Annotated in this window: 103 protein-coding genes, 1 tRNA gene and 1 other RNA gene (1 of these 105 only partly in view); 47 read left to right on the top strand and 58 right to left on the bottom strand. The window is 67.9% G+C overall.

From position 1 onward, the window contains the following. Positions 1-509 precede the first annotated feature (509 nt). From rpsT to mutM, 3 genes are all read right to left on the bottom strand, one after another. Positions 510-779: a 30S ribosomal protein S20 gene (gene rpsT, locus LOS78_RS07020; protein ID WP_028712879.1), complete on the bottom strand. Its 270-nt coding sequence runs from the start codon at positions 777-779 to the stop codon at positions 510-512. A gap of 147 nt (positions 780-926) precedes the next feature. Next, complete coding sequence (locus tag LOS78_RS07015) at positions 927-1,703, bottom strand: enoyl-CoA hydratase (RefSeq protein WP_230376359.1); 777 nt, start codon at positions 1,701-1,703, stop codon at positions 927-929. A 119-nt stretch (positions 1,704-1,822) separates the two neighbouring features. Further along, entirely contained in the window at positions 1,823-2,668 is an 846-nt protein-coding gene (mutM, locus tag LOS78_RS07010) for a bifunctional DNA-formamidopyrimidine glycosylase/DNA-(apurinic or apyrimidinic site) lyase (protein WP_230376358.1), read from the bottom strand. Between the two features lie 99 nt (positions 2,669-2,767). Between mutM and ubiE the strand changes: the two genes are divergently transcribed. The 4 genes from ubiE to LOS78_RS06990 all read left to right on the top strand — a co-directional run bounded on the left by ubiE (position 2,768) and on the right by LOS78_RS06990 (position 7,825). Further along, a complete protein-coding gene (gene ubiE / locus LOS78_RS07005) occupies positions 2,768-3,532 on the top strand; it encodes a bifunctional demethylmenaquinone methyltransferase/2-methoxy-6-polyprenyl-1,4-benzoquinol methylase UbiE (protein WP_230376357.1) in 765 nt (254 codons plus the stop codon). A 1-nt stretch (position 3,533) separates the two neighbouring features. Then, positions 3,534-5,069, top strand: coding sequence for a 2-polyprenylphenol 6-hydroxylase (gene ubiB / locus LOS78_RS07000; protein ID WP_028712875.1), 1,536 nt, complete (start codon positions 3,534-3,536; stop codon positions 5,067-5,069). A gap of 60 nt (positions 5,070-5,129) precedes the next feature. After that, entirely contained in the window at positions 5,130-5,948 is an 819-nt protein-coding gene (locus tag LOS78_RS06995) for a TIGR00282 family metallophosphoesterase (RefSeq protein ID WP_028712874.1), read from the top strand. Between the two features lie 98 nt (positions 5,949-6,046). Then, the gene (locus tag LOS78_RS06990; protein WP_028716525.1) at positions 6,047-7,825 is read left to right on the top strand and encodes an SLC13 family permease; all 1,779 of its coding nucleotides are present in this window, start codon (positions 6,047-6,049) and stop codon (positions 7,823-7,825) included. A gap of 177 nt (positions 7,826-8,002) precedes the next feature. Here LOS78_RS06990 and LOS78_RS06985 read toward each other — a convergent pair whose 3' ends face one another. The 3 genes from LOS78_RS06985 to LOS78_RS06975 form a co-directional block, all read right to left on the bottom strand. Further along, on the bottom strand, positions 8,003-8,836 hold the full coding sequence (locus tag LOS78_RS06985) for a 1-acyl-sn-glycerol-3-phosphate acyltransferase (protein WP_230376356.1): 834 nt from the start codon (positions 8,834-8,836) through the stop codon (positions 8,003-8,005). Continuing rightward, on the bottom strand, positions 8,833-9,612 hold the full coding sequence (locus LOS78_RS06980) for a GNAT family N-acetyltransferase (RefSeq protein ID WP_028712871.1): 780 nt from the start codon (positions 9,610-9,612) through the stop codon (positions 8,833-8,835). The genes LOS78_RS06985 and LOS78_RS06980 overlap by 4 nt, the downstream gene beginning before the upstream one ends. Positions 9,613-9,751: 139 nt before the next feature. Next, entirely contained in the window at positions 9,752-9,931 is a 180-nt protein-coding gene (locus LOS78_RS06975; protein WP_028712870.1) for a DUF3553 domain-containing protein, read from the bottom strand. Between the two features lie 40 nt (positions 9,932-9,971). Here LOS78_RS06975 and LOS78_RS06970 point away from each other — a divergent pair, with 40 nt between their 5' ends. Then, on the top strand, positions 9,972-10,628 hold the full coding sequence (locus tag LOS78_RS06970; RefSeq protein WP_230376355.1) for a histidine phosphotransferase family protein: 657 nt from the start codon (positions 9,972-9,974) through the stop codon (positions 10,626-10,628). A 3-nt stretch (positions 10,629-10,631) separates the two neighbouring features. Here LOS78_RS06970 and LOS78_RS06965 read toward each other — a convergent pair whose 3' ends face one another. From LOS78_RS06965 to LOS78_RS06930, 8 genes are all read right to left on the bottom strand, one after another. After that, positions 10,632-11,573 (bottom strand): hypothetical protein, encoded by a 942-nt coding sequence (locus tag LOS78_RS06965; RefSeq protein WP_230376354.1) that lies wholly within the window; start codon positions 11,571-11,573, stop codon positions 10,632-10,634. Beyond that, positions 11,573-12,844 (bottom strand): glutamate-5-semialdehyde dehydrogenase, encoded by a 1,272-nt coding sequence (locus tag LOS78_RS06960; protein WP_230376353.1) that lies wholly within the window; start codon positions 12,842-12,844, stop codon positions 11,573-11,575. The genes LOS78_RS06965 and LOS78_RS06960 overlap by 1 nt, the downstream gene beginning before the upstream one ends. Positions 12,845-12,914: 70 nt before the next feature. Beyond that, positions 12,915-13,268, bottom strand: a transfer-messenger RNA (tmRNA) gene (ssrA, locus tag LOS78_RS06955). Between the two features lie 181 nt (positions 13,269-13,449). Beyond that, entirely contained in the window at positions 13,450-14,502 is a 1,053-nt protein-coding gene (locus tag LOS78_RS06950; protein ID WP_230376352.1) for a PotD/PotF family extracellular solute-binding protein, read from the bottom strand. A 72-nt stretch (positions 14,503-14,574) separates the two neighbouring features. Then, positions 14,575-15,525 (bottom strand): YgcG family protein, encoded by a 951-nt coding sequence (locus LOS78_RS06945; RefSeq protein WP_230376351.1) that lies wholly within the window; start codon positions 15,523-15,525, stop codon positions 14,575-14,577. A gap of 21 nt (positions 15,526-15,546) precedes the next feature. Next, complete coding sequence (gene ppk2 / locus LOS78_RS06940; protein ID WP_230376350.1) at positions 15,547-16,479, bottom strand: polyphosphate kinase 2; 933 nt, start codon at positions 16,477-16,479, stop codon at positions 15,547-15,549. Positions 16,480-16,481: 2 nt separating this feature from the next. Continuing rightward, positions 16,482-17,408 carry a homoserine O-succinyltransferase gene (gene metA / locus LOS78_RS06935; protein WP_230376977.1) on the bottom strand — a complete coding sequence of 309 codons (927 nt, stop codon included), beginning with the start codon at positions 17,406-17,408 and terminating at the stop codon, positions 16,482-16,484. Continuing rightward, entirely contained in the window at positions 17,408-18,298 is an 891-nt protein-coding gene (locus LOS78_RS06930) for an ATPase (protein ID WP_230376349.1), read from the bottom strand. The genes metA and LOS78_RS06930 overlap by 1 nt, the downstream gene beginning before the upstream one ends. Positions 18,299-18,570: 272 nt before the next feature. Between LOS78_RS06930 and LOS78_RS06925 the strand changes: the two genes are divergently transcribed. The 15 genes from LOS78_RS06925 to recN all read left to right on the top strand — a co-directional run bounded on the left by LOS78_RS06925 (position 18,571) and on the right by recN (position 35,051). After that, positions 18,571-19,551, top strand: a complete 981-nt coding sequence (locus LOS78_RS06925) for a TerC family protein (RefSeq protein ID WP_230376348.1) — start codon at positions 18,571-18,573, stop codon at positions 19,549-19,551. A gap of 225 nt (positions 19,552-19,776) precedes the next feature. Continuing rightward, complete coding sequence (locus tag LOS78_RS06920; protein WP_028712862.1) at positions 19,777-20,946, top strand: putative peptidoglycan glycosyltransferase FtsW; 1,170 nt, start codon at positions 19,777-19,779, stop codon at positions 20,944-20,946. After that, positions 20,943-22,046, top strand: a complete 1,104-nt coding sequence (gene murG / locus LOS78_RS06915; protein WP_230376347.1) for an undecaprenyldiphospho-muramoylpentapeptide beta-N-acetylglucosaminyltransferase — start codon at positions 20,943-20,945, stop codon at positions 22,044-22,046. The genes LOS78_RS06920 and murG overlap by 4 nt, the downstream gene beginning before the upstream one ends. Continuing rightward, positions 22,043-23,470 carry a UDP-N-acetylmuramate--L-alanine ligase gene (murC, locus tag LOS78_RS06910; RefSeq protein ID WP_230376346.1) on the top strand — a complete coding sequence of 476 codons (1,428 nt, stop codon included), beginning with the start codon at positions 22,043-22,045 and terminating at the stop codon, positions 23,468-23,470. The genes murG and murC overlap by 4 nt, the downstream gene beginning before the upstream one ends. Further along, positions 23,467-23,733 (top strand): DUF2484 family protein, encoded by a 267-nt coding sequence (locus LOS78_RS06905; RefSeq protein WP_028712859.1) that lies wholly within the window; start codon positions 23,467-23,469, stop codon positions 23,731-23,733. The genes murC and LOS78_RS06905 overlap by 4 nt, the downstream gene beginning before the upstream one ends. Positions 23,734-23,737: 4 nt before the next feature. Continuing rightward, positions 23,738-24,106 (top strand): hypothetical protein, encoded by a 369-nt coding sequence (locus LOS78_RS06900; RefSeq protein WP_230376345.1) that lies wholly within the window; start codon positions 23,738-23,740, stop codon positions 24,104-24,106. Positions 24,107-24,227: 121 nt separating this feature from the next. After that, positions 24,228-24,911, top strand: a complete 684-nt coding sequence (locus tag LOS78_RS06895) for a metal-binding protein ZinT (RefSeq protein ID WP_230376344.1) — start codon at positions 24,228-24,230, stop codon at positions 24,909-24,911. A gap of 116 nt (positions 24,912-25,027) precedes the next feature. Beyond that, positions 25,028-25,948: a UDP-N-acetylmuramate dehydrogenase gene (gene murB, locus LOS78_RS06890; protein WP_230376343.1), complete on the top strand. Its 921-nt coding sequence runs from the start codon at positions 25,028-25,030 to the stop codon at positions 25,946-25,948. Between the two features lie 175 nt (positions 25,949-26,123). Continuing rightward, positions 26,124-27,002, top strand: coding sequence for a D-alanine--D-alanine ligase (locus LOS78_RS06885; protein ID WP_230376342.1), 879 nt, complete (start codon positions 26,124-26,126; stop codon positions 27,000-27,002). Then, on the top strand, positions 26,990-28,012 hold the full coding sequence (locus LOS78_RS06880; protein ID WP_230376341.1) for a cell division protein FtsQ/DivIB: 1,023 nt from the start codon (positions 26,990-26,992) through the stop codon (positions 28,010-28,012). The genes LOS78_RS06885 and LOS78_RS06880 overlap by 13 nt, the downstream gene beginning before the upstream one ends. A 21-nt stretch (positions 28,013-28,033) precedes the next feature. Then, complete coding sequence (gene ftsA, locus LOS78_RS06875; RefSeq protein ID WP_028712853.1) at positions 28,034-29,368, top strand: cell division protein FtsA; 1,335 nt, start codon at positions 28,034-28,036, stop codon at positions 29,366-29,368. Between the two features lie 216 nt (positions 29,369-29,584). After that, a complete protein-coding gene (ftsZ, locus tag LOS78_RS06870; RefSeq protein ID WP_230376340.1) occupies positions 29,585-31,225 on the top strand; it encodes a cell division protein FtsZ in 1,641 nt (546 codons plus the stop codon). Positions 31,226-31,459: 234 nt separating this feature from the next. Beyond that, positions 31,460-32,401, top strand: a complete 942-nt coding sequence (gene lpxC / locus LOS78_RS06865; RefSeq protein ID WP_230376339.1) for a UDP-3-O-acyl-N-acetylglucosamine deacetylase — start codon at positions 31,460-31,462, stop codon at positions 32,399-32,401. Positions 32,402-32,531: 130 nt separating this feature from the next. After that, on the top strand, positions 32,532-33,374 hold the full coding sequence (locus tag LOS78_RS06860; protein WP_028712850.1) for an outer membrane protein assembly factor BamD: 843 nt from the start codon (positions 32,532-32,534) through the stop codon (positions 33,372-33,374). 33 nt (positions 33,375-33,407) lie between these two features. Beyond that, entirely contained in the window at positions 33,408-35,051 is a 1,644-nt protein-coding gene (recN, locus tag LOS78_RS06855; RefSeq protein WP_230376338.1) for a DNA repair protein RecN, read from the top strand. Here recN and LOS78_RS06850 read toward each other — a convergent pair. The 5 genes from LOS78_RS06850 to LOS78_RS06830 all read right to left on the bottom strand — a co-directional run bounded on the left by LOS78_RS06850 (position 35,048) and on the right by LOS78_RS06830 (position 40,171). Beyond that, positions 35,048-35,362 carry a hypothetical protein gene (locus LOS78_RS06850; protein ID WP_028712848.1) on the bottom strand — a complete coding sequence of 105 codons (315 nt, stop codon included), beginning with the start codon at positions 35,360-35,362 and terminating at the stop codon, positions 35,048-35,050. The two genes, recN and LOS78_RS06850, sit on opposite strands and share 4 nt — an antisense overlap. Before the next feature lie 80 nt (positions 35,363-35,442). Further along, a complete protein-coding gene (gene mmsB / locus LOS78_RS06845; RefSeq protein WP_230376337.1) occupies positions 35,443-36,318 on the bottom strand; it encodes a 3-hydroxyisobutyrate dehydrogenase in 876 nt (291 codons plus the stop codon). Continuing rightward, positions 36,315-37,322, bottom strand: a complete 1,008-nt coding sequence (locus tag LOS78_RS06840; RefSeq protein ID WP_230376336.1) for an enoyl-CoA hydratase/isomerase family protein — start codon at positions 37,320-37,322, stop codon at positions 36,315-36,317. The genes mmsB and LOS78_RS06840 overlap by 4 nt, the downstream gene beginning before the upstream one ends. Further along, positions 37,323-38,468, bottom strand: coding sequence for an acyl-CoA dehydrogenase family protein (locus tag LOS78_RS06835; RefSeq protein WP_230376335.1), 1,146 nt, complete (start codon positions 38,466-38,468; stop codon positions 37,323-37,325). A gap of 203 nt (positions 38,469-38,671) precedes the next feature. Next, positions 38,672-40,171, bottom strand: coding sequence for a CoA-acylating methylmalonate-semialdehyde dehydrogenase (locus LOS78_RS06830; RefSeq protein WP_230376334.1), 1,500 nt, complete (start codon positions 40,169-40,171; stop codon positions 38,672-38,674). Between the two features lie 110 nt (positions 40,172-40,281). Here LOS78_RS06830 and LOS78_RS06825 point away from each other — a divergent pair, with 110 nt between their 5' ends. The 4 genes from LOS78_RS06825 to LOS78_RS06810 all read left to right on the top strand — a co-directional run bounded on the left by LOS78_RS06825 (position 40,282) and on the right by LOS78_RS06810 (position 43,235). Then, the gene (locus tag LOS78_RS06825; RefSeq protein WP_230376333.1) at positions 40,282-41,175 is read left to right on the top strand and encodes a LysR family transcriptional regulator; all 894 of its coding nucleotides are present in this window, start codon (positions 40,282-40,284) and stop codon (positions 41,173-41,175) included. A 99-nt stretch (positions 41,176-41,274) separates the two neighbouring features. Next, complete coding sequence (locus LOS78_RS06820) at positions 41,275-41,712, top strand: CBS domain-containing protein (protein ID WP_028712842.1); 438 nt, start codon at positions 41,275-41,277, stop codon at positions 41,710-41,712. 108 nt (positions 41,713-41,820) lie between these two features. Beyond that, positions 41,821-42,318, top strand: coding sequence for a pantetheine-phosphate adenylyltransferase (gene coaD / locus LOS78_RS06815; RefSeq protein WP_028716530.1), 498 nt, complete (start codon positions 41,821-41,823; stop codon positions 42,316-42,318). A 53-nt stretch (positions 42,319-42,371) separates the two neighbouring features. Next, entirely contained in the window at positions 42,372-43,235 is an 864-nt protein-coding gene (locus LOS78_RS06810; protein ID WP_084637817.1) for a DUF2189 domain-containing protein, read from the top strand. Between the two features lie 46 nt (positions 43,236-43,281). On the opposite strand, the gene LOS78_RS06805 is transcribed toward LOS78_RS06810, so the two are convergent. The 8 genes from LOS78_RS06805 to pyrC form a co-directional block, all read right to left on the bottom strand. Further along, positions 43,282-43,782 carry a polymer-forming cytoskeletal protein gene (locus LOS78_RS06805; RefSeq protein WP_028712839.1) on the bottom strand — a complete coding sequence of 167 codons (501 nt, stop codon included), beginning with the start codon at positions 43,780-43,782 and terminating at the stop codon, positions 43,282-43,284. Next, positions 43,772-45,058, bottom strand: a complete 1,287-nt coding sequence (locus LOS78_RS06800) for a M23 family metallopeptidase (RefSeq protein ID WP_230376332.1) — start codon at positions 45,056-45,058, stop codon at positions 43,772-43,774. Before LOS78_RS06800 ends, LOS78_RS06805 begins: the two co-directional genes overlap by 11 nt. Before the next feature lie 441 nt (positions 45,059-45,499). After that, positions 45,500-46,894 (bottom strand): short-chain fatty acyl-CoA regulator family protein, encoded by a 1,395-nt coding sequence (locus LOS78_RS06795; RefSeq protein WP_028716532.1) that lies wholly within the window; start codon positions 46,892-46,894, stop codon positions 45,500-45,502. Positions 46,895-46,953: 59 nt separating this feature from the next. Next, on the bottom strand, positions 46,954-48,159 hold the full coding sequence (locus LOS78_RS06790) for a multidrug effflux MFS transporter (RefSeq protein ID WP_230376331.1): 1,206 nt from the start codon (positions 48,157-48,159) through the stop codon (positions 46,954-46,956). A gap of 63 nt (positions 48,160-48,222) precedes the next feature. Further along, positions 48,223-48,585, bottom strand: coding sequence for a DMT family protein (locus LOS78_RS06785; RefSeq protein ID WP_230376330.1), 363 nt, complete (start codon positions 48,583-48,585; stop codon positions 48,223-48,225). Beyond that, positions 48,582-50,081 (bottom strand): replicative DNA helicase, encoded by a 1,500-nt coding sequence (locus LOS78_RS06780; protein ID WP_230376329.1) that lies wholly within the window; start codon positions 50,079-50,081, stop codon positions 48,582-48,584. Before LOS78_RS06780 ends, LOS78_RS06785 begins: the two co-directional genes overlap by 4 nt. A gap of 240 nt (positions 50,082-50,321) precedes the next feature. Next, positions 50,322-50,993, bottom strand: a complete 672-nt coding sequence (locus LOS78_RS06775; protein ID WP_028712833.1) for an orotate phosphoribosyltransferase — start codon at positions 50,991-50,993, stop codon at positions 50,322-50,324. Then, positions 50,990-52,033: a dihydroorotase gene (gene pyrC / locus LOS78_RS06770; RefSeq protein WP_230376328.1), complete on the bottom strand. Its 1,044-nt coding sequence runs from the start codon at positions 52,031-52,033 to the stop codon at positions 50,990-50,992. Before pyrC ends, LOS78_RS06775 begins: the two co-directional genes overlap by 4 nt. Before the next feature lie 140 nt (positions 52,034-52,173). On the opposite strand from pyrC, the gene LOS78_RS06765 reads away from it, so the two are divergent. Continuing rightward, the gene (locus LOS78_RS06765; protein ID WP_230376327.1) at positions 52,174-52,476 is read left to right on the top strand and encodes an antibiotic ABC transporter; all 303 of its coding nucleotides are present in this window, start codon (positions 52,174-52,176) and stop codon (positions 52,474-52,476) included. Between the two features lie 99 nt (positions 52,477-52,575). Here the strand turns inward: LOS78_RS06765 and gap are convergent, their stop codons facing one another. The 13 genes from gap to LOS78_RS06700 form a co-directional block, all read right to left on the bottom strand. Beyond that, the gene (gap, locus tag LOS78_RS06760; RefSeq protein ID WP_028716534.1) at positions 52,576-53,577 is read right to left on the bottom strand and encodes a type I glyceraldehyde-3-phosphate dehydrogenase; all 1,002 of its coding nucleotides are present in this window, start codon (positions 53,575-53,577) and stop codon (positions 52,576-52,578) included. A 252-nt stretch (positions 53,578-53,829) separates the two neighbouring features. After that, positions 53,830-53,973, bottom strand: a complete 144-nt coding sequence (locus LOS78_RS06755) for a hypothetical protein (RefSeq protein ID WP_028712829.1) — start codon at positions 53,971-53,973, stop codon at positions 53,830-53,832. Between the two features lie 288 nt (positions 53,974-54,261). Further along, the gene (locus LOS78_RS06750; RefSeq protein WP_230376326.1) at positions 54,262-55,311 is read right to left on the bottom strand and encodes a flagellar motor switch protein FliG; all 1,050 of its coding nucleotides are present in this window, start codon (positions 55,309-55,311) and stop codon (positions 54,262-54,264) included. A 59-nt stretch (positions 55,312-55,370) separates the two neighbouring features. Then, the gene (gene purB / locus LOS78_RS06745; RefSeq protein ID WP_028712827.1) at positions 55,371-56,687 is read right to left on the bottom strand and encodes an adenylosuccinate lyase; all 1,317 of its coding nucleotides are present in this window, start codon (positions 56,685-56,687) and stop codon (positions 55,371-55,373) included. A gap of 291 nt (positions 56,688-56,978) precedes the next feature. After that, positions 56,979-57,710, bottom strand: coding sequence for a fumarylacetoacetate hydrolase family protein (locus tag LOS78_RS06740; RefSeq protein ID WP_230376325.1), 732 nt, complete (start codon positions 57,708-57,710; stop codon positions 56,979-56,981). Then, positions 57,707-58,654: a sugar kinase gene (locus LOS78_RS06735; RefSeq protein WP_230376324.1), complete on the bottom strand. Its 948-nt coding sequence runs from the start codon at positions 58,652-58,654 to the stop codon at positions 57,707-57,709. The genes LOS78_RS06740 and LOS78_RS06735 overlap by 4 nt, the downstream gene beginning before the upstream one ends. A 2-nt stretch (positions 58,655-58,656) precedes the next feature. Next, entirely contained in the window at positions 58,657-59,577 is a 921-nt protein-coding gene (locus tag LOS78_RS06730) for an NAD(P)-dependent oxidoreductase (protein ID WP_230376323.1), read from the bottom strand. After that, positions 59,574-60,308, bottom strand: a complete 735-nt coding sequence (locus tag LOS78_RS06725) for an amino acid ABC transporter ATP-binding protein (protein ID WP_230376322.1) — start codon at positions 60,306-60,308, stop codon at positions 59,574-59,576. The genes LOS78_RS06730 and LOS78_RS06725 overlap by 4 nt, the downstream gene beginning before the upstream one ends. A gap of 53 nt (positions 60,309-60,361) precedes the next feature. Continuing rightward, positions 60,362-61,159: a transporter substrate-binding domain-containing protein gene (locus tag LOS78_RS06720; RefSeq protein WP_230376321.1), complete on the bottom strand. Its 798-nt coding sequence runs from the start codon at positions 61,157-61,159 to the stop codon at positions 60,362-60,364. A gap of 29 nt (positions 61,160-61,188) precedes the next feature. Further along, complete coding sequence (locus LOS78_RS06715) at positions 61,189-61,842, bottom strand: amino acid ABC transporter permease (protein WP_371824709.1); 654 nt, start codon at positions 61,840-61,842, stop codon at positions 61,189-61,191. A gap of 4 nt (positions 61,843-61,846) precedes the next feature. Further along, entirely contained in the window at positions 61,847-62,515 is a 669-nt protein-coding gene (locus LOS78_RS06710; protein ID WP_028712820.1) for an amino acid ABC transporter permease, read from the bottom strand. 75 nt (positions 62,516-62,590) lie between these two features. After that, positions 62,591-63,604 (bottom strand): LacI family DNA-binding transcriptional regulator, encoded by a 1,014-nt coding sequence (locus tag LOS78_RS06705; protein ID WP_230376319.1) that lies wholly within the window; start codon positions 63,602-63,604, stop codon positions 62,591-62,593. Between the two features lie 242 nt (positions 63,605-63,846). Then, the gene (locus LOS78_RS06700; RefSeq protein WP_230376975.1) at positions 63,847-64,317 is read right to left on the bottom strand and encodes a MarR family winged helix-turn-helix transcriptional regulator; all 471 of its coding nucleotides are present in this window, start codon (positions 64,315-64,317) and stop codon (positions 63,847-63,849) included. Between the two features lie 103 nt (positions 64,318-64,420). Here LOS78_RS06700 and LOS78_RS06695 point away from each other — a divergent pair, with 103 nt between their 5' ends. Then, complete coding sequence (locus LOS78_RS06695; protein WP_028712817.1) at positions 64,421-64,816, top strand: VOC family protein; 396 nt, start codon at positions 64,421-64,423, stop codon at positions 64,814-64,816. A 34-nt stretch (positions 64,817-64,850) separates the two neighbouring features. Beyond that, the gene (locus LOS78_RS06690; protein WP_230376318.1) at positions 64,851-65,297 is read left to right on the top strand and encodes a VOC family protein; all 447 of its coding nucleotides are present in this window, start codon (positions 64,851-64,853) and stop codon (positions 65,295-65,297) included. Between the two features lie 587 nt (positions 65,298-65,884). Here LOS78_RS06690 and LOS78_RS06685 read toward each other — a convergent pair. Next, positions 65,885-66,331, bottom strand: a complete 447-nt coding sequence (locus LOS78_RS06685) for an SRPBCC family protein (protein WP_230376317.1) — start codon at positions 66,329-66,331, stop codon at positions 65,885-65,887. A 48-nt stretch (positions 66,332-66,379) separates the two neighbouring features. Here LOS78_RS06685 and LOS78_RS06680 point away from each other — a divergent pair, with 48 nt between their 5' ends. Beyond that, positions 66,380-66,766, top strand: coding sequence for a helix-turn-helix transcriptional regulator (locus LOS78_RS06680; protein WP_230376316.1), 387 nt, complete (start codon positions 66,380-66,382; stop codon positions 66,764-66,766). Positions 66,767-66,843: 77 nt separating this feature from the next. Here LOS78_RS06680 and LOS78_RS06675 read toward each other — a convergent pair whose 3' ends face one another. From LOS78_RS06675 to LOS78_RS06620, 12 genes are all read right to left on the bottom strand, one after another. After that, a complete protein-coding gene (locus tag LOS78_RS06675) occupies positions 66,844-68,133 on the bottom strand; it encodes a TRAP transporter large permease (RefSeq protein WP_028712813.1) in 1,290 nt (429 codons plus the stop codon). Beyond that, the gene (locus tag LOS78_RS06670; protein WP_028712812.1) at positions 68,126-68,620 is read right to left on the bottom strand and encodes a TRAP transporter small permease; all 495 of its coding nucleotides are present in this window, start codon (positions 68,618-68,620) and stop codon (positions 68,126-68,128) included. Before LOS78_RS06670 ends, LOS78_RS06675 begins: the two co-directional genes overlap by 8 nt. A 4-nt stretch (positions 68,621-68,624) precedes the next feature. Then, positions 68,625-69,593 carry a TRAP transporter substrate-binding protein gene (locus LOS78_RS06665; protein ID WP_028716537.1) on the bottom strand — a complete coding sequence of 323 codons (969 nt, stop codon included), beginning with the start codon at positions 69,591-69,593 and terminating at the stop codon, positions 68,625-68,627. 129 nt (positions 69,594-69,722) lie between these two features. Continuing rightward, the gene (locus tag LOS78_RS06660; RefSeq protein WP_230376315.1) at positions 69,723-70,562 is read right to left on the bottom strand and encodes an NADPH-dependent oxidoreductase; all 840 of its coding nucleotides are present in this window, start codon (positions 70,560-70,562) and stop codon (positions 69,723-69,725) included. Positions 70,563-70,574: 12 nt separating this feature from the next. Continuing rightward, the gene (locus tag LOS78_RS06655) at positions 70,575-71,630 is read right to left on the bottom strand and encodes an aldo/keto reductase (RefSeq protein WP_230376314.1); all 1,056 of its coding nucleotides are present in this window, start codon (positions 71,628-71,630) and stop codon (positions 70,575-70,577) included. Positions 71,631-71,652: 22 nt separating this feature from the next. Beyond that, positions 71,653-73,071, bottom strand: a complete 1,419-nt coding sequence (locus LOS78_RS06650) for an MFS transporter (RefSeq protein ID WP_230376313.1) — start codon at positions 73,069-73,071, stop codon at positions 71,653-71,655. Next, positions 73,068-74,414, bottom strand: a complete 1,347-nt coding sequence (locus LOS78_RS06645) for an LLM class flavin-dependent oxidoreductase (RefSeq protein ID WP_230376312.1) — start codon at positions 74,412-74,414, stop codon at positions 73,068-73,070. The genes LOS78_RS06650 and LOS78_RS06645 overlap by 4 nt, the downstream gene beginning before the upstream one ends. Before the next feature lie 17 nt (positions 74,415-74,431). Continuing rightward, the gene (locus LOS78_RS06640; RefSeq protein WP_230376311.1) at positions 74,432-75,154 is read right to left on the bottom strand and encodes an ABC transporter ATP-binding protein; all 723 of its coding nucleotides are present in this window, start codon (positions 75,152-75,154) and stop codon (positions 74,432-74,434) included. Beyond that, positions 75,130-75,984, bottom strand: a complete 855-nt coding sequence (locus LOS78_RS06635; RefSeq protein WP_230376310.1) for an ABC transporter permease — start codon at positions 75,982-75,984, stop codon at positions 75,130-75,132. Before LOS78_RS06635 ends, LOS78_RS06640 begins: the two co-directional genes overlap by 25 nt. Next, on the bottom strand, positions 75,981-77,033 hold the full coding sequence (locus LOS78_RS06630) for an ABC transporter substrate-binding protein (protein WP_230376309.1): 1,053 nt from the start codon (positions 77,031-77,033) through the stop codon (positions 75,981-75,983). The genes LOS78_RS06635 and LOS78_RS06630 overlap by 4 nt, the downstream gene beginning before the upstream one ends. 707 nt (positions 77,034-77,740) lie before the next feature. Beyond that, positions 77,741-79,147, bottom strand: coding sequence for a type I glutamate--ammonia ligase (glnA, locus tag LOS78_RS06625; RefSeq protein WP_028712804.1), 1,407 nt, complete (start codon positions 79,145-79,147; stop codon positions 77,741-77,743). 80 nt (positions 79,148-79,227) lie between these two features. Then, positions 79,228-79,566 (bottom strand): P-II family nitrogen regulator, encoded by a 339-nt coding sequence (locus LOS78_RS06620; RefSeq protein WP_010398051.1) that lies wholly within the window; start codon positions 79,564-79,566, stop codon positions 79,228-79,230. Positions 79,567-79,707: 141 nt separating this feature from the next. Here LOS78_RS06620 and LOS78_RS06615 point away from each other — a divergent pair, with 141 nt between their 5' ends. The 7 genes from LOS78_RS06615 to LOS78_RS06590 all read left to right on the top strand — a co-directional run bounded on the left by LOS78_RS06615 (position 79,708) and on the right by LOS78_RS06590 (position 86,367). After that, positions 79,708-81,237: an NAD(P)H-hydrate dehydratase gene (locus LOS78_RS06615; protein ID WP_230376308.1), complete on the top strand. Its 1,530-nt coding sequence runs from the start codon at positions 79,708-79,710 to the stop codon at positions 81,235-81,237. Positions 81,238-81,318: 81 nt separating this feature from the next. Next, a tRNA-Leu gene (locus LOS78_RS06610) sits at positions 81,319-81,403 on the top strand. Positions 81,404-81,493: 90 nt separating this feature from the next. Next, positions 81,494-83,068 carry a tyrosine-type recombinase/integrase gene (locus tag LOS78_RS06605; protein ID WP_230376307.1) on the top strand — a complete coding sequence of 525 codons (1,575 nt, stop codon included), beginning with the start codon at positions 81,494-81,496 and terminating at the stop codon, positions 83,066-83,068. Between the two features lie 69 nt (positions 83,069-83,137). Next, positions 83,138-84,370 carry a phage portal protein gene (locus LOS78_RS06600; RefSeq protein WP_230376306.1) on the top strand — a complete coding sequence of 411 codons (1,233 nt, stop codon included), beginning with the start codon at positions 83,138-83,140 and terminating at the stop codon, positions 84,368-84,370. Further along, positions 84,367-84,501, top strand: a complete 135-nt coding sequence (locus LOS78_RS22005; protein WP_010398060.1) for a hypothetical protein — start codon at positions 84,367-84,369, stop codon at positions 84,499-84,501. Before LOS78_RS06600 ends, LOS78_RS22005 begins: the two co-directional genes overlap by 4 nt. Then, positions 84,498-84,818 (top strand): gene transfer agent family protein, encoded by a 321-nt coding sequence (locus tag LOS78_RS06595; protein ID WP_230376305.1) that lies wholly within the window; start codon positions 84,498-84,500, stop codon positions 84,816-84,818. The genes LOS78_RS22005 and LOS78_RS06595 overlap by 4 nt, the downstream gene beginning before the upstream one ends. After that, complete coding sequence (locus LOS78_RS06590; RefSeq protein ID WP_230376304.1) at positions 84,811-86,367, top strand: phage major capsid protein; 1,557 nt, start codon at positions 84,811-84,813, stop codon at positions 86,365-86,367. The genes LOS78_RS06595 and LOS78_RS06590 overlap by 8 nt, the downstream gene beginning before the upstream one ends. A 196-nt stretch (positions 86,368-86,563) precedes the next feature. Here LOS78_RS06590 and LOS78_RS06585 read toward each other — a convergent pair. Further along, positions 86,564-87,345 (bottom strand): IS5 family transposase gene (locus tag LOS78_RS06585; RefSeq protein ID WP_085999836.1). Its coding sequence is split into 2 segments (ribosomal slippage): positions 86,564-87,003 and positions 87,003-87,345, totalling 783 coding nucleotides; the frame shifts between segments, so codons are not numbered across the junction. 214 nt (positions 87,346-87,559) lie between these two features. Next, on the bottom strand, positions 87,560-87,982 hold the full coding sequence (locus LOS78_RS06580) for a hypothetical protein (RefSeq protein ID WP_230376303.1): 423 nt from the start codon (positions 87,980-87,982) through the stop codon (positions 87,560-87,562). A 217-nt stretch (positions 87,983-88,199) separates the two neighbouring features. On the opposite strand from LOS78_RS06580, the gene LOS78_RS06575 reads away from it, so the two are divergent. Further along, positions 88,200-88,517: a head-tail connector protein gene (locus LOS78_RS06575; RefSeq protein ID WP_019351453.1), complete on the top strand. Its 318-nt coding sequence runs from the start codon at positions 88,200-88,202 to the stop codon at positions 88,515-88,517. A 13-nt stretch (positions 88,518-88,530) separates the two neighbouring features. Here the strand turns inward: LOS78_RS06575 and LOS78_RS06570 are convergent. Continuing rightward, a protein-coding gene (locus tag LOS78_RS06570) for an IS5 family transposase (RefSeq protein WP_085999836.1) occupies positions 88,531-89,312 on the bottom strand; the annotation gives its coding sequence in 2 pieces (ribosomal slippage) (positions 88,531-88,970 and positions 88,970-89,312; 783 coding nt in all). Positions 89,313-89,407: 95 nt separating this feature from the next. Between LOS78_RS06570 and LOS78_RS06565 the strand changes: the two genes are divergently transcribed. The 4 genes from LOS78_RS06565 (at position 89,408) to LOS78_RS06550 (ending at position 93,845) form a co-directional block, all read left to right on the top strand. Beyond that, positions 89,408-89,605, top strand: coding sequence for a hypothetical protein (locus LOS78_RS06565; protein ID WP_230376302.1), 198 nt, complete (start codon positions 89,408-89,410; stop codon positions 89,603-89,605). A gap of 648 nt (positions 89,606-90,253) precedes the next feature. Further along, a complete protein-coding gene (locus tag LOS78_RS06560; RefSeq protein WP_028713874.1) occupies positions 90,254-90,646 on the top strand; it encodes a hypothetical protein in 393 nt (130 codons plus the stop codon). A 367-nt stretch (positions 90,647-91,013) separates the two neighbouring features. Then, complete coding sequence (locus LOS78_RS06555) at positions 91,014-91,457, top strand: hypothetical protein (RefSeq protein ID WP_230376301.1); 444 nt, start codon at positions 91,014-91,016, stop codon at positions 91,455-91,457. A 75-nt stretch (positions 91,458-91,532) separates the two neighbouring features. After that, complete coding sequence (locus tag LOS78_RS06550) at positions 91,533-93,845, top strand: Tex family protein (protein ID WP_230376300.1); 2,313 nt, start codon at positions 91,533-91,535, stop codon at positions 93,843-93,845. 66 nt (positions 93,846-93,911) lie between these two features. On the opposite strand, the gene pdxY is transcribed toward LOS78_RS06550, so the two are convergent. Further along, positions 93,912-94,748: a pyridoxal kinase gene (pdxY, locus tag LOS78_RS06545; RefSeq protein WP_230376299.1), complete on the bottom strand. Its 837-nt coding sequence runs from the start codon at positions 94,746-94,748 to the stop codon at positions 93,912-93,914. Continuing rightward, positions 94,745-95,497, bottom strand: a complete 753-nt coding sequence (locus LOS78_RS06540) for an MOSC domain-containing protein (RefSeq protein ID WP_230376298.1) — start codon at positions 95,495-95,497, stop codon at positions 94,745-94,747. Before LOS78_RS06540 ends, pdxY begins: the two co-directional genes overlap by 4 nt. Positions 95,498-95,736: 239 nt before the next feature. On the opposite strand from LOS78_RS06540, the gene LOS78_RS06535 reads away from it, so the two are divergent. From LOS78_RS06535 to LOS78_RS06505, 7 genes are all read left to right on the top strand, one after another. Continuing rightward, the gene (locus LOS78_RS06535; protein ID WP_028713869.1) at positions 95,737-96,327 is read left to right on the top strand and encodes an ANTAR domain-containing response regulator; all 591 of its coding nucleotides are present in this window, start codon (positions 95,737-95,739) and stop codon (positions 96,325-96,327) included. Then, positions 96,318-97,490 (top strand): CmpA/NrtA family ABC transporter substrate-binding protein, encoded by a 1,173-nt coding sequence (locus LOS78_RS06530; protein WP_230376297.1) that lies wholly within the window; start codon positions 96,318-96,320, stop codon positions 97,488-97,490. Before LOS78_RS06535 ends, LOS78_RS06530 begins: the two co-directional genes overlap by 10 nt. A gap of 284 nt (positions 97,491-97,774) precedes the next feature. Then, positions 97,775-98,983 (top strand): nitrate/nitrite transporter, encoded by a 1,209-nt coding sequence (locus tag LOS78_RS06525; RefSeq protein WP_230376296.1) that lies wholly within the window; start codon positions 97,775-97,777, stop codon positions 98,981-98,983. A gap of 15 nt (positions 98,984-98,998) precedes the next feature. Continuing rightward, on the top strand, positions 98,999-101,431 hold the full coding sequence (gene nirB / locus LOS78_RS06520) for a nitrite reductase large subunit NirB (protein ID WP_230376295.1): 2,433 nt from the start codon (positions 98,999-99,001) through the stop codon (positions 101,429-101,431). Then, positions 101,428-101,763: a nitrite reductase small subunit NirD gene (gene nirD, locus LOS78_RS06515; RefSeq protein ID WP_230376294.1), complete on the top strand. Its 336-nt coding sequence runs from the start codon at positions 101,428-101,430 to the stop codon at positions 101,761-101,763. Before nirB ends, nirD begins: the two co-directional genes overlap by 4 nt. A 12-nt stretch (positions 101,764-101,775) precedes the next feature. Then, the gene (locus LOS78_RS06510; RefSeq protein ID WP_230376293.1) at positions 101,776-102,624 is read left to right on the top strand and encodes a formate/nitrite transporter family protein; all 849 of its coding nucleotides are present in this window, start codon (positions 101,776-101,778) and stop codon (positions 102,622-102,624) included. A 7-nt stretch (positions 102,625-102,631) separates the two neighbouring features. After that, positions 102,632-103,762, top strand: partial view of a nitrate reductase gene (locus LOS78_RS06505; protein WP_230376292.1) — the 5' end (the start) only. It continues 1,473 nt past the right edge of the window; the window shows 1,131 of its 2,604 coding nt (coding positions 1-1,131); the start codon lies at positions 102,632-102,634; the stop codon falls past the right edge of the window.

The raw sequence follows: 103,762 nt of genomic DNA, 5'->3' as shown, positions 1-103,762 counted from the left end.
CTCGCCCAGTTCCGTCTCTTGTCCCCACATGCCGCCGGGATTTTCCGGCGTGAGGCGATTCGGTGCCGCGGCCTGAACGCATGAAGTTTCGGCAACAGAAAGCCCGCGCCGCCAAGGCGGTGTGCGGGCCGTCCTGCGGCCGAAACTTTCAGACACGCAGCGCAGGCCGGTGGCAGCCGGCTTTGCGCATTATCGGTAGCGGATCTGTCTGATCCTGCTGCCACCCTGCCTGTCGGCGGCAGAGCCGACGGTTCAGAGCATGTCCCCCAGGCGCGACGGTGAATCGCAGAAAACAAGCTAGCAAGAACCGCAGCCGGCCAGCAACCGATCTTCGCGCTTGACAGTCACTTTGCCGGATCGAATCTCGCCGCTTCGCGGGCATGGCGGGGTGGTCGCCAACAGGCTGGAAAATGTGGGAAAACCCGGGGCTTCCTCATGCGAAAGGGCGCGTTCCGATGGATCGCGCCCCTAGGCAATTCCACTGATAGTTGCACAAATGCCGCAGCCGATCAGGCGGTGGCCAGCGCCTTCACCCGGGCCGAGAGGCGCGAGATCTTGCGCGCGGCGGTGTTCTTGTGGACGACGCCCTTGGTCACGCCGCGCATCAGTTCGGGCTGGGCGCTCTGCAGGGCTTCGCGGGCGGCTTCGGCATTGCCGCTGGCGATGGCTTCCTCGACCTTGCGCAGGAAGGTGCGGATGCGCGAGCGGCGGGCCTTGTTGACGGCGGTGCGGCGCTCGATCTGGCGGGCGCGCTTCTTCGACTGGGGCGTGTTGGCCATGGGTCCTATTCTCTTTCTCGTATTTCGATTACGCAAAAGCCCCACGGCCCCGTCCGTTGCCGGACGGTCATGATTCTTGCCTTAAGCGGGCCCACGCGCATGTAAGCCCGGGCCTATACAGCGCCCCGGGCCGAATGCCAAGCGAAATCAGCGGTCGCGGAACTGTGGCTCGCGCTTCTCCAGGAAGGCGGCCATGCCCTCCTTCTGGTCCTCGGTGGCGAACAGAGCCTGGAAGCTGCGGCGCTCGAACAGGATGCCTTCGCGCAGCGTGGTCTCATAGGCGCGGTTGACCGCCTCCTTGGCGGCCAGCACGGCGATCTGGCTCTTTTCGGCGATCTTCTTCGCCGCCGCCAGCGCCTCGGGGATCAGCCTGGCCGCCGGCACCACGCGGCTGACCAGGCCCGAGCGTTCGGCCTCGGCCGCATCCATGAAGCGCCCGGTCAGATGCATCTCCATCGATTTCGATTTGCCGACGAAGCGGGTCAGGCGCTGGGTGCCGCCGATGCCGGCCATCACCCCGAGGTTGATCTCGGGCTGGCCGAACTTGGCGTTGTCGGCGCAGAGAATGAAGTCGCAGGCCATGGCCAGCTCGCAGCCGCCCCCCAGCGCATAGCCCGAGACGGCGGCGATGATCGGCTTGCGGGTGGCGGTGATGCGGTCGATCTCGGCGCCGAACAGGTCCTCGGTATAGACATCGACGAAACTCTTGGCCGACATCTCCTTGATGTCGGCGCCGGCGGCGAAGGCCTTTTCGCTGCCGGTCAGCACGATGCAGCGCACCTTCTCGTTCCGGTCGGCCTCGGCCAGCGCATCGCCCAGCTCTCCCAGGAGCTGCGAGTTGAGGGCGTTCAGCGCCTCGGGCCGGTTCAGCCGGATCAGCGCCACATAATCGTCGATCTCGACGGTGAGGGTCTGGTAAGCCATCGACTCCTAGCCTTTCGCAAACAAGCTGACCGCGACTCGTAACAAAAGCGCGACCGCAAGGCCAGCGCGCTTCTCTGTTGTCCAAATACCCCCGCCGGAGGCAGCGGCCAGGGGCCGCTTCACTGCTGGCAGAGCGGGCAGAAATAGCTCGACCGGCCCGATTGCACGATGCGCCGGACCGTGCCCGCGCAGCCCGGCCTGGGGCAGGGCGCCCCCTCGCGGCCATAGACGCGGAAGGCATGCTGGAAATAACCCAGCTCGCCCGTCGCCTGCCGGTGGTCGCGCAGGGAGGAGCCGCCGGCCGCGATCGCCTCCTCCAGCACGGCGCGGACATGGCCGACCAGCGCCGCCAGTTCGGGCGCCGCGACCGCCCCGGCCAGCCGGCGGGGGTCGATGCCGGCGCGGTAGAGCGCTTCGGAGACGTAGATATTGCCCAGCCCGGCCACGATTCGCTGGTCGAGCAGCGCCGCCTTGACCGGCATGCGCCGCCCGGCGAAGGCCCGCCCCAGCGCCTCGGCGGTGAAGGCCTCGGACAGCGGCTCTGGCCCCAGATGCGCCAGCAGCGGATGCGTCGCCCCCGGCGCCACCAGATCGACCATGCCGAATCGCCGCGCGTCGTTGAAGGTGATGCGCGTGCCCTGGTCGGTCCAGAACACGACATGGTCATGGCGCGGCAGGATCGCCGGGTCGCGGTGAAACTCGCCCTGGCTTTCCCCCTCGATCAGCATCCGCCCCGACATGCCCAGATGCAGAAGCAGGCTGCCGCGATCCTCCAGCTCGGCCAGGATGTATTTCGAGCGCCGCAGCAGGCGCGTCACCCGCGCCCCGGTCAGAACCTGCACCAGATCGGGCGGCAAGGGCCAGCGCAGGTCGGGGCGGCGGGCTTCGGCGCGGGCGATCACCCGCCCCTCAAGATGCGGCTGAAGGCCGCGTCGGACGGTTTCGACCTCTGGCAGTTCTGGCATTTTCTTCCCGTTCGTCGCATGGTGCGGCCCGCGTCCCAGCTATGGCGCGCGGCGCGCTTTCGGACTATCTGGGCGCGAAACGACGGATGGACAAGCGATATGACCCCTGACGAGCGCGGCAACAGCAACGGGGAAACCCATTTCGGCTTTCGCACCGTGGCCGAGGCGGACAAGGCCGGGCTGGTCCATGGCGTCTTCTCCCGCGTCGCCTCGCGCTATGACGTGATGAACGACCTGATGAGCGCCGGCATTCACCGCATCTGGAAGACCGCGATGATGGACTGGCTGGCGCCGCGCGACGGCCAGCACCTGCTGGACGTGGCGGGCGGCACCGGCGACATCGCCTTCCGCTTCCTGGACCGCGCGCCGGGCGCCCGCGTCACCGTCTGCGACATGACCGAGTCGATGCTGGTCGAGGGCAGGAAGCGGGCCGAGGCCGGCAAACTCGCCGACCGGCTCGCCTGGGTCACCGGCGACGCCATGCAGCTGCCCTTCGCCGATGACAGCTTCGACCGCTATACGATCAGCTTCGGCATCCGCAACGTCACCCGCATCCCCGATGCCCTGGCCGAGGCGCGGCGCGTCCTGCGCCCCGGCGGCCGGCTGATGGTGCTGGAATTCAGCCAGATGCCGGTGCCGATGTTGCAATGGCTCTACGACCGCTATTCCTTCAACGTGATCCCGGTCATGGGCCAGATCGTCGCGAACGACCGCGACAGCTATCAGTATCTGGTCGAATCGATCCGCAAGTTCCCCGATCAGGAAACCTTCGCCTCCATGATCCGCGAGGCGGGCTTCGGCCGCGTGCAATGGCGCAACCTCTCCATGGGCATCGCCGCGCTGCATTCGGGCTGGAAGCTCTGACATGCGCGGTCCTCACAATATCTGGCGCCTGATCCGCACCGGCGCCACCTTCGAGCGCACCGGCGCGATGAAGGTGGCGCTGGACGCGGCGGACGCGCCGGCCCGCATCCGCATCGCCGCCCGCATCCTGGGCTGGCCCTTCGCCTGGCTGGGCTACAAGGGCGACCCGGCCCTGCCGCCCGTCACCCGCGCCATCACCGCGCTGGGGCCGGCCTATGTGAAATTCGGCCAGATCCTCTCGACCCGGCCGGACGTGGTGGGGGTGGACCTGGCCGACCAGCTCTCGATGCTGCAGGACCGGCTGGCGCCCTTTCCGCAGGACCAGGCGCTGCGCACCGTCGCGGCCGAGCTGGGCCGCCCGGTCGAGACGCTGTTCAGCGAGTTCTCCGAACCGGTGGCCGCCGCCTCCATCGCCCAGGTGCATCGTGCGCGCCGCGCCGACAATGGCCGCGAGGTCGCGGTCAAGGTGCTGCGCCCGGGGATCGAATCCGCCTTCCGCCGCGACATCGACGCCTTCCACTTCGCCGCCGGCATGATCGAGCGGCTGTCGCCGGCCACCCGCCGGCTGCGGCCGCGCGACGTGGTGGCGCATTTCGAATCGGTGGTGACCGGAGAGCTGGACCTGCGGCTCGAAGCCGCCTCGGCCTCGGAATTCGCCGAGAACACCGCGGGCGACGAGGGCATGGCGGTGCCAGCCCCCTATTGGCATCTCAGCGCCCGGCGGGTGCTGACCACCGATTGGGCCGAGGGCGTGCCGATGGGCGATATCGCCGCGCTGCGGGCGGCGGGACACGACCTGCCGACCATCGGCGCGCGGGTGCTGCAGCTGTTCCTGCGCCATGCGCTGCGCGACGGCTATTTCCACGCCGACATGCATCAGGGCAACCTGAAGGTGGCGGCGAACGGCGACATCGTCATCTACGATTTCGGCATCATGGGCGAGATCGACGAATATACCCGCCGCGTCTATGCCGAGATCCTGATGGGCTTCATCCGCCGCGACTACGAGCGCGTGGCGCGGGTGCATTTCGAGGCGGGCTACGTGCCCCGCGACCGCGACATCAAGGAATTCGCCCGCGCGCTGCGTGCCGTGGGCGAGCCGATCTTCGGCGCCGATGCCAGCCGGATCTCGATGGCCAACCTGCTGGCCTATCTGTTCGAGGTCACCGAACGCTTCGGCATGGCGACGCGGACCGAGCTGATCCTGCTGCAGCGCACCATGGTGGTGGTCGAGGGCGTGGCGCGCTCGCTCGACCCGCAGATCAACATGTGGCAGGTCGCCCGGCCGGTGGTGGAAAGCTATATCCGCGACAATCTGGGGCCGCGCGCCGCGGTGCGCGACCTGACCCGGGCCGCGCAGGTGCTGGGGCGCTTCGCGCCGCTCCTGCCGGAATTCCTGGAACGCCGCATGCCCGAACTCCTGCGCGAGCCGCCGCCGCCGGCCCAGACGCGGAGACGCCCGGGATTCGCCGCGGGCATCGCGCTTGGCGCCATGGTCGCGCTGGCGGGCGCGGCGCTTGGCGCATGGCTGGGATAAGGCCGCCCGGGGCCCCCGCCGGGGCTTGAGCGCGCGCCCGCTTTCGCCTAACGCTGCCCCATGCGGATTCTGTATCTTGGCGATGTGATGGGACGCGCGGGCCGGCGCGCGATTGCAGAGGGGCTTGCGCCCCTGAAGCAGCAACTGGGCGTCGATTTCACCATCGTGAACGGCGAGAATGCCAGCGGCGGCATGGGCCTGACCGGAGGGCATGCCAAGCTGATCCTCGATGCCGGCGCCGACTGCATCACGCTGGGCGACCATGCCTTCGACCAGAAGGAGATGCTGTCCTATATCGAGACCGAACCGCGCATCATCCGGCCGCTGAACTATTCCAAGGTCGCGCCCGGCCACGGCGCCCGGGTTTTCGAGGCGACGCGCGGCCGCAAGGTTCTGGTGGCGCAGGTGCTGGGCCAGGTTTTCATGAAACGGCCCTTCGACGACCCGTTCTCGGCCATCGACGCGGTGCTGCGCGCCCATCCGCTGGGCGGGCTGGTGCAGGCCAGCGTGGTGGACATCCATGCCGAGGCGACGAGCGAGAAGATGGCGATGGGCCATTGGTGCGACGGCCGCGCCAGCCTGGTCGTCGGCACCCATACCCATGTGCCCACCGCCGATGCGACGATCCTGAACCGCGGCACCGCCTACCAGACCGATGCCGGCATGTGCGGCGACTACGACAGCGTGATCGGCATGGAGAAGGCCGAGCCGCTGCGCCGCTTCCTGACCGGCATGGCCCAGGAGCGTTTCACCCCCGCCGAGGGCGAGGCCACGCTGTCGGGCGTGCTGGTCACGACCGACGATCGCACCGGCAAGGCGGTGGCGGTCGAGCCGCTGCGCCGGGGCGGCCGGCTGGCCCCGACGCAGCTTCCCGCCTGAACCGGCCATGACCCCCGCTTTTGCTTGCGGCGCGGGGGAAAATAATTCTATGACCCATCGAACAGGCCGTGATTTAGCGGCGCACGGGACGGGATTGCATGCTGGGCTTTGAACTGACCGGAACCAATGCGGCATTCGCGATGCTGATCATCGTGACCATCATGTTCATCGAGTTCATTCGCGAAAAGCACCCGCCCGAAGTCGTGGCCATCGGCACCGCCGCGGTGATGATGCTGCTGGGCCTTCTGCCGATCAAGGACGCGGCCGGGGTGCTGTCGAACTCGGCGCCCTGGACCATCGCCTTCATGTTCCTGATCATGGGCGGACTTCTGCGGACCGGTGCCCTGGAAATCATGTCGCGCCTCGTGACCGCGCGGGCGACCAGCCATCCGCGCTTCACCATCGGCGCGCTGTTCCTGTTCGTGATCCTGGCCTCGGCGATCATGAACAACACGCCGGTGGTGGCGGTCATGATCCCCATCTTCATCCAGCTGGCGCTGCGGCTGGGGTTCTCGCCCTCGAAGCTGCTGATGCCGCTGAGCTATTTCACCATCCTGGGCGGGATGATGACGCTGATCGGCACCTCGACCAACCTGCTGGTCGACGGCGTGGCGCGCGAGCAGGGCATGGTGCCCTTCACCATCTTCGAGATCGCCCCGGTCGGCATCGCCATCACGCTGGCGGGCATCGCCTATTTCGCCACCATCGGCTGGCGGCTTCTGCCCGACCGCACCTCGCTGGCCGGCTTCCTCGGCACCCGGCGCGAGATGAAATACTTCACCGAGGTGGCCATCCCCGAGGAATCCAGCCTGGTCGGCCAGCCGGTGCTGACCGCGCCGATCTTCAAGCGCGATGCGGTGCGGGTGATCGACGTGCTGCGCGGCGATGCCTCGCTGCGCCGCAACCTGGCCGAGGTGGCGCTGGAGCCGGGCGACCGCGTGGTGCTGCGCTCGGAAATGGCCGATCTGCTGGAGATGCAGGCCAACAAGAATTTCCAGATGGTGGACAAGCTCAGCTCGGTCGCCACCGAGACCGTCGAGGTGCTGATCTCGCCCGGCGCGCGGCTGGTCGGGCGCCGGCTGGGCGACATGCGCCTGCGCCGCCGATACGGGGTCTATGTCCTGGCCGCGCATCGCCGCAGCCAGAATATCGGCCGCCAGCTCGACGACCTGGTGGTGCAGGTCGGCGACACGCTGCTTCTGGAAGGCGCGCCCGAGGATATCGCCCGGCTGGCCGCCGACATGGAGTTGGTCGACGTCTCGCGCCCCTCGGCCCGGCCGTTCCGCCGCGAGCGCGCGCCCATCGCCATCCTCTGCCTTCTGTCGGTGGTGTCGCTGGCGGCGCTGGACGTGGCGCCGATCATGGCGCTGGCCTTCATCGCCTCGGCGATCATCCTGATCACCCGCTGCGTCGATGCCGAGGAAGCGTTCTCCTTTGTCGATGCCCGGCTGCTGGCGATGATCTTCGCCATGCTGGCGGTGGGCGAAGCGCTGGAGCACACCGGCACGGTCAATCTGGTGGTGGATGCCGTGGCGCCCCACCTGCGCGGCCTGCCGCCCTTTGCCACCCTGATCGCGGTCTATTTCCTCGGCCTCGTCATGACCGAGGTGCTGTCGAACAACGCCGTCGCGGTGCTCTTGACCCCGGTGGCCATCGCGCTGGCGAAATCGCTGGGCCACGATCCGCGCGCCTATGTGGTGGCGGTGATGTTCTCGGCCACCGTCGCCTTCGCCACCCCCATCGGCTACCAGACGCATCTGATGGTCTACGGCCCCGGCGGCTACCGGTTCAGCGATTTTGTCAAGGTCGGCGTGCCCCTGGACATCATCTGCGGCATCGTCGCCTGCCTGACGATTCCGCTGTTCTGGCCGCTCTGAGCTCGGTGCTCGATTCCCGGCCTTCGCTCGGGCTTCGTTGTTGCATGGGTATTTTCAAAACAGAGAAGACCAGAAACGCCGCCCGCAGCGAGGCTGGCCGGCTCATGACTTCTCTGTTTTGAAAATACCCATGCGGCCGTGCCGCTCGCATGGCGGTCGGCCTTGAAGCGCTGCCGCTCAATCCTGCGAAAAACCTTCGCGAATCTCGGTCTCGGCCCTGATCGCCAGCGTCTTGCGCGTCTCTCCCGCCACCGGGATCGGCGCGTGCAGCCGCACGGTCACCGAGCCCTGCGGATATTGCGCCAGCACCGCCAGCAGATGCGGCCCCAGATCCATGTCACCCCACCAGCCGTAGAATCGCGGGTCGCGGCTTTCCGGCGCATGGTAATGTGCGCTCATCGGCTGGATCGCCAGCCCTTCGGGCAGGGCCGGATCGAGGAAGCCCTGGAACAGCGTCGGCTTGAAGGGCAGCACCCGGCAGCCGTCGCTGCTGGTGCCCTCGGGAAAGAACAGCAGCCGATGGCCGGCGCGGGTGCGCTCGGCGAATTCCTCGGCTTGGGCGCGGGCCAGGCGGGGGTCGCGGGCGACGAAATGCGTGTCGGTCACTCGGGTCAGGATGTTGATGCCCGGCCAGCCCGCCACCTCGGATTTCGAGACGAAGAACACCGGCATCGCCGCATTCAGCACGAAGATGTCGAGCCAGCTGGAATGGTTCGCCACCGCCGCCCCGGGGCCGCGCATCGGCCGGCCGATGCAGCGCCATCGCAGCCCCATGATCCACAGGCAGAGGCGGCAGACGATCTGCACATGCGGTCCGGTGACGGGCCGGCGCGGGCCGGTGAACAGCCGCTCGGCCAGGCGCAGCGGCACGATCAGCAGCACGCCGAGCGCCAGAACCAGCACGATGCCGCCGCCGCGCAGCAGGACCAGCAGCCAGCCCAATGCGCCGGGGCGCGGGATGGCGGGCGGCGGCACTTCGTCCCGCCAGGTGGCGCGGGCGCCCCCGCTCATTGCCCCTGCCGGGTTTCGTAGAACTTGCGGTGCTTTTCCGACATGGCCTTGGTATCGACCAGCAGGAACACGTCGGTGGTGTTGAAGGCGCGGTCCAGCCAGGCGCCTTCGCCGACCATGCCGCCCAGCCGCAGATAGGCCTTGATCAGCGCCGGCATGCCGGTCATGGCGGCGCGGCGGTCCAGCTGCCCGGGCGGGATCAGGTCCATGCGGCGATAGCCGTCGGGACGGGCGCGGGGACGGATCGCCTCGGGCGCCAGGTGATGATGGTGGAGCCAGCTGAGCGGCTGGGCCAGCGCCTGCACGTCGGTGCCGTGGAACGAGGCGACGCCGAACAGGATCTCGATGCCGCGCGCCAGCACGTAATCGGCCAGGGCGTTCCACATCAGGAACATGCCCGAGCCGCCGCGATAGGCCGGATCGACGCAGGACCGGCCCAGCTCCAGCAGCGACCGCCCCGAGGCGCGCAGCGGCGCGAGGTCGTATTCGCTGTCGCAATAGAAGCGGCCGAACGCCTCGGCCCGGTCGCCCGGCAGCAGGCGATAGACGCCGACCACATGGTCCAGCGCCTCGCGCGAGCGGCGATTGTCCACCAGCACCAGATGATCGACGACCGGATCGAACTCGTCGCGCTCGAACCGGGACTGATGATCGACCAGCGGGCCGTCGCCGCCCAGCTCCTCGACGAAGACGCGATAGCGCAGGCGCTGCGCCGCCAGAAGGTCGGTCTCGTCCGTGGCAAGACGGGTCGCGAAATAGGACGTCTCTGGCGTCATCGTTACGGCCTTGGAACCCGGGCTGATGGTCTCTGGCCCCGTGTCTAGGCGGGGGGGCGCGACATTGCAACCGCTGGCGCGTCGCGCGATTCAACGGCGATTGACTAACGCAAAAGTTGAATTACTCTGCACGTATCGCTTAGTGGGGCTCGGTTGTGACCAGTTCAAGCTCGATATGCCTGCCGTTCACCACCTGCTTTCCGGCATTGGTGAAATTGATGGTGATGCGATCCCCGATGCGCGACTGGACCTGTCCGGTGCCCCATTCGGGGGCGCCGGGATGGCGCACGATCATGCCGGGTTCCAGGATTTCATTCATCTTACGCCCTTTTCCGAGGAAACATGCAGGCTAGCCTTTCATGGACGATCTGACAATCCGCCGCCCGCCCGATGCATCCGCGGCGATCCCGCCCGAGCGTCTTGCGGCGCTGGTCGGCTCGCGGCTCTGCCACGACATCGTCTCGCCGCTGGGCGCCATCGGCAACGGGCTGGAACTCTTGCAGCTGTCCGGCGCCTGGCCGGGCATCGGCAACAGCGCCGAGATGCAGCTGATGGCGGAAAGCGTCGAGGCGGCCCGGGCGCGGGTGCGCTGGTTCCGCATGGCCTTCGGCCAAGCCGCGCCCGACCAGCGGCTGAGCCTGGCCGAGCTGGCGGCGCTGCTTGCCGATGTCGAGCGGGGCGGGCGCATCCGCGTCCGGCTGGAGGCCGAGGGCGACCTGCCGCGCGCCGAGGGCCGCATGATCCTGCTGGCGCTGATGTGTTTCGAGACCGCGATGCCCTGGGGCGGCGGCGTGCTGGTCTGCCGCGGCGCCAGCGGCTGGCGGCTGGTGGCCGAATGCAGCCGCACCAAGCCCGATCCGGCGCTGTGGTCCTGGCTCGATGCCGCCCCCGGGCGCGAGCGGCCCGAGCCCGCCGCCTCGGAGGTGCATTTTCCGCTGCTGGCCGGTTTCGCCCGCGCCGCCGGCCGGCCCCTCGCTTGGGAGCTGGACGAGACGGGCGGCGAGATCGCGTTCTGAGCGTCAGATCCCGCCGGACTTCAGCGCCCGGTCCAGCCGTCGCGCCAGCGCCGGCGGGACAGCCTCGACGCTGTCGAGCAGTTCGGACAGCAGTGCGACCGCCAGCTCCTCGCCCCGTTCCAGCAGGATCAGCCCCGCCTCCAGGCGGATGCGCGGGGTGGCACCGGCCGCCAGCGCCCGCAATTCGCGCAGCGCGCGGGCGGGATGTCGGGTCAGGGCGGCAGCCGCCAGGTTCAGCCGGTAGGGCTCGGCCCGGGGCCGTGCGGCACGATGCATCTGCCGGACCAGCGCCGCGTCCAGCCGGTCCTGCACCACCATCTCGGCGATGCGGCCGGTGCCGCCCGTCGCGCCGATCACCCCGGTCGCCGGATGGCCGCCGAACGGCAGGGCGATGGGCGTCAGATGTGGAAACCCGGCCCGGATCAGCGCCGCATGGGCACGGTCGGCCCGGATGGCCGGATCATAGATCAGCGCGCCGCGCGCGTCGCGATTGCCCAGCGTCTCGGGCCGCGGCATGGGCCGGCCGATGCGGGCGAATTTCGCATGGCGGTCGGGATCGAAAGGCGCCACCGCCGGGTCGATGCAATATTGCGGCGAGACCGCCATGATCCGGTCGGCATGGCAGGCGGCGGAATAGAGCAGCGCCGCATAGCCGCCCATCGAGAATCCGGTCGCAATGACCTCGGCATAGTTCCGGGTCGCCTCTCGCAGCGCCCCGGCCAGCGCGGCGTCGCGGTCCGGGACGAACCAGTCGCGCCGCGCCGTCTGCACCACCAGCGCGTCGATCCCCAGCCTTTCGGCGTAGCGCGGCGCGGCGGCGGGCGCGAAGCCCGCCATGCGGTCCCGGCCATGTTCGAAGCCGACCACGGCGCGGCGCCCGTCGCCGGCGCCGCGAAACAGCGTGATGCGGTGGCGGTCGTCCTGGTGCAGCTGTTCGGCCCGCATCAGGGGCGGATGGTGCCGTCGCCGGTGACCAGATACTTGAAGCTGGTCAGCTGCTCGGCGCCGACCGGCCCGCGCGCATGCATCTTGCCGGTGGCGATGCCGATCTCGCCCCCCATGCCGAACTCGCCGCCATCGGCGAATTGCGTCGAGGCGTTGCGCATCAGGATGGCGCTGTCGAGCCCCTTGAAGAAGCGTTCGGCGGTGGCGTCGTTCTCGGTCAGGATCGATTCGGTATGGCCCGAGCCGTAGCGGCGGATATGGGCGATCGCCTCCTCGACGCCGTCGACCAGCTTGACGGCGATGATCTTGTCCAGGAACTCCTGCCCGAAATCCGAAGGCTCGGCCGGGACCGTGCCGGGCACCTTGGCCAATTCGCCCTCGGCCCGCACCTCGACGCCGGCATCCAGCAGGTCCTGCACCAGCACGGGGCCGTGCCTGGTGTAGAACTGCCAGTCGATCAGCAGGCATTCGGCGGCGCCGCAGATGCCGGTGCGCCGGGTCTTGGCGTTCAGCACCACGCGGCGGGCCTTTTCCAGGTCGGCGTCGCGGTCGGCATAGACATGGCAGATGCCCTCCAGATGGGCAAAGACCGGCACGCGGGCCTCTCTCTGCACCAGCCCGACCAGGCCCTTGCCGCCGCGCGGCACGATGACGTCGATGAATTCCTGCGCCCGCAGCATGGCGGCGACGGCCTCGCGGTCGCGGGTCGGGACCATCTGGATCGCCGCCTCGGGCAGCCCGGCCTGCTTCAGGCCCGCGACCAGCGCCTCGTGGATGGCGGTCGAACTTTCCAGGCTTTCCGAGCCGCCGCGCAGGATCACCGCATTGCCGGCCTTCAGCGCCAGCGCCGCGGCATCTGCGGTGACATTGGGCCGGCTTTCGTAGATCACGCCGATCACGCCCAGCGGCGTCGCGACGCGCCGGATGTTGAGCCCGTTCGGCCGGTCCCATTCCGCCAGCACCTTGCCGACCGGATCCTCTTGCGCCGCGACCGAGCGCAGCCCCTCGGCCATGGCGCGGATGCGCGCGGGATCGAGCTTCAGCCGGTCCAGCATGGCGGGGGAAAGGCCCTTTTCCTCGGCATGGTGCATGTCGAGGATATTGGCGTCGAGGATCGCGTCCTCGGCCTTGAGGATCGCCTCGGCCGCGCCGATCAGCGCGGCATGCTTGCGCTCGGGCGAGGCCTCGGCCAGCACGGCGGCGGCGGCGCGGGCCTTTTGCCCCAGATCCGCGATCAGCGCATCGGCCTCGGAAGTGGTCAGGTCTTTCATGGCGGCATTCCCTTGCATGAGGCCTGAGATAGGCCCGGGCGCGCCGAAAAACCAGAGAGGAAAGGGGGAAGGTGCAGGATTCTGTTGCCAGGCTCCTGCGGGCCCCGCCTTACGCTGCTAGGCGGAAGGGCTTAGGTTTCGGTTACCCGAGCTGCTTACGCAGCCAGAGCCACCGGAGCACGGTTGTCGTTGGCAACTGTACATTTTGCACCGATGACGGTGGTAGCTCACCGAGACAAAGCAAACAGCTTTAGACGTTCGTCGATCCTGTTTCGGCCCCATGTGCCCCCAACGAGGGATGATGGTGGAGCCGCCGGGTACCGCCCCCGGGTCCGATCCGCTTATTACCTGCGCGTTTATGTCCATAGTCCGGGCGAACCCGGACCCCACGAATATAGGCGCCGCCATTCCGGCACGCAAGGGAGGGGAACGCCGTTCCCCTCTTGTCCCGCTGCGCGGGCCAATTCACCCCTTGGAGTATTTGGAAAACGGAGAAAGCCGAGCGCGGCGCCCGGCCTTCTTCGTTCCTCGAATACTCATCCGGCCGCTCTGCCGGCGAAACGCCCCGCCGAGGGGCGGGGCGCTGCAAGAGAAGGGGGAAGGGGTCAGAAGCCGGCCTTGATCTTTTCGAATTCCTGCAGCTGGCGCTCGCGTTGCTGCGGGTCGTTCGGGGTCTGGGCCAGGATCGGGGCGTCCACGGGCGACAGCCCTTCCTGCACCGCCGGCTCGTCCTTGATCGTCTCCATGGCGACGGTCGAGGTATGGCCGTAGCCGATCGTGTCGAGGAGGCCCTTGGCCGATTCGGGCGCGAGCCAGGCGTTGATGAAATCGTAGGCCTTGTCCTCGTTGCCCGGGCCGTTCTTGAGGTTGATGAAGCCGCAGAAGAAGGTCGAGCTGCCCTCCTTGGCCGCGCGCTGGAAGCCGACCGGGAAGCCGTCGTTTTCCAGCAGCACCACGCCGTCGTTCCACGACCAGGCCACGTCCACCGCGCCCGAGGCCATCAGCTGCGCCTGCTCGGCCGGGTCGGCCCAATAGGCCGCGACGTTCTGATGCGCCTGGCGCAGCCAGTCGGCGGCGGCGGAGAACTGCTCATCCGTGACCTCGGTCCAGTCGGTGGTGCCGGTGGCCAGATAGGCCAGCGCCCAGACATCGTCGGCCGAATCGGGCAGCGAGGTGCGGCCCTGGTATTTCGGATCGATGAAGATGTTCAGGCTGGCGACATCTTCGGCCGGCACGGTTTCGGTATTGTAGGCGACGGCGGTGGCGCCCCAGTCGGTCGGGATGTACCAGACGCCCTCGTCGTCCTTGAAGATTTCCGAATCGAGGAATTCCGGGTCGAGGGTTTCGAAGGCCGGGATATTCGAGACGTCCCAGGGCTCGATCAGCCCGGCGTCGCGGTATTTCGACACCATCTGCGAGCAGGGATGCGCCACGTCCGCCTTGAAGCCCGAGGCGAGCTTCTGATAGGCCTCGTCGTCATCGCCGTAGAAGGCGAAGGTCGGGCCGGTGCCGTGCTTGTCGATATAGCCCTGGAAGATCACCGGTTCCTCGAACCCGGCCCAGTCGAAGACCGTGAGTTCGGGGTCGGCGGCCCAGGCGGCCGTCAGGCTGGTGCTGGCAAGTGCGAGCGCCAGGGCGGGGAAGCGGAGAGGTTTCATGTCGGAGCTTTCCTTGAGGCAGTCTGGCACGACGCTAGCCGCCCCGCGGCGACCTCGCAAGCGCGCCCGCGCCTACCAGCGCCCCGATGCGCCGCCGCCGCGCGACGAGCCGCCGCCGAAGCCCGAGGCGCCCCGCGAGGCGCGATAGCCGGGCGTCGGCTCGCTGCGCAGCACCATGCCGGTCGGCCCATACCAGACGGTCTGCGGGCGAAGACGTCGCCGGCTGTCGGACCAGCCGCAAGCCGGGCACCGTCGCGTGACATTGTCATGCGAGACCATGTAGCCGCCCTCGGGCAGCGGGGTTTCCAGCGGCGCGACCTGCGTCTCGAGGCCGCGACGGCCGCATTGCGGGCAGCGGTTGCGCCGCCAGGCCTGCCGCGCGATGGCGCCGAGGATCAGCAGCCAGGCGCCGCCGAAGAGGAAGGGGATGATCCTGTCCATCAGCCCGCGTTCCGGCGCCCCGACCGGCTGGCCCGCCGCGACCGGCCGGGCGATCAGCTCGATCACCGCCAGCGTGCCGTCGCGGATGCCCTGCGACATCCGGCCGTCGCGAAAGGCGGGCAGCATGGTGTTGCGCATGATCTCCTGCGCCAGGATGTCGGCGTCGTTCTCGTAGCCGCGGCCGAGTTCGATCCGCGCCTCGCGGTCTCCGGCCAGCACCAGGACCATGAAGCCGTCGCTGCGCGCGGCGTCGCCCACGCCCCAATGATTGAAAAGCCGGGTGGCGAAGGGCTCCAGCCCGTCGGTCCCGCCGTAGCGCGCCCGGTCGGCCAGCGTGACGACCGTGCCCTCGATGCCGGCCTGGTCCCGGAGCGTGCTCAGCGCCGCGTCGACGGTCCGGGCATCCTCGGGCGTGAGCAGCCCGGCGAAATCGTTGATGCGCAGGTGCTGCCAGTCGGGCAGGGTCTGCGCATGGGCCGGGGCCAGCAGCGCCAGCCAGAGGAGCGCGGACAGCCATGCCGCCGCCCGGATGGCGCGCTGCTGGATCTTGGCGGGCGGGGCGGTCCTGAACGGGCTATCCATCGTCGCTTCTCGTCTTGCGCCTTATCCCGGCAGGATCTCGGGGCCGCCGGTGATCTGCGGGTCGGGCTGGCCGATCACCTCGTCGTCGCGGCCGGCGAAATCGACCGCGCGCAGGATGGTCTGGATGGCGGCGATCCGCGCCCGCCTCTTGTCGTCGGCGCGGATCACCGTCCAGGGCGCGATGCCGGAATGGCTGCGCAGCAGCGTGTCCCGGATCGCCGCGCTGTAATCGTCCCATTTCGCCAGCCCGTCCACGTCGATCGCGCTGAGCTTCCATTGCTTCAGCGGATCGCGCTCGCGGTCGAGGAAACGCTGGAGCTGCTCGGGCCGGCCCACCTCCAGCCACAGCTTGACCAGGATCACCCCGTCGTCGGCCAGCATGGTCTCGAAGGGTGGCAATTGCCGGAAGAAGGTCTCGCGCTGCGCGTCGGTGCAGAAGCCGAAGACCTTCTCGACCACGCCGCGATTGTACCAGCTGCGGTCGAAGAGCGCGATCTCGCCGCGCGCGGGCAGCCAGTCGACATAGCGCTGGAAATACCATTCCCCGGCCTCGCGCTCGCTGGGCTTGGGCAGGGCGACGATATAGGCCGAACGCGGGTTGAGGTTCTCGCGCACCCGCTCGATGGTGCCGCCCTTTCCGGCGGCGTCGCGGCCCTCGAACAGCACCACCATGCGCTTGCCGGTATGGATCACGTCGCGCATCAGCCGCACCAGCTGCAACTGCAGCCCGGCCATGCGCTCGTCGTAATCCTTGCCCTTCATCTCCTCGGGATAGGGATAGGAGGGGTCGAGGATGCGGCCCTTTTCCGCCGCCTTCACGGCCTTGCGCAATGCCTCGGGCGCCTGCTTTTCCAGGTAGCGGGTGATGGCGCCCACGAAGGGCAGGTCGGGCAGCGATTTCGGCGCCCCGGCCCCGTCCTTCTCGTCCTTTCCGTCATTGCCGTTCTTGCCCATGCCTATGCCTCGCCGATGCGGTTCAGGTCGAAGGGGGTGGTCTGGTAGATCTCGTTGATCCAGTTGCCATAGAGCAGATGCGCATGGCTGCGCCAGCGGTTCGTCGGCGTCTGGCCGGGATCGTCGTCCGGGTAGTAGTTCACCGGCACGTTGATCGGCTTGCCCGAGATCACGTCGCGGTCGTATTCGTCCTTCAGCGTCGTGCTGTCATATTCGAAATGGTTGAAGACATAGAGCGCGCGGTGGCCGGCATCCTCGATCAGGCAGGGCCCGACCTGGTCCGAGGCGATCAGCGTCCGCAGCGCCGGGATGGCGTCCACCTCGTCCTGGCGCACCTCGGTCCAGCGGCTGACCGGGACCAGCACGTCGTCCGAGAAGCCGCGCAGATAGGGCGAGGCGGGGGCAAGGTTGCGGTGGCGGAAACAGCCGAAGGCCTTGTGGTCCAGCATGTGCTTTTCGAGGCGATGGAAATGCCAGGCCATCGCCATGCCGCCCCAGCAGACGCCGAAGGTGGAATGCACATGGCTTTGCGTCCATTCGAAGACGCGGGTGATCTCGTCCCAATAGGTCACCTGCTCGAAGGGCAGGTGCTCGATGGGCGCGCCGGTGATGATCAGCCCGTCGAACTTCTCGCCCGTCTCCTCGACCTCGCAGAAGCGGCGGTAGAAGCTTTCCATGTGGTCGGCCGCCGTGTTGCGGCTTTCGTGGTCCGACATGCGGATCAGCTGGAAGTCGATCTGCAGGGGCGTGGCGCCGATCAGCCGGGCGAACTGGTTCTCGGTCTGGATCTTCTTGGGCATCAGGTTCAGAAGCCCGATGCGCAGCGGCCGGATGTCCTGCATCGCCGCCCGGCCCGGCGACATGACCATGACGCCTTCGTTCGACAGGATGTCAAAGGCGGGCAGGTCATTGGGCAGGGTGATGGGCATCATGCGTCCTTTCTGTCGGTCTTTTCTTCGGGGGCCCGCCTGTCGATCGCCTGGCCGACCAGGCGGAGCAGGTCGTCGGGGCTTTTCACCTGCGCCACCTCCTCGGCCAGCAGGGTCACGCCGCGCCGGGCCATGGCTTCGTAGCGCGGCTGCCGGTGGGCCAGCGCCCGGGCATAGGTCCAGCGGATGAAGTCGTCGGGATTGACCTGCTCTTCGGTCAGGCCCTTTTCCACGCGATAGTCGGTCCAGGCGCGGTCGAGGAAATCCGGCTGGTAATACATCGGTTTCGGCGCGCGGTCGAAGCGGCGGACCAGCTCCTCGGTATGTTCGGCCGAGCCCTTGATCCAGACCAGCAGCAGGTCGCGTTCCAGCGCGTCCAGCACCGGGTCGCTTTCGGCCCAGGGGTCCACCACCTCGCAGACCGAGCCGCCGGAATCGCAGACGAAATTCCCCAGATTGTAGATCTCTTGCGCGCGGCGGATGAAGTGGCCGGTATCCAGCAGCGCCGCGATCTCGGCCATGCGGTGCTGGTCCTGGCGGCGCATGTATTCGTTGAATTCCAGCCCGCCGCGGGTCACGCTGCCGGGCTTGCCCAGATAGGTGGACAGCGGCGCCAGGTTCTCGAAGGTGATGTTGCTGGCGATATAGACCGAATCCGACAGCAGCAGCTCGCGCAGGAAGGGCACCTTCATCGCTTCGCGCTTGAAGTTGTCGGCGATCAGCTCGCCCATGTAGCGGGTGCCGATGCGGTAATCGACCGAATAGTGGAACCATTCCCCCGAGCCGCGCAGCATCGAGGCGAGGAAGGTCTTGCCCAGCCCCGACATGCCGAAGAACAGCACGCGCTTGCGGGGTGCGGCCAGCCATTCGGCTTGGGTCTTGTAGAGCATGGGCGATCCTTTTGCGGGGCTTGGCGATAGTTAGTCCCGCGCAGGGCCAAGGAAAAGGGGTGGCTGTCTCCGCCCCTCGGCCCGCAGCCCGGAAAAACGGCCGGCCAGCCCTTGCATCCCGACCCCGAGCCCCCTATCTGGGACGGGCGGACCGGGCCCCTCTGACGACGCATGTCGTGATGTCGGACCGCATCGAGCCTTGCTCGGTGCCAGCCCGGAACCCATTCCTCGCCAAGGCTTCGCACCGGCATTCGTCCAATGCGGAGCCTGACATGGAACCTTTCTACCTGACCCTCTTTCTCGGCACGCCGATCTGGCTGTGGCTGGTCTTCCTCGGCCTCGTCGCGGCGCTGCTGGCCTTCGATCTTGGCGTGCTGAATCGCGGCGACAAGGAAATCGGCGTGACTGAAAGCCTCAAGCTTTCGGCCTTCTACATCACTCTGGGCGTGCTGTTCGGCGGTTTCGTCTGGTATCAGCTGGGCAGCAACGCCGCCGCAGAATACATGACCGCCTTCGTGGTCGAAAAGACGCTGGCGATGGACAATGTCTTCGTCATCGCGCTGATCTTCGCCACGCTGTCGATCCCGCGCCGCTACCAGCACCGGGTGCTGTTCTGGGGCATCCTGGGCGTGATCGTGCTGCGCGGCATCATGATCGGCGTCGGCGCGACGCTGGTCGCGCAATATGGCTGGATCCTCTATATCTTCGCCGGCTTCCTGATCCTGACCGGCATCAAGATGCTGTTCATCGGCGACAAGGAGCATGACATGGGATCGAACCCCATCCTGGCCTTCCTGCGCCGCCGGATGCGGCTGACCGACGAACTGCACGGCCATGCCTTCGTCGTGAAGAGGTCCGACCCCGCGACCGGCCGCATCCGCCGTTACGCCACGCCCCTGCTGCTGGCCCTGGTGATGATCGAGATCGCCGACGTGATCTTTGCGGTGGATTCGGTGCCGGCGGTCTTTGCCATCACCACCGACCCCTATATCGTCTACACTTCGAACATCTTCGCCATCCTGGGCCTGCGCGCGCTGTTCTTCGCGCTGGCGGCGATCATCCACCGCTTCGAATATCTCAAGCAGGCGCTGGCGGTGCTGCTGATCTTCATCGGCTCCAAGGTGTTCCTGGCCGATCTGATGGGGCTGGCGAAATTCCCGCCCGCGGTCTCGCTGGGCATCACCTTCGCCATCCTCGGCGCCGGCGTCGGCTGGTCGCTGTGGCGCACCCGCAAGGACGCGGCGCAGGCCTGAGCGCCGAATCCGCGGCGCCGCGCCCGGCCGCGCGGTAGCCGTGGGTATTTGAGAAACAGAGAAAGCGGGGAGGCGGGGTGCGAGACCCGGCCGTCTCCGTGCGATGTGATCCGGGTTGCCGCAGCGTTAACCAATCCGCAGTAGCGCCTCGGGTTCAATCGCGCTATGCTGCCGCTCAGACCCGGAAAACGGGCGATGCAAACGAGGCAGTGACGGCGGTAACCCATGACCGAGATGGTCTTTGGCACCACGCCCGTGCGGGCAGGTGATCCGATTCTTCCACGCTGGTGGCGCACGCTGGACCGATGGTCCCTGGCCTGCGTGCTGGGACTGTTCGCGGTCGGGCTTCTTCTGGGACTGGCGGCCTCGGTGCCGCTGGCCGAAAAGAACGGCCTGCCGCAATTCTACTACGTCAGCCGCCAGGCGGTCTTCGGCGCCATGGCGCTGGGGGTGATGCTGGTGATCTCGACCTTCTCGCCCCGGCAGGTGCGGCGCATCGGGGTGCTGGGCTTTCTGGTGGCGCTGCTGATCCTGGCGATACTGCCTTTCGTCGGCACCGATTTCGGCAAGGGCGCGGTGCGCTGGCTGCGGCTGCCCGGCGGCATGTCGGTCCAGCCCTCGGAGTTCCTCAAGCCCTGTTTCGTCGCCATCTGCGCCTGGTTCATGGCCGCAAGCCAGGAGGTCGGCGGCCCGCCCGGCAAGTCCTTCTCGTTCGGGCTGGCGGTGATCGTGGTGCTGCTTCTGGCGATGCAGCCCGATTTCGGCCAGGCCTCGCTGGTGCTGTTTTCCTGGTGCGTGATGTATTTCATCGCCGGCGCGCCGCTTTACCTTCTGGGGGGGGTGATGGGGCTGGCCTGCGTCGGCGGCATCTTCGCCTATGGCGCCTCGGAACATTTCGCGCGCCGCATCAACGGTTTCCTTGCGGCCGAGGTCGATCCGCGCACCCAGCTCGGCTATGCCACCAACGCCATCCAGGAGGGCGGCTTCTTCGGCGTCGGCGTCGGCGAGGGCTCGGTCAAGTGGTCGCTGCCGGACGCGCATACCGATTTCATCATCGCGGTGGCGGCCGAGGAATACGGGCTGATCCTGGTCCTCATCATCATCGCGCTTTATTCCACCATCGTCATCCGCTCGCTTCTGCGGCTGCAGGACGAACGCGACCCGTTCGTGCGCATCGCCGGCACCGGGCTGGCCTGCGCCTTCGGCGTGCAGGCGCTGATCAACATGGGCGTGGCGGTGCGGCTTCTGCCGGCCAAGGGCATGACGCTGCCCTTCGTCAGCTATGGCGGCTCGTCGGTGATCGCCTCGGGCATTGCCATGGGGATGCTTCTGGCGCTGACCCGCTCGCGCCCGCAGGGCCGCATCGGCGACGTGCTGGGCCGGGGTCGGGGATGAGCGTCCCGCAGGCCCAGCGGCGGCTTTGCCTGATCGCCGCCGGCGGCACTGGCGGGCACATGTTCCCGGCGCAGTCTCTGGCCGAGGTGTTGCTGGCGCAGGGCTGGCGCGTGAAGCTGTCCACCGACGAACGGGGCGCCCGCTATGCCGGCGCCTTCCCGGCCGAGGTCGCGCGCGAGGTGGTCAGCTCCGCCACCACCGCGCGCGGCGGTGCGCTGGCCAGGCTCGCCGTGCCCTTCCGCATCGCTGCGGGCGTGCTTTCGGCCATGCGCCGGATGCGGTCCGACCGTCCGGCCGTGGTGGTGGGCTTCGGCGGCTATCCGACCATTCCCGCCATGTCGGCGGCGCTGGCGCTGAAGATCCCGCGCATGATCCACGAGCAGAACGGCATCATGGGTCGGGTCAATATGGCTTTTGCCCGCCGGGTGGACCGCGTCGCCTGCGGCACATGGCCGACCGCGCTGCCGCCGGGCGTGCAGGGCATCCATACCGGCAACCCGGTGCGGCAGGCAGTGCTGGACCGCGCCGCCGCGCCCTATCTGCCGCCCTCCTCGGACGGGCCGGTGAACCTCTTGGTCATCGGCGGCAGCCAGGGCGCGCGCGTGCTTTCCGATGTGGTGCCCCAGGCGGTCGCCGGCCTGCCGGAGGAGCTGCGCGCCCGCCTGTCGGTCAGCCATCAGGCCCGGGCCGAGGATGCCGAGCGGGTGACCGCCGCCTATGCCGCGGCCGGCATCGACGCCGTGGTGCGGCCCTTCTTCGACGACGTGCCGCAGCGGCTGGCGCAGGCGCAGCTGGTGGTCAGCCGGGCGGGGGCATCGTCCATCGCCGACATCACCGTGATCGGCCGTCCGGCCATCCTGATCCCCTATGCCGCCGCCACCGGCGACCACCAGACCGCCAATGCGCGTGCCCTTGCGGAATCCGGTGCCGGCGTCGTCCTGCCCGAATCCGTGCTTGACGCCGAGAGCCTCAGGCGCGACATGCGGGACATCCTTTCCGACAGCGCCCGCGCCACCGCCATGGCAGCCGCGGCGCTGTCGCTGGGCCGCCCCGATGCGGCGCAGCGCCTTGCAGAACTAGTGACGGAACTGACCCGATGAACGCAGCGACCAAACTCCCGGGCGAACTGGGCCCCATCCATTTCGTCGGCATCGGCGGCATCGGCATGTCCGGCATCGCCGAGGTGCTGATGACGCTGGGCTACCAGGTGCAGGGTTCGGACGCGAAACGCTCCAAGATCACCGACCGGCTGGAAAGCCTGGGCGCCACCGTCTTCGAGGGCCAGCGTGCCGAGAATATCGGCGAGGCGGGGGTGGTGGTGATCTCGACCGCCATCAAGAATGGCAACCCCGAGCTTGAGGAGGCGCGCCGCCGCGGCTTGCCCGTGGTGCGCCGGGCCGAGATGCTGGCCGAGCTGATGCGGCTGAAATCCAACGTCGCCATCGCCGGCACGCATGGCAAGACCACGACCACCACCATGGTCGCGACGCTGCTGGACGCCGGCGGCTTCGATCCGACCGTGATCAACGGCGGCGTGATCCACGCTTACGGCTCGAACGCCCGCGCCGGCGCCGGCGAGTGGATGGTGGTCGAGGCGGACGAGAGCGACGGCAGCTTCAACCGCCTGCCCGCCACCATCGCCATCGTCACCAATATCGACCCCGAGCATATGGAGCACTGGGGCAGCTTCGACGCGCTGCGCAAGGGTTTTCAGGATTTCGTCTCGAACATCCCCTTTTACGGGCTCGCCGTCTGCTGCACCGACCACCCCGAGGTGCAGGCGCTGGTCGGCAAGCTGACCGATCGCCGCGTGGCGACCTTCGGCTTCAACGCCCAGGCCGACGTGCGGGCAGTGAACCTGCGCTATGAGAACGGCGTGGCGCATTTCGACATCGCGCTGCAAGGCGAGGCCGAGCTGAACGACGGCGAGGTGCCGGTGATCGAGGGCTGCAGCCTGCCGATGCCGGGCGACCACAATGTCAGCAATGCGCTGGCGGCCGTGGCCGTCGCCCGTCACCTGGGCATGAAGCGCGCCCAGATCCGCGAGGCGCTGGCGCGCTTCGGCGGGGTCAGCCGCCGCTTCACCCGTGTGGGCGAGGTGAACGGGGTGACCATCATCGACGATTACGGCCATCACCCGGTCGAGATCGCGGCGGTGCTGAAGGCAGCCCGGCAGGCCACCAAGGGCCGGGTGATCGCCGTGCATCAGCCGCATCGCTACAGCCGGCTGTCGAGCCTGTTCGACGATTTCTGCACCTGTTTCAACGAGGCCGATGTCGTCGCCATCGCCGAGGTCTATTCGGCCGGTGAAGAGCCGATCCCCGGCGCCTCGCGCGACGATCTGGTCGCCGGGCTGATCGCCCACGGCCACCGCCACGCCCGCGCGGTGATGGACGAGGGCGACCTGGAACGGCTGGTGCGCGAGCAGGCGCGGCCGGGCGACATGGTGGTCTGTCTGGGTGCCGGCACCATTTCGACCTGGGCCAACAACCTGCCCGAGCGGCTGAGGGAGAAAGCCGCGTGATCGCGCTGGCGAGCCATCCCGCCACGGCGGCGTTCTGCGCGGTGCTCTGGGGCATCGCGGCCTGCCTTCTGCCCTTCGTGCGGCTGCGCTGGCGTCACTCGGCGCTCTGGGCGCTGGTGCTGTGCGGCGTGCCGGTGCTGGGCTGGCTGACCTATCTGTGCGGTCCCGGTTTCGGCGTGCTGTTCCTGTCCCTTGGCCTGTCCCTGCTGGTCTGGCCGCCCTTCGACCCGCGTCGCCGCCGGCGCCGGCACGGCGCGCATTGAGCCCATGGAGATCGTCTGGCTGGTCATCGGCGTCACGCTGGCCGCGACGCTGTGGTTCGGTGCGGCGCGCATGGGTGCGCGCTCCTTCGGGGTGCTGGGGGTGGGGCTGGCGGTGCTGCTGGGTTCGGCCGGCCTGTGCTGGCTGATCGGCGAGGCCAAGACCGGCGGCTATCTGGCCGGCATCGTCGGCATGCTTCTGTGCCTGCTGATGCTGATCGCCGCCGGCGGCGTTCTGGCCGGGACGCTGCTGCGCTGGCTTTACGAACGGCTGAGCCCGCCCGCGCCGCCGCGCGCGGCCCTGCGCCCGGCCTGGGACCTGATGGGCCTTGGCGCCTTCGCCGCTTTGGCGGTGATCCTCAGCGCGGTCGAATGAAGCCGCCCGCCGCGTAAATCCTGCGCCTCCCCTTGTCACGGCGGGGAAAGCCGTCTAGGCAATGAATGTGATGTAATCACATTTCATATATGTCTCCGACAACCGCTAGAGGTCTGACCAGATGCAAAGGGCAATCACCACGCAGATCGGCGCGCTGGCGCTGGGTTCGATGCTGTTTTTCGCGGCCGCGGCCGTCGCGCAGACCAGCGATGCCGGCCATGACCACAGCCACGGCCACGACCATGCGCATGAGCACAAGGATGCCGCCCAGGAGGCGATCCATAACGGTTATTTCGAGGACGATCAGGTCCGGGACCGTCCGCTGTCGGACTGGCAGGGCGACTGGCAATCGGTCTATCCCTATCTGCGCGACGGGACGCTGGACCCGGTCATGGCGCATAAGGCCGAACATGGCGACAAGACGGCCGAGGAATATCGCGCCTATTACGAGGCCGGCTACAAGACCGATGTCGACCGCATCACCATCGAGGGCGACCGCGTCAGCTTCCGCAGCGGCGATGCCGTGGTCTCGGGGCAATATGCCGGCGACGGCCATGAGATCCTGACCTATGCCAAGGGCAATCGCGGCGTGCGCTATGTCTTCAGGAAGACCGCGGGCGACGAGGCGGCTCCGCAATTCATCCAGTTCAGCGACCACCGCATCGCGCCCGAAAAGGCCGACCATTATCACCTCTATTGGGGCGACGACCGTGCGGCGCTGCTGCAGGAGGTGACGAACTGGCCGACCTATTACCCCGCTTCGTTGGATGGCGCGCAGATCCTGGCCGAGATGATGGCGCATTGATCGCCGGCCAGGCCGCCGGCCCGTCGGGGGCCGCCGGCTTGCGGCATGCCGCGCAATGCCGGCGGCGCGGATGCGGGCGCATTGACGGCCCGGCCCGCGCTGATTAGGAGCGCGGCATGACCCAGACGCTTCCCAGCCCGCGCGGCGCCCTGACCCCGAACCGTGTCCTTGCCGATCTGACCTGGCTGCGGGTCGGCGGCCCGGCCGACTGGCTGTTCCAGCCCGCGGACGAGGGGGATCTGTCCGAGTTCCTGCGCAGCCTCGATCCGGCTCTGCCGGTGTTTCCGATGGGCGTCGGTTCGAACCTGATCGTGCGCGATGGCGGCATCCGCGGCGTGGTGATCCGGCTGGGACGCGGCTTCAACGCCATCTCCTGCGAGGGCGGCACCGTTACCGCCGGGGCCGCCGCGCTGGATGCCCATGTCGCGCGCCGCGCCGCCGAGGCGGGGCTGGACCTGACCTTCCTGCGCACCATTCCCGGCAGCATCGGCGGCGCGGTGCGGATGAATGCCGGCTGCTACGGCGCCTATGTCGCCGATCACCTGATCTCGGTCCGTGCCGTGGCCCGCGACGGCAGCCTGCACGAGATCGCGGCCGCCGACCTGCGCCTCGGCTATCGCCATTCCGAGATCCCCGAGGACTGGGTCGTGACCGAGGCCCGTTTCCGCGCCGAGCCGGGCGATCCCGCCGAGCTGGCCGCGCGGATGGAGGAGCAGCTGGCGCGTCGCGACGCCAGCCAGCCGACCCGGGACCGCAGCGCCGGTTCGACCTTCCGCAACCCGGCCGGCTTTTCCTCGACCGGGCGGGCGGATGACAGCCACGAATTGAAGGCCTGGTCGCTGATCGATGCCGCCGGCCTGCGCGGCCACCGCCTGGGCGGGGCGCAGATGTCGGAAAAGCATCCGAATTTCCTGCTCAATGCCGGCGGCGCCACCGCCGCCGAGCTGGAGGCCCTGGGCGAACTGGTGCGGCAGAAGGTGCGCGAGACCAGCGGGCACGAGCTGCAATGGGAAGTCATCCGCGTAGGCCAGCCCTAGGAACCGGCCGTAACCCGCCGGCATTGCCGGAAATATCGCGTGGAACGCGAAAAGGGACTTTTGCGATTCCGCCCGACCCGCTATCCTGACCCGACAAATACCCGGATCAACCGGGGACAAGAGGCAGAAATTGGCGGGCAGGTCGAGCAGGACAGCCCCGAAAGTCGTGGTCCTGATGGGCGGACCCTCGGCCGAGCGCGAGGTGTCGCTTTCGTCGGGGCGTGAATGCGCGATTGCGCTGCGGCAGGCGGGCTATGAAGTCGTCGAATTGGACGCGGGCAGGGATCTGCCCGCGCGTCTGGCCGAGCATGCACCGGATGTGGTCTTCAACGCCCTGCACGGCCGCTGGGGCGAGGACGGCTGCGTGCAGGGCCTGCTGGAATGGCTGGGCTGGCGCTATACCCATTCCGGTGTGCTGGCCTCGGCGCTGGCCATGGACAAGACCCGCGCCAAGCAGGCGCTGCGCGAGGCCGGGCTGCCGGTGGTGGACAGCCTCATCGCCGATGCGGACGAGGTGCGCGCCCGCCATGTCATGGCGCCGCCCTATGTGGTCAAGCCGAATGACGAGGGCTCTTCGGTCGGGGTCTATATCGTGCACGAGGCCGCGAACGGCCCGCCGCAGCTTTCCCCGCAGATGCCGGCCCGGGTCATGGTCGAAACCTATGCGCCGGGCCGCGAGCTGACCGTGGCGGTGCTGGGCGACCGCGCGCTTGGCGTGACCGAGATCGTGACCAAGGGCTGGTATGACTACGACGCCAAATACAAGCCCGGCGGCTCGACCCATGTGATCCCGGCCGCGATCCCCGACGAGATCGCCGCCGCCTGCCGCGAGCAGGCGGTGCGGGCGCATCAGGCGCTGGGATGCCGGGGACTGACCCGAACCGATTTCCGCTGGGATGAAAGCCGCGGGCTGGCCGGGCTGATCATCCTGGAAGTGAACACCCAGCCCGGCATGACCCCCACCTCGCTTGCCCCCGAGCAGGCGGCGCATGCCGGCATGGATTTCCCCGCGCTCTGCCGCTGGATCGTCGAGGAGGCGCTATGCAGGGCCTGAACCCCTTCCACCGCGGACAGGGCGACGGCGGGCGCCCGGCCCCGACGCGCCCCGCGCCCGCGCGCCCGGCGCCGGTGGCGGCGCGCGCGCCGCGCAGGGACCCGGCGCCTTCGCGGCTGGCCTATCGGCTGAACCGGATGATGCTGCGGCCCATCGTGCGCCGGCTGGTGCATGTCGGCCTGCCCGCCTTTCTGGCGGCGCTGGTGGCGGGGATCTGGCTGTCGGACGACACCCGCCGCGCCAATCTGACCGGCGGCATCGACGCCATCGTGGACCGCATCCAGCACCGCGACGAATTCATGGTCAAGATGATGACCATCGAGGGCGCCTCGCCGGCGGTGGACAAGGGGCTGCGCGCCATGCTGCCGGTCGAGTTGCCGGCATCGAGCTTCGACATCGACCTGGAAAAGCTGCGCGAGCGGGTGCTGAAGCTCGATGCGGTCGAGGCGGTGGAGCTGCGCATCAAGCCGGGCGGCGTGCTGTCGGCCGTGGTGACCGAGCGGGTGCCGGTGGTGCTGTGGCGCCATGGACGCGGCATCGAGCTTCTGGACAAGACCGGGCACCGGGTCGCCTCGGTCACCTCGCGCGACGTGCGCACCGACCTGCCGATCATCGCCGGCGAGGGCGCCGACCGCGCCGCACGCGAGGCGCTGGCGCTGATCGATGCCTCCGGGCCCATCCTGCCGCGCCTGCGCGGGCTGGAGCGCATGGGCGAACGGCGCTGGGACGTGGTGCTGGACCGCGGTCAGCGCATCCAGCTGCCCGAGGACAAGGCGCTTCAGGCGCTGGAGCGCGCCATCGCGCTGGACCGCGCCCTGCACATGCTGGACCGCGACATCTCGGTCGTCGACCTGCGGCAGGAGGCGCGTCCGGTGGTCCGGCTGGGGCTGGAGGCGCAGAACGCCATCCGCCGCGCCCGCGGCCAGCCCGAGCTTGGTCCGGACGGATTGCCGGTCAAGCCGGAGGCGACGGCGGGCAAGACCGGCAAAAGCACGAAGAAGAGCGGTTAACAGCTTGGGGAGTCAGCGGATATGAAGGATCTGTATCAGGGCCAGCGGGCGATGCGGAACATGCGCCGCCAGGCCATGCAGCGCGGGGTCATCGCGGTTCTGGACATCGGCACCTCGAAGATCGCCTGCCTGGTCCTGCAATTCGACGGTCCCAGCCAGTTCCGCGAGACGGACGGGGTCGGCCCCATGGCCGGCCAGTCGAATTTCCGCGTCATCGGCACCGCCACCACCCGCTCGCGCGGCATGCGCTACGGCGAGATCGAGACCATGGCCGAGACCGAGCGCGCCATCCGCACCGTGATCCAGTCGGCGCAGAAGGTCGCGGGCGTGCGCGTCGATCATGTCATCGCCTGCATCTCGGGCGCGCGCCCGGCAAGCTACGGCCTGGCGGGAGAGATCGTGCTGCCCGCCGGCAAGGTGGGCGAGGGCGACGTGGCCCGCGTGCTGGCCGCCTGCGACGTGCCCGATTTCGGCCGTGGCCGCGAGGTGCTGCACGCCCAGCCGGTGAACTTCGCCCTGGACGGCCGCTCGGGGCTTTCGGATCCGCGCGACCAGTCGGGCGGCCGGCTGGCCTGCGACATGCATGTGCTGACCATCGACGGCGACGCGGCCGGCAACTTGGTGCATTGCATCCGGCGCTGCGACATGGAGCTGGCGGGGGTGGCCTCGGCCTCCTACGCCTCGGGCCTTGCCGCGCTGGTCGAGGACGAGCAGGAACTGGGCGCCGCCTGCATCGACCTGGGCGGCGGCACGACCGGGGTTTCGGTCTTCATCAAGAAGCACATGATCTTCGCCGATGCTGTCCGTGTCGGGGGCGAGCTGATCACCCAGGACATCGCCAAGGGGTTGCGGGTCAGCCATGCCGTGGCCGAGCGGCTCAAGACCCTGCATGGCGGGCTGGAGGCCACCGGCCGCGACGACCGCGAGATGATCGAGCTGGGCGGCGAAACCGGCGACTGGGAAACGGACCGCCGCAGCGTCAGCCGCGCCGACCTGATCGGCATCATGCGCCCGCGGGTCGAGGAGATCCTGGAAAAGGTGGGCGAGATCCTGGATGCGGCGGGCTTCGACTGCATGCCCTCGCGCCAGATCGTGCTGACCGGCGGCGGCAGCCAGATCCCGGGGCTGGACGTGCTGGCCTCGCGCATGCTGGGGCAAAGCGTGCGCATCGGCCGGCCGCTGCGCATCCAGGGCCTGCCGCATAACGCCACCGCGCCGGGCTTTTCCTCGGCCATCGGGCTGGCCCTGCTGACGGCGCATCCGCAGGACGAATGGTGGGATTTCGACATGCCCGCCGAACATTACCCGGCGCGCAGCCTGCGCCGGGCCTATCGCTGGTTCCGCAACAACTGGTAGGCGAGCGGAACCCGGATGCGGTGGTGTGGACCGGTGTCCACACCACATGGTGGAGAATGGGCAAGATACCGCCGAGAATAGCAGCTCTGACCGCCATATTTGGTGGGTCAACTGTGTTTTTCGGGTGACGCTGGGGGCGAATCTGGCTAGGCTGCCCGCATAGGGGATTCGACCGGACTGCGCACATGTCCGGCGCAAACATAAGGCAGGCGAGACATGGAACGGCAGATCCACCTGATGCTGAATGATGACCAGGAACTGAAGCCGCGCATCACCGTCTTCGGCGTCGGTGGTGCGGGTGGCAATGCGGTCAACAACATGATCGACAAGCAGCTGGAGGGCGTCGAATTCGTCGTGGCGAATACCGATGCCCAGGCGCTGCAGTCCTCGAAGGCCGAAAGCCGCATCCAGATCGGTCCCAAGGTGACCGAGGGGCTGGGCGCCGGCGCCAAGCCCTCGATCGGCGCCAAGGCCGCCGAGGAAACCATCGAGGATATCGTCGATCACCTGATGGGCGCGCATATGTGCTTCATCACCGCCGGCATGGGCGGCGGCACCGGCACCGGCGCCGCGCCGATCATCGCCCAGGCCGCGCGCGAGATGGGCATCCTGACCGTCGGCGTCGTGACCAAGCCCTTCCAGTTCGAGGGCACCAAGCGCATGCGCCAGGCCGAAGAGGGCGTCGAGGCCCTGCAGAAGGTCGTGGACACGCTGATCATCATCCCGAACCAGAACCTGTTCCGGCTGGCCAACGAAAAGACCACCTTCACCGAAGCCTTCGCCATGGCCGACGACGTGCTCTACCAGGGCGTCAAGGGCGTGACCGACCTGATGGTGCGCCCGGGCCTGATCAACCTCGACTTCGCCGACGTGCGCGCGGTGATGGACGAGATGGGCAAGGCGATGATGGGCACCGGCGAGGCCTCGGGCGAGAACCGCGCCGTGCAGGCGGCCGAGAAGGCCATCGCCAACCCGCTGCTGGACGAGATCAGCCTGAACGGCGCCAAGGGCGTGCTGATCAACATCACCGGCGGCTACGACCTGACCCTGTTCGAGATGGACGAGGCAGCCGAGAAAATCCGCGAGAAGGTCGATCCCGACGCCAACATCATCGTCGGCTCGACGCTGGACCCGTCGATGGAAGGCTCGATCCGCGTCTCGGTGGTGGCCACCGGCATCGACGCCTCGGCGGCCGAACTGCCCGTGCCGCGCCGTGGCATGAAAGAGCCGCTGACCCAGCACCCGCCCGTGGCGCAAAAGTCGGTCGAGGACGAGCTGCCGGTGCCGCCGCGCCGCACCGCGCCCCTGGCCGAGGCCGCGCCGCAACCGGCCGCCGCGCCGGTCGCGCGTCCGCAGCCCGCCGCCCCGGCGGCGCGCTACGACGAGGACGACATGCCTCGCCCGGCCTATCAGCCCGACCTGCGCCAGCCGTCCGCACCCGCCGCGCAAGGCGATGCGCTGAACGGCGATGCCGGCGGCTTCGTCGCCCCGACCCGCCGTCCGCAAGCCCCGGCCGGCACGCCTTCGGATGCGGTCATGCAGCGGCTGGCCGCCGCGGTGCAGAAGGCGCCCGAGCGTCAGGCCACCGCCCAGAACCGCGCCGCCCAGCAGCAGCCCGCCGAGCAGGGCCGGGCCCAGGGTCGCATGGGCGGGCTGAGCCGCATGCTGGAGCGCATCTCGGGCCATGGCGAGCAGGCCGAGAAGCCGGCGCCCTCGACCATCGCCGAGCGCGTGAACGAGCGCGTCGCGACCCGCAACCGCAGCGGCTTCGACGCCGGTTTCGACGATCTGGCCAGCCCCGACCGGGCCGGCGACAATGTCGAGATCCCGGCTTTCCTGCGCCGCCAGGCGAACTAAGCCGATCACATTATTTCAGCCCCGGAATTGGAAGGGACCGCCAAGGCGGTCCTTTTCCCTTTTGGGATCAATCTCTTGCAGGCAGTCCTGCGGCTGCCGATGCTGCGCCGCGGCGATTGTTTCACCCCGTTACAAAACGTTAATTGAGCAATCGCTCTGGCATGCCTAACTGAGCTTCACGCCGTGGCCACGCCCGCGGCCAACGAAAGTTCACAGCAAGCGGCAGGCAAGACCATGCAGACCACCATCGCTCAGAAAGCCCAGTTCCGCGGCGTCGGGCTGCATTCGGGTGCGGCCGTGCGCCTGGCGATCCTGCCGGCGCCCGCCGATCACGGCATCGTCTTCGTGCGCACCGATCTGGGCCGCGCGCGTATTCCGGCGCATTGGGATCACGTCACGCCCTCGCAGCTCTGCACGCTGCTGGACAACGGCCGCGGCGCCACCGTCTCGACGGTCGAGCATGTGATGGCCGCGCTGGCCGGCACCGGCATCAACAATGCCGTGGTCGAGGTGAACGGGCCGGAAGTGCCGATCCTCGACGGTTCCTCGGCTCCCTTCGTCCAGGGTATCCTCGAGGCCGGCCTGCGCCAGCAGCCCGGTGCGCCCTTGCGCGCCATCCGCGTGCTGCGCGAGGTCGAGGTACAGCAGGGCGAGGCCTTCGCCCGCCTGTCGCCCGCCGACCACCTGGAGATCCATTTCGACATCGACTTCGCGGATGCGGCGATCGGCCACCAGGAAAAGCGCCTCGACATGGCCAATGGCAGTTTCGTGCACGAGCTGATGGACAGCCGCACCTTCTGCCGCCAGGCCGATGTGGTGCAGATGCAGCGGAACGGCCTGGCGCTTGGCGGCACCTATCTGAACGCCGTGGTTGTCGATGGCGACAAGGTGCTCTCGCCCGGCGGGTTGCGCCACCGCGACGAGGCGGTGCGCCACAAGATGCTGGACGCGGTGGGCGACCTGGCGCTGGCCGGTGCGCCGCTGCTGGCGCGCTATACCGGCCATCGCGCCGGGCATGCCATGACCAACAAGCTGCTGCGCGCGCTTTTCGCCCAGCCCGATGCCTGGGAATGGGTCACGCTGACCCCGGCGATGGAAAGCCGCCTGCCCGGCGCCGGGGTGCTGGCCTCGGCCGCGCGCCTTGCGCCCCGCCCCCGTCAGCTGGCCGTCGCCTGAAGGTGACGGGCATGCCGCCGCTTTTGCGGTTTTGGCATTTTGCGCAGCCCGATTTTCTGTGCTAGGACGACCGGGCCGCGCGGGCCTTTCCGCCCGTGCGGCGGCATGAATTTCTGACGGGCAGGGTGGAATGACAGGCATCAGATCGGGTTCCTTGGTCGCGGCTGTGCTGTCGTTGGGCCTTCTGGCGGGCTGTGGCGGCGGCTCGGGCAATCAGCCCGAATCATTCGAGAATTTCACCGCCGAGGAAATCTACAAGCGCGGCGAATACGAGCTTGAGAACACGCGCAAGCCGAAGGATGCGGTGAAGTATTTCACCGAGGTCGAGCGGCTCTATCCCTATTCCGAATGGGCCAAGCGCGCGCTGATCATGCAGGCCTATTCCCATCACCGCGCCCGCGACTACGAAGAGGCGCGCGGCGCGGCGCAGCGTTTCATCGACACCTATCCGGGCGATGAGGATGCGGCCTATGCGAAATACCTGCTGGCGCTTTCCTACTACGACCAGATCGACGAGATCGGCCGCGACCAGGGCCTGACCTTCCAGGCGCTGCAATCGCTGCGCGAGGTGATCGAGCAATATCCCGATACGGAATACGCCCGTTCGGCCATCCTGAAATTCGATCTGGCCTTCGACCATCTCGCCGCCAAGGAGATGGAGATCGGCCGCTACTATCTGAAGCGCGGCCATTACACCGCGGCGATCAACCGCTTCCGCGTGGTGGTCGAGGAGTTCCAGACCACCACCCACACGCCCGAGGCGCTGATGCGGCTGGTCGAGGCCTATCTGGCGCTTGGCCTGAACGATCAGGCGCAGACGGCGGGGGCGATCCTGGGCCACAATTTCCGCTCCTCGCCCTTCTATCAGGACGCCTATGCGCAGCTGCGCGGCCATGGGTTGCAGCCCGAGGCGCGCGGCGACAGTTGGCTGACCCGCGTCTATCGCCAGGTCATCCAGGGCAAATGGCTGTGAGGGTGCGCTGAAGCGCGCCCTACGGGTGGGGTGATGCTGCTTTCGCTTGAAATCCGAGACATGCTGCTGATCGACCGGCTGGAACTGGCGTTCCGGCCGGGCCTGAACGTGCTGACCGGCGAGACCGGGGCGGGCAAGTCGATTCTGCTCGATTGCCTGGGCTTCGTGCTGGGCTGGCGCGGCCGGGCCGACCTGGTGCGCCAGGGCGCGAGCCAGGGCGAGGTCACGGCAGTCTTCGACCTGCCGCCCGGCCATCCCGCCCGCAGCTTGCTGGACGAGGCGGGTTTTCCGGTCTCGGACGAGCTGATCATCCGCCGCGTGAATGCCGGCGACGGGCGCAAGACCGGCTGGATCAACGACCGGCGCGCCTCGGGCGAGGTGCTGCGGACGCTTTCCGAGCTGCTGGTCGAGCTGCATGGCCAGCACGACGACCGGGGGCTGCTGAATCCGCGCGGCCACCGGCTGCTGCTCGACGCCTTTGCCGGCGCTGACCTTGGCCCGACCCGCGCCGCCTGGGCCGCGCGCCGCGAGGCGCGCGCGGCGCTGGAGCAGGCCGAGGCGGCGCTGGCGGCGGCGAAGGGCGAGGAGGAATTCCTGCGCCATGCCGTGGCCGAGATCGACAAGCTTGCCCCGCAGCCGGGCGAGGAGGCCGAACTGGACACCCGCCGCCGCGCCATGCAGGGCGCCGAGCGCATCCGCGAGGACGTGGCGCGGGCCTTGCAGGCCCTGGGGTCGGAAGGGGCCGAGGGCGCCATGCTCGACGCCGCGCGCTGGCTCGATGGCGCCGCCGAGCGCGCCGAGGGCCGGCTGGAGGCCCCCGCCGCGGCCCTGCAGCGGGCGCTGATCGAGCTGGGCGAGGCGGTCTCGGGCGTCGAGGCGGCGCTGGAGGCGATGGATTTCGACCCGCGCGACCTGGAAGCCACCGAGGAGCGGCTGTTTGCCCTGCGCGCACTGGCGCGCAAGCATGACGTGCTGGCCGATGACCTGGCGGGCCTCGCCGACGCGCTGCGGGCCCGGCTGTCCCGCATCGACGCGGGCGAGGGGGATCTGGCGCGCCTGCGCGAGGCTGTGGCGGCGGCCGACGCCGCCTATGACGCCGCCGCGGCTGCCCTGTCGCAACAGCGCGCCACGGCCGCCGAGCGGCTCGATGCCGCGATGGCGGCCGAGCTCGCGCCGCTGAAGATGGAGCGCGCGGTTTTCGAGACCCGGCTCTCCGGCGCCGAGCCCGGCCCCGAGGGTCGCGATGCCGTGGCCTTCACCGTCGCCACCAATCCGGGCGCGCCGGCCGGACCCCTGGACCGCATCGCCTCGGGCGGCGAGTTGTCGCGCTTCCTGCTGGCGCTCAAGGTCTGCCTGGCGCGCGGCAACGACGCGCTGGTGCTGATCTTCGACGAGATCGACCGCGGCGTCGGCGGCGCCACCGCCGATGCGGTGGGCCGGCGCCTGGCCCGGCTGGCCGAGGGTGCGCAGGTGCTGGTCGTCACGCACAGCCCGCAGGTGGCGGCGCTTGGCGGGCATCATTTCCGGGTGGCGAAATCGGTCGAGGGCGGCATGACCACCTCGAATGTCGCCGCCCTGACCGCCAGCCAGCGCATCGAGGAAATCGCCCGCATGCTCTCGGGGGAAGAGGTCACCCCGGCCGCGAAAGAGGCGGCGCGGGCCTTGCTGCAGGGTTAATCCATGATCCGGTCCACCTGCCGGATGATGGACAGCACTTGGGCGCTTTCCGGATCATAGCGGATCAGCTTGCCGTCGACGATGCCGTAGCGGCTGCCGGAAGGCGCCTCGCTCATGCCGTAAAGCCCGGGGCGCGTCACCTGATGCAGGCGCGCGCTGTCGAGGCGGTCGCCGACGCGCAGCATGCCCGGCGGCTCGGCGGCGACCTGGGCGGCCGGTGCCGCTGCCTGCCCGGCGTTCTGGGCAAGAGTAGCCGGAGCAAGGGCCAAAAGGCCGACGGCGATAAACAGGCTCTGGCGGTTGCGGAACATGGCTCCAGCCTGGCACGATAATCTTGATCAGGGATTAAACGCCGCAAACCCCTGATCGGCTCCCTCACGAATGCGAGAAATCAGTCGTGCCGGTGACGTTTTTCGAATCTCGGCAGCATGGCCGAGAAGTCGCGGCCCTTTCCGTCCTCGTCCTCGACGAAGCGGGCATAGAGGGCGGCGGCCAGCTCGCCCATCGGCGTGTCGGCATCCGCGGCCTCGGCGGCCTGCTGGCTGAGCCGCAGGTCTTTCAGCATCAGCTCGGCGGCGAAGCCCGGCTTGTAGCCGTTGTCGGCGGGCGATTGCGGACCCACGCCCGGCGCCGGGCAATAGGCGTTCATCGTCCAGCTGTAGCCCGAGGAGGTCGAGACCACGTCGAACATCTTCTGCCGGTCCAGCCCCAGCTTGTCGGCCAGCGCAAAGGCCTCGCAGGTGGCGATCATGGTCACGCCCAGGATCATGTTGTTGCAGATCTTGGCGGCCTGGCCGGCGCCCGCCTCGCCGCAATGCACGGCCTTCTGGCCCATGACGTCGAAGAGCGGCTTCACCTTCTCAAAGGCATCGGCCGAGCCGCCGACCATGAAGGTCAGCGTGCCGGCGGTCGCGCCGCCGACCCCGCCCGAAACCGGCGCGTCCAGCGCACCCAGCCCCGCCGCCTGCGCCAGCGCCGCCACCGCGCGGGCGCTTTCCACGTCCACCGTCGAGCAGTCGCAGAACACCGCGCCCGCGGTCATGGCCGGAATCACCTCCTCCGCGACCGCGCGCAGGATGGCGCCGTTCGGCAGCATGGTGATCACCACCTCGGCGCCCTGCGCCGCCTCGGCGGCGCTGGCGGCCTTGACGACGCCCTCGGGCATCGGCGCGGCCAGGTCGAAGCCTGCGACCGCGTGCCCCGCCTTGGCCAGATTGGCCGCCATCGGGCCGCCCATATTGCCCAAGCCGATGAATCCGATCTTCATGTCCGGTCCTCCCATTCGATTTCATCCTCGCCCAGCGGCGCCAGCATCGCCGCGACATGCGCGGGGCTGGCATCGGCCGACCATTGCGGGTTGCGGTCCTTGTCGATGATCTGCGCCCGCACGCCTTCCAGGAAATCGCTTTCGGCCGTGGCGCGGGCGGTGAAGCGCAGCTCGCGCGCCAGGCTGTCGCGCAGGCTGGCATCGCCGCGCGCCGCGCGCACCAGCGCCAGCGTCGCCGCCATCGACAGGGGCGAGTTGCGGCGCAAGGGCTTCAGCGCCGCCTCGTCGCCCGCCGCCTCCAGCGCGGCGACGATCTCGGCCACGCTCGGACCGCCGAAGGCCGAAAGGTCGCGGCCTTCCAGCGGCGCCTCGGGGCGGGGGTGAGGCGCGATCGCGGCCACGTCGCCGGTTTCGGCCAGCCGGTCGATCAGCGCCGGCCATTCCGCCTCTGGGATATAGCTGTCGGCGAAGCCGGTGAAGATCGCGTCGCCGGCGCCGATCCGCGCCCCGGTCAGGCCCAGATATTCGCCGCAGCGGCCCGGCGCATGGCCCAGCAGCCAGCTGCCGCCCACATCCGGGATCAGGCCGATGCCGGTCTCGGGCATGGCGATCTGGGTCGTGTCGCCGACGATGCGGTGGCTGGCATGGCCGCCGACGCCGACGCCGCCGCCCATGACGAAGCCCTGCATGAAGGCGACGATGGGCTTGGGATATTCGGCGATCCGCGCGTTCATGCGGTATTCGTCGCGAAAGAACGCGCGGCCGACCCGGTGGTCGCCTTCCAGCCCGGCGCGATAGACGGCGGCGATGTCGCCGCCCGAACAGAAGGCGCGCTCGCCCGCGGCATCGATGACGACCAGCGCCACCTCGGGATCGTCGCGCCACTCTTGCAGCGCCGCGTCGATGGCCAGCGCCATCTCGTGGCTCAGCGCGTTCAGCGCCTGCGGGCGGTTGAAGGTCAGCCGCCCGGCGCGGCGGTCCTTGCGGATGATCATCTCGGCCATTCAGTCACGCTCCGCCAGCAGGGCGCGGCCGATAATCAGCCGCATGATTTCATTGGTGCCTTCCAGGATCTGGTGCACGCGCAGGTCGCGCACGATCTTTTCGATCCCGTAATCGGCAAGATAGCCGTAGCCGCCATGCAGTTGCAGGCATTGATTGGCGACCTCGAAGGCGCGGTCGGTCACATGCAGCTTGGCCATGGCGCAGAACTTGGTCGCGTCGCGCTCGGCCCGGTCCAGCTTCCAGGCCGCCTGGCGCAGGAAGATGCGCGCGGATTGCAGCGCCGTCTCCATCTCGGCCAGGCGGAATTGCAGCGCCTGGAACTGGTCCAGCGTCTGGCCGAAGGCGCGACGCTCGCCCATGTAGCGCAGGGTCGCGTCCAGCGCCGCCTGCGCGCCGCCAAGCGCGCCGGCCGAGATGTTCAGCCGCCCGCCGTCCAGGCCGGCCATGGCATAGGCAAAGCCGCGGCCTTCCTCGCCGATCAGGTTCTCCTCGGGGATCACGCAATCGTCGAACTGCACTTGCGCGGTCGGCTGCGCCTTCCAGCCCATCTTCTGTTCGAGCGCGCCGAAGCTCAGGCCCGGGGTGCCGGCTTCGACCACCATGGTCGAGATGCCGCGCGGCCCGTCCTGGCCGGTGCGGACCATGACCAGATAGCAATCCGAATAGCTGCCGCCCGAGATGAAGGCCTTGGTGCCGTTCAGCTTCCAGCCGCCCGGCACCCGCTCGGCCCGAGTGCGCAGCGCCGCGGCGTCCGAGCCCGAGCCCGGCTCGGTCAGGCAATAGGAGAACACCTTTTCCATGCTGCACAGGCCGGGCAGCCAGCGCGCCCTGTTCTCGGGCGTGCCGAACTTGTCGATCATGCCGCCGCACATGTTGTGGATCGACAGGAACGATCCGACCGAGGGGCAGGCCATGGCCAGCGCCTCGAAGACCAGCGTGGCGTCCAGCCGCGACAGCCCGGTGCCGCCGTGATCCTCGCCGACATAGACGCCGCCGAAGCCCAGCTCGGCGGCCTTGTGCCACAGCGCGCGCGGGATGGTCCCAGCCTCTTCCCAGGCGCGGGCATGGGGTGCGATCTCCGCCGTCCCGAAATCCCGCGCCAGATCGAATATTGCTTGCTGTTCTTCGCTCAGCGCGAAATCCATGCTCTCCCCCTCATGTCTTTCGTGATGATGTGTCTTGCCGGTGATGGCCGGAAAATGTTGCGCAAGTTTTGCAGGCTTGCGCGAAAGGGCGGGGGTGTCGCCGCCCCGGTTTCTTTCTTGTTCAAATATCCCGGGGGAGCGTTCCCTGCACCCCTTCGAGGGGTGCGGGGAACGCGGGGGCAGAGCCCCGCCCGCCCGAGCCGTCAGTCCATGGCCTTGAAGTTCAGCGCCACGCCGTCCTTGATGCCCGAGAACCAGCGGGCGGTGACGGTCTTGGTCTTGGTGTAGAAGCGGAAGGCGTCCGGGCCATACTGGTTCAGGTCGCCGAAGGCCGACTTCTTCCAGCCGCCGAAGGTGTAATAGCTCAGCGGCACCGGGATCGGGAAGTTGATGCCGACCATGCCCACGTTCACCCGGCTGGCGAAGTCGCGCGCCGTGTCGCCGTCGGCGGTATAGATCGCCGTGCCGTTGCCATAGTCGTTGTCCATGACCAGGTTCAGCGCATCCTCGTAGCTCTGCGCCCGCACGGTCGAGAGCACCGGGCCGAAGATCTCTTCCTTGTAGATCTCCATATCGCGGGTCACGTTGTCGAAAAGCGAGGGCCCGCAGAAGAAGCCGTTCTCATAGCCCTGGATCTTCAGCCCGCGGCCGTCGACCACCAGCTTGGCGCCCTGTTCCACGCCGGAATCGATCAGCCGGTTGATGCGCTCCTGCGCGGCCTTGGTGATGACCGGGCCGAAATCCACGTCCTCGCCGGCGGTATAGGGGCCGACCTTCAGCTTTTCGATCTTGGGGATCAGCCGCTCGATCAGCGCGTCGGCGGTCTTGTCGCCCACCGGCACCGCGACCGAGATCGCCATGCAGCGTTCGCCCGCCGCGCCGAAGCCGGCGCCGACCAGCGCGTCCGCCGCCTTGTCCAGGTCGGCATCGGGCATGATCAGCATGTGGTTCTTGGCGCCGCCGAAGCATTGCGCGCGCTTGCCGTTGGTCGCGGCGCGGCCGTAGATGTATTGCGCGATCGGGGTCGAGCCCACGAAGCCCACCGCCTGGATGGTCGGGTGGTCGAGGATCGCGTCCACGATTTCCTTGTCGCCGTTGACGACCTGCAGCACGCCGTCCGGCAGCCCGGCCTCTTGCGCCAGCTTGGCCAGCATGATCGAGGTCGAGGGCACGCGCTCGGAGGGCTTCAGGATCATGGCGTTGCCCGAAGCCAGCGCCGGGCCCATCTTCCACAGCGGGATCATCGCCGGGAAGTTGAAGGGGGTGATGCCCGCGACCACGCCCAGCGGCTGGCGCATGGAATAAAGGTCGATGCCGGGGCCGCCATTGTCGGTGAACTCGCCCTTGAGCAGCGCCGGCGCGCCCATGCAGACCTCGATCACCTCAAGGCCGCGCTGCACGTCGCCGCGCGCGTCGGGCAGGGTCTTGCCATGCTCGCGCGAGACCAGCTCGGCCAGCTTTTCCATGTTCTCGTTGATGAGCTGGCCGAATTTCATCATCACCCGCGCGCGGCGCTGCGGGTTGGTGGCGGCCCAGGCGACCTGCGCCTTCTCGGCGCTGCGCACGGCGGCGTCCAGCTCGGCCGGGGTGGCCAGTGGCAGGCGGGCGATCACTTCGCCGGTCGCCGGGTTCATCACATCGCTGAAGCGGCCCGAGGTGCCCTTGACCTCTTTGCCGTCGATCCAGTGGCTCAGTTCTTCCATGGGTGCCTCCCGAGGGTTTCGCATCTTCGGGCGGATCATAGACTTGCAGCATTGCCGGAAAAAGAGGAAGTCTGGCAAAAGGGTTTTGCATTTTTGCAAAGGCGACGAGCATGGACTGGGACGACCTGCGCATCTTTCTGGCCGTGGCGCGTGCGGACAGCCTGTCTGGGGCGGGCCGGCGGCTGGGCATCGACGCCTCGACCGTGGGCCGGCGGGTGGCGCGGCTGGAAAGCGCGCTGGGGGCCAAGCTGTTCGTCAAGACCCCGCAGGGCTACGGCCTCGCCCCCGAGGGCGAGCGGCTGCTGCCCCATGCCGAGGCGGTCGAGGCGGCGCTGAGCGGCGCCGAGGAGGCGCTGACCGGGCCGGGCGACCTCACCGGCCAGCTGCGCATCGGCGCGCCGGACGGCTGCGCGAACTACCTGCTGCCGCAGCTCTGTGCGCGGCTCTCCGAGACGCATCCGCGGCTGGAGATCCAGATCGTTGCCCTGCCGCGGGTCTTCAACCTGTCGAAGCGCGAGGCAGACATGGCCATCGCCGTCTCGCAGCCGCAGGCCGGGCGGCTGGTGGTGCAGCGGTTGACCGATTACCACCTGCACCTTGCCGCGCATGAGGATTACCTGCGCACCCATCCCCCGATCCGCTCGCGCGAGGACCTGCGCGGCCATCGCATGATCGGCTATATCGCCGACATGATCTTCGACCGCGAGCTGGACTACCTGACCGAGACCGGGGCGGAATGGGCGGCGCTGACCTCGAACTCGGTCTCGGTGCAGATGCAGGCGATCCGGGTCGGGGCGGGGCTGGGCATCGTGCATGACTTCGCGATTCCCTTCTGTCCCGGCGTGCGGCGGGTTCTGGCCGACCAGATCTCGCTCACGCGCAGCTTCTGGCTGATCCGGCACGCCGACGACCGCCGCTCGCAGCGGATGAACCGGCTGGCGGATGCCCTGGCGCAGGGCATCCGAGCCGAGGTGGCGCGGCTGCAGGCGCTGGTCTTGCCCTGAATCGCTGCGCTGCAACAGCGGGCTTGACGCAAGCGCGGGTTGAGGTGACGCTGGGCGCCAGAGGCAGCCTTCGCCAGCCCGACCCGAGGAGGAACAGCAATGCTCGTGAACCAGATCCTGTCGATGAAAGCCAGCGGCGAGATTTTCACCGTCGCCCCGGATGCCAGCGTGGCCGATGCCGCCAAGCTGCTTTCGGAAAAGCGCATCGGTGCGATCGTGGTCTCCGAGGACGGCAAGATCCCGCTGGGCATCCTGTCCGAGCGCGACATCGTGCGCGAACTGGGCAAGCGCGGCGCCGCGATCCTCGAGTTGCCGATCTCGGAACTGATGACCCGCAAGCTGATGACCTGCGCCACCGGCGAGGACGCGCTGGTGATCCTGGACCGCATGACCCAGGGCCGGTTCCGCCACCTGCCGGTGGTGAACGAGCAGGGCGAGATGGTGGGCCTGGTCTCGATCGGCGATGCGGTCTCGGCCCGGCTCAAGGAGCTCGCCGCCGAGAAAGAGGCGCTGACCGGCATGATCATGGGCAACTGAGGCCCGGCGCCCGCCCGCCGCGCCGAATCGCCGGATCGGCGCATGGCCTTGCATTTCCTTGCCGAACTTTGTTTGACTGCGGATATTCGGCGAGGAGACGCACCCATCATGCGCATCGGGCTTTATCCAGGCACCTTCGATCCCATCACGCTGGGGCATCTCGACATCATCCAGCGGGCGCTGGAGCTGGTGGACCGGCTGGTGATCGGCGTCGCCATAAACCGCGACAAGGGACCGCTTTTCGGGCTCGAGGACCGCGTCGCCATGGTGCGCGAGGAATGCGACCGCATCGTCGCCGCCCGTTCCAGCGGCGAGATCGTCGTCCATCCGTTCGAGAATCTGCTGATCGACTGCGCCCGCGATGTCGGCGCCACGGTGATCGTGCGCGGCCTGCGGGCGGTGGCGGATTTCGAATACGAATTCCAGATGGTCGGCATGAACCGGGCGCTGGACGCCAGCATCGAGACGGTGTTCCTGATGGCCGATGCCCGCCGCCAGGCCATCGCCTCGAAACTGGTCAAGGAGATCGCGCGGCTGGGCGGCGACGTGTCGAAATTCGTCTCTCCCGCGGTCAAGGACGCGCTGGTCGACCGCTTCGCGCGCTGAGGCTTTCGCTTTGCCGCCAGCCTGCTAACCTTCGCCCATTGACGGAGGAACAGATGGCCGTGACCGATACCGACCCCAAGCCGATCCCCACGCCGATCCCCGAGCCCGAACGCCCGCCGCTGCCCGATCCCTCGCCCGATCCCGGCCCGGACGAGATCCCGCTGCCCGAGGTGATCGGCTTCGACGCCATTCCGGCGGTGCTGGCGGCGGGCTGGCGGGATTTCCGCCGCGCCCCGGCCTTCGGCCTGCTCTTTGCCGCCTTCTACGTCATGGGCGGGCTGGTGCTGACGGCGGTGGCCACAGCGGCGGGGCAGGAATGGTGGCTGATGCCCTTCATCGTCGGCTTTCCGCTGATCGCGCCTTTCGCCGCGGTCGGGCTTTACGAGGTCAGCCGCCGCATCGAATCCGACCGGCCGCTGATCTGGCGCGAGGTGCTGGCCGTGGTCGTCGCGCAGAAGGACCGGCAGGTGCCCTCGATGGCCATGGTGATCCTGCTGATGTTCATGTTCTGGGTCTTCGTCGCCCATACCACCTTCGCGCTGTTCATGGGCGTTTCGGCGCTGACCAACATCACCTCCTCGGCCGAGGTGCTGCTGCAGGGCCGGGGGCTGGTCATGCTGCTGACCGGCACGGTGGTCGGGGCGGGTTTCGCGGCGCTCTTGTTCTCGATCACCGTGGTCGGGCTGCCGCTGATCCTGGACCGCGAGGTCGACCTGATCTCGGCCATCATCGCCAGCTTTCAGGCGGTGGGGGCGAATCTGCCGGTGATGCTGGCCTGGGCGCTGGTCATCGCGGCGCTGCTGTTCGCCGGCATCCTGCCGCTGTTCCTGGGGCTGTTCATCGTCCTGCCGGTGCTGGGCCATGCCAGCTGGCACATGTATCGTCGGCTCATGCCGGACCCCGAACCGATGCCATGAAAAAGGGCGGCGCAAGGGCCGCCCGTCTTTCCGGATGATCCCTCGATCACTCGGCCGCGTCGGCCTCGCGCGCGGCGGGGGGCGCCAGCTTCTTGGTGACGCCATTGGCCAGCGGATCTTCCTGGCGCTGCACCGAGCCCTCGAAATGGGCGCCGGATTCGATGGCGATGGTCTTGTGGATGATGTCGCCCTCGACGCGCGCGGTGGCGGTCAGGCGCACCTTGAGGCCACGGACGCGGCCGACGACACGGCCGTTCACCACGACCTCCTCGGCCACGATCTCGCCGCGGATGGTAGCGCTTTCGCCGACCACCAGCTGATGGGCGCGGATGTCGCCCTCGACCGTGCCCTCGACCTGGATGTCGCCCTGGGTCTGGATGTTGCCGGTGACGGTCAGGTCCGAGGACAGCACCGAAGGCGTGGTGCGCGTGCGCGGCGCGGCCGCGGCGGGAATGTCGTAACTCGTGTCCAGGCTGCGCGCGGCTTCGGGCTCGGGGGTCGGCTGGGTGCGGGGGCCGGGTTCGGTCACACGGGTCTTAGAAAACATTCTGGGCTGCCTTGATGAAGCTCATGGGGTTCACGGCTCGGCCGTTCACGCGGACTTCATAGTGAAGATGTGAGCCGGTCGATCTGCCGGTATTGCCCATATCACCGATCTGGCTGCCGCGCGACACCTTTTGGCCCACCTTCACGCGAATCTTGGACAGGTGGCCATAGCGGGTCTCGGTGCCCAGCTCGTGCTGGATCTTGATCAGGTTGCCATAGCCGCGCTGCCAGCCGGCAAAGACCACCGTGCCTTCGCCGGTGGCATAGACCGGCGTGCCGACCGGCGCCGCCATGTCGATGCCCTCGTGCATCCGGCCCCAGCGCCGGCCGAAGGGCGAGGTGTAGCGGAAGGCGGCCTGCACCGGCATGGCCAGCGGCATCTTCTCTACCGCGATGCGATAGCTGTTCATCTGGTCCAGGGTGATCAGGATCTCGTTGGCCTTGGCCTCGCCCTGGGTGATCTCGGCATTGCCGCTCGAGGAATAGCCCACCGGGTTCAGCGGGCCGCCCTGGCCGGAATAGCCGCGGCGCACGGTCTTGAGGATCTCGTCCGGGTTCATGCCGACGCTGCGGAACATGTCGTCCAGCGGCTTGACCGAGACGGAAACGGCATCCTCCAGCTGGGTCAGGATCTCGTCGTTGCGGGCGACGATCTGATCGCGCTCCAGCGTGACGGCCTCGGCCAGGCGGCGGGCGTCCTCGGCCTGCTGCACGGCCTCGCTGCGGGCGCTGGCGGCCTGCTTCAGCTCGCCCGCCAGGATGTCCAGCGCGGCCTGCAGCTCGGCGGTGCGGGCGGGGGCGGCCGCGCCGTCCTCGTCGCTAGCCTCGGCTTGGTGCCGGGCCTTGACCACCTCTTGCAGGCTGGCCTGCACCGCGCCCAGCCCGGTTTCCAGTTCGCGCCGGCGCGCCTCGGATTCCAGCAGCAGCGACTGCATGCGCGATACCTGGTCCAGCGCCACGGCAAAGCGGTTCTGCGCGGCCACCGCCTCGGCGGCGCGGCTGTCGCGTTCGGCCGAAAGATCGGTCAGCCGGGCCTCGAAGGCGCTTTGGGAACGCAGCGCCTCGTCGCGGGACGACCCGGCGCTGATCGCGTCGATGACCAGGATCGAGCTGGCGATGATCGACCAGCCGAAGACCAGCGCCGTGCCGCCAAGTGCGATCAGCTGGGTCATCGGACGCAGCCGCAGGAAGCGGGTGGTCTTGTCCGATTTCAGGAAGAGGCGCTGTTCTGGCAGCCAGCGCTCAAGCACCGAATTCAGGCTATGGGTGATGCGCAATGTCCCGGGTCCATGTTGTTTTCGCCGGACCGGCCAAGCAGGGGCGGTCGTGACGCTGCGCACGGATAAATCCGACCTGTGCCCAAAGCGCAACAGCACTGGGCCGTCTGCACGGATCTTGGGCGGATTGACGCCGATGCCCTGGCGCGCGGCGGGTGGATATTCGCCGGGGGAGAGCGGCGATTACCCCGCAACCTGGAATTGATATTCGAGCTTCGGGGGATAAGCGCCTAAAAGCAGGTCTGATTCATTTCCCTTAGTTGCGCCGGATCTTTGCCGGCCCGCCGTGCTGTGGCTTGCGGGTTCCGCGCGAATCCGCTGCCTGGCAAATGGGCAGAACCGCCGGGATCGGCAAAGGTTCGCCCGGGTCGGGCGTGGGCTGGGCGGCGCCGGGACCGCGGACAGGGGAACCGGATGCGGGCCTGCGCGTTTGCCGCCGCTTCAGGCGATCTCGTAGGGCAGCGGCCCTGGCCGGTCCGGCGGGATGCGGATATGCCGGTCCACCGGCGGCACCGAGCGTTGATGGCAGTTCGGCCGCGGGCAGATCCGGCAGGACACGCCGATCGGCTCGAACAGTTGCGGATTGCCGAGGTCCAGCCCGTCGGCATAGACCATGTCGCGGGCATGGCTGATCTCGCAGCCCAGCCCGATGGCGAAGCGCCGTACCGGCGCGCCGAAGGCGCCCCCGGGCTTCGACACGTCGCGCGCCAGCAGCAGGTATCGCTTGCCGTCCGGGGTCTCGGCCAGCTGGCGCAGGAAGCGGCCCGGCGTCTCGAAGGCCTGATGCACGTTCCACAGCGGGCAGGCACCGCCGAACCGGGCGAATTGCATCCGGGTGGCGGAATGGCGCTTGGTGATGGTGCCGGCCTGGTCGACGCGCACGAAAAAGAACGGCACCCCCCGGTCCCCGCCGCGCTGCATGGTCGAAAGCCGATGCGCCACCTGTTCCAGCGAGGCGCCGAACAGATGCGCCAGCCGCTCCAGGTCGTGCCGCTCGGCCCGCGCGGTTTGCAGGAAGCGGGCATAGGGCATCATCGCGGCGCCGGCGAAATAGTTGGCCAGCCCCAGCCGAGCGATGTCGCGGGCCGAGGCGCTGCGGAACCGGGCCAGTTCCAGCGTCGCCTCCAGCAGGTCGGCCCGGGTCTCAAGCGCGAACAGGTGCAACAGCTGGAAGGCCTGCGTCGCGGGCTCGGCGGCGGCGTTCAGGGTGATGCGCTTGCCCTCGCGCAGATAGACGGCGCCGCTGCCCAGCTCGGCAAGGGTGACCTCGATGCCGCGTTCGGCCAGCGCGGCGATGGCGCGCTCCAGCGGGCGCTGGTCGGGGCGCGAGCGGGCGAAATGCTCGGCGGCGCGGTCCACGGCGTCGATATAGTTGTCGCAGTAATGGAAGAAGTCGCGCACCTCTTCCCAGGGCGAGGGCGTGGCGTTCTGGGCGCCGGCGCCAAGTGCCTCGTCCAGCGCCGCCAGCCGTTCCTGTCCCTGGCGATGGGCCCGATAAAGATCCAGGAAGGCGCGGGCCAGCGCCGGCGCATTGGTCGCCGCCAGCCGCAGATCGGCGCGGGGCGGTGTGGCGTCGAACAGCGGGTCCGCCAGCGCCTCGGCCATGTCCATCACCATGCGTTCGGCATCGCCCACCGCCATGGCGCCCAGATCGACCGAAAACTCCGAGGCGAGCCGCAGCAGCACCCCGGCCGAGACCGGCCGGTGGTTGTTCTCCATCTGCGAGAGATAGGGCAGCGAGACCCCCAGCCGGTCGGCGAAGGCGCGCTGGGTCAGCCCGGCGCGGGCGCGGGTCTCGCGCAGGGCGACCCCGGCATAGATCTTCTGGGTGGCCATCTGACCTCCTGGCTTTGCAAAGACAGGAATACGCTTTGCAAAGGCGCCGCCGCAAGGGGTCAGCCGCGGGCGATGACCTGCCTTTCGCGGATCATCACCCAAAGGATGAACAGGATCGAGGCGATGGCCGAGCCGGTCATGATCACCAGCAGCGGCCCGGCGCCGGAATCGTCATGCAGCAGCGCGCCGGCCAGCGCCGCCAGCCCGGCCCCGCCCGCGACCGCCATGGCTCCGCCCAGGCCGCTGGCGGTGCCGGCCAGTTCGGGCCGCACGCTCATCATGCCGGCATTGGCATTGGGCAGCAGCATGCCGTTCCCCAGCCCCATGAAGCCGACCGCGCCGAAGAACACCAGCGGCGTCAGCCCGCCGGCCAGATCCACCAGCAGCGCCGCCAGAAGGAAACCCGAGCAGATCAGCGCGCCGACGAGGATCATCCGGTTCATGCCGATCCGCGTCGAGAACCGGGCCGAAATGAAGTTCCCCAGCGCATAGCCGATCGAGGGGCCCGCGAACCAGTAGCCGACCTCGGCCGGCGTCAGGTGCAGCACGACCTGCCCCACGAAGGGCGCGCCGCCCAGATAGGCATAGAACGAGCCCGCGCTCAGCGTCGCCGCCAGCGCGTAGCCCCAGAACCGCTGCGAACGGGCCAGCACCGGATAGGTCGCGACCTGCTGGCGCAGCGGCACGCCGCCGCCGCGCGCCGTCTCGGTCAGGTCCCAGGCGCAAAGCGCCATGACGCCAAGCCCGGCGATGCCCATGGCGATGAAGCTGGCCTGCCAGCCCAGCGTCTCGTCCAGCACGCCGCCCAGGGTCGGGGCGATCATCGGCACCAGCGACATGCCCATGGTGACATAGCCGATCATGCTGGCCGCCTGCTCGGCCGGGACGATGTCGCGCACCACGGCGCGGCTGATGACGAAGCCGGTCGTCACCACCGCCTGGACCAGCCGGAACAGCATGAACCAGCCGGCACTGGGCGCCAGCAGCGTGCCCAGCGTTGCCAGCAGGAAGATCGCGAAGGAGCCCAGCACCACCGGCCGGCGCCCGAAACGGTCGCTGATCGGGCCGCAAAGCAGCTGCAGCACCGCGCTGACCGCCAGGAAGGCCGAGACCGACAGCTGCATGAAGCCGTATTCGACGCCGAAATCCCGCGCCATCGCCGGCAGCGAGGGCAGGAAGATGTTCATCGACAGCGCGCCCGTGGCCGAAATCGAGACGAGGGTGATCAGGCTGGGCCGGCGCGGGGCGGGGGGAAGGGCGGTCATGGCGCATAGATTGCCCGAGCGGCGGACAAAGGCAACCGCCTGTTTACGCGGCGCTGTTTCGCCTCAATTCGGGGCTGCGCCGAACCTGTGAAAGATCAGGAAGGCGCCGAAGCAGATGAAGCCGAAGCCCAGGCCGATGTTCCAGGTCAGCCGCTCGCCCAGCCAGAGCCACGAGAACAGCACGAAGATCGACAGGCTGATCACCTCCTGGATGGTCTTGAGCTGCGCGGCGCTGAAATGGCCGTAGCCGCTGCGGTTCGCCGGCACCTGCAGCACATATTCGAAGAAGGCGATGCCCCAGCTGACCAGGATCACCAGCAGCAGCGGCGCGGCCTTGAACTTCAGGTGCCCATACCAGGCGACGGTCATGAACAGGTTCGACAGGATCAGCAGGCCGATGGTGACCGCAGGCACCGGCAGGTTCATTCAGAACGGTCCCAGCTGCGATGCTTCTCCAGGTTGCCGAAGCGGGTGAAGCGGCCCTCGAAGGACAGCTCGACGGTGCCGATGGGGCCGTGGCGCTGCTTGCCGATGATGACCTCGGCCTTGCCGTGGCAGGCCTCCATGACCTGCTGCCAGGCCGCCATCTTGTCCAGGTCGTGGTCGGCGGGCTTTTCGCGCTCGCGGTAATATTCCTCGCGGAAGACGAACATGACGATATCGGCGTCCTGCTCGATCGAGCCGGATTCGCGCAGGTCGGACAGCTGCGGGCGCTTGTCCTCGCGCGCCTCGACCTGGCGCGACAGCTGCGAGAGCGCGATGACGGGGATGTCCAGCTCCTTGGCGACGGCCTTGAGACCCTGGGTGATCTCGCTGACCTCGTTGACGCGGCTGTCCTTGGCCGAGGCGGCGCGCAGCAGCTGCAGATAGTCCACGATCAGCAGGTCCAGCCCCATGGTGCGCTTGAGCTTGCGGGCCCGCGCGGCCAGCTGGTTGATCGGCAGCGCCGGCGTGTCGTCTATGTAAAGCGGGCAGTTCTGCAGGTCGTGCGCGGCCTTCACGAAACGGCGGAACTCGTCCTCGGTCATGTCGCCGCGGCGGATCGCCTCGCTGGGCACCTCGGCCGCCTCGGAGAGGATGCGCGCTGCCAGCTGCTCGGCCGACATCTCCAGGCTGAAGAAGCCGACGACGCCGCCCGCCACCGTGCCATGCGTGCCGTCGGGCAGCTCGCCCAGCTTGTGCTCCCTGGCGACGTTGAAGGCGATGTTCGTCGCCAGCGAGGTCTTGCCCATCGAAGGCCGCCCGGCCAGGATGATCAGGTCCGAGCGGTTCAGCCCGCCCATCTTGCCGTCCAGATCCACCAGCCCGGTCGAGATGCCCGACAGCCCGCCGCCCCGGCTGAAGGCGGCATTGGCGGCATTCAGCGCGCCGGTGACCGCGGCAAGGAAGCTCTGGAAACCCCGCTCGGCCACGCCCTGCTCGCCGAGCTTGTAGAGGACCTGCTCGGCCTCCTTGATCTGCTCCTCGGCGGAATCGCTGACCGAGACGGTCGAGGCGCGGGCGGCGATGTCCTGCCCCAGCCCGATCAGCTCGCGCCGCAGGGCGAATTCTCGGATCATCTGCGCATAGTCGCGCGCGGCATGGGAGGAGATCGCCGCCCCGGCCAGACGCGCCAGATAGGCCGGTCCGCCCAGTTCCTTGAGCCCCGCGTCATGCTCCATGAAGGCCTTGATCGTCACCGGGCTGGCCAGCGCGTTCCGGGCGATGCGCTCGGCGCAGATCTCGTAGATGCGGCGGTGGACCGGGTCGTAGAAATGCCCGGCCTTGATGATGCGCGAGACGTGGTCATAGACCTCGTTATTGGTCAGAAGCGCGCCCAGCAGCTGCTGCTCGGCCTCGATCGAAAAGGGCACCGCCTGTTCGGCGGCGGCCTCGGCGATCTCGCCGGGTTTCCTGACTTCGACGGCGCGCAACTCGCTCATCCCATGGTCTCCGACCTTCGACTCGGCTGGGGGTCGTTATCCACCTTATGCGCTCCGGGGTCCATCGGGATATGCTGTGGATAAGCTGTGGGCAGATTGCCGCCCTTGCGCGGGTGGCGAGGGCGGCATGGGTATTTGAGCAACAGAGAAGACCAGCGCGCGGCGCCCCGGTCTTCTCTGTTGCTCAAATACCCATTGCCACCGTGCTGCCAGGCACCGTGCCCGCAGGCTGGGGCCAAGTCAGGGATGCGCGGCCTGCCAGGCGCGCGGATCGGTCAGGAAGCTCTCGACCTCGGAGAGCGTCGCCTCGTCATAGAAGCCCTGCGCCTTGGCCTCGGCCAGAACGTCCCACCAGGTGCAGAGATAATGCAGCCTGACGCCATGGTCGGCCAGGCGCTGCGTGGTGTCCGGGAAGATGCCGTAATAGAAGATCACCGCCGTATGGCCGCAGGTGGCGCCGGTCTCGCGGATCGCGTCGACGAAGCTCAGCTTCGAGCCGCCGTCGGTGGTCAGGTCCTCGACCAGCAGCACGCGCTGGCCCTCGGTCATGGCGCCCTCGATGCGGGCATTGCGGCCGTAGCCCTTGGGCTTCTTGCGCACATAGGTCATCGGCAGTTCCAGCCGCTCGGCCACCCAGGCGGCAAAGGGGATGCCCGCCGTTTCGCCGCCGGCGACATTGTCGAAGGCGGCGAAGCCCGCCTCGCGCAGGACCGTCGCCGCCAGGAAGTCCATCAGTGTCGAGCGGATGCGCGGGAAGCTGATCAGCTTGCGGCAGTCGATATAGGTCGGTCCCTTCAGCCCCGAGGCATAGGTGAAGGGCTCGGCCGCGTTGAAATGCACCGCCTTGATCTCCAGCAGCATGCGGGCGGTCAGCCGGGCGATTTCCTCATGCGGGGGAAAGGGCAGGGTCATGCGGGATCCTCGAGGTGCCAGTAGAGCGGGAAGCCGGGGTCGAACACGGTGACGGTCTCGTCGCCGGCGGGGATATGAGTCGGATAGGCGGCGGGCGTGTCGCGCCGGACCAGCCGGATGCGGTCCTCGTTGGGTTCCATGCGGTAGAAACCGGCGCCATGCAGCGAGGTGAAGCCTTCCAGCCGGTCGAGCGCATCCTCCTCCTCGAAGACCTGCGCCAGGATCGACATGGTGTTCGGTGCGGTGAAGCAGCCGGCGCAGCCGCAGGCCGATTCCTTGGCGCGGTCCGGGTGCGGCGCCGAGTCGGTGCCGAGGAAGAAGCGCGCATCGCCCGAGGTCGCGGCGCGGCGCAGCGCCAGCCGGTGCGTCTCGCGCTTGGCGACCGGCAGGCAGTAGTAATGCGGGCGGATGCCGCCCGCCAGGATGTGGTTGCGGTTGATGACCAGGTGGTGGGTGGTGATGGTCGCGCCGATATCCTCGTTGGCGGCGACATAATCCACGCCGTCCGAGGTGGTGATATGTTCCATCACCACGCGCAGGCCGGGGGTGGCGCGGCGGATCGGGTCCAGCACCCGGTCGATGAAAACGGCCTCGCGGTCGAAGATGTCCACCGCCGGATCGGTGACCTCGCCATGGAAGCAGAGCGGGATGCCGGCCTGGGCCATGGCCTCCAGCACGCCGCGCACCTTGTCGAAATCGCGCACGCCCGAGGCCGAATTGGTGGTCGCGCCGGCCGGGTAGAGCTTGACCGCCGAGATGATTCCCTCGGCATGGGCGGCCAGAACATCGGCCGGATCGGTGGTTTCGGTGAGGTAGAGCGTCATCAAGGGACGCAACGTCATTTCCGGGCCCAGGGCGGCGCGGATCCGGTCGCGATAGGCCGCGGCCTGCGCGCCGGTCACCACCGGCGGCACCAGGTTCGGCATGATGATCGCCCGGCCGAAATGGCCGGAAAATGAAGCCACTGCCTGCAGCATGGCGCCGTCGCGCAGATGCAGGTGCCAGTCGTCGGGGCGTCGGAGCGTTACGGATCGGATCATGATTTTCCCTCTATACCGGGTGCGGCAACAAGGCCATAGGGCAAAGGGCAATCCCAAAGTGGCTCTTGGCATTTCGCCGCCGGGGGCGCAGCCTGTCCCGCCTAGCGGTCGTGCGAAGGGAATTCGGGATGGGTTTCGGAATGATGAATTATTCGGCCATGCAGGCGCCGCTGCTGCTGTGGCAGCAGATGGCGCGCATGGCCTGGGAATCGCATATGGTCATCGCATGGCGCACCGCGGGTCTGCTGGGCCTGGTGCGCCAGGATGCGGCCGAGCCGCGGCGCATGGTGGTCGAGAAGGCCGATGCCGCCACCGAGGCGCTGCATGCCGCCTTGCGTGCGGCGGGGCGCGGCGAGCGCGCCGACCGGGTCATGGCGGCGGCGCTGCGGCCCTATCGCCGGCGCACCCGCGCCAATGTGCGGCGCCTCTCGGGCAAGGGCTGACGCGCGCGGCCTGCGCCTGGGCGCCGGGATCCGACCGGATATGAAAAACGCGCCCTCGTTTCCGGGGCGCGTTTTCCGTTTCTTCGGCCGGCTCCGGGCTCAGATCAGCTTGCCCATGGCGACCGCGGTGTCCGACATGCGGTTCGAGAAGCCCCATTCGTTGTCATACCAGGTCAGGATGCGGCAAAGCTTGCCCTCCATCACCTTGGTCTGGTCCATGTGGAAGACCGAGCTGTGCGGATCGTGGTTGAAGTCCGAGGAGACCAGCTTTTCGTCGGTATAGCCCAGGATGCCCTTCAGCGGACCGTTGGCGGCGCTGCGGATCGCCTCGTTGATCTCCTCGACCGAGGTGTCGCGGGCGGCCTCGAAGACCAGGTCCACGACCGAGACGTTGGGGGTCGGCACGCGGATCGCCACGCCGTCCAGCTTGCCCTTGAGTTCCGGCAGCACCAGGCCCACGGCCTTGGCCGCCCCGGTCGAGGTCGGGATCATCGACAGCGCGGCGGCGCGGGCGCGATACAGGTCCTTGTGCATGGTGTCCAGCGTCGGCTGGTCGCCGGTATAGCTGTGGATCGTGGTCATGAAGCCGCGGGCGATGCCGATGCTGTCATTGAGCACCTTGGCGACCGGCGACAGGCAGTTGGTGGTGCAGCTGGCGTTCGAGACGACGATGTCGTCCTTGGTCAGCGTGTCGTGGTTCACGCCGAAGACGATGGTCTTGTCGGCATTGTCGCCGGGGGCCGAGATCAGCACGCGCTTGGCGCCGGTCGAAAGATGCGGCTGCACCTTTTCCTTCGAGGCGAAGATGCCGGTGCATTCCATGATGACGTCGATGTCGCCCCAGGGCAGCTCGGCAGGGTTGCGGATCGCGGTGACCTTGATCGGGCCGCGGCCGACGTCGATCGAGTCGTCGGTCACCTTGACCTCGGCGGGAAAGCGGCCGTGGACCGAGTCGTAGCGCAGCAGATGCGCATTGGTTTCGACCGGGCCCAGGTCGTTGATCGCCACGACCTCGATATCATTGCGCCCCGATTCGATGATCGCGCGCAGCACGTTCCGACCGATCCGGCCAAAGCCGTTGATCGCCACCTTGACAGCCATGGGGTTCCTCCGCCGCTGATGATGTTTCGCGGTGCTGATAGCCCGCATTGCCGGGGGAATGCAAATGCCTCAAGGCGGCGGGGGTGGAAACTTGATCGAAAGTTGCCGGATCGCGACGCGGCGGGCGCCGTCGGGCCGCCGGCTGGAAGCGGACGGGAGAGGCGCGCCGTGTCGCCGGGAGGAGATGCGCCCGTCCCGCGCCGCCCGGCAGCGCCGGGCGAATCGCGCGGCGTGCGCTCTGGGAGCTGCCCCCTATCGCCAGAAGCTGAGATATTCGATCAGGCTGGCGAATTGCTTGCCCAGGAACAGCGGCAGGCCCCAATGCAGGATCAGCGCATCCGCCGCGAACAGGCCCAGGATCAACAGGCCCAGCACCAGCGCGATCTGGTTTGTCATGTCTCCGATCCCCACGATTGCCCGGCCCGGCCCCAGTTGCCGTTGCGCCCTCTGCTAGGACAGGGGCCGGGATCTGGCAAGCCCTGCGGCGGCACCCGGCACCAGCAAGGGCCAGGCCCTTGCCCGCTGTGCGGCCCGCCGTGTGCAACGTCGTTGCCCCGCTGGCGGTGCCGCCGGCGGCCGAGCCGCCCGTCGCCGCCGTGCCATTTGCGCCGGGCAGCCGCCGCTCTGCCATCCGCGTCATGCCAGCCGCCGCTCTGCCTCTGCCGCCGCGCCGGTTGCCGGGGATCAGCCGGGCGGGTCCTCGCCCGGTTCCTCTTCCTCGGGCTCCTGCGCGATCAGGAACAGGTCGCCCGCCGCCTCCATGCGGCGGATCGCCGCCACCACCTGATCCATGGCTTCCTCTGCATCGCGGGCCGAGACCTTGCCCAGCCCCTCCATCTCCTCGCGCATCGACTCGGCCAGCCGGCTCGAGATGCCGCCAAGGATGAAATCCACCGTCTCGCGGGCCTCGCCCCTGGCACCAGCCAGCGCCTTGAGCAGAACGGGATTGTCCACCTCGCGCGTGATGCGGGCGATGTCGCGCGGATCGACGCGGCGGGGGATATGCGCCCAGGTGAAGATGGTCTTGCGCACCTCTCCCGCGAAGGCGGCATCGTCGTCGTCCAGGCCCGCCAGCACGCTGTCCCGCATGCTGGAAGGCGAGAAGTTCAGGATCGCCCCGACCTTTTCGCCGGCCTTGCCCTCCAGCGGCGGCTGCGGCACCGCATCCGCGGCCTGGATCAGCGCCTTGCCGATGCGCTGCAACGCATCGGCCCCGATCCCGCCGGTCGGCGACATGGCATAGGCGATCTGCCGGGCCAGATCGGGGTCGAGCAGGCCGAACACCTCGGCCGCGCGCGGCACCGGCAGTTTCGAGAACATCACTGCCGCGATCTCCACCGCCTCGGTCCGGGCCAGTTCGGCCAGCAGGGCGGGCGTCGTCGCCGCGATGCGGTCCCAGGGGTCGCCGGCGCCGTTCAGCGCCGCCATGCGCCGCAGCCGGTCGCTGGTGTCGGGCGAGAGATGGCCGTCGAGCAGGTCCAGCGTGCCGTCGATATCGCCCGGAAAGGACAGGCCGACCGATTCCAGCCGGTCGCAGAACTCCGCCACGATGGCATTGCGGGTGTCGCGGTCGATGACGCCCATCAGCGCCATTTCCTGCGCAAGCCCGGTCTGCAATTCCGCCGGCAGCCGGGCGAGATCGATATCCTCGCCCTCGGCCAGCACCAGCCGCACGATCACCGCCGCCTTCTGCCGGGCGGTCAGCCCCGCCCCCCCGATTGCCGGAACGCCCATGGATTGCCCCCGATTCGTTCGTCCTTGGGGCAATCTGGCAGGAAAAGGCGAATGTCCGGTTAACGCGCCCCGGACTCGCCGAAGACGCGGGCGAAAATCGTGTCGACGTGCTTGGTGTGATAGCCGAGGTCGAACTTCTCCTCGATCTCGGCGGGCGAGAGTGCGGCCGTCACCTCGGCATCGCCCAGCAGCTCGGTCTTGAAATCGGCGCCTTGCTCCCAGACCTTCATGGCGTTGCGCTGCACCAGCCGATAGGCGTCCTCGCGGCTGACGCCGGCCTGGGTCAGCGCCAGAAGCACGCGCTGCGACATGACCAGGCCCTTGAACTTGTTCATGTTCTTCAACATGTTCTCGGGATAGACCACCAGCTTTTCGATCACCCCGGCCAGGCGGTTCAGCGCGAAGTCCAGGGTGATCGTCGCATCGGGGGCGATGCCGCGCTCGACCGAGGAATGGCTGATGTCGCGTTCGTGCCACAGCGCCACGTTCTCCATCGCCGGCACGACCGCCATGCGCACCAGGCGGGCCAGGCCGGTGAGGTTCTCGGTCAGGACCGGGTTCCTTTTATGCGGCATGGCCGAGCTGCCCTTCTGGCCGGGGCTGAAATATTCCTCGGCCTCAAGCACTTCGGTGCGCTGCATGTGGCGGATCTCGATGGCGATGTTCTCGATCGAGCTGGCGATCACGCCCAGCGTGGCGAAGAACATCGCATGGCGGTCGCGCGGGATGACCTGGGTCGAGATCGGCTCGGGGGAGAGGCCCATTTTCGCGCAGACATGTTCCTCGACCGCCGGGTCGATATTGGCGAAGGTGCCGACCGCGCCCGAGATGGCGCCGGTCGCCACTTCCTCGCGCGCGCGCTCCAGCCGCTCGCGGCCGCGGGCCATCTCGGCATAGAAGCGGGCGAAGGTCAGGCCCATGGTGGTCGGCTCGGCATGGATGCCGTGGCTGCGGCCGATGCGGACCGTATCCTTGTGCTCATAGGCGCGTTTCTTCAGTGCGGCGAGCACCTTGTCCATGTCGGCCAGCAGGATGTCGGCGGCGCGCACCAGCTGCACGTTCAGCGTGGTGTCCAGCACGTCCGAGCTGGTCATGCCCTGATGGACGAAGCGGGCCTCCTCGGCGCCGATATGCTCGGCCAGATGGGTCAGGAAGGCGATGACGTCATGCTTGGTCACGGCCTCGATCTCGTCGATGCGGGCGACGTCGAACTCGACGTCCTTGGCCTTCCAGACAGCCTCGGCATTCTCGCGCGGGATCACCCCCAGATCGGCCTGGGCGTCGCAGGCATGCGCCTCGATCTCGTACCAGATGCGGAACTTGGTCTCGGGCGACCAGATGGCGACCATTTCGGGGCGGGCATAGCGCGGGATCATCGGGAGCTCCTGTGTTTGCGGGGGTTCTATTCGGTTGGGGAGGAGGCCGCAACTGCGGGAGAGGCGAAATGGCCGGGCGCCGCAAGCGGGCCGGCGGCGGAAGACGCGCGGCCGGAGGTGAGGGCGCGCATGTCCCGCCAGCGGATGCGGTGGACCGGCTCTCGTGGCGGCACGCTGCCGGCCGGGGGGCAGCCCGTGGCCGCCGGGGTCCGGCGACCGGCTCGCGCAATCGCTGGCGCGGCCCGACAGGGATTCGGTGCGTTGCCGGGCGGGCGACCGGGGCAGGGGGCGTCAGCCGTCCGCCAGCCGCAATTCGACGCAGGCGCCTGCGGCGGTGGCGCGGGCATGGCGGGCGCCGTTCAGGGGCAGGGGGCCGATCCGCGCGCCGGTGATGATCACGTCGCCCGCCTTCAGGTCCCGCCCCTGGCGCCGCGCATGGCCGGAAAGCCAGCGCAGGAAATCCAGCGCATCGGCGAGGGGCGCGGCGGCCTCGGTTGTCGCGACCGGCTTGCCGTCCAGCTCCAGTTCGATCCCCAGCCGGTCCGACGGCGGTTCCGCCAGCCGCGAGCCCAGAACGACGCCGGCCGAGTTGAAGCTGTCGGCCATCCGCGCAAGGGGCGGCAGTTCGGCCTGCGGCGCAAGGCGTGGCGCCACCAGCTCGAAGGCCAGATGCACGGCGGCGATGGCGCGCAGGATGTCGTCCTCGGCCGCGTCGGGGCCGGGATCGGCGGCCAGCAGGATCGCCGTCTCGACCTCGATTCGCGCATCGGCGGGCACGGCCAGCCGCGCGCCGGACTGCACCAGGGTCGCGCCGGGCAGCACCGCGCATTCGCGGTCCGCGCCCCCCAGCAGCGCCATCTTCCACAGCCCGCCGGGATCGCCCAGCCCGGCCAGCACCGCCTCCTGCACCGCATAGGCGGCGGCGGTGTCGCCGGGCGGCGGGGTCAGGCTGTCGGCCGGGCGGGCGGACCTGCGCGCCGCCAGCAGCACCTGCGCGGCGGCCCCGGCGTCGAAGCCGGTCACGATGCCACCCGCAGGCCCGGAAGATCGCCGGGCATGGCGTGGCGCGGAATGATCGCGCCGGGATGCTGCACCACCACCGCCGCCAGCCGCGCGGCGGCAAGGATGGCCGGCTGCGGCGCCAGGCCGGCCAGCCGCGCCGCCAGATAGGCCGCATTGAAGCTGTCGCCCGCCCCGGTCGTGTCGCGCGCCGCGACGGCGGGCGGCAGGGCGTGGGCCTGAACCTCGGTTTCCCCCGCCGCGCGGCGCAGGACCGCCGCGCCGCCGGTGGTCAGGACGATCTCGGCTTCGGTCAGGCGCATCAGCAGGGCCATCGCTTCGGCCGGGGCGGCGGTGCCGAAACAGCCGGCCATGTCGTCCATCGAGGGCAGCACCAGCGTGGCGATCCCCGCCGCCCGGGCGATGACCCGGCCGGCGGTTTTGGCATCGGGCCACAGCGCGGGGCGGTAATTGGTGTCGAAGACGATCCGCGCCCCCGCCTTTCGCCGCCGGGCCAGCGCGCCCATCAGGCGCGCGCGACCGTCCTCATGCAGCACGGCCAGGGTGATCGCCGACAGAAACAGTGTCCCGGCCTGCTCCAGCGCCGCCAGCGGCGCCTGCGCCGCATCGCAGAACAGGCTGCGGAAAGGGGCATGTTCGCGCCAATAGAGGAAACTGCGTTCCCCCGCTGCGTCGGTCGAGATGAAGCTGAGCCCCGGCCGCCCGCCCGGCCGCAGCACCACCGGCGCCATGCCGACCTCCTCGGCCTCGGCCGCGGCGATCAGCCAGCGGCTCATGGCGTCGTCGCCCAGGCCGGTCAGATAGCCGACCGCGCCCGGACCCATCAGCCGGGCCAGATAGATGGCGGTGTTCAGCGTGTCGCCGCCCAGCCGCCGGTCGAAGGTCGAGGGGGCATCGGACCGGGCGGTGAATTCGACCAGCGGCTCTCCGATCGCAAGAACATGCATGATCACATCCCGTAAGGCGTCGGCAAAGGGCGGCCGGCGGTAAAGGCCGCGATGTTGTCCAGGACCAGCTGCGCCATCGCCCGCCGCGCCTGCGCCGTGGCCGAGCCGATATGCGGCGTCAGCACGCAGTTCGGCGCCTGAAGCAATGCCCGCGGCACCTCCGGCTCGCCCTCGACCACGTCCAGCCCGGCCGCGGCGATGCGACCCTGCGCCAGCGCCTCGGCCAGCGCGGCATTGTCCACCAGCGAGCCGCGCGCGACGTTGATCAGGATGCCCGAGGGCCCCAGCGCGGCCAGTTCCGCCGCCCCGACCAGGCCGCGCGTGTCTTCGCCCCCGGCCGCCGTCACGAACAGCAATTCGCAATCGCGGGCCAGCGCCAGCGCGTCGGGGCGGAAGCCGTCTGGGCTGTCGGGCTTTTCGCTGCGGCTGGTATAGAGCACCTGACTGCCCAGGGCGCGCAGCATCCCGGCCAGCCGGCGGCCGATCCGCCCATAGCCCAGGATTCCGGCGCGGCGCCCCAGGACCGGCAGCCCCAGTCCCAGCTTGCCCCCGGCGGCCCAGTCCCCCGCGCGGGTGAAGCGGTCGCCCTCGGTGATGCGGCGACCCGCGGCCAGCGCCAGCGCCAGCGCCATTTCCGCCACCGCATCCGACAGCACGTCCGGCGTGGTCGTCACCTGAATGCCGCGTGCGCGGGCCTGTTCAAGGTCCACGGCATCGACGCCGACGCCATTGACGGCGATCAGCCGCAGGGCGGGCAGGGCGGCCATCTGCGCCGAGGACAGGCCCAGCCCGCCGGTGGTCAGCACGATTTCCACGTCACCCGCATCGGCGATGTCGCGGACGATCCGGTAATCCGCGGCCAACCGGTCGGCCATGTCCTGCGGCTTGGGATCGGCCAGGACCAGGATGCGCGGCCGGCTCATGCGATCTGGCCCAGGAAGTTGCGCAGCCGTTCGTTCCGCGGGTTGCCGAAGAATTCCGCCGGGGCGTTCTCCTCGACGATGCGGCCCTTGTCCATGAAGATCACCCGGTCGGCCACGGCGCGGGCGAAATCCATCTCGTGCGTGACGCAGAGCATGGTCATCCCCTCACGCGCCAGATCGATCATCGTGTCCAGCACCTCCTTGACCATTTCCGGGTCCAGGGCCGAGGTGGGTTCGTCGAACAGCATGATCCGGGGCTTCATGCAGAGCGCGCGGGCGATGGCCACGCGCTGCTGCTGGCCGCCGGACAGCTGCGCGGGATATTTGTCGGCCTGTTCGGGGATCCTGACCCGCTCCAGATAGTGGCGCGCGGTCTTTTCGGCCTCGGGGCGGCTGACCTTGCGGGCCTTCATCGGCGCGAGGATGCAGTTCTCCAGCACCGTCATGTGCGGGAACAGGTTGAAGCTCTGGAAGACCATGCCGACATCCTTGCGGACCTTGGCGACGTTCTCGCCGCCGGCGGTCAGTTCGACCCCGTCCACGATGATGGTGCCGGATTCGATGGCCTCCAGCTGGTTGATGGTGCGGATCAGCGTCGATTTTCCCGATCCCGAAGGACCGCAGATGACGATCCGCTCGCCCGGTTCGACCGTCAGGTCGATATCGGCAAGGGCATGGAAGCCGCCGTAATACTTGTTCACGGCCCGCATGATGATCGCATGTTCCGTCATGGTCGGATTCCCCTGGGAAAGCGCCCGGCCGGCAGCGGCCGGGCAGCCCGCCGTCATTCGGCGTTCTTCACGAAATCGGGCAGCGGCTCGCCCAGCCATTTCTGATGGATCTGGTCCAGCGTGCCGTCGGACTTGGCCCCGGCCACGAAGGCGTTCACCTTGTCCAGCAGCGCATCCGATCCCGGCGCCACGGCGATGCCCTGCACCTGGCTGGACAGGTCGAACTTCTTGTCGAAGCGGTCGCCCACGGCGCCGCCGATCTGCGCCATCACCACGTTCGAGGCGCCGATCAGCCTGACCTGCCCCGACATCAGCGCCTGCACGGCGCTGGCATCGTCGTCGAAGCGGCGGATCTGCGCGTCGGCGGGCGCGACCTCGGTGACGGCGGTGTCCTGGGTCGAGGCCCGCGCGACGGCCACGGTCTGGCCCGACAGGGCCTCGGGCCCGGCGATCTCCAGCCCGGCATCGCCATAGACCGCGATGCTGATCCCGGCATAGGGGTCCGAGAAATCGACCCGCGCCGCGCGTTCCTCGGTGATCCCCAGCGAGGCCACCAGCACGTCGACCTGCCCCGACAGCAGATAGGGGATGCGGTTCGGCCCGGTCACCGGCACGATCTGCGGCTGGACACCCAGATGCTCGGCCAGCGCCTTGGCCACGTCGGCGTCATAGCCGTCGGGCTGGCCGGCGCTGTCCATCACGCCGAAAGGCGGAAAATCGACCAGCATCCCGATCTTGACCGTGCCCGCGCTTTCGATGGCGGCCAGGTCGGCGGCGGTTGCGGGTCCGGCAAGGCTTGCGGCCAGCGCGCCGGCGGCAAGGCTGGCGAAAAGACGGCGGTTCAGTTTCATGGCTCCCCCTCCTCAAGGGTGGTTTGGTGTCAGCGCATCAGCGCGCGACGCATCCGGGCTTCGAGATGCCGGGCCAGCAGCGACAGCGGCCAGCACAGCAGGAAATACAGCGCCGCGACGGTGCCGAAGACCAGGAACGGCTGGAACGTCGCGTTGTTGACGATCTGGCCGGCGCGGGTCAGCTCGGTGAAGCCGATGATCGAGGCAAGCGAGGTGCCCTTGATCAGTTGGACCAGGAAACCCACGGTCGGCGCGGTGGCGATGCGCATCGCCTGCGGCAGGATGACATGCCGCATCCGGTCGCGATAGCCAAGCGCCAGAGCGGTCGCGGCCTCGCTCTGCCCCGAGGGGACGGCCTCGATGGCGCCGCGCCAGATCTCGCCCAGATAGGCGCTGGCATGCAGCGTCAGCGCCACGGCGGCGGCCAGAAGCGGATCGATCGGCAGGCCCACCACTGCCAGCCCGAAATAGACCAGAAACAGCTGCATCAGCAGCGGCGTGCCCTGGAAGACCTGGATGAAGCCGGTGGCGATCCGGCGCAGGACCCGGTTCTGCGAGCTGCGCGACAGGGCGATGGCCAGCCCGCCGAGCGCCCCGCCGACGAAGGCGATGGCCGACAGGATCAGCGTCCAGCGGACGGCGGTGACGATGAACAGGATATCGGCCGAGGAAAATTCGCGGATCATGTCAGCGCCCCGCCGGATAGGTGAAAAACATGCGGCGAATGGCGGCGAACAGCGTCGAGAAGCCAAGCGCCAGCAGGAAATAGAGGACCGTCAGCACCAGGTAGATCTCGAAGCTGGCGAAGGTTCGCGCGTTCAGGTCGGCCCCCGCCGAGGCCAGGTCATTGGCCGAGATGACCGAGACGACGCTGGAGGTCAGCATCAGGTAGATGAACTGGCTGGTCAGCGAGGGATAGATGTTGCGCAGCGCCGGCTTGACCACGACGTAGCGGAAGATCTGCACCGGGTTCAGGCCAAGCGCACGCCCGGCCTCGATCTGGCCGCGCGGGATGGATTCGATCCCGGCGCGGATGATCTCGGTCCCGTAGGCGCCGACATTGACGACCAGCGCCACCAGCGCGGCGGTGTTGGGCGACATGCCCAGCCCCACGGCGGGCAGGCCGAAGAAGATAAAGAAGATCTGCACCAGGAACGGCGTGTTGCGGATCACCTCGACATAAGCGTCGACCAGCCAGCGCAGCGGCCGGATGCCCGAGGTCTTGGCGACCGCGCCCAGGACCGAAACGATCAGGCCGAACAGCATCGCCAGCAGCGACAGGCGCACGGTCAGCCATGCGCCGTAAAGCAGCAGATCCAGATTTTGCAAAACCGGCTGGAAGTTGAACTGATACATCCGGCCCTCCCCTGCCGAAGCGAGATTCACTCGAAACCTCGATTTAGATCGATCTAAAACACAGAAAGGGTAAAGTCAACACCATTCGCCGGCGCTGCTTTCCCGGATGCGCAGCGCGGGCCGGACGATGGCGCGGCTGATCGGCGCGTCGGGATCGGCCAGCCTGCGCGCCAGCAGCCTTGCGGCATTGGCGCCGATAGCCGCGGGCTGCATCGCCACGCTGGTCATCGGCGGATAGGTCAGCTCTGCCAGCGGCAGGTCGTCCAGCCCGACCACGGCGCGATCCCGGCCCGGCTGGCAGCCGGCCTGCCGCAGGCCCGCCATCAGCCCGGCGGCCAGCACGTCGTTGAAGCACAGGATCGCGGTCGGCGCGGTGGGCAGGGCCAGGATCTGCCGGGCCGAGCGCATCGCGCCTTCCCAGCTCAGTTCCGCCTCGACGATCCCGCCATCCTCGGCGCCGGTTTCCGCAAGGGCGCGGGCAAAGCCCTTCAGCCGCTCCTCGCGGGCCGAGGTGCGGGCGCTGACCGACAGGAAGGCGATGCGGCGGTGGCCGCGCTCGACCAGGTGGCGCACCGCCAGCCCGACGCCCGCGACATAATCCGCCCCGGCATAATCGGTGGCGTCCGTTCCGACCTCGCGCAGGGACTGGACCAGGGGCAGCCCCCAGCCGCGGATGCGGCCGGGCAGATCGGCCGCGGTGCCTTGCGCGGGGCACAGGATCACCCCGTCGACCCCGTGGCCGCGGAACCGTTGCAGGATCTGGTCCTGCCGCGCCGTGTCGTCCCGGCTGTTGGCCAGCAACACCACGCGGTCGTCCAGACCCATCACCTCTTCGACGCCGGAGAGGAATTCGGTGAAGAAGGCGTTGACCAGATTGGGCACGATCACCCCGATCGTGCGGCTGCTGTTGTTGCGCAGGCGGGCCGCGCCGATGTCGCGCACATAGTCCAGATCGGCCATGATCTGTTCGACCTTCCGGCGCGTATGCTCGGCCACCAGCGGAGAATTCCGCACCACCAGCGAAACCGTTGCCCGCGAGACCCCGGCAATCTTCGCGATCTCGGCCAGCGTCACCTTCTTATGGGCCATCGGGCTGTCTCCTGTGGCGGCCGCAACGGCCTCTTGCGCGATGATCTTCCAGATCCGGGGCCGCAGGACAACAGCAAGCCGCGATCCCGCGGCCGGGCGGGCCCCGCCATCCGGGGCGAATCGCTGCTGCCTGGGAGGCGTGATGCTTGGCGGGCCTTGTCGCGCCGCCCGCGGCCGGTTCTTCCCGGGGATGCGTCGCCGGGATCGGGATGGCGCGGCAGGCGCCGCCGCGCGCCCGTGAGTTATCCGGTTGGGCTGCCCCGAGGACCGGGTTCCGACAGGCGGGTCAACTCGGCCCGCAGCTGATCCGGGTCGGACAGCGCCGTCTCGATTTCCGCATGGAGATGCCGCCAGATCGGCACCGCTCCGCGCAGGACCGCGCGCCCGGCCGGTGTCAGGCGCAGCCGCCGCGCCCGCCGGTCGGCCGGGTCGGGGGCCGTCTCGACCAGTCCGCGACGTTCCAGCGGCTTGAGATTGGCGGTCAGGGTGGTCCTGTCCATCGCCAGCAGCGCCGCCACGCTGCCCAGGGTCGGCGGCTCCGGCCGGTTGAGCGACATCAGCAGCGAGAACTGCCCGCTTGAAATGCCGGCCGGTTTCAAGGCGATGTCGAAACGGCGCGCAAGCGCGCGCGCCGCCCTTTGCGCATGCAGGCACAGGCAGGTATCGCGCACCGTCAGGGTGGTCTGAAAGCTGGGCTCGTCGGCCGCGTGCATCTGCAAGGTTGACTTTCCCCGATTCATTACGTTGATATCAACATTGCTGCATGCGCGTCAATCGGCGTGCCGCCGGCATCCGGGATCGGAGGAGACAAGCGCCATGACCACGATGCAGCCCTTCCTGATGTTCCAAGGAGGCCGTGCCGAAGAGGCGATGACCTTCTATGTCTCGCTGTTCGACGATGGCGAGGTGCTGGAGATCGCGCGCTGGCAGAAGGGCGATGCGGGGGCAGAGGGCGGCATCAAGCTGGCCCGCTTCCGGGCCGCCGGGCAGAGCGTGTTGGCGAGCGACAGCCCGGTGCAGCACGCCTTCGACTTCACCCCCTCCTGGTCCTTCTTTGTCGAATGCGCGTCGGACGAGGAACAGGAGCGGCTTTTCGCCGCCCTTTCGGAGGGCGGCGCGGTGCTGATGCCGCCGGACGATTACGGCTTCAGCAGGCGCTTCGCCTGGACCGCAGACCGTTTCGGCGTGTCCTGGCAGCTCAATCTCGCATGACGCGCCGAAACCCCGGCCGGACAAGGAGATGACGATGAAGATCGTGACCAGCCTCAGCTTCCAGGGCCAGTGCCGTGAAGCCTTCGAATTCTATGCCGAGGTGCTGGGCGGAAAGATCACCGCCGCCATGCCCTATGGCGACGCGCCGCCCGGCATGCCGATCACCGACGAGAAATACAAGACCTGGCTGATGCATTGCTGGCTTGAAGTCGGCGACCAGGCGCTGATGGGCGCCGATATGGACGTGGCCTGGGCGCCCGGCATCGACAAGCCCAAGAACGGATTCGACGTGACCCTGCACACCGAGGACCGCGAGGAGGGCCGGCGCTGGTTCGACCGCCTGTCCGAGGGCGGCAAGGCGGTGATGCCGTTCGGCGAAACCTTCTGGTCGCCCGGCTTCGGCTCGCTCATCGACCGGTTCGGCGTGCCCTGGATGATCAACACCATCCCTTCGGCCGATTGGCAGCCGGCAGAGGGCTGACCGGCCGGACGGCGGCGCGGCCGAGCGATCGTTCCGTGGATCGGCCGCGGCCGATCATCCGGCTTGCTGCGAGGATGCCAGGTTCAGGCTCTGAGCCCGCGGGCGACGAACGCGCCGGGTTCCCTGCCAGGATGGGGCTGTTCACTTGACGCCAAGGCTGGGATTTCGGGGGTCGCCGCGGCGCATCGGCGCGGGCAAATCGCGATGCTTTCCTCCGCCTGCGCGTGTCGTGGCCATTCCTCGTGCAACAGACATGCCTTGAAGGCATTCCTTGCTCGGGCACGCATTGCCGTCCCGGCAGGAGTCCCTTCCGCGAGCAGGCATTCGGGCCTTTGCGATCCCGGTTCGTGGTTCGGGCATGGCGCAGCGCGGGTTCCGGATCGGCCGGATTCTCGCCTGTGTCCTCCCTTGGGGGCACGCGGGCCTGCGATATCGCCCGCGGCGTCCCGGCATCCCGGCGGAAGACGCCGCCGGCCGCTGCGCCGAAACGGGATGCCGGCGCGCCGGCCCGCCCAGCTTTCGGACAGGATGGGGCGCCATGGCCCGCGTTCCCGTTCCCCCGGCGGCGGGCTCTGCCCGGTGCGGCCCTATTTGTAGAAGCCTTCGCGCAGGTTGATGCCGTGTTCGAGCCAAGCCTTCATGGCGCAAATCATCCCGGTCCAGCCCTCGCAATTGCCCAGGCAGCCCTTCAACCCGGCCTCGCTTTCGGGCCAGCCATATTCGCTGATCCGCACCAGCGTGCGCCCGTCCTCCAGCGCCTGGAAGGTCATGGTCACGGTGGTCCAGAGGCGCGGCTCGCCCTCGGCCTCCCACTGCAGGACGATCCGCTCGTTGGTCACGACCTCCTGCACCAGAACCGGAAATGCGCCGGGGAAATCGTGGAAGTCCCAAGTCACCTCGGCGCCGGTGGCCAGCCGGCCCCTGGCCCCGCCCGTGGTGAAGAATTTCGACAGGCTGTCGGGATTCACGACGGTCTCGAACACCTCCTCGACCGGTTTGGCGATGCGTCCGCCGACGGTGAATTTCAGCTCCATGTTGCGATCCTCCTTGTCCTGCCGGCAATTATGTTATAGATTTATAACATGTCAACCGACGATCAGGACGACGCGCTGTTCAAGGCGCTGGGGCACCGGGCGCGCCGGCAATTGCTGGACCTGCTGAAGGCGGGGCCCAAGACCACCGGCGGGCTGTGCGAGGCGCTGCCGCATCTGGACCGCTGCACGGTGATGCAGCACCTGCGGGTGCTGGAGGCGGCCGGTCTGGTCGTGGTCGAGCGGCGCGGCCGCGAAAGGTGGAACCATCTCGACGCGCTGCCCATCCACGCCTTGCAGCAACGCTGGATCGGCCCCTATGCCGCCCATGCGGTCGATATGCTGGCGGCGCTGAAACAGGCGGCGGAAGGCCCGCAGCCCGGCAGCCGCGGCGAGGAGGCCGCGGGAAATGGCCCGGGGCGAGCGGATGCGCGGTGACCCGAGCCGCGCCGTTCCGTGTTCGCGATGACGGGATCGCCGCAAGGGCGGGCATGATCGATGCGGCGCCGGCCGGCCTAGCGGGAAAAGCCGCTGACCTGCGGCAGCCAGGTCGAAAGCGCCGGCACGAAGGTCAGGATCAGCAACGAGGCCAGCGCCGCGAGGAAGAAGGGCGGCAACTCGCGGATCAGCGCCGAGGGCTTCTGCTTGGTCGCCGAGGCCACGACGAAGATCAGCCCGCCGACCGGCGGCGTCATCAGCCCGAAGGTCAGGTTCACAATCACGATGATGGCGAAATGATCCGCGGCGATGCCCAGGTTGTGGGCGATGGGCGCCAGGATCGGCACCAGGATCATCACCCCCGGCAGCGGGTCCATGAACATGCCGAAACCCAGCAAGAGCAGGTTCACCATCAGCAGGAAGGCGATGGGCGACAGGTCCATGGCGATCACCGCGTCGGCCATGGCCTGCGGCACGCCCTCGATGATCAGCACCCAGGCGAAGGCGCGGGCGGCGGCCAGGATCATCAGCACCGCCACAGACATGATGGCCGAGCGCAGGAACGCCCCCCACAGGTCCGCCAGCGTGAAGCCGCGATAGACGAAGGCGCTGGTCAGGATGGCGTAGAACACCGCCACGACCGAGGCCTCGGTCGGGGTGAACATGCCGCCGCGGATGCCGCCGACGATCAGCACGATCAGCAGCAGGGCGGGCAGGGCGGCGAAGCTGTTGCGGACCATCTGCCCGGCCGGCGGCCGCGGCTCGAGGCTGCGATAGTTGCGCTTGCGGCTGATCCACCAGTTCACCGCCGCCAGCAGCGCCGCGATCAGGATGCCGGGCAGGATGCCGGCCATGAACAGCGAGCCGACCGAGGTGTTGCGGTCCTGCAGCGCATAGATGATCATGGTGATCGAGGGCGGGATGATCGGGTCGATCACCGCCACGGAAATCGTCAGCGCCCCGGCATAGGCCTTGGAATAGCCGCTGCGCTCCATCATCCGCGCCATCATCGCCCCCGGCCCCGCCGCCGAGGCGAGCGCCGAGCCCGAGATGCCGGCGAACAGCGTGCCGGTCAGCACGTTGGCATAGCCCAGGCCGCCGCGCAGATGCCCCACGAATTGCGAGGCAAAGCGCAGGAGCATGCGCGAGATCGCCCCGGTGGACATGATCTCGGCCGCCAGGATGAAGAAGGGCACGGCCAGCAGCGGGAAGCTGTCGAGGCCGGTGAACATCTCCTTCACCACCACGACCAGCGGATAGCGGCCCGACAGGCCCACCGCCGCGAAGGCGGCCATGGCCAGCGCGAAGGCGATGGGCACCCCCATGACCATCAGGATCAGGAAGGCGGCGACCAGGATCTCAACCAAGGGGGGCCTCGTCGGAATGCTGCAGCCCCGCCCGCAGGTATTGCGGCGCGATCAGCGCAAGATGGGCGATCATCAGCGCGAAGCCGGCGGGCATCGCGGCATAGATCCATTTCATCGGCACCCGCAGGGCCGCCGATTTCTGGATCGCCATGCGGTTCATGTAGTCGATGCCGACCCAGACCATGAAGCCGAAAAAGGCGAACAGCACTAGCAGGATCGCCGCGCGCAGGACAAGCTGGCCCCGCGTGGGCAGCGCGTCCTGCGCATTGGTGATGGCGGCATGGGCGCCATGGCGCAGCGCCAGGCCGCTGCCCAGGAAGGTCAGCCAGATCATCGAGTAACGCGCCACCTCGTCGGCCCAGGTCAGCGAATTGCCGGTCAGATACCGGCCCGCGACGTTCCAGCCGACGATCACGGACATCGCCGCCAGCCCCAGAACGAGGATGGCGCCGTTCAGCGTGACGAAGGCGCGTTCGATCCGGCGCATGGGCTTACTCGACCGCCTGGATGCGGTCCATCAGCTCCTTGCCGAACTGGGCCTCATAACGCTGGTAGGGGCCGGCCAGCGCCTCGCGGAAGGCGGCCTTCTGCTCGGGCGAAAGCTCGTTCACCTGCATCCCCGCCTCCTGCATCGCGGCGACGCCCGAGGCGTCGACCTCGTCGACATAGGCGCGCATCGCCGCCACCGCGTCCTTGGCCGCCTTGTCGAAGGCCGCCTTCTGCGCGTCGTCCAGCCCGTTCCACAGCGCGGGCGAGACCAGGATGATGGTCGAGGAATAGACGTGGCCGTCCAGCGTCAGGTATTTCTGCACCTCGTTCAGCTTGGCCGAGACGATCACCGAAAGCGGGTTCTCCTGCCCGTCGATGGCGCCCTGTTCCAGCGCGCCGATCACCTCGGGCCAGGCCATCGGGGTGGGGGCGGCGCCGAGGGCGCGGAACGCCTCGATATGCACCGGGTTCTCCATGGTGCGGATCTTCAGCCCGTTCAGGTCGGCCGGTGCCTCGACCGCGCCGCGATTGCTGGTGATGTGGCGGAAGCCCTGCTCGCCCCAGGCCAGCGCGTGCAGGCCGGCATCGTCGAACCTGGCCAGCATTTCCTGGCCGATCTCGCCGTCCAGCACCTTGCGGGCATGGTCCTTGTCGCGCAGCAGGAAGGGCACGCCCAAGACGCCGACCTCGGGCACGAAATTGGTCAGCGTGCCGTCCGAGGCGATGGTCATCTCGACGGTGCCGAGCTGCAGCCCCTCCAGCACCTCGCGCTCGCCGCCCAGGCCCGAGGAGGGGAAGTGGCGGAAGCTGAACTGGTCGCCCAGGCTTTCCTTCAGCGAGGCCTCGAAAGCTTTGGCGCCGGCGCCGTAATGGCTGTCCTCGGCCAGCGCGTAGCCGATCTTGATTTCCTGCGCCACCGAGGGCGCGGCAAGGGCAGCGCAGAACAGCGCGGCGGCAAAGACATGTTTCATGGTGGAACCCTTCCCCGGTTTTCGACGGCGATTTAGCGCCACATGACGGGAATGTGCAATCCCGCCACCGGATTCGCCGCCGGGGAAAGAGCAAAGGAGCCTGGCCGGCCAGCGGTGCCGCGGGCCCGGCTATCCCAGCGCGACGCCCAGCCGCCCGAAGGCCTCGCGCAGCCGGTGGCGGCCCTTCAGTGCTGCGACATCGCGCAGCCGGCCGATCAGCAGCTCGCTCCAGCTTTGCCGGGGCAGGCCCTGCTCGGCGCGGAAGGCTTCGGTGGCAAGGTCGTGGCGGGCGACGGCCTCGGGCTGCGCCGCCGCCGAATAGGCATCGCGGTGCAGGACCGCCGGTTGCGGCAGGCGCGGCTTGACCGCGGTCGGGACCGCGGGATCGGGGCGGCCGACGACGAGGCCGAACACCGCCACCGCGCGGTGCGGCAGGCCCAGCAGATGCGCCACCGCTTCGGGATCGTTGCGCAGCGCACCGATATAGACCGTGCCCAGCCCCAGCGATTCCGCCGCCACCAGCGCATTCTGCGCCGCCAGCGCCGCGTCGATGGCGGCCAGCAGGAAGGTCTCGGTATAGTCGAGCCCCTGCAGCGTCACGCCTGCCCGGTCCGCGACCGCCTCGGCGCGGGACAGGTCGGCGATCCAGACCAGAATCAGCGGCGCCTGACGGATATGGTCCTGCCCGCCGGCGATCTCGGCCAGCCTGTCGCGCTTGGCGGGATCGGTGACGGCCACCACGCTCCAGGCCTGGATGTTGGACGAGGTCGGCGCCGAGGAGGCCGCCGCGACCAGCGTTTCGAGCGTGCCGGGCGCCAGCGCATCCGGCAGGTAGGACCGGACCGACCGATGCGCCAGAAGCGTGGCGAGAACCGGATTCCAGCCCGCGAGCGCGGCCGGCTCGCGATAGCGTTTCAGCACCGCCTCGGCGGCTTCGGCGGGATGCGGGGCGTTGAGGGAAATATTCATGCGCGTCTCCTGTCAGGGGGCGGGGCTGCCGTGCAGCTGGAAGACCGCGTCGATGCGGGACTCGATTTCCGGGGTGATGACGACCTCGACCGAGCCGAGATCGGCCTCCAGCTGCTCGGCCCTGGTGGCGCCGATGATGTTGGCGGTGACGAAGGGCCGGCTGGTGACATAGGCGATGGCCAGCTGCGCCGGGTCGAGCCCGAAGTCGCGGGCGATCTGCAGATAGGCGTCCACCGCCTCGGCCACGCCGGGCTTGGTGTAGCGGTCGCCGCGGTCGAACAGCGTCAGCCGCGCGCCTTCGGGCCGGGCGCCGTTGCGGTATTTGCCGGTCAGGAAGCCCTGCGCCAGCGGCGAATAGGCCAGCAGCCCCACCTGCTCGCGCTCGTGGAACTCGGCCAGCCCCTGCTCATAGGTGCGGTTGACGAGGTTGTAGGCGTTCTGCACCGAGACGACGCGCGGCAGGTCCCGGGTCTCGGCCAGATGCAGAAAGCGCGACAGGCCCCAGGCGGTCTCGTTGGACAGGCCGATATGGCGGACCTTGCCGGATTTCACCAGCCCGTCCAGCGCCTCCAGCGTTTCCTCGATCGGCACTTCCGAACCGTCATGCCCGCGCGAGGGTGCGTGCCGGCCGCTGCCGAACAGCGGCACCGGGCGGTTCGGCCAGTGGATCTGGTAGAGGTCCAGGTATTCCGTCTGCAACCGGCGCAGCGAACCCTCGACGGCCTCCTCGATGTTCCGGGCGTCCAGCCGCGGCGGCCGGCCGTCGGCGCGCAGATAGGTGCGGTCGCTGGGCCCCGAGACCTTCGAGGCCAGCACGATCCGGTCCCGGCCGCCCCGCGCCTTCAGCCAGGAGCCGATGATCCGCTCGGTCGCGCCCTGGGTTTCGGCCCGCGGCGGGATCGAGTAGTTTTCCGCCGTGTCGATCAGATTGACGCCGAAATCCACGGCGCGGTCGAGCTGGGCGTGGCCTTCGGCCTCGGTGTTCTGCTCGCCCCAGGTCATGGTTCCCAGCGCGACGGCGGAAACCTTGATGCCGCTGCGGCCAAGGGGGCGGTAGTCGAGTGTCATGCAATTTCTCCTGCAATCATGGTCATGGGGCGGCGCGAACGGGGATCGCCTGCCCGGATATTTCATGGCCGGAACTGGCCGCCAGCCGCATCAGCGGCAGGATCGCGCAGGCCGAGACCAGCGCCAGGGCGAAGAACGCCGTGTGAAAGGCGTCGAGCGTCAGCCCATCGGAACGGCCGCCGATTTCCAGCAGCCCCCCGGCCAGCGCCACGCCAAGCGCGGTCGCGATCGGGCGCAGCACCGTGGTCAGGGCCAGCGCGGCGCCGACGGTCTCGGGGGCAAGCTCGGATATCGCCAGCACCTGCTGGCCGGTGAAGAACAGCGAGCGCAGCACGCCGCCGCCGATCAGCAGCGCCGCGATCAGCAGATGCGGGGTCTGCGGCGTCAGCAGGCCCTTGGCGGCAAGGCCCAGGGCCGAAAGCGAGGCGGCGAGGATCAGCGGATTGCGAAAGCCGTGGCTGGCAAAGACCTGGGTCGAGACCAGCTTGGCCGAGATCGCGCCGATGCCGCCGGCGAAGGTGATCAGCCCCGCCTCGAAGGCGGTCAGCCCGAAGCCCAGCTGCAGCATCAGCGGCAGCAGGAAGGGCACCGCCCCCGCGCCGATCAGGAAGACCATGGTGGCGGTGATCGCGCTGCGAAACACCGGGTCGCGGCAGATGCCGGGATCCAGCAGCGGCGCCGGATGGGCGCGGGCGTGGCGCAGATAGGCCCAACCCCCCGCCAGCCCGGCCAGCGTCAGCGCCAGCGAGGCCCAGAGCGGCAGGATCGGCAGGCTGACCAGCGACAGCCCCGCCATCAGCCCCGAGAAGGCGACTGCCAGCAGCAGAAAGCCGCGCAGGTCCAGCCGGTGGGCGGGCGCTCTCGGCACGTCCCGGATCAGGGCGCCGACCGCAAGGATGCCGGCCAGCCCGACGGGCAGGTTCACCAGGAAGATCCAGTGCCAGCCGAGAAAGGTCGTCAGCGCGCCGCCGACCAGCGGTCCCATCAGCGGCGCCACCACCGCCGGGATGGTCATGGTCGCCGTGGCCCGCATCAGCCCGGCGCGGGGCGTGACGCGATACAGCATCAGCCGCGCCAGCGGCGTCATCATCGCCCCGCCCATGCCGCCCAGGAACCGCGCCAGCACGAACCCCTCCAGCGAGGTGGCGAAGGCGCAGCCCAGCGAGCCCAGCATGAAGACCAGGAGCGCCATGCGGAACACGCGGGTCGGGCCCAGCCGGTCGCCCAGCCAGGCGCTGACCGGAATGAAGATCGCCAGCGCCAGGAAATAGGCGGTGAAGGCCAGCTTCAGCGCCACGGGGGTCGTGCCGATATCGGCGGCGATGGCCGGCAGCGAGGTGGCGATGACGGTGGAATCCATGTTCTCCATGAACAGCGCCACCGACAGGACCAGCGGCACCAGCCATGGGGCGCGCGGGGCGCCCTGCCTGTCCTGCCTCATTCCGCCGCCGAGATCCCGCGTTGCACCGCGAAACGGTTTTCCGGCCGGGGCAGGCCGAAATGGTCGCGCAGGGTCCGGCCGGCGTAATCCTGGCGGAACAGGCCGCGCTTGCGCAGGATCGGCAGGACATGCTCGACAAAGCTGTCGAAGCCGCCATGCAGCCAGGGCGGCATCACGTTGAACCCGTCGGCGGCGCCGTTCTCGAACCAGGTCTGGATGTCGTCGGCGATCTTTTCCGGCGTGCCGACCGAGACCCAATGCCCGCGCGCCCCGGCGATGCGGTGCATGAGCTGCCGGATCGTCGGCTTTTCGCGGTCCACGATGTCCAGGACCAGCTTGAAGCGGCTGGCCTCGGCCCGGTCGGGATCGGGTGCGACCAGATGGCGCGGGAAGGGCCCGTCAAGATCGTGGCCCGTCAGGTCCAGCCCGGTCATCCGCTTCAACACGTCCAGCGAATAGGCGGGCTGGGTCAGGGCGTTGAACTCGTCATGCAGGGCCTGCGCCTCGGCCGTGGTCGAGCCGATATAGGGGCTGATGCCCGGCAGCACCTTGATGTGATCGGGATCGCGGCCGACGCCCCGCGCCCGGGCCTTGATGTCGGCATAGAATTCCTGCGCGCTGGCAAGCGTCTGGTGCGCGGTGAAGATCGCCTCGGCATGCAGCGCGGCGAAATGCCGGCCGTCCTCGGACGAGCCCGCCTGCACATAGACCGGCCGGCCCTGCGGGCTGCGCGGGATGTTCAGCGGGCCGCGCACGCGGAAATGCGGGCCGGCATGGTCGATCCGGTGGATGCGGGCGTCATCGGCGAAGACGCCGCTTTCGGGATCGATGACCAGGGCCTCGTCCTCCCAGCTGTCCCAGAGCTTGGTGACCACCTCGAGGAATTCATGCGCGCGGCCGTAGCGGTCGGCATGGACCGGATGCTCGTCCAGCCCGAAGTTCTGCGCCGCCTGCGCCGCGCCGGTGGTGACGATGTTCCAGCCGACCCGCCCCTGCGAGATGTGATCGACCGAGGCGAACAGCCGGGCGAGGTTGTAGGGCTCGGTATAGGTGGTCGAGGCGGTGGCGATCAGCCCGATGCGGCTGGTCGCGGCGGCCAGCGCGGTGATCGTGGTCAGCGGCTCCAGCCGGAAGCGGCTGGCATAGCGGATATTGTCCGCCAGCGCCGGGCCGTCGGCGAAGAACAGCGCGTCGAATTTCGCCGCCTCGGCCTTGCGGGCCAGTTCCTGGTAATAGCCGATATCCAGTGCGCGCTGCGGGTCCGAGCCCCTGTAGCGCCAGCCGGCCTCGTGATGGCCGCCGGGATAGATGAAAAGGTTCAGGTGAAGCTGTCGCTTGGACATGTCGGTTTCCTTTGAAATCAGTGGGCCGAAACGCCCAGCTTGCCAAGCAGGTGGCGGCGAAGCTGGCCGAAGCGGGGATTGTCGGGCGCGCGCGGGGCGGACAGCTCGATCTGCAGGTCCTCGACGAAGGCGCCTTCTTCCAGCACCAGCACGCGGTCGGCCAGGGTGATCGCCTCGTCCACGTCATGCGTGACCAGCAGGACGGCGGGGCGGTGGCGGGCGCATAGCTCCTTCAGCAGGACATGCATGCGGATGCGGGTCAGCGCGTCCAGCGCGCCGAAGGGCTCGTCGGCCAGCAGCAGCTCGGGCTCGCGCACCAGCGAGCGGGCCAGCGCCACGCGCTGCTGTTCGCCGCCCGACAGCTCGACCGGCCAGGAATGCTCGCGCCCGGCCAGCCCGACCTCTTGCAGCATGCGCCGGCCGGCATCCTCGGCGTCGCGCAGGCCCAGCGTCACGTTCTGCAGCACCGTGCGCCAGGGCAGCAGCCGGGCGTCCTGGAACACCACGGCCTTGTTCTCCGGCACGTCCAGCCTGCCCGAGCCGGTGACGTCGTGGTCAAGCTCGGCCAGCGCCTTGAGGAAGGTGCTTTTCCCCGAGCCCGAGCGGCCCAGCAGGGCGACGAACTCGCCGCGCGCGATATGCAGGTTCAGCCCGGCCAGGATGGTGCGGCCGTTGAAGCCGCGATGCAGGTCCTGGGTCTGCACCGTGAAGCGGTTCACTGCGACAGCGTGCGGCGCCATGACAGGGCCCTCCTTTCGGCGAAGCGGACGGCGGCGTCCGAGGCGAGGCCGAGCACGGCATAGACCACGATGCCGGCGATGATGATCTCGGTCTGGCCATAGGTGCGGGCGAGGTTGATCATGTAGCCCAGCCCGCTGGTGGCGTTGACCTGCTCGACCACCACGAGCGAGACCCAGCACAGCGTCACCGCGAAGCGCAGGCCCAGCAGGAAGCCCGGCAGCGCGCCCGGCAGCACCACCTGCCGGATGAAGGTCCAGCGCGACAGGTTCAGCGTCTCGGACAGCTCGACATAACGGTTGTCGATGCTGCGCAGGGCGTTGTGGGTGTGGATGTAGATCGGCACGATCACCGCCAGCACGATGGTGATGATCTTCATCTGCTCGCCGATGCCGAACCACAGCATCAGAAGCGGGATCAGCGCCAGGGTCGGCACCGCGCGCTTGATCTGGATCGGGCCGTCGATCAGCGCCTCGCCCAGCCGCGACAGGCCGGCGATGACGGCCAGCACCGTGCCGATGGCGACCCCGATCACCAGCCCGGTGCCCGCGCGCCAGGCCGAGATGCCGAAATGCTCCTGCAACCGGCCGTCCGCGATCAGTTGCCGGAAGGCGTCCAGCACCGTCCAGGGTGCCGAGAGGATGCGCGGGTCGATCAGCCCCAGCGCCGAGCCCAGCGTCCACAGCGCCACGAGCGCGATGCTGCCCAGCTGCATGCCGAAGGGGATGGCCGGGCCGGGTCCCAACCTGACCCGCGCGCTGCTGCGGCTGCGGGGCTGCAAGGCCGCCGCCGCGGCGGTCGGTTTGAAATCGTCGGTCGCGATCAGGGTCATTGGGTCAGTTCCTCTTTCTTGACCGCGCTCGAGCCCTTGGACAGGGCCTCGGCGGCGATTTTCTCGAAGCGGCGGTCGAAGATCTCCTCGGCGCTGAAGGGCGTATTGCCCGTCGCCTCGGCCAGCAGGGCGATGGTATGGCTGTGGCGCTGGATCACTTCGTCCCAGCTTGCGGGGATGACCTGGCGGCCGGTCTGCTCGATCGCGGCCTTGCCGTCCTCATAGGACAGGTTCTGGTCCTTGACGTAATAGCCCTGGATGAATTCCTCGGGGTGGTCGTTGATCCATTCCGTCGCGCGGGCCCAGAGCCGGACATATTCCGCGGCGGCCGCCGCCTTGGCCGGATCGTCCAGAACCCATTGCGGCGCCCAGAGATGGCTGGGATCGTCGCGCAAGCCGTGATCGACCAGCCGCGCCCCGTCCGGGCCGTATTGCCGGATGTAGCGGGCGATATAGACGCTGCCCAGCGGCGCGACGTCCACCTGACCCGAGCCGAGCGCGACCGGATAGACGTCGCCGGTGCTGGGAATTTCCACCAGCGTCACCTCGTCCCGGCCCAGCCCCGCCGCCTCGAGCGTGCGCAGCACCAGCGCGCCCTGCGCCTGTCCGGGGCTGTAGGCGATGCGCCTGCCCTTGAAGTCCTGGATGCTGCCGATCTGGTCGCCGAGCGCCGGGGTGACGCCGAAGCGATAGATCGGGTGGGCGATGGGGTCCTGCCTTTCGCGATAGGCGATGTTGCGCACCGGCAGGTCGTTCCATGTCGCATGGATCGAGGGGATCTCGGCCACGCTGGCCAGGTCCAGCGCCTTGGCGCGGAAGGCCTCGCTGGTCTGCGGGCCGCCGCTGATATTGGCCCATTCGACCTTGAAGCCGAGCTCGTCGATCAGCCCGGAAATCTCCAGCGCCTTCTGGGTGACGGGGTCGCCGACGCGCAGCACCGTGCCCTCGGGCACCTCGTCGGGGATCGGTTCCTGGGCAAGAACGGGCGGGGTGGCGAGCGCAAGGCCGACAGCCAATGCCAGCAAGGGGCGGTAAGGAATGTTGGTCATGTTCATCCTGTCCAAAGAAGCGTCCTGGACCCCAGAAGCTAACCATAAATTCATTAAAGTCGATAGATATACTGTATTTAAATCGGCAGGTTTCGGGGGAGGATCTTCCGCCCGTTCCGGCCTCGGGAGGATGCCACGGCTGCGGCCGGAAATTCCGACGTCAAAGACAGGACGCGTGCCGGCCGGCCTTCCGGACCCCCGAGGAGTGTCGTGCGGGGTTTGCCGCTTGCCGGCGACATCGCCGCGGCGTCGGTTGCGGAGCTTTTCGGCAGTGAAGCCATCCGGATCGAAGGCGGCCCTGCTTTCAGCCGGGAAAGGCTGCCACCTCGCCTGCGGGCCGCTTCAGGCTGCCGGCATGGCAGCGCGGCGACAGGAACGCAGGGATAACGGCCAGCCGCGCTTTGCTGCCCGGATCGGACCTGGCCGCGTTTGCCGGGACGTCGCGGCGGGGATCGGGCCTGTTCCGGCGCGCGGGCGGGCGACCGCCCCCGCCCCCGCGGGAAACCGATATCGTCCTGCCTTGCAGAACTGGGATGACCGGGCCCCGCCGGACGCGAAACCTGCCGCGCATGACGATCCGGGGGCGCCGAAACAATACCGGGTCTTTGCCGCTTTTGCCCCCGAGCCCGGCACGACCGCCCGGCTGCGGGCGTCGCCAAGAAAAAAGCCGCCCCGAAGGGCGGCCTTTCCATCGCTGTCCCTGCCGTTCAGCAGCTGTAATACATCGCGTATTCGATGGGATGCGGGGTATGCTCGTAGGCATAGACCTCTTCCCATTTCAGCTTGATGTAGCCTTCCAGCTGGTCGCGGGTGAAGACGTCGCCGGCCAGCAGGAAGTCCATGTCCTTCTCCAGCTCCTCCAGCGCCTCGCGCAGCGAGCCGCAGACGGTCGGGATCTCGGCCAGCTCTTCGGGCGGCAGGTCGTAGAGGTCCTTGTCCGAGGCCGGGCCCGGATCGATCTTGTTCTTGATGCCGTCGAGGCCGGCCATCAGCAGCGCCGCGAAGGCCAGGTAGGGGTTCGCGGCCGGATCGGGGAAGCGGGCCTCGACGCGCTTGGCCTTCGGCGATTCGGTCCACGGGATGCGCACGCAGCCCGAGCGGTTGCGGGCCGAATAGGCGCGCAGCACCGGGGCCTCGAAACCGGGGATCAGCCGCTTGTAGCTGTTGGTCGCCGGGTTGGTCAGCGCGTTCAGCGCCTTGGCATGCTTGAGGATGCCGCCGATGAACCACAGCGCCTCCTGCGACAGGTCGGCATATTTGTCGCCGGCGAAGAGCGGCTTGCCGTCCTTCCAGATCGACATGTTCACGTGCATCCCCGAGCCGTTGTCGCCCTTCATCGGCTTCGGCATGAAGGTCGCGGTCTTGCCATAGGCGGCGGCGACGTTGTGGATGACGTATTTGTATTTCTGGATGTTGTCGGCCTGCTCGGTCAGCCCGCCGAAGATCATGCCAAGCTCGTGCTGGGCGGTGGCGACCTCGTGATGGTGCTTGTCGACCTTGATGCCCATGCGCTTCATGGTGGACAGCATCTCGCCGCGGATGTCCTGGGCCGCATCGACCGGGTTCACCGGGAAATAGCCGCCCTTGTGGGCCGCGCGATGCGCGAGGTTGCCGTCCTCGTAGACGGTGTCGGTGTTCCAGGCGGCATCGACCGAGTCGATCTCGAAGGCGACCTTCTGGGGCGTCACCGAATAGCGCACGTCGTCGAACAGGAAGAACTCGGCCTCGGGGCCGAAATAGGCCGCATCGCCGATGCCCGAGGATTTCAGATAGGCTTCGGCCTTCACCGCGGTGCCGCGCGGGTCGCGGGCATAGGGCTCGCCCGTGTCGGGCTCGACGACGTTGCAATGCACGCAGAGGGTCTTTTCGGCATAGAACGGGTCGATATAGGCCGAGGACGCGTCCGGCATCAGCTTCATGTCGGACTGGTCGATGGATTTCCAGCCGGCGATCGAGGAGCCGTCGAACATGAAGCCTTCCTCGAAGAAGTCCTCGTCCACCAGATCGGCGACCAGCGTCACGTGCTGCAGCTTGCCCTTGGGATCGGTGAAGCGGACGTCGACATATTCGACCTCCTCCGTCTTCATCAGATCCAGAACGTCCTTGACTGTCATTGGGGTCCTTCCTCCATCAGTCTGCCCGGCGCCGCCGCCGGGCATGGGTCATCGGTTGGGTTTGTGGCGCGGGAAGCGGCTCAGACCGCGTCGTCGCCGGTCTCGCCGGTGCGGATGCGGATGGCCTGTTCGACGGGCAGGATGAAGATCTTGCCGTCGCCGATCTTCTCGGTGCGCGCGGCCGAGATGATGGCGTCGACGGCGGCTTCGACCAGATCGTCGGGCAGCACCATCTCGATCTTCACCTTGGGCAGGAAGTCGACCACATATTCCGCACCGCGATACAGTTCGGTATGGCCCTTCTGCCGGCCGAAGCCCTTGACCTCGGTGACCGAAAGGCCCTGCACGCCGACTTCCTGAAGGGCCTCTTTCACATCGTCCAGTTTGAAGGGCTTGATGATGGCTTCGACTTTCTTCATCGCCTGATCCTTCTCTCGCGACTTGCCTGCGCCCTGATTGGCGGGTTTGATGATGCGCGTCCATGCGGCTTGATGGGGAAAGCGGCATGCAGACAGCGAATCCGGGGCATGTGCCCCAATATTGTGCAGGTTGCCTGAATTATGTGCGATGAGATGGCCCGGCGGGCCGAGATCCTGACGACTCGAGAGATGCGTGCGGTCGAGGGCGCCGCCATCGCCAGCGGCAGCGTCACCGGATCGGCGCTGATGGAGCGGGCGGGGGCGGGCGTCGTGCGCGAGATGCTGGCGCTGTGGCCGGAATGCGAGCGGCCGGGGCGGGCGGTGATTCTCTGCGGGCCCGGCAACAATGGCGGCGATGGCTATGTGGTGGCGCGGCTGCTGGCCGAGCGCGGCTGGCAGCTGCGGCTGGCGGCGCTGGCACCGCCCGCGACCCCGGATGCGCAGCTGGCCGCGGCCTGCTGGCCGGGCGAGGTGGCGGCGCTGTCCGATCTCGGCCCCGAGGATTTCCCGTCCGGTGCCCTTTGCATCGACGCGCTGTTCGGCACCGGGCTGGTGCGGCCGCTGGCACCCGGGCTCGCGGCGCCCCTGCGGCTGGCGGCGGCGCGGGGCTGCCGTATCGTCGCGGTGGACATCCTCAGCGGGCTCTGCGCCGATAGCGGCCGGGTGCTGGGTGGGCTGGACCTGCCCGGGGCGGCGCTGACCGTCAGCTTCCAGCGCGCCAAGCTGGGCCATGTGCTGGCGCAGGGCGGAACGCTCAGCGGCGCGCTGCGCATCGTCGATATCGGCCTCGACGGCTGGATGGCGGCGGCGGGCGAAGCGGCGCGGCTGGCGGGTCCCGTGCCGGCCCTGGCCAAGCGCGCCGGCCACAAATACGACCACGGCCATGCGCTGGTCCTGGGCGGCGGGCCGGGCCGCGGCGGCGCGGCGCGGCTGACGGCGCGGGCGGCGCTGCGGGTCGGCGCCGGATTGGTGACGCTGCTCTGCCCGCCCGAGGCGCTGGCCGAGAATGCCGCGCGGCTGGATGCGGTGATGCTGCGCCCCGTCGCCGACCGGGCCGGGCTGCAGCGATTGCTGGAGGACCGCCGCTTGAACGCGCTGGGCCTCGGCCCCGGGCTCGGGCTCGACCGGGCGCGCGATCTGGTGCCGGCCGTGCTGGCCTCGGGGCGTGCGGCGCTGCTTGATGCCGATGCGCTGACCGCCTTTGCCGATGCGCCCGGGGCGCTGCTGGACGCGCTGCATCCGCGGGCGGTGCTGACCCCGCATGGCGGCGAGTTCGCCCGGTTGTTTCCCGATCTGGCGCAGCGGCTCGAAGCCCCGGCCGAGACCGGGCCGGCCTTCTCGCGCCTGGATGCGGCGCGGCTGGCGGCCGAGCGCGCCGGTTGCGTGGTGCTGCTGAAGGGGCCGGACACGGTGATCGCCGCCCCGGGCGGAGAGGCGCGCATCGCCGCCGCCGTGGGCGAGGCGGCTGCGCCCTGGCTGGCGACGGCCGGATCGGGCGACGTGCTGTCGGGCATGATCACCGGGCTGCTGGCGCGCGGCTTCGCACCGCTGGAGGCCGCCGCCGCCGGCGCCTGGCTGCATGCCGAGACGGCGCGCGATTTCGGCCCCGGCCTGATCGCCGAGGACCTGCCCGAGCGGATTCCGGCGGTGCTGCGCGGCCTGGGCTTCTGAACTTTCCGCTCGCAAGCCGGTGAGGGCTTTGCTAAGAGAAGCGCCGATCCGCCGCCGCCCGCCGGCCGTGCGGATCGCGATGCGGGTGTGGCGAAATTGGCAGACGCACCAGATTTAGGTTCTGGCGCCGCAAGGCGTGGGGGTTCAAGTCCCTCCACCCGCACCATCAAAAGCCCAGCAAATGCTAGAAATTCCTTGTTTTGCTGGGCTTAGTCCGTTCTACTGTTACAAAGCATGTTACAAAACGGACCCTGCCATGGCTGGCGCGCAACGATACCTCTTGAACCGATCCGGCAGATTCTTCGCGCGGCTGGTGGTGCCGAAAGACCTTCGACCCATCGTCGGCAAGACCGAACTGCGCGCACCCCTCGGGCCGGATCGCAGAACCGCAATGAAGCTATTGCCGGGCGCGGTGGCGCAGCTACAGCACCAGATCGCCCAAGCGGAACGAAAGGCGGCACCAGCTAACAGCACTGCCGCCCCAGCGCGCTATCCGCTGGCCCCGGATCAGATCGCGCTATCGCACTACCAGCAACGGATCGCCTTTGACGACCAGATGCGCAACAGCCCGTCATATGCGACTGTCTCGGCTATCGGGATTGATGATGGCTATGTTGAGCAACTGCGGGCGGGCGCGGCCGGCAGGCTGGCCGATCAGGAACTGGCCGACCTCATGGGAGCGCGGATCGAGCGTTTCCGGGCTGCCGGGAACCTCGACGCTGCGCCCGGCTCGGATGAATGGCGCACCATCGCCCGCGCCCTCTGTAGCGCCGAGCTAGAGGCGCTGGCGCGTATGGTGGAGCGCGACGAGGGCGACTTTACCGGCCAGCCCTCTACGCCCCTGCTGGTCAACGCCAAGCCGCCCGAGGACGAACCCGAGCCGGTAAGCCTTGCGAAGCTCTGGAATGACTATGTGAAAGCCCGCACCATGGCGGGCTTTATGAAGGACGGCGGGCGGCGGCAACGCCCGGTGATCGAGAGCTTGCGAAAATTCCTCGGACATAGCGATGCCCGCAAGGTAACGCGCAAAGACCTTATGTCATGGCGCGACGACCTCTTGAACAGGATCAGCGCAAAGACCGTTGCGGGCATCTATCTTTCGACCATTCGAACCCTATGGGCTTGGGCTGTTGAGAACGACCGCCTGTCCGAGAATGTTGCCGAGAACGTCAAGCAGGCGAAGCCCAAGCGCCAGCGCAGCCGCGATCCGGGGTATTCGGACAAGGAGGCGTTGGCGATCTTGAACGCATCGCGCGATTATCAGCCGACACCCGATCCGTTCGGGCATATCCGCGAACATGCAACCACCATCGCGGCTAAGCGATGGGCACCCATCTTGTGCGCGTTTAGTGGCGCGAGGATTAGCGAAATCCTGCAACTGCGGAAGGCCGATGTTTTCCAAGAGGGCGACCGCTGGGTGATGCGGATAAGCCCCGATGCCGGCACGGTGAAGGCGGGTGACTTCCGAGATGTGCCCATTCATCAGCAGATTTTGGCCTTGGGTTTCCTCGACCATGTGAAGGCTGCCAAGGATGGCCCGCTATTCAATTCCTCGACCGATCCGGCGAAATCGGCCCGTTCGGCGCAACGGCAATCCGAGCGCCTAGCGGCTTGGCTCCATGAGCAAGAGCTTGTCCCCGAGGGGCTGCAACCCAACCACGCTTGGCGGCACCGGCTGAAAACCCAAGCGCGTGATCTTGGGCTTGATATGCGGATTGTGAACGCCATTCAGGGGCATTCGGATAAGGATATGTCGGATGGGTATGGGACTGTCAGTCTCACCGCCAAGGCCCGCGTGATCGACGCATTGCCGGAATATAACTTGAAATGAGATAATGGCGCACTTGCAATAACTAAAAGTTATGATACGTTATAACGTATCAATTTTGCGAGTGTCACGTTGTCGAGTATCACCAAGCGCCTTGCCCGGTTGTTCGGGCAAGGCGTCACCGAACAAAAAGCCTTCACCCTGACCAGCCCCGAGGCGTTCGGCCTCTTCGGTGGCCTGCCTGTCCGGTCTGGCGTTACCGTCACCAGCGAAACCGCCCTGCGCGTTCCTGCCGTCGCTGCTGCTGTCGGGCTTATCTCGGAAGCCTGCGGAAATCTGCCGTTCAAGCTGCATGACCGCGACACGCGCAAGGCGCAGAAGGATCATGCCGCCTATGAACTGATCCACGGCGAGGCGAACCCATGGACCAGCGCCGAGGAACTGCGGGAACAGCTTACCCGCGATGCGCTGCTGACCGGCCACGGTTTTGCCGGTGTGGTGCGCAATAGTGAAGGCAAGCCGATTTGGCTGCAACGGATAGAACCCGGCGCGGTCTTGGTCGAAACCGACGATTACGGCGAACCCTCTTACCGCATCCGCCAGAAAGGCGGCGGTGACACGGTGCTGCCTTATACCGAGATGCTGCATATCTCGACACTGGACGGCAAATCCCCGATCACCCATGCCAAGGAAGCTATCGGCCTTGCGCTGGCAGCGGAACAGCACCTTGCGAACTGGTATAGCCGTTCCGGGCGCCCGAGCGGTTATCTGGCGACCACCGAAAAGCTAAGCGGTAACAATGCCACCGCTGAACTTGAAAACATGATCAAGCGGTGGAACGAAGTTAATACCGGGGAAAACGCTGGCCGCACCGCGATTCTGGATCGGGGTTTTCAATACTACCCGCTCGCCACCAGCAACACGGATGCCGAGTTCTACACGAACCGGATTGAGCAAATCCGCGAGATTGCCCGCGCCTTCCGCATCCCCCCGACGATGCTTTTTGAACTGTCGCGCGGAACTTGGTCCAATACGGAACAGATGGGCCAGCAATTTCTAACCCTGACCCTTCGCCCGTGGCTGAAACGCTGGGCTTCCGCCTATGCCCGCGTCCTGCTGTCCCCCGAGGATCGCAAGGCCCTGTATATCGAGGCCGAAACCAAAGACCTGCTGGCGGTGGACTTCGCGGCGCAGGCCACCGCGTATTCGCAATACGTCGCCATGCGCGCCATGACCCCGAACGAGGTCCGCGCCGGCCTGAACCTGCCGCCCATGGAAGGCGGCGATGAGCTTGCCAATCCCTTCACCACCTCGGGCGGCACGACCGTTCCGGCACCAAAACCCCAAGAGGAAAAGCCCCGATGAATGACACCACGCAAAGCCCGCTGGAAATGCTGGCGGCGCTGGAAATCGCCTTGGCGTTGGTCAATGCCGGCATTCTGACCGCCGACGAACTGCGCGCCATGATCGGCCTGCCCGTCAAGGCTGACGCATGATCACCGCAACCGCTTTCTTTGGCGACAAGGAACGCCCTTTCACCCTGTCCGACGACATGGTGGCGGAACTGGAAGCCAAGACCGAAACCGGCATTGGCGTCCTGTATCAGCGCCTCTTGGGCCACGCCTTCAAGCTGGCCGATCTGTCCGAGGTTATCCGCCTTGGCCTGATCGGCGGCGGCACCAACCCCGAGGAAGCCGACCGGCTGGTCAGCACCTACGCCCGCAATCGCCCGGTTGCCGAGGTGCTGCCGCTCGCCACCGCGATCCTAGCCGCCCGCTGGCTGGGTGCTGATGAGGTGCAGGCCGATGGCTGATCTTGAAACCCTCGACCGGATCGAAACCAAGGCGCAGCTTACCGTTTCGGAAGCTGGTGAAATCTCTGGTATCGCGTGGCCTTTCTCTGGCCCGGATAGCATTGGCGACACGATTGAGCCGGGTGCGTTCATTATCCCGTCGCAACTGCCAATTTGCCTTGAGCATGACAAATCAAAGGCGATTGGCGTTTGGGAAACCATCACCGAAACCGCCAAGGGCTTGGAGGTGAAAGGCCGGTTGTTCCTTGAAGGGATCACCACGGCAAAATCCGCGCATCGCTATTTGAAGAATGGCGTTATTAAGGGCCTATCTGTTTCCTTCAACAAAGCCCTTTATCAGCCCATGCCAAACGGCGGACGAAAATTCTATGAGGTTTCGCTTACAGAAATCTCACTCTGCCAAAGCCCAGTCCACCCCGAGGCGCGGATTAGCGCCGTTAAATCGCAATCCACGAACACGGAGTATAAAGTGGAAAACGAAGAACTGAACCAAGACGAAAACAAAGCCAAAACCCCGGCCAACGATGCGGCCCAGATCGACACCAAGGCGCTGAATGCCGTGCTGTCGCGGCTGGACAAGCTGGAAGCCAAGGCGAACCGCCCCGGCGCACCGGCTGTCCATTTGGGCAACGTCGAAAAGGCAACCAAGGCTTTCGTGGACTTCATCCGCACGGGTGACGCCTCGGAACTGAAAGCCCTTGCCGTCAGCGCCCCCTCGACCGGCGGCATTCTGGCCCCGGACTCGACCAGCACCACCATTCTGGAAAAGGTGGTGGAGATGTCGCCGATCCGCCAGCTTGCGACCGTCATTCAGATGAGCGGCCCGTCGCTGAAGGTGCCCCGGCTGGTGGATAGCGTGGAGCCGCAGATCGTGGCCGAGACCGGCACCAAGCCCGACGACGAACCCAGCTTTGAGGAAATCACGCTGGAACCGTTCCTTGCCGGTGTCAGCGTTCCCATGACGCTTTCGCTGCTGGAAGATTCGCACGTCAACCTTGACGCATTCGTCACCGGCCATATCGCCAAGCAATTCGCGCTGAAGGAATCGCAATGGTTCGTCAACGGCGACGGCACCACCGCCCCGGAAGGCGTCATGTCGGCATCGGCGGGTATCGAGGAACTGGACGGCACCGCCGCGACCGTGCAGCCCAATGACCTTGTGCGCATGTTCTATGAACTGCCCCAGGAACATGCCGCCAACGGCGCATGGCTCATGAACCCGCAAACCATCGCCGCAATCCGTATGCTGGCGAACCAGACCGGCGATTATCTCTGGCAGGAAGGGCTTGCCAGCGGCCAGCCCGCCACGCTGCTGGGCCGCCCGGTCTATGCTTCGCGCGACATGCCCGAGGTTGCGCCGGATAGCACCCCGGTTCTGTTCGGTGACTTCGCTTTCGGCTACACGATTGCCGACCGCGTGGGGCTGGAACTGATCCGCGACGGCATCACGGGCGCAAAGACGGATATTTTCCGCATCACCGCCCGCCGCCGCGTGGGTGCGCGCGTCACCATGCCATCGGCCTTCATCAAGCTGCGCACCGCCAGCTAATGCAAATTTGTCCCGCATATGAAACGACCCTGCGCCACGGCAACCAAGCCGTGACGCTAAGGGCGTCCCTGCGGGCTGCCGTCGCCTTGGACAACCTTCCGGGCGGCATTCCCGGCGCATGGGATTCCGTCATGCGCCAGAGCGCCAAGCCGATGTTTGAGCGCGAACCCGCTTACAATCCCGAAAAGACCCTAGGTCATGTTGACAAATGGCGGAGCCAGAGCCTGATGCAGGCGACGTCGACGAAGCCAAGGAAGCTTTCGGCGGTTTTGTCGTAGCGGGTTGCAAGGCGGCGGCTATTTTTCAGCTTGTTGAAGCAGCGCTCGACCATGTTGCGCAGGGTGTAGATGGTCATGTCGACAGCCTTGCGCACCCTTCGGTTCCTTCGCATCGGTATCATGGGCAGGGCGTTGCGGCTCTCGATGTCTTCCCGAATTTTATCAGAGTCATAGCCCCTGTCGGCGACCAGAACTGCTGGTTGCGGCAGGTTGTCGGCCATCACCATATCATAGCCGGTGTAGTCGGAATCCTGCCCCGGCGTGATCTCGGTCCTCATCGGGAGGCCTGCGCCGTTGACGCGGAGATGGATCTTGGTCGAGAAGCCACCTCTCGAACGGCCAAGAGCCTCTTTCGGAGTCCCCCTTTTGCGCCCGCCGCATGATGATGGGCGCGGATCACAGTGCTATCAACCATCTGGAGCTTGTCTGGCGCGATCCCAGCGTGGTTCAGCGCATCCAGGATATCCTCCCACAGTCCCGCCAAAGTCCAGCGGCGGAACTGACGGTAGACCGAGGACCACTTGCCAAACTCTTCGGGCAGATCGCGCCATGGCGCACCAGTCCTTGCGATCCAGAATATACCATTCAGAACAAGACGATGGTCCGCAGGTTTCCGCCCGTTAGGGTGCCGGACGGCACGAATGAAGCCCTCGAAGAAGGTCCACTCATCGTCGGATATCAGGTTGCGTGCCAAGTTCATCTCCCACGTAGAGATGAGCTTGAATCATAGGACGACTGCCAGAGGAATCCCTTTTGTCAACACGACCTAGCTTCACCTATCGCGGCGAAACCCTCACCCTAAACCAATGGGAAAGCAGAACCGGGATTAAACGAAACACTATTTATTATCGGTTAATACATGGTTGGCCTATTGAGGATGCGCTAACTGTGCCGGCTGGTAGCAAGCGCCCGAGCTATTTTCCGAATGAATTACAGCCTAACTGATTATACCTGTCGGATAGAGCAACAAGGCGAGTATCACGCAGAGTATTTGTTTCTTTATCAAGCGTCATGACCCCCATTCCGCTTCCCGGTTCACGCATTTGTCGCATTATCTCTGCGCATTCGCTTATCATGGGGTTGATAGATGTTATTCCGACAATGCGCTGCTCCATATCGGAAATGCGCTGATGAAGGGCGACATTTTCAGAAGCCATCTTATCGAGGGCCGAATCCATTTTGGCTTTTAGTTCTGCTTGGCTTTCTTGCAGAAACTTTATTTGTTCATTCCTTTTCGCATACTCGGCTGGAAGAGCTCCGAACCAGAGAATTACAGCGCCAATCACTAGAACCAACAACGGAGCCACGAAGTTTGTAAGGAAGTCCTTTAGTGTCATTGATAGCCTCAACCAAGAATCACCAACCTGTGATTGCCCGGTTGTGTGACCCGGTTCAAGTAAGCGCTTACTTATCCGGCCCGGGGGTGTTCCCGAACTTCCGCACCATCTTGGGAACCGGCGGGGGGAGGCACGCGCAAGACAGGCCGAATATAATTTTTTGTTATGATTATGATGTGATAACGTAACCTCTAGTTATGAGTGTTGCGAGTGTCCAATGCCCCTGCCTTCCGCCCTTGTGAGGGCGCACCTGAACTTCCTGCCGGATGAAACCGCCGATGATGCGATCTTGACCCACTACGGCAACGTGGCCGAGGCGTGGGTTGCGTCCTATACCGGCCTGCCTTTCGACGCCGACAATCCGCTGATGCTGCAAGCCGCCCTGATGCTGGTGGCGCATCAGTATGAGGCCCGCGAGGCCGTCACCTTTGCCTCTGCCTATCAGCTTCCTTTCGGCGTCACCGATCTGCTGTCCGGTATCAAGCGGCAGGTTGTCGGCTATGTGCCCGAGGTGGAGGCCAGCACCGATGGCTAAGCTGGTCACTGGGTCATGTTGACAAATGGCGGAGCCAGAGCCTGATGCAGGCGACGTCGACGAAGCCAAGGAAGCTTTCGGCGGTTTTGTCGTAGCGGGTTGCAAGGCGGCGGCTATTTTTCAGCTTGTTGAAGCAGCGCTCGACCATGTTGCGCAGGGTGTAGATGGTCATGTCGACAGCCTTGCGCACCCTTCGGTTCCTTCGCATCGGTATCATGGGCAGGGCGTTGCGGCTCTCGATGTCTTCCCGAATTTTATCAGAGTCATAGCCCCTGTCGGCGACCAGAACTGCTGGTTGCGGCAGGTTGTCGGCCATCACCATATCATAGCCGGTGTAGTCGGAATCCTGCCCCGGCGTGATCTCGGTCCTCATCGGGAGGCCTGCGCCGTTGACGCGGAGATGGATCTTGGTCGAGAAGCCACCTCTCGAACGGCCAAGAGCCTCTTTCGGAGTCCCCCTTTTGCGCCCGCCGCATGATGATGGGCGCGGATCACAGTGCTATCAACCATCTGGAGCTTGTCTGGCGCGATCCCAGCGTGGTTCAGCGCATCCAGGATATCCTCCCACAGTCCCGCCAAAGTCCAGCGGCGGAACTGACGGTAGACCGAGGACCACTTGCCAAACTCTTCGGGCAGATCGCGCCATGGCGCACCAGTCCTTGCGATCCAGAATATACCATTCAGAACAAGACGATGGTCCGCAGGTTTCCGCCCGTTAGGGTGCCGGACGGCACGAATGAAGCCCTCGAAGAAGGTCCACTCATCGTCGGATATCAGGTTGCGTGCCAAGTTCATCTCCCACGTAGAGATGAGCTTGAATCATAGGACGACTGCCAGAGGAATCCCTTTTGTCAACACGACCTAGGAACGATTATGGGCAGGTTATGGGGTTGGTCGGCTTTCTTGAGAAGCGCAAGCCCTTCCGTAAAAAGATTCTGAATGATGCCGAACGCCGTCTTGGCAAGATGCTAGATGACTGCTGGCATGAGGTCTGCGAAGTCGCGCGCGTGTTGCACAATCGTAAAACGCTGACGGGTGAACATTTGTCAGAGATCATCCAGCTAGGCGAGGCGAAAAAAGCCGCCTGATCCCATGCGACAAACCACCGCGTCAGCCGTAATTATCATGTAACGGGCTGGCGCGGCCCGGTGGTTGCACCAGAAGGACACCATACGCGCTGCGATTAGACGGCGAGTGCGCGGGCAGTATTCCCCCGAAAACCCCGTCACGGTGCGGCGATCGCCTTCTCCGGTCGCGCGGCACCCGGAACCTTACTTAGCATGCGAATGGGAAGGGGGGGGGAGCAATCCCCGCCCTTTCTGCATGGATATGACGTAACGTCACTTAGCCCATTTCTAGGGGCGTCACAATGTTACAAAACCTCTTGTAAGCTATTGATTCGTAAAGTTCCCGTCAGTTTTCAAGTCCCTCCACCCGCACCACTTTGCAATCAAAGGATAACTCTGCCTCGGCCGCAATCCGTCCCGGATCGACGCGAACCGCTTCGGCATGTCGCGACCCGGTCGCGGCGGGCGGTCGGATGCGCTTCTGGCCGGGCTGCGCTCCCCCCATCGCTCGCCACGTCCGCCCGCTGAGCGACCGGATTGCCGCGCCGGGCATGACGGCGGCAAGGTGCGGCACCTGATGCCGCAGGGCCGCGCAGGCGTATTCCCTTCGCGGCCCTGCGCCGTTAGCCTGCCTGCATCTGGCGACGCCCATTCAGCAAGGAGCATGAAATGAAGCTTGGTCTTACCCTGGCAGGTGGCGCGTTGCTTCTTGCCGGCTGTGCCGGCACGGATCGCTATGGCGACATCATCGCGCGATCCGTCCCGCCAAGCGATTCCCTGAAGGCCGAGATCGTCAAGGGCGCCGAACGTCTCGTCTACGATCCGGCCTCGATCCGCTATGCCGAGATCTCCAACGTCGCCACCTTTGCGGACGGGTTGCAGGGCGTTTGCGTGCGGGCGGACAGCAAGAACGTCTCGGGCGTCTATGTCGGCGTGCACAATATCGGCATCCCGATCCGCGACGGAAAACCCGCCGGCGGAAGCCTGGATCATCCGATCTGCAACCGCACCGACGTGCCCTGGCACAAGTTCCCCGAGCTTGAGCGGCTGGGAGCCCGATAGGCCCGGCGCCGACCCGGGGAAAGGCGGGAATGGCGGGCGTCCCTTTCCCAAAGGGTCCCCGCGGTGTTCCCGGTCGCCGGCCCCACATCCCGCCGCCGGTGGCGCTTCCGAGCGACCGCTGCGGGCAGGGACAGGGCCCGCCGACTCACCCCGCAACCTGGGGCTGATCGCGCCGGGCGTGGTTTGTTCCCGGCAGGTCGCTTGCAAAACAACGCCTTAGCCTTGGGGCGTTGATGGTTTGTTTACCTGTCTTAAAGGGCAACTGGCCGAAAAGATGCGGATCGTTTTAATTGCATCCTATTAAGTGATCTCAATTGTTGGTTGGTGAGTGATGTTGGTGAATGGCAAGGCCACGCATGCTTCGGGCATGCATTATCCCCATGGCGACAATGGCAGCCTGACCTTTCTGCAGGTCTCGGGGATCGAGGTCGGCGGTCTGGGCTTCTCTGGCTCGCTGGCGGATTGGTGCGAGCAGGGCTTCTCGATCTGCGAGAGCTACCTGATCGAGGCGCAGACCCTCTTCATCGAAGGCGACGCGTCGGGTTTCCTGGACATGGCCGAGGCGCAATTCGACCCCGAGCTCGAGGACGAGGTGCTGATCCATGCCAACGCCCTGTTGCGGGGCGTGGCCTTCCGCCGCCTGGCCGGGCGGGTGCAGCTCATCGAGACCGGGGATGCGCCGCTGGGCCTGAACTGGGCCGCCATCGCCAACCTCTGGCGCGCGATGGAGACCACCAAGGGCGACATGCGCATGCCGCGCCTGCAACCCGCCTTCGAGCAGAAGCTGCGCGCGGCCATGCGGCTGAGTTGACCGCGGGCGCCCGGATCTCGCGATGCTTGGATCGTGGGCGGGTTTTGGCTATGACGGCGGTCCAGACCTCAGAGGATGCCGCCCGTGGATGCAACCGACCGCATAGCCCGCACCATCGCCGCCGAGATCGCTGCCCGCCCCGACCAGGTGGCGGCGGCCTCGGCCCTGCTGGACGGGGGCGCCACGGTGCCCTTCGTCGCCCGCTATCGCAAGGAGGTGACGGGCGGGCTGGACGACACGCAGCTGCGCACGCTGTCCGAACGGCTGGCCTATCTGCGCGAACTCGAGGCGCGGCGGGCCTCGATCCTCGAATCCATCAAGGGGCAGGGCAAGCTGACCGACGCGCTGGCCCGCGCCATCGCCGGGGCGGAAACCAAGGCCACGCTGGAAGACATCTACCTGCCCTTCAAGCCCAAGCGCCGCACCAAGGCGATGATCGCGCGGGAAAACGGGCTGGAGCCGCTGCTGCGCGCCATCCAGGACAACCGCGCCGCCGAGCCCGAGGCGCTGGCGGCGGGCTATATCTCGGAATCGGTGCCGGATGTGAAATCGGCGCTGGACGGCGCGCGCGACATCCTGGTCGAGGAGCTGTCCGAGAATGCGGCGCTGCTGGGCCGGCTGCGCGAATTCATGCAGGCCGAGGCGATTATCTCGGCCAGGGTGGTGCCGGGCAAGGAACAGGTCGGCGCCAAGTTCAGCGACTATTTCGACCAGTCCGAAAAATGGGCGAGCATCCCGGCGCATCGGGCGCTGGCGATCCTGCGCGGCGCCAAGGAGGAGGTGCTGACCATCGAGATCGCGCCCGAGCCGGAAACCGGCGCGGCGCGGGCCGAGGGCATCGTCGCCTCGGCCCTGGACCGGCTGGGCGATCAGCCGGGCGACCGCTGGCTGCGCAAGGTGGCGGGCTGGTGCTGGCGGGTGCGGCTGTCGAACACGATGTATATCGACCTGCTGACCGAGCTGCGCACCCGCGCCCATGCAGAGGCGATCCGGGTTTTCGCCCGCAACCTGCGCGACCTGCTGCTGGCCTCGCCCGCCGGGCCGCGCCCGACCATCGGCCTGGACCCCGGCATCCGCACCGGAGTCAAGCTGGCGGCGGTGGACGGCACGGGCAAGCTGGTCGAGACCGCGACGCTTTACCCGTTCCCGCCGAAATCCGACCTGCGCGGGGCAGAGGCCGCGCTGGCCGCCGCCATCGTCAAGCACAGGATCGAGCTGATCGCCATCGGTAACGGCACCGCCAGCCGCGAGACCGAGCGTTTCGTGGCCGAGGTGCTCAAGCGCCTGCCCGAAGGCGTGAAGCCGCCGGTGAAGGTGATCGTCTCCGAGGCCGGGGCCTCGGTCTATTCCGCCTCGGAGCTGGCGGCGAAGGAGTTCCCGGGGCTCGACGTGTCCTTGCGCGGCGCGGTCTCGATCGCCCGGCGCCTGCAGGACCCGCTGGCGGAACTGGTCAAGGTGCCGCCCGAATCGATCGGCGTCGGCCAGTATCAGCATGACGTGGACCAGCGGCAGCTGGCCAAGACGCTGGAGGCGGTGGTCGAGGATGCAGTGAACGCGGTGGGGGTGGACCTGAACACCGCTTCGGCGCCCCTGCTTGCGCATGTGGCCGGGCTGGGACCGTCGCTGGCGCAGAACATCGTGGCCTGGCGCGACGAGAACGGCGCCTTCCCGTCCCGGGCGGCGCTAAAGAAGGTCGGCGGGCTTGGCCCGCGCGCCTTCGAGCAATGCGCGGGCTTCCTGCGCATCCGCGACGGCAAGGAGCCGCTGGACGCCTCGGCCGTCCATCCCGAGGCTTACGGCGTCGCCCGCCGCATCGTCGCCGCCTGCGGCCGCGACATCCGCCAGATCATGGGCAATGGCGCGGCGCTGAAGGGCATCCGGGCGGAGGCCTTCGTCGACGCGCATTTCGGCCTGCCGACCATCCGCGACATCCTCTCCGAGCTGGAAAAGCCCGGCCGCGACCCGCGCCCGAGCTTCGTTACCGCCAGCTTTGCCGAGGGGGTCGAGGATATCAAGGATCTGCGCCCCGGCATGGCGCTGGAAGGCACGGTGACGAATGTCGCGGCCTTCGGCGCCTTCGTCGATATCGGCGTGCATCAGGACGGGCTGGTGCATATCAGCCAGCTGGCCGACCGTTTCGTCAAGGACCCGAACGAGGTGGTGAAGGTCGGCGACGTGGTCAGGGTGCGGGTGACCGAGGTGGATGTGGCCAGGAAGCGCATCGGCTTGACTATGCGCAAGGACGGCGGTGCCGCCGCCCGCGAGGCGCAGAAGGAGCGCGGACCCAAGGCGCAGCCGGGACGCGGCCCGAAATCCGCCGCCCCTGCGGGCAAGGAGCAGCCCGGCGCCCTGGGCGCGGCGCTGCTGAACGCGCTGCGCAAGGATTAGGGGGCTCTGCCCCCGCCGCGCCTGCGGCGCGACTCCCCCGGGATATTTGGACAAGAAAGAAGCCGATCAGGGGGTGAGCAGAGCGGCGCGAAACGCCGGATCGGACAGCACGACCTCTTTCGTGCCGAGTTCTGCCGCCTGGCGGAGCGCGCGCGCGGTCTGGATCTGTGCGAATTCGACCGCCTGGGCCAGGCTGCGGCCTTGCCCCAGCGCAGCGGTGATCAGCCCGGCGAACAGGTCTCCGGTCCCGGCCAGCGCCACCGGCAGATGCGGGGTTGGATGGCGCGTCAGCCCTTGCGGTCCCAGGATCACGCTTTCCAGCATGCCGGGCGCGGTTTCGCGCAGCCGGCAGCCGGTCACGATCAGCTGGGCCTCGGGCGCCATGCGCAGCCCTCGCGCGGCACGGTGGATATCGGCCAGCTCGGCGATGGGTTGGCCGGTCAGCCAGGCGACCTCGAACGGGTTGGGCGAGGCGATGTCGGCCATGGGCAGCAGCCGGTCGCGGAAGGTGTCGGCGATTTCCCGGGGCACATAGAGGCCCGGCTGCTCGTCGCCCAGCACCGGGTCGCAGTAATAGCGCAGGCGCGGGTTCGCGGCCTTGGCCCGGGCGACGAAATCGGCCGTCAGCTGCGCCACCTCGACCGAGCCGATATAGCCGGTCAGCAGGACATCCGCGCGCCCGGGCAGGCCGCGATCCCAGAGGCCCTGCAGGAGATCGGCAAAGAAATCGCCGGGCAGCGGCCGGCCGCGCAGGCTGGGATAATCCGGGGTGTTGGAGAAGATCACCGTCGGGACGGGCGCCACCTCCAGCCCCGCGGCCAGCATCGGAAAGACCGCGGCGGAATTGCCGACATGGCCCATGACCACCTGGCTCTGGATCGAGATCACCAGCGGCCGGCTCATGCGCTGCCCTCCAGTCGCCTGGACCAGTCCTCGACCCGGCCGCTTTCCAGCCGGCGCACGGCATAGCGCCGCCAGCCCTCGGCCAGCACCTCCAGCGCGGCGATGCCCTGCAGCTCGTCCAGGTTCAGCCGGTCCACGTAGAGCGCATGCCAGAGCCGGCGCAATGTCCAGTCGGGCGCCACGCGGTCGATCCGCTCCAGCCGGTCGCCGGGGGCGACGATGCCGGGCTGCAGGACGCGGTAATACCAGCCGGTGCGGCCGCTTTGCTGCACGCGCCGCGCCATGTCCTCGACGCCGAAGCGGCGGTTCAGCTTCCAGCAGGGCTGGCGCCCCTGCGAGACCTGCACCAAGGCCGAGCCGAGCCGGAAGATGTCGCCCACCGCGACATCCGCCTCGATCAGCCCCCTGGTGGAGATGTTTTCGCCAAAAGCGCCGGGCGCCTCCAGCAATCCCCCGATTTCTCCGTTTTTCAAATACTCCACGGGGGGCCGGGGGTGTGAAACCCCCGGTGTTTCGGCCAGGCGCGGCCGTCCAAGCTCCACGCGCCAGGCTGCATAATGATCGAACGGATAGTGATGCACGGCCTTTTCCGGCCCGCCATGCACGCGGCGGTCGGCCTGTTCGTCGCCCTCGAATCCCTCGGGGCCAAGCGCCAGCGGCCGGTCCGCCGGGCGCTTGTCGATGCCGCTGAGCTGGTCGCTGCCGGGCAGGGGGGCGGCCTTGCCCGTCAGCAGGATGATCTGGGCCATGGTTCCCCCGGCTTGTCTGGATGCGGCCAGATTAGCCGAGGAACCGGCAGGCTCAAGGGATCATGGCCCGAGCGCGCCGGCTTCGGCCCGATTGCCGCTCTGCCCGTTCTCTGCGCGCGGCCCTGCGCATCTGCCCGCTTCCTGCGCAGATTGCGGCTGCACAGTGGGGGAGGCGTCGGATGCGTTGCAGGCGCGCGGTTCCGCTGGCACCTGCTGGGACGGGAGAGAGCAGGAAGCAGATGGACAAGCGCCTTTCGATCGTCGTCATCGAGCCCGACCCGGAGCGCGCCGCCCCGATCGTGGACGGGCTGCGCGAGATCGGCGACCACGATATCCGCATCATCTCCGAGGAGACCGGGCTGGCGCGCCATATCGCCGAATGCCGCCCCGACATCGTGCTGATCGACCTGGCCAACCCCTCGCGCGACGTGCTCGAGGAGCTGGCACTGGCCTCGGGCCCGACCGAGCGGCCGGTGGCGATGTTCGTGGACCGTTCGGACGAGCACCTGACCCGGGCGGCGGTCGAAGCCGGGATCTCGGCCTATGTCGTGGACGGGCTGCGCCCCGACCGCATCAAGCCGGTGCTGGACGCGGCCGTCGCGCGCTTTCACATGTTCCAGCGCATGCGGGCCGAACTGGCCGCGACCCGCGCGGCGCTGGAGGAGCGCAAGGTGATCGACCGCGCCAAGGCCGTGCTGATGAAGGCGCGCGGCATCGACGAGGAGGCCGCCTATGCGCTGCTGCGCAAGACGGCGATGGACCAGGGCAAGCGCGTGGCCGAGATCGCGCAGCAGCTGGTCCTGGCCGCGGGGTTGCTGTCATGCCGCTGACGCCCCTGCGCCTGGGCTATGTGCCGCTGATCGACGCAGCACCGCTGATCGTGGCGCGCGAGCTGGGCTTTGCCGCCGAGGAGGGGCTGGAATTCCAGCTGCTGCGGCTGGGCGCCTGGGCGCAGGCCCGCGACATGCTGGGTGCCGGGTTGATCGAGGCGGCGCATATGCTGGTGCCGATGCCGGTGGCGCAGGCGTTGGGGCTGGGGCCGGCGTTGCCGGACCTGGATCTGGTGATGTTCCTGTCGCAGGGCGGGCAGGCGGTCGCGGTCAGCGCCGCGTTGGCCGCCAGCATGCGCGAGCAGGGGCATGATTTCGATTTCTGGGATGCCCGCAAGGCGGGGCTTGCGTTGCACCGCGCCGCGCCCGGCCGGTTGCGGGTGGGCGTGCCGTTCCATTTCTCGACCCAGCTGGAGCTGATCCGCCACTGGCTCGGCGCCTGCGGCTTCGACCCGGCGCTGGAGGTCGTCACCGTGCCGCCGCCGCTGATGGCCGAATCCATGGCCGCGGGCGAGGTCGATGCCTTCTGCGTCGGCGAGCCCTGGGCGTCGAGCGCGGTGGACCGGGGGCTGGCCGCGCTGCTCTTGCCCGGCACGGCGATCTGGGCCTCGCCGCCGGAAAAGGGGCTGGTGCTGCGCCGCGACTTCACCGAAAGCCAGCCGCAGCTGACCGGCGCGCTGATGCGGGCGGTCTGGCGCGCCGGGCGCTGGCTCGACGAGCCCGAGAACCGCGACACCGCCGCCGAGATCCTGTCGCGGCGCGAATATCTGGACCTGCCGGCCGAGCTGGCCGAGCGCGGGCTGACCGGGCGGTTGCAGGTGACGCCCTCGGGCGAGATCCGCCATGTGCCGGGCTTCGTCGCCTTCCATGCCGGGGCGGCGAATTTTCCCTGGAAAAGCCTGGCTGCATTCTTTGCGCAGCGCATCGCCCTGCGCCACGGGCTGGAGCCGGGGCCGGCGATGGAAAAGGCGATGGCGCATTTCCGCACCGATCTTTACCGCCGGCATCTGCGCGAGGCGGGGGCGGCCTTGCCCGGTGCCTCGGCCCGGCTGGAAGGCGCGCTGGCCGAGGACCGCGAGGTCGCGGCGGAAAAGGGCCAGATGATTCTGCGCGCCGATGCCTTTTTCGACGGCACCATCTTCGAACCCCCTTTCGCCGGTTGAGCGTTTTGCAGGCAGGCCGGGCGCGGGGTTGCCCGGCTTTCGGGCGCAGGCTGCCGCGGATGCTGCGATGCCGCATCAAGGCTTGATCCGGCCAGCGCCCTGACCCAATCTTGCCTCATGGCCCGGCGCAACGGCGCGCTACCGGCCCGCTCGCAATGATGCGGCACGGGTTTCCGCAAGGGCGCGGAGATCCTCTCCTCCGAAAGTGCAAATCCGCTGCGGCCTTCCGCCGCCCGGCCGCGCTTTCCGACAGCCTTCGCCATCAGCAACGCATCGGAGCCACCATGCCCGCCGTTCCCCCCGTTCCGCCCTCCGAGGCCAGCCGCGCGCTGGGCCTCTCGACCTTCGCCTTCACCATCTGTTTCGCGGTCTGGACGATCTTCTCGATCATCGGCCTGCAGATCCGCGAGCAGCTTTCCCTGACCGAGACCCAGTTCGGCCTGCTGATCGGCCTGCCGATCCTGACCGGATCGCTGGTGCGCATCGCGCTGGGCGTGCTGACCGACCGGCTGGGCGGGCGGCGCGTCTATACGCTGACCATGCTGGCCGCCGCCGGCGCGACCTTCCTGTTGTCCTGGGCCAGCACCTGGCCGCAGATGCTGCTGGCGGCGCTGGGCGTCGGGCTGGCCGGCGGCTCCTTCGCCGTGGGCGTCGCCTATGTCTCGCGCTTCTATGCCGAGGGGCGGCAGGGCACGGCGCTGGGCATCTTCGGCACCGGCAATGTCGGCGCCGCGGTGACCAAGTTCGCCGCGCCCTTCGTCATGCTGGCGCTGGGCTGGCAGGCGACCGCGCAGATCTGGGCCGGCGCGCTGGCGCTGACCGCCGTGCTGTTCTGGCTGCTGAGCAAGGACGACCCGGTCACCGCCGCCGGGCAAGGCCGCAAGACGTCGCTGCGGGCCGAGCTCGCGCCGCTGGGCCAGGTCCGGGTCTGGCGCTTCTCGGCCTATTACTTCTTCAGCTTCGGCGGCTTCGTGGCGCTGGCGCTGTGGCTGCCGCATTACCTGACGCAGGTCTACGGCTTCGACATCCGGACCGCCGGCATGATCGGCGCGGCCTATTCCATCCCCGGCTCGATCTTCCGCGCCTGGGGCGGGGTGCTTTCCGACCGGATCGGCGCGCGGGCGGTGATGTATGCGACCTTCCTCGTCTCGCTGGCCGCGACGGCGATCCTGTCGATCCCCTCGGGCGTGCCGGTGCCGGTCTTCCTGGCGGTGATCTTCGTCCTGGGCTTCTTCATGAGCCTCGGCAAGGCCGCCGTCTACAAGCACATCCCCAGCTATTACCCCGGCCATGTCGGCGCGGTCGGCGGGCTCGTGGGCATGATCGGCGGCCTGGGCGGCTTTGCCCTGCCGCTGCTGTTCGGCTGGCTGCGCGACCAGACCGGGCTGTGGTCCAGCTGCTTCATGGCGCTGTTCCTGCTGGTCGGGCTCTGCGCGCTCTGGATGCACGCCTCGATCCGCCAGATGGGCCGCGCGCCCCTGCAAGCCGCCTGAGAAAGGAGTCCCGCGATGAAGAAACTTGTCGTCATTGGCGCCGGCATGGCCTCGGGCCGCCTGCTGGAGCAGCTGTTCGAGGCCGCGCCCGGCGAATGGCATGTCACCCTGTTCAACGCCGAGCCGCGCGGCAACTACAACCGGCTGATGCTGTCGCCGGTCCTGTCGGGCGAAAAGACCTATGAGCAGATCGTCACCCACGACGCGGACTGGTATGCCGCCCATGGCGTCGATTGCCGCTTCGGCGAGCCGGTGGTGCGGATCGACCGCGCCAATCGCGCCGTCTATTCCAATTCGGGCGGTGCGCCCTATGACGCTCTGGTCATCGCCACCGGCTCGGCGCCCTTCATCATCCCGGTGCCGGGCAGCGACCTGCCGGGCGTGGTGACCTATCGCGACCTGGAAGACACCAATGCGATGATCGAGGCCGGTATCTCCGGCAAGGATGCCGTGGTGATCGGCGGCGGGCTGCTGGGCCTTGAGGCCGCGGCCGGCATGGCGGCGCGTGGGGCCAGCGTCACCGTCGTCCACCTGATGGGCCACCTGATGGAGCGGCAGCTGGACCCCGCCGCCGGCTACCTGCTGCAGCGCGATCTGGAGCGGCGCGGCATCAAGGTGCATTGCAAGGGCGCCACCAAGGCGATCCTGGGCCATGGCCGCGCCGAGGCGGTGCTGCTGGAGGACGGCACCGTCCATCCCGCCGACCTGGTCTGCATGGCCGTCGGCATCCGTCCGGAGGTGCGGCTGGCCAATGACGCGCATCTGGAGGTCGAGCGCGGCATCGTCGTCGATGACGCCCTTCGCACCAGCGACCCGCATATCTTCGCGCTTGGCGAATGCGTCGAGCATCGCGGCCAGGTCTTCGGCCTTGTCGCGCCGCTTTACGACCAGGCCAAGGTGCTGGCCCGGACCCTGCTGGGCGAGGAGGCCGCGTTCCGCCCGGTGCAGACCGCCACCAAGCTGAAGGTGACGGGCTGCGACCTCTACAGCGCCGGCGATTTTGCCGAAGGCGAGGGGCGCGAGGACATCGTGTTTCGCGACCCCGGCCGCGGCATCTACAAGCGGCTGGTGCTGGAGAACGACCGCATCATCGGCGTGGTGATGTATGGCGACACCGCCGACGGCAACTGGTTCTACGGGCTGATGAAGGACGAAACCGACATCAGCGAGATGCGCGACACGCTGATCTTCGGCCCGGCCTTCCAGGGGGGGACCGCGCTGGACCCTATGGCGGCCGTTGCAGCCTTGCCGCCTGAGGCGGAGATCTGCGGCTGCAACGGCGTCTGCAAGGGAACCATCGTCGCCGCGGTGCAGGGCGGCGCGCATACGCTCGATGCGGTGCGCGCCTGCACCAAGGCGTCGGGATCGTGCGGCACCTGCACCGGGCTGGTCGAGCAGGTGATGAAGCTGACGCTGGGCGACGGCTTCGTCGCGCCCGCGCCCGCCGGCATGTGCAAATGCACCGACCACAGCCACGAGGACGTGCGGCGGCTCATCAAGTCCATGGGGCTGAAGTCGATCCCCGCCGTCATGCAGGAACTGGGCTGGAAAACGGTCGGTGGCTGTCATTCCTGCCGCCCGGCGCTGAACTATTACCTGCTGGCCGAATACCCGCTGGACTATCGCGACGACCGCCAGTCGCGCTTCGTGAACGAAAGGAACCACGCCAATATCCAGAAGGACGGCACCTATTCCGTGGTGCCGCGCATGTGGGGCGGCGTCACCACCCCGCAGGAGCTGCGCGCCATCGCCGACGCGGCCGAGAAATATGCCGTTCCCATGGTCAAGGTCACCGGCGGCCAGCGCATCGACCTGCTGGGTGTCAAGAAAGAGGACCTGCCGCATATCTGGGCCGACCTGAACGCCGCCGGGCTGGTCTCGGGCCATGCCTATTCCAAGGGGCTGCGCACGGTGAAGACCTGCGTCGGCAGCGAGTTCTGCCGCTTCGGCACCCAGGATTCCACGGGCCTCGGCATCCGGCTGGAAAAGCTGCTCTGGGGGTCGTGGACGCCGCACAAGGTCAAGCTGGGCGTCTCGGGTTGCCCCAGGAACTGCGCCGAGGCGACCTGCAAGGATGTGGGCGTGATCTGCGTCGACAGCGGCTACCAGATCAGCGTCGCCGGTGCCGCCGGGATGGAGGTGAAGGAGACCGAGCCCCTGGCCTCGACCCCCTGCGAGGACGAGGCGGTCGAGATCATCACCGCCTTCATCCAGCTTTACCGCGAACATGCGCGCTATCTGGACCGGCCCTATAAATGGGTGGCCAAGGTCGGGCTCGACTGGGTGAAGGCGCAGATCGCCGACCTGCCGACCCGCCGCGCGCTGGTCGAACGCTTCGAGATCAGCCAGTCGGTCTATCGCCGCGACCCCTGGGCCGAACATTCCACCACCACCGAGACGCCCAGATGGGCGCCTCTTGCCGATCTGACCCTGGAGGCCGCGGAATGACCGGTTTCATCGATATCGGAGCCCTGGAGGACATTCCCCGGCAGGGCGCGCGGGTGATCCGCACCGTGCAGGGCTGCGTCGCGGTGTTCCGCACCCTGGACGACCGGGTCTTTGCGCTGGACGACCGCTGCCCGCACAAGGGCGGCCCGCTGTCCGAGGGCATCGTGCACGGCGACCGCGTGACCTGCCCGCTGCACAATTGGGTGTTCGACATGAACTCGGGCGCCGCGCAGGGCGCCGACGAGGGCGCGGTCCGCACCTGGCCCGTCCGCGTCGAACAGGGCCGCGTCCTGATCAGCGCCGAACTCGTCTCGCGCCCCCGCGCCGCCTGAAGGAGCACGCTCATGTCCTATGTCAATCCTGCCGATTTCGCGAAGAAGATGATCGATGCCGGCGAGGCCAAGGTCTTCATGTCCACCAAGGACACGCTGATCCGCGCCTATATGGCCGGGGCGATCCTGGCGCTGGCCGCCGCCTTCGCCGTGACCGTCACCGTGAACACCGGCGAGCCGCTGATCGGCGCGCTGCTGTTCCCGGTCGGCTTCTGCATGCTCTACCTGCTGGGCTTCGACCTGCTCACCGGGGTGTTCACGCTGGTGCCGCTGGCGCTGATCGACCGGCGCCCGGGGGTGACGGTCCAGGGCATGCTGCGCAACTGGGGCCTGGTCTTTGCCGGCAATTTCGCCGGCGCCTTCACCGTCGCGGTGTTCATGGCGATCATCGTCACCTTCGGCTTTTCCGAGGCGCCGAATGCGGTCGGCGAAAAGATCGGCCATATCGGCGAGGGGCGGACGCTCGGCTATGCCGCCCATGGCGCGGCGGGGATGCTGACGCTGTTCGTCCGCGCGGTCATGTGCAACTGGATGGTCTCGACCGGGGTGGTGGCGGCGATGATGTCCACCAGCGTCTCGGGCAAGGTCATCGCCATGTGGATGCCGATCCTGATCTTCTTCTACATGGGGTTCGAGCATTCCATCGTGAACATGTTCCTGTTCCCGGCCGGGCTTCTTCTGGGCGGGCAGTTCACCATCATGGACTATATGATCTGGAACGAGATCCCGACCGTGCTGGGCAACCTGGTCGGCGGGCTGACCTTTGTCGGCGCGATGATCTATGCCACGCATCACAAGACCTCGTCCCGGCGTGCGGCGGATACGCCCGCCGAAGCCCCCGCCGCCGTTCCTGCCGAGTGAGGGGCCCATGCAGACCATCCGCACCACCTGTCCCTATTGCGGCGTGGGCTGCGGCGTGCTGGCGACGCCCGACGGCAAGGGCGGGCTGGGCATCGCGGGCGACCCCGATCATCCGGCGAACCGGGGCCGGCTTTGCGTCAAGGGCTCGGCGCTTGGCGAGACGGTCGGCCATGCCGGTCGGCTGCTTTCCCCGCGCATCCATGGCCGCGAGGCCGGCTGGGACGAGGCGCTGGATCTGGTCGCCCGCCGGTTTTCAGAAACCATCGCCGAGCACGGGCCGGATTCGGTCGGCTTCTACGTCTCGGGGCAGCTGCTGACCGAGGATTACTATGTCGCCAACAAGCTGATGAAGGGCTTCATCGGCTCGGCCAATATCGACACCAATTCGCGGCTTTGCATGGCCTCGGCCGTCGCGGGGCACCGGCGGGCCTTCGGCACCGACACGGTGCCGGGGCTCTACGAGGATCTGGAACTGGCCGATACGGTGGTGCTGGTCGGCTCGAATCTGGCCTGGTGCCATCCGGTGCTTTACCAGCGGCTGGCCGCGGCGCGCGAGGCGCGGGGCACGCGGGTCGTGGTGGTCGATCCGCGCCGCACCGCGACTTGCGACATTGCCGACCTGCATCTGCCGCTGGCGCCGGGTTCGGATGCGGCGCTGTTCAACCTGCTGCTGGCAGAAATTGGCAAGAAATCATATCACTGCATGGATAACCTCGACGGTGTCGAGGATGCGCTGGCCGCTGCGCGCGCGACATCGCCCGCGGCAACCGGGTTGGCGCATAGCCAGCTGCGGCAGTTCTTCGACCTGTGGTTGCACAGCGACAAGGTGGTGACGGTCTGGTCGCAGGGCGTGAACCAGTCCGACAGCGGCACCGACAAGGTGAATGCGATCCTGAACTGCCATCTCGCCAGCGGCCGCATCGGCCGGCCCGGCATGGGGCCGTTCAGCGTCACCGGCCAGCCCAATGCCATGGGCGGGCGCGAGGTCGGCGGGCTGGCCAACATGCTGGCCTGCCATCTGGAGATCGAGAACCCCGCGCATCGCGAGGCCGTGCGCGCCTTCTGGAACGCGCCGCGCATGGCCGGGCGGCCCGGCCTCAAGGCCGTGGACATGTTCCGCGCCGTCGAGGACGGCCGG

This window comes from Paracoccus sp. MA, assembly GCF_020990385.1.
GTDB lineage: Bacteria > Pseudomonadota > Alphaproteobacteria > Rhodobacterales > Rhodobacteraceae > Paracoccus.
This window is presented reverse-complemented; position numbering and strand designations above follow the sequence as displayed.

Bases quoted from the DNA above. Each gene is read 5' to 3' on its own strand.
- rpsT (WP_028712879.1), bottom strand. From the start codon at position 779: ATGGCCAACACGCCCCAGTCGAAGAAGCGCGCCCGCCAGATCGAGCGC.
- LOS78_RS07015 (WP_230376359.1), bottom strand. From the start codon at position 1,703: ATGGCTTACCAGACCCTCACCGTCGAGATCGACGATTATGTGGCGCTG.
- mutM (WP_230376358.1), bottom strand. From the start codon at position 2,668: ATGCCAGAACTGCCAGAGGTCGAAACCGTCCGACGCGGCCTTCAGCCG.
- ubiE (WP_230376357.1), top strand. From the start codon at position 2,768: ATGACCCCTGACGAGCGCGGCAACAGCAACGGGGAAACCCATTTCGGC.
- ubiB (WP_028712875.1), top strand. From the start codon at position 3,534: ATGCGCGGTCCTCACAATATCTGGCGCCTGATCCGCACCGGCGCCACC.
- LOS78_RS06995 (WP_028712874.1), top strand. From the start codon at position 5,130: ATGCGGATTCTGTATCTTGGCGATGTGATGGGACGCGCGGGCCGGCGC.
- LOS78_RS06990 (WP_028716525.1), top strand. From the start codon at position 6,047: ATGCTGGGCTTTGAACTGACCGGAACCAATGCGGCATTCGCGATGCTG.
- LOS78_RS06985 (WP_230376356.1), bottom strand. From the start codon at position 8,836: ATGAGCGGGGGCGCCCGCGCCACCTGGCGGGACGAAGTGCCGCCGCCC.
- LOS78_RS06980 (WP_028712871.1), bottom strand. From the start codon at position 9,612: ATGACGCCAGAGACGTCCTATTTCGCGACCCGTCTTGCCACGGACGAG.
- LOS78_RS06975 (WP_028712870.1), bottom strand. From the start codon at position 9,931: ATGAATGAAATCCTGGAACCCGGCATGATCGTGCGCCATCCCGGCGCC.
- LOS78_RS06970 (WP_230376355.1), top strand. From the start codon at position 9,972: ATGGACGATCTGACAATCCGCCGCCCGCCCGATGCATCCGCGGCGATC.
- LOS78_RS06965 (WP_230376354.1), bottom strand. From the start codon at position 11,573: ATGCGGGCCGAACAGCTGCACCAGGACGACCGCCACCGCATCACGCTG.
- LOS78_RS06960 (WP_230376353.1), bottom strand. From the start codon at position 12,844: ATGAAAGACCTGACCACTTCCGAGGCCGATGCGCTGATCGCGGATCTG.
- LOS78_RS06950 (WP_230376352.1), bottom strand. From the start codon at position 14,502: ATGAAACCTCTCCGCTTCCCCGCCCTGGCGCTCGCACTTGCCAGCACC.
- LOS78_RS06945 (WP_230376351.1), bottom strand. From the start codon at position 15,525: ATGGATAGCCCGTTCAGGACCGCCCCGCCCGCCAAGATCCAGCAGCGC.
- ppk2 (WP_230376350.1), bottom strand. From the start codon at position 16,479: ATGGGCAAGAACGGCAATGACGGAAAGGACGAGAAGGACGGGGCCGGG.
- metA (WP_230376977.1), bottom strand. From the start codon at position 17,408: ATGCCCATCACCCTGCCCAATGACCTGCCCGCCTTTGACATCCTGTCG.
- LOS78_RS06930 (WP_230376349.1), bottom strand. From the start codon at position 18,298: ATGCTCTACAAGACCCAAGCCGAATGGCTGGCCGCACCCCGCAAGCGC.
- LOS78_RS06925 (WP_230376348.1), top strand. From the start codon at position 18,571: ATGGAACCTTTCTACCTGACCCTCTTTCTCGGCACGCCGATCTGGCTG.
- LOS78_RS06920 (WP_028712862.1), top strand. From the start codon at position 19,777: ATGACCGAGATGGTCTTTGGCACCACGCCCGTGCGGGCAGGTGATCCG.
- murG (WP_230376347.1), top strand. From the start codon at position 20,943: ATGAGCGTCCCGCAGGCCCAGCGGCGGCTTTGCCTGATCGCCGCCGGC.
- murC (WP_230376346.1), top strand. From the start codon at position 22,043: ATGAACGCAGCGACCAAACTCCCGGGCGAACTGGGCCCCATCCATTTC.
- LOS78_RS06900 (WP_230376345.1), top strand. From the start codon at position 23,738: ATGGAGATCGTCTGGCTGGTCATCGGCGTCACGCTGGCCGCGACGCTG.
- LOS78_RS06895 (WP_230376344.1), top strand. From the start codon at position 24,228: ATGCAAAGGGCAATCACCACGCAGATCGGCGCGCTGGCGCTGGGTTCG.
- murB (WP_230376343.1), top strand. From the start codon at position 25,028: ATGACCCAGACGCTTCCCAGCCCGCGCGGCGCCCTGACCCCGAACCGT.
- LOS78_RS06885 (WP_230376342.1), top strand. From the start codon at position 26,124: ATGGGCGGACCCTCGGCCGAGCGCGAGGTGTCGCTTTCGTCGGGGCGT.
- LOS78_RS06880 (WP_230376341.1), top strand. From the start codon at position 26,990: ATGCAGGGCCTGAACCCCTTCCACCGCGGACAGGGCGACGGCGGGCGC.
- ftsA (WP_028712853.1), top strand. From the start codon at position 28,034: ATGAAGGATCTGTATCAGGGCCAGCGGGCGATGCGGAACATGCGCCGC.
- ftsZ (WP_230376340.1), top strand. From the start codon at position 29,585: ATGGAACGGCAGATCCACCTGATGCTGAATGATGACCAGGAACTGAAG.
- lpxC (WP_230376339.1), top strand. From the start codon at position 31,460: ATGCAGACCACCATCGCTCAGAAAGCCCAGTTCCGCGGCGTCGGGCTG.
- LOS78_RS06860 (WP_028712850.1), top strand. From the start codon at position 32,532: ATGACAGGCATCAGATCGGGTTCCTTGGTCGCGGCTGTGCTGTCGTTG.
- recN (WP_230376338.1), top strand. From the start codon at position 33,408: ATGCTGCTTTCGCTTGAAATCCGAGACATGCTGCTGATCGACCGGCTG.
- LOS78_RS06850 (WP_028712848.1), bottom strand. From the start codon at position 35,362: ATGTTCCGCAACCGCCAGAGCCTGTTTATCGCCGTCGGCCTTTTGGCC.
- mmsB (WP_230376337.1), bottom strand. From the start codon at position 36,318: ATGAAGATCGGATTCATCGGCTTGGGCAATATGGGCGGCCCGATGGCG.
- LOS78_RS06840 (WP_230376336.1), bottom strand. From the start codon at position 37,322: ATGGCCGAGATGATCATCCGCAAGGACCGCCGCGCCGGGCGGCTGACC.
- LOS78_RS06835 (WP_230376335.1), bottom strand. From the start codon at position 38,468: ATGGATTTCGCGCTGAGCGAAGAACAGCAAGCAATATTCGATCTGGCG.
- LOS78_RS06830 (WP_230376334.1), bottom strand. From the start codon at position 40,171: ATGGAAGAACTGAGCCACTGGATCGACGGCAAAGAGGTCAAGGGCACC.
- LOS78_RS06825 (WP_230376333.1), top strand. From the start codon at position 40,282: ATGGACTGGGACGACCTGCGCATCTTTCTGGCCGTGGCGCGTGCGGAC.
- LOS78_RS06820 (WP_028712842.1), top strand. From the start codon at position 41,275: ATGCTCGTGAACCAGATCCTGTCGATGAAAGCCAGCGGCGAGATTTTC.
- coaD (WP_028716530.1), top strand. From the start codon at position 41,821: ATGCGCATCGGGCTTTATCCAGGCACCTTCGATCCCATCACGCTGGGG.
- LOS78_RS06810 (WP_084637817.1), top strand. From the start codon at position 42,372: ATGGCCGTGACCGATACCGACCCCAAGCCGATCCCCACGCCGATCCCC.
- LOS78_RS06805 (WP_028712839.1), bottom strand. From the start codon at position 43,782: ATGTTTTCTAAGACCCGTGTGACCGAACCCGGCCCCCGCACCCAGCCG.
- LOS78_RS06795 (WP_028716532.1), bottom strand. From the start codon at position 46,894: ATGGCCACCCAGAAGATCTATGCCGGGGTCGCCCTGCGCGAGACCCGC.
- LOS78_RS06790 (WP_230376331.1), bottom strand. From the start codon at position 48,159: ATGACCGCCCTTCCCCCCGCCCCGCGCCGGCCCAGCCTGATCACCCTC.
- LOS78_RS06785 (WP_230376330.1), bottom strand. From the start codon at position 48,585: ATGAACCTGCCGGTGCCTGCGGTCACCATCGGCCTGCTGATCCTGTCG.
- LOS78_RS06780 (WP_230376329.1), bottom strand. From the start codon at position 50,081: ATGAGCGAGTTGCGCGCCGTCGAAGTCAGGAAACCCGGCGAGATCGCC.
- LOS78_RS06775 (WP_028712833.1), bottom strand. From the start codon at position 50,993: ATGACCCTGCCCTTTCCCCCGCATGAGGAAATCGCCCGGCTGACCGCC.
- pyrC (WP_230376328.1), bottom strand. From the start codon at position 52,033: ATGATCCGATCCGTAACGCTCCGACGCCCCGACGACTGGCACCTGCAT.
- LOS78_RS06765 (WP_230376327.1), top strand. From the start codon at position 52,174: ATGATGAATTATTCGGCCATGCAGGCGCCGCTGCTGCTGTGGCAGCAG.
- gap (WP_028716534.1), bottom strand. From the start codon at position 53,577: ATGGCTGTCAAGGTGGCGATCAACGGCTTTGGCCGGATCGGTCGGAAC.
- LOS78_RS06755 (WP_028712829.1), bottom strand. From the start codon at position 53,973: ATGACAAACCAGATCGCGCTGGTGCTGGGCCTGTTGATCCTGGGCCTG.
- LOS78_RS06750 (WP_230376326.1), bottom strand. From the start codon at position 55,311: ATGGGCGTTCCGGCAATCGGGGGGGCGGGGCTGACCGCCCGGCAGAAG.
- purB (WP_028712827.1), bottom strand. From the start codon at position 56,687: ATGATCCCGCGCTATGCCCGCCCCGAAATGGTCGCCATCTGGTCGCCC.
- LOS78_RS06735 (WP_230376324.1), bottom strand. From the start codon at position 58,654: ATGCATGTTCTTGCGATCGGAGAGCCGCTGGTCGAATTCACCGCCCGG.
- LOS78_RS06730 (WP_230376323.1), bottom strand. From the start codon at position 59,577: ATGAGCCGGCCGCGCATCCTGGTCCTGGCCGATCCCAAGCCGCAGGAC.
- LOS78_RS06725 (WP_230376322.1), bottom strand. From the start codon at position 60,308: ATGACGGAACATGCGATCATCATGCGGGCCGTGAACAAGTATTACGGC.
- LOS78_RS06720 (WP_230376321.1), bottom strand. From the start codon at position 61,159: ATGAAACTGAACCGCCGTCTTTTCGCCAGCCTTGCCGCCGGCGCGCTG.
- LOS78_RS06710 (WP_028712820.1), bottom strand. From the start codon at position 62,515: ATGTATCAGTTCAACTTCCAGCCGGTTTTGCAAAATCTGGATCTGCTG.
- LOS78_RS06705 (WP_230376319.1), bottom strand. From the start codon at position 63,604: ATGGCCCATAAGAAGGTGACGCTGGCCGAGATCGCGAAGATTGCCGGG.
- LOS78_RS06700 (WP_230376975.1), bottom strand. From the start codon at position 64,317: ATGCACGCGGCCGACGAGCCCAGCTTTCAGACCACCCTGACGGTGCGC.
- LOS78_RS06695 (WP_028712817.1), top strand. From the start codon at position 64,421: ATGACCACGATGCAGCCCTTCCTGATGTTCCAAGGAGGCCGTGCCGAA.
- LOS78_RS06690 (WP_230376318.1), top strand. From the start codon at position 64,851: ATGAAGATCGTGACCAGCCTCAGCTTCCAGGGCCAGTGCCGTGAAGCC.
- LOS78_RS06685 (WP_230376317.1), bottom strand. From the start codon at position 66,331: ATGGAGCTGAAATTCACCGTCGGCGGACGCATCGCCAAACCGGTCGAG.
- LOS78_RS06680 (WP_230376316.1), top strand. From the start codon at position 66,380: ATGTCAACCGACGATCAGGACGACGCGCTGTTCAAGGCGCTGGGGCAC.
- LOS78_RS06670 (WP_028712812.1), bottom strand. From the start codon at position 68,620: ATGCGCCGGATCGAACGCGCCTTCGTCACGCTGAACGGCGCCATCCTC.
- LOS78_RS06665 (WP_028716537.1), bottom strand. From the start codon at position 69,593: ATGAAACATGTCTTTGCCGCCGCGCTGTTCTGCGCTGCCCTTGCCGCG.
- LOS78_RS06660 (WP_230376315.1), bottom strand. From the start codon at position 70,562: ATGAATATTTCCCTCAACGCCCCGCATCCCGCCGAAGCCGCCGAGGCG.
- LOS78_RS06655 (WP_230376314.1), bottom strand. From the start codon at position 71,630: ATGACACTCGACTACCGCCCCCTTGGCCGCAGCGGCATCAAGGTTTCC.
- LOS78_RS06650 (WP_230376313.1), bottom strand. From the start codon at position 73,071: ATGAGGCAGGACAGGCAGGGCGCCCCGCGCGCCCCATGGCTGGTGCCG.
- LOS78_RS06645 (WP_230376312.1), bottom strand. From the start codon at position 74,414: ATGTCCAAGCGACAGCTTCACCTGAACCTTTTCATCTATCCCGGCGGC.
- LOS78_RS06640 (WP_230376311.1), bottom strand. From the start codon at position 75,154: ATGGCGCCGCACGCTGTCGCAGTGAACCGCTTCACGGTGCAGACCCAG.
- LOS78_RS06635 (WP_230376310.1), bottom strand. From the start codon at position 75,984: ATGACCCTGATCGCGACCGACGATTTCAAACCGACCGCCGCGGCGGCG.
- LOS78_RS06630 (WP_230376309.1), bottom strand. From the start codon at position 77,033: ATGACCAACATTCCTTACCGCCCCTTGCTGGCATTGGCTGTCGGCCTT.
- glnA (WP_028712804.1), bottom strand. From the start codon at position 79,147: ATGACAGTCAAGGACGTTCTGGATCTGATGAAGACGGAGGAGGTCGAA.
- LOS78_RS06620 (WP_010398051.1), bottom strand. From the start codon at position 79,566: ATGAAGAAAGTCGAAGCCATCATCAAGCCCTTCAAACTGGACGATGTG.
- LOS78_RS06615 (WP_230376308.1), top strand. From the start codon at position 79,708: ATGTGCGATGAGATGGCCCGGCGGGCCGAGATCCTGACGACTCGAGAG.
- LOS78_RS06605 (WP_230376307.1), top strand. From the start codon at position 81,494: ATGGCTGGCGCGCAACGATACCTCTTGAACCGATCCGGCAGATTCTTC.
- LOS78_RS22005 (WP_010398060.1), top strand. From the start codon at position 84,367: ATGAATGACACCACGCAAAGCCCGCTGGAAATGCTGGCGGCGCTGGAA.
- LOS78_RS06595 (WP_230376305.1), top strand. From the start codon at position 84,498: ATGATCACCGCAACCGCTTTCTTTGGCGACAAGGAACGCCCTTTCACC.
- LOS78_RS06590 (WP_230376304.1), top strand. From the start codon at position 84,811: ATGGCTGATCTTGAAACCCTCGACCGGATCGAAACCAAGGCGCAGCTT.
- LOS78_RS06580 (WP_230376303.1), bottom strand. From the start codon at position 87,982: ATGACACTAAAGGACTTCCTTACAAACTTCGTGGCTCCGTTGTTGGTT.
- LOS78_RS06575 (WP_019351453.1), top strand. From the start codon at position 88,200: ATGCCCCTGCCTTCCGCCCTTGTGAGGGCGCACCTGAACTTCCTGCCG.
- LOS78_RS06560 (WP_028713874.1), top strand. From the start codon at position 90,254: ATGAAGCTTGGTCTTACCCTGGCAGGTGGCGCGTTGCTTCTTGCCGGC.
- LOS78_RS06555 (WP_230376301.1), top strand. From the start codon at position 91,014: ATGCATTATCCCCATGGCGACAATGGCAGCCTGACCTTTCTGCAGGTC.
- LOS78_RS06550 (WP_230376300.1), top strand. From the start codon at position 91,533: ATGCCGCCCGTGGATGCAACCGACCGCATAGCCCGCACCATCGCCGCC.
- pdxY (WP_230376299.1), bottom strand. From the start codon at position 94,748: ATGAGCCGGCCGCTGGTGATCTCGATCCAGAGCCAGGTGGTCATGGGC.
- LOS78_RS06540 (WP_230376298.1), bottom strand. From the start codon at position 95,497: ATGGCCCAGATCATCCTGCTGACGGGCAAGGCCGCCCCCCTGCCCGGC.
- LOS78_RS06535 (WP_028713869.1), top strand. From the start codon at position 95,737: ATGGACAAGCGCCTTTCGATCGTCGTCATCGAGCCCGACCCGGAGCGC.
- LOS78_RS06530 (WP_230376297.1), top strand. From the start codon at position 96,318: ATGCCGCTGACGCCCCTGCGCCTGGGCTATGTGCCGCTGATCGACGCA.
- LOS78_RS06525 (WP_230376296.1), top strand. From the start codon at position 97,775: ATGCCCGCCGTTCCCCCCGTTCCGCCCTCCGAGGCCAGCCGCGCGCTG.
- nirB (WP_230376295.1), top strand. From the start codon at position 98,999: ATGAAGAAACTTGTCGTCATTGGCGCCGGCATGGCCTCGGGCCGCCTG.
- nirD (WP_230376294.1), top strand. From the start codon at position 101,428: ATGACCGGTTTCATCGATATCGGAGCCCTGGAGGACATTCCCCGGCAG.
- LOS78_RS06510 (WP_230376293.1), top strand. From the start codon at position 101,776: ATGTCCTATGTCAATCCTGCCGATTTCGCGAAGAAGATGATCGATGCC.